A 109,055-nucleotide genomic window follows, 5' to 3' on the forward strand; every position below is an offset into this window, starting at 1 on the left:
GCGGGCCGAGGCGTCGGTCAGGGAGGCGATCTGGTCGACGATCACGCGCTTGCGCGCATGGTCGTCGGACGCCTCGTCGAACAGCGCCCGGAACTGCGGCTCCAGTCCGTCCGGGGCGCGCAGGGTCAGCGCCTCGGCCAGCTCCGCGACCACGATCCGCTGGTCGGCGCGGAGCAGCTCCTGCTCGGCGCGCTGCATGACGTACCGGTCGGCGACCGCCTTGAGCACCGCGCACTCCATGCGCGCCTCGAGGGGGACGACGAGTTCGGCGCCGTAGCGGGTCAGCCGCCCGGTGCCGTACGCCTCCCGGGTGCCTGCCTCCGCCGCGAGGCAGAAACGGCCGATGAGCTGGCTGGTGGCGTCCTTCAGCCGGGCCTGCGCGGCCGCCGTGCCGTCGTAGCCGTGCGGCCACCACTCCTGGTCCTGGAGGCGGTCGAGGGCGGCGGCGAGTTCGGCGGGGTCGGTGCCGGCGGGGACGTACCGTCCGACGGCGACCTCGAACACGGCGCGTCGCTCGGGCTCCGCCTGGAGGCAGTTGGGGTCGATGTGCCCGGCGTGCAGACCGTCCTCGATGTCGTGCACCGAGTACGCGACGTCGTCGGACCAGTCCATGACCTGCGCCTCGAAGCAGGTGCGGGTGCCGGGGGCGTCCTTGCGGACCCAGTCGAAGACGGGGCGGTCGTCGTCGTAGACGCCGAACTTGGGGGACGCGGGGTCGCCCGGGTTCGCGCCGCGCGGCCAGGGGTACTTCGTGGCGGCGTCGAGGGTGGCGCGGGTGAGGTTGAGCCCGACGGAGCCCTCGGGGGTGAAGCGCTTGGGCTCGATGCGGGTGAGGAGCCTCAGGGACTGGGCGTTGCCCTCGAAGCCGCCGATGTCGTCGGCGAACTCGTTCAGCGCCTGTTCGCCGTTGTGGCCGAAGGGGGGATGACCGAGGTCGTGCGCGAGGCAGGCGGCTTCGACGAGGTCGGGGTCGCAGCCGAGGGCCGCGCCCAGCTCGCGGCCGACCTGGGCGCACTCCAGGGAGTGGGTGAGCCGGGTACGGGGGCTGGCGTCCCAGGCGCGGCTGCGGGTGCCCGGGGTGACGACCTGGGTCTTGCCCGCGAGGCGGCGCAGCGCGGCGGAGTGCAGGATGCGGGCGCGGTCGCGCTGGAAGGCGGTGCGGCCGGGGCGCTTGTCGGGCTCGGGTGCCCAGCGTTCGGTGGACGCGGGGTCGTAGGTGTCGGCGGCGGCGTCGGCGTCGTCGGTCGAGAAGTGTGCGGTGCCTTCCATGCCTCGACAGTAAGCGGCGGCGGTGACGATCGGGGAAGGCGGTGCGGGCGGCTACCCGTTTGTGGCGCTTTTGCGGGGATTTCGCGCGGTGGGCGAGGTGTCGGGGCGGCGGCGGCCCTGCGGGGTGACGTCCCGCAACTGGCCGACGAGCCGGACTCCGATGCTGTTCATGAGGTGCGCCGTGCTGCCGAGGTCGGGGAGGAGGTCGTCGCTGAGCGAGTCCGGCGGTGTCATAAGGGGCATCCTGCCGCAGCGACGTTGCGCGTCCGTTGCCGTGTCGTCACGGACACGCGGCGTACAGGGAAAGTGGGGTGTGAACCGAGTCGACCAGCTCAGCCTCTGTGAACCGCTTTCCCTTCCCGCGCGTCTCCCTGGTCGGAACACGACCTCCGGGAGCCCGTATGAAGATCCGCCCGCCCCGCCTGCCGCGTCTTCCGCGCACCCGGCGCGGGCAACGACGCCTGCTCCAGGCGGTCATGGCCGGCTGCGTCCTCGCGCTGCTCCCCTCCGCCTGGCTGTACGTCTCGACGGCGGACCGCCTGCGGACGGTCGCGGACGTGCCGCGCGAGAAGGTCGCCATCGTGTTCGGCGCCGGACTCTGGGACGGCGAGCCCTCGCCGTACCTCGCACACCGCCTCGACGCGGCGGCGCGCCTTTACCGGGCGGGCCGGATCGAGGCCGTCCTCGTCACCGGCGACAACAGCCGGAAGGACTACGACGAACCCGACGCGATGCACGCCTATCTGACCCGCCACGGCGTGCCCGCCGCCCGCATCGTCGAGGACTACGCGGGCTTCGACACCTGGGACTCCTGTGTACGCGCCCGCAAGGTGTTCGGGGTGGACCGCGCGGTGCTGATCAGCCAGGGCTTCCACATCCGCCGCGCGGTCGCCCTCTGCGAGGCGGCGGGGGTGGACTCGTACGGCGTCGGGGTCTCCGACAAGCACGACGCGACCTGGTACTACGGCGGCACGCGCGAGGTGTTCGCGGCGGCCAAGGCGAGCCTGGACGTGGCGTTCCGGCCCGGTCCGCGGTTCCTGGGTCCGAGGGAGAACGGGGTGACGCGGGCGCTGGCGGCGTCGCAGGGGTGACGGGTCGGGGGTGACGTCGCGGAAGTGAGGGCCGGGGCTCGCAGCCGCAGGACTCGCCGCCACAGGACTCTCTGCCAACGGACTCACTGACGCCCCGTCGGCCCGGTCACCCGTTCATCGGTGCGCGGCGCTCCATTCGTGTGTTCTTCCCACCGCACCCCGTGCCCTCCCGCGCCCGCCCGTGACCTGCGCCGACGCACCGCCGCTAGCCCAAGTGGGGGTCTGCGGCAGCCACCCGTTCTCCGCAGTACGGGCCGGTTCCCGGGAGGCGGAGCGGGGGCTCTGGGCTTTACCTCGGTAGGGCAGGGGCGCTCGCCCCTGGACGAGTCGCCTCGGACAAGCCCTGGGGAGCACCATGCGTCGCACTGCCCGTCTGCTGACCTCTGCCGCGCTCGCCGCGGCTGCGGCGGGACTCGCCACCGCTCCGACGGCCCACGCGGACGCCGTTGACGCGGGCGCGCCCCCGCTGCGGCCGGCCGTGGTGGCCGTCGCGTCCGGGAGCCTCCAGGTGTACCCGTCCACGACCACGCCGGGCAGCCAGGTCACGGTGAACACGGCGGCGTGCGGCGATCGGGGCAGCGCCCTCGGCGACGCGGGCGCGGTGGGCGCCGGGACGTTCCCGCTGGCGCCGACCACGCACGAGGGCGAGGCGATCGGACAGTTCCGGGTGCCGGAGGGCGCGCAGCCGGGGACGTACGAGATCGTCGCGCGGTGTGCCGAGGGCGACCGGCAGGTGCGCGGCGACCTGATGGTGGCGCTGAGTGGCGCGGCGGGACCGCAGACGCAGCCGCGCGGCAGCCTGAAGACCGGGGTCGGCGGGGCACCAGCCCCTGGCCCCTCACAGACCGCGGCGGGCGTGGCGGCACTGGCCGTCGCCGCCGCGGGCGGTACCTGGCTCCTGCATCGCCGGGCGAGAGGCGACGGGATCTGACGGACACCCTCCGCTGTCCGTCGGTCGGTACCGCACGTCCCGCCCCCTCCGGGTCCGATGCCCCTCGCGGCCCGGAGGGGGACGGGGGTCCGCCTCGTGGGAGGCGTTGCCAGGGAAGGGGGTTTCGATGCGCAGAGCGGGTGACGCGGCGATAGCCGCCGTGACGGTGATGGCGCTGGTTTCCGGGGTCTGGCTGCTCGGCGGCGGCACCGGCGGCCACGCCCCGCCGCAGCCCTCCGCCGCCGAGGGGCGCCCCGAACCGGGCGCCGAACACCAGGTGGCGCCCGCCCTCGACCCGTCCCCGCCGACCCGCATCCGTATCCCGGCGATCCAGGTGAACGCCCCGCTGATGGGTCTCGCCCTGACCCCCTCGGGCAGCCTGGACGTCCCGCCCCCGGCGGAGAAGAACCTGGCGGGCTGGTACGAGGCGGGCACCGCCCCCGGTTCCACCGGCACCGCCGTCGTCGCGGGCCATGTCGACAACACCGAGGGTCCCGCCGTCTTCTACGACCTCGGCGCCCTCAAACGCGGCGCCACGATCGAGGTCGACCGCGAGGACGCCACGATCGCGGTCTTCGCGGTGGACGCCGTCGAGGTCTACTCCGCGAAGAACTTCCCCGACGAGAAGGTGTACGGCGCGTCCACGCGACCGGAGTTGCGGGTCATCACGTGCGGTGGGGGGTACTCCAAGTCGACCGGTTATCAGGGGAACGTGGTGGTGTTCGCGCACCTGACGGGCAGCCGGAAGGCGTGAGTCCGGGACCGGCTCACCGGGACCGGCTCAGTCGATCCCGGAGCGTTCCACCCCCACCACGATCCACCGCTGGAAGACGAGGAAGACCAGCAGCAGCGGCAGGATCGACACCGCCGCCGCCACGAACAACTCGTGCAGCCGGATCACCTGCGAGGTGGTGAAGGACGACAGCGCGACCTGCACCGTCCAGGCGCTCTGGTCCTGCCCGATGACCAGGGGCCAGAGGAACGAGTTCCAGGCGCCGAGGAACACGATCGTGCCGACGGCGGCGAACACCGGTCGCGCGTTCGGCACCACGACCAGCCAGTACGTGCGCCAGTACCCGAGCCCGTCGACCTGCGCCGCGTCCTCCAACTCCCTCGGAAAGCCCAGAAAATACTGGCGGAACACGAAACACGCGAACGCCGAGAACAGCGTCGGCACGATCAGACCGCGCAGCGTGGAGATCCAGCCCAGCGACGACACCAGCACGAAGCTGGGGACGAAGGTGACGGCGGCCGGGATCAGCAGGGTGCCGAGGACGCCGTAGAAGACCTTGTTCGCGTGCCGGTAGGGGATGCGGGCGAGACCGTAGCCCGCGAGGGAGGCGAGCAGGAGGGTGCCGAGGGTGGTGGCGACGGCGATCAGCGCGGAGTTGAGCAGGGAGCGGGCGAAGGGGACGGAGGTGTCCGCGAACAGCTCGTGGACGTTGTCCCAGCGCAGCTCGTGTGGGAAGAACGTCCACTCGGGCGAGGTGATGTCCCGCTCGGTGGACAGACCGTTGCGCAGCAGCAGGTAGAAGGGGATCAGGAAGAGCAGCGCGAGCGCGATCAGCACGGTCAGTCTGAGGGCACGTCCGGCCCGTACGAGCGCGTCATCCATCGGCGTCGGTCCTCCCGAGCTTCAGCCAGCGCGCCTGGCCCACGGTGACGACCGCGATGATCAGCGCGAGGATCACGGCACCGGCGCTGCCCAGCCCCAGGTTCTGCCCCTCGCCGAGGGCCGTGTAGTAGAGGTAGACGAGCGGCGGGCGGGCGTAGGGCGGGTAACCCCGGGCGCCGGAGAGCAGGTTGTAGAACTCGTCGAATGCCTGGAAGGCGTTGACGACGAGCAGCAGCACCACCGCGACCGAGGTGGCGCGCAGTTGGGGCAGGGTGATGTGGCGCAGCACCGTCCAGCCGGGGCGGGCGCCGTCCACGGCGGCGGCTTCGTACAGCACCGGGTCGATGCGCTGCAGCCCGGCGAGGAACAGGATCATGTAGAAACCCGCCTGGAGCCAGAGCCGTACGGTCACGATGACCAGCCAGTACCAGGGCGGGTCGGTGGTGGACAGCCACGCCACGGAGTCGGCTCCGAACCAGCCGAGGACCGTGTTCGCCAGCCCGAACCGCACCCCGCTGAAGATCGACATCTTCCAGATCAGGGACGCGACGACATAGCTGCATGCCGCCGGGAGGAAGAACACCGACCGGAAGAACGCGCGCGCCAGGCGGACCCGGTTGACCATCAGGGCGAGCCCGAGGGACACGACGTAGGTGGCGGGCACGATGAACGCCGTGAAGACGAGGAAGGTCTTCAGACTGTCCCGGAACGCGTCGTCCTTCAGCATCGCGGTGTAGTTGTCCAGCCCGACGAAGTGCGTGGGCGTGACGGTGTTGTGCGCGTCGAAGAAGCTCAAGCCCACGCTCCACAGCAGCGGAACGTAGGTGAACAGGGCGAGCCCGAGCGCGAAGGGTCCGACGAAGACCCAGAACCAACGCGTGTTCGCGTGCCTCACGACTTCTTCTTCACCCGGTCGAGCTCGGCGGCCACTTTCCTTACGACGGACCGGAGTTCACTCTCCGGATGCGCCCCGTCCTTGATGATCCTGCTCAACCCGTCCTGGTAGGCGACCTGGTTGGCCGGGGTCCACAACAGGGGCTGGGCATGGCCGTGTTCGGTGGCGAAGCGGACGGCGTCGGCGGCAGAACCGGTTCGTAGTTTCGCCGCCTTCTTGGCGAGGGAGATCCGGGCGGGGATGTGGAAGCCGTAGGAGAGGGCGAAGTCCTCCTGATAGTCGGTGCGTTCGACCCAGAGCCACTTCACGTACTCCTTGGCCGCATCCCGGTGCCTGCCGCGCGCGCTGACAGCGGAGCCGTACGCACCGACGGGCACGGCGGGCGCCCCATGGGAACCGTCCTTCGGGAAGGGCAACACCCCGAAGTCGTCCCCGAGTTCCTTCTGGACCTGCGGCAGCGCCCACAGCCCGGACCACTGCATCGCCGTCAGCCCCTGGAGGAACGCCGCCGGGTCCGACCAGTCGGCGGGCGCGCCGAGCAGGAGCGACTTGTCGGCGTACAACTGGTGGAGCTTGCCGAGAGTCCGGGCGGCGGCGGGATCATCGAACCCGACCTTCCCGTCCTCGGTGACGAGCTGAAGTCCCGCCGCGTTGAGGGGAGTTCCACCGAGAACACCCGCTCCGCCGTCGTTGCCGAGGAACAGTCCCTTGACCTTGCTGGTGGTGAGCCGCTTGGCGGCGTCCACGAGGGCGTCCAAGGTGGCGGGCGGCTCGACCCCGGCGTCCTTCAGCAGGCTCTTGCGGTAGTAGAGCATCTGCATGTCGATGACCTGCGGGATGCCCCAGACCTTCCCGTCGTACGTCTTCGGCGTGAGCACGGCGGGGTTGAAGTCGTCCTTCACGCCGTCCAACAACTCGGTGAGGTCGACGACTTGACCCCCCTGGATCTGGTCGAGCGACGGACTCCCCTCGAAGACATCGGGCCCGGAGTCGGTGAGCAGCGCGGCAGCGGTCTGCCGGTCGTAGTCCCCGGGCCGCCACTGCACACTGACATCAGCCTTGTCATAGGCGGCGGCGTACCGCTTGACGGCCTGCTCGACACCGGCTTCACCGTACTGGTGATACCACTGCGCGAGCCGCGGGCTGCCGCTCTTTCCGCCCCCACGCCCGGTGTTACTCCCACAGGCAGCAAGGAACCCCACCCCCGCGCCCGCACCCAACAACGCCCTACGACTGACCGCCATCCGCGCACCCCCTGTCCTCTTCCGTCATCGATGCCCGCCCAGCGATCAACGATGCGGGACGAATGCGAAGGGGGTGTTGCGACGGCGTGTCACACCTCGGGCCACACCTCCACGCGCCCCCCGTACGGCACGACCTCGCGGCGACACGGCTCGTTGATCACGTCGTACGAAAGGGGGAGCTGATGGTCGGCTCGTCGCACGAGGCGCTGCACCGGATCTTCCAGAAGGACCCGGCGCTGCTGACCCGGGCACTGCAGCAGGTCCTGCACGTACCGTTCCCCGAGCCCCGCGAGATCGCCGCGCTGAACGTGGACCTCACCGAGATCGAACCGGTCGAACGACGCGTGGACACGCTGCTGCGAGCGGAGACGGACGACGGCACGTATCTGCTCGTGGTGGAGTCCCAAGGCAAGATCGACGAACGCAAACGGGGCAGTTGGCCGTACTACCTGTCGTACCTGTACGAGAAGTACCGCTGCGAACCGGTCCTGATCGTCATCACCCAGAACACCGCGACCGCCCGCTGGGCCGCCCGCCCCATCCACCTCGGCTTCCCCGGCTGGGACTCCCTGACCGTCCGCCCCCTCGTCCTCGGCCCGGACAACGTCCCGGTGATCACAGACGAGCGCCAGGCCGAACGCGATGTCCCCCTTGCGGTGCTTTCCGCCATGACACACGGGCGCGGCCCCAAAGCCGCCCCCATACTGGAATCACTCGCCACCGCCCTGAAGACCATCGACCCCGACAGCGCCGCGGTCTTCGTTCAGTTCGTCGACTCATGCCTGGCCGATCCCCAGGCGAAGCAGATGTGGAGGGACCTGATGACCGCGATCCAGTACTTCTGGCGCCATCCACTGGCGGAGCAGGTACGCGAGGAGGGGCGGGAGCAGGGGTTGGAGGAGGGGCGTATCGCAGCTCAGCGGGACATGATCCTCCGCGCCCTCGAATGCCGAGCCGTCCCCGTTCCCGATGACGTCCGCGACCGGGTGAACGCCTGCGGAAACTTGGACCAGTTGGACACCTGGTTCCAGCGAGCCGTCCAGGCAACGAAGGCGGCGGATCTGTTCGTCGAGGAGTGACCTGTGGCGATCCCGTACTTCTGGCGCCCAACGACCACCACCACATGGGACACGGTCCAAGCCGATTCACCCTGGGGATCCCCCAGCGGCTCGGCCGCAAGCCAGCCGAACAGAGAGCCCCGGAGAACCCAAGCTTCCCAAACTCAGGGCTCGTCCACGCGACCGTTCAGATCGAAAAGGAGCCACTCCAGCCAGTCCGCCGTGACTCCCAGAGACAGGGCCCCAGCCATGCATGGCGCTGACGTAAGCGGCGTATCGAGCGGCCCAGCGACGAGTACCGGCCGCCTTCCAACTGGTCCACCCGAGAGCGTTGAGCGAACGCAAGACTCGGTCGTCGAGGATCAAAGCCCGGTTGCATGTGGCGTCGCGGTCGTCAACGGCCGCGAACCACTTGGTGAAGAAGGAGCGCCCCACACCCTTGAGGTCGAACAGCCTGTAGGCCTCGCCCATATCGCCGTTTCGGACTGCTTCGCGCGTGGCCCGGAGGACCATGAGCATGCGCGCGTCAGACAGAGCCGCTTCGGTGTACCGCGGCCCGCGTCCGTTTGTGGTTCCCGAGCCCCAGATCATCGCGGCCACGAACAGGTCACGCAGGCTGTCGAGATCACCGCCAACGCGGTCACGGAGAAGAGCCAGGTCGCCCCGGCTGATGAGACGGTCGCCACTTCGCCCGTCGACACATCCAGCACCGATATCGAGTACGTGCGCTACTCCGTGCGGCTCCAATCGTGGCCGCCACGTGCCTGGACGAAAGCGCACGGGCTTCTGTTCGCATTCGCCGTAGCGGACAACAAGTTTTTCGAGTTTCTCCACCATGCTCCCCCTGACCATGACGGCGGCGTGCCACGCACGCCAGTGTATGGGGGGACATGCCGAAAGGCATGCCTATCTGCGACCGTCCGCCCAGATCAGCACTCGACAGGCGATCTATCCAGAACCACGGACCAAAAGAAGCGCTGTCACTGGTCTTTCCTATAGTTCACCCTTTGGTCGAGAGACTGCAGGGGAGGGCACATGGCGGGGGTACCGAGCAGTCGGCGGACCGGGCGAGCGGCAGTCAACTGTCTCCGAGCACTACTGGAGCGACATGATCACATCGTTCAAGAGGTCGACGGACAGAACGACTTCGGCGAGGATCTGTACATCACCTTCACCGATGGCGGACAAACCACCGGTGCCGTAGTCAAGGTGCAGGTGAAGGGCGGAAAGTCCTGGCGTCGCTCGTACGGCTACGGCGTCCCTGTCGCGCAGCACGCCGAGACGTGGGCCAATGGAAATGTACCGGTTATGTGCGTGGTGTACGACCCGGACGACGAAGAGTTGTACTGGGCAAACGCGACAGCTCAGTTGCTGCGGGCACGTAGAAACCGCGTGGCACTGAAGACCATCCGGGTTCCCTCTGAGGCACTGCTGAACGATGCCTCTCTGCCCGAATTCGTCTCCCAGGTGCGTCGTTATGTGGGCCGCTATCGCGGCAACCAAGCCTTGCGGACAGAGCTGGGCGAGATGGCCGGCGTGGAGTTCGGGACGGCGGATCTCGTCTTGCACTTCATCAATGTCCACGGCGAAGACCTGATCTTCTGGCAGCGAAGGGGTGAGGACTTCGCCACCTTGCTTCACAGTGACCTGGACTGGGACCCCCAACGCATCACACCAGACATGCTGTGCTTCTTCGGGGGACTCACTGCCAGATACAAGCTCGACGACCTGCCTGAATGGATGCGGGCCTTCGCCAACATTCCCACGGTGGGAGACGTCATCCTCGATGCCGACGAGGCCATCTGGCTGGCAGCCTGCTTCAGCGCAAGCCGATGGGCCCGAGACCCCGAGTACAACTGACCGCGTGGCTGCTTCCTGGGAACCGGTACACCACGTCCTGGTGCTCCAGCCATAGACCGTGATCTGTTCGCAGGACACCAGGTCATGGTCGGGCTGATTCCCGTCTCGACTGGTCCGGTCTGATGCGCTTGCCGTATCAGATGGACCGGTCCGGGAAGGGGCGGCCGACGGTGTCCGGGTAAAAGCGACCCTGGTCACAGAGCGCGTCGATTTCGGCGTTGTCCTCTTCGCTCAGTTGCTCGTCCAGCGCGACGCTGATGACGTGCCTGGCGCGGGCCAGTCGTCGGGCGACGTCCCAGTCGTCGATGAATGTTCCGACGGTGTGCTGGTCGACGGTTCCGGACGCCTGGCGGGACCCGAGTCGGTCGAGGGATACCACGAACTCGTTGAGGTCCCGCAACACTGCGACAGTGTCGTCGAGGGGGATTCGGATTTCCCGGGAGGACATGTCCATAGGCGAAATCTACTTCAGGGTTCGAAGCTCCAGCCTGGACGGCGTTGCCGGTCGGAGCTGGTCCGGGAACGGGTGCGACCGCCGCAGGTCACGCGAAGAGGCGGCACCCCCGCACAGGGTGCCGCCCCTTCTTTGTGGCGCCGGAGCCCGTCGTCGATCGGTGGTGAGGGTCGGGGACCGACGACGGGTCCGGGGTTTGGAGGGGCGGCGGGACCGCCCCGGAGGGGTCAGCGGTGGTCGCTGCCCCGGGACTCCGTTGCCGCGCGGCCGGCCTCCAGGCGGGCGACCGGGATGCGGAACGGGGAGCAGGAGACGTAGTCGAGGCCGACCTCGTGGAAGAAGTGGACGGACTCCGGGTCGCCGCCGTGCTCACCGCAGACGCCGAGCTTCAGGTCGGGGCGGGTCGCACGGCCCGCCGTAGCCGCCGACTTGACCAGGGAGCCGACCCCGTCCTTGTCGATCGTCTCGAACGGAGACACCCCGAAGATGCCCTTCTCCAGGTACGCCGTGAAGAAGGATGCCTCCACGTCGTCGCGGCTGAAGCCCCACACCGTCTGGGTGAGGTCGTTCGTGCCGAAGGAGAAGAACTCGGCGGCCTCGGCGATCTGACCGGCGGTCAGCGCGGCGCGCGGGAGTTCGATCATCGTGCCGATCGCCAGCTTCAGGCGCGTGCCCGTCGCCGCCTCGACCTCCGCGATGACCTGGTCCGCCTCGTCGCGGACGATCTCCAGCTCCTGGACCGTACCGACCAGCGGGATCATGATCTCGGCGCGCGGGTCGCCCTTGGCGGTCTTGCGCTCGGCCGCCGCCTCCGCGATGGCGCGGACCTGCATGGTGAACAGGCCGGGGATGACCAGGCCGAGGCGTACGCCGCGCAGACCCAGCATCGGGTTCTGCTCGTGGAGGCGGTGGACCGCCTGGAGGAGGCGGAGTTCGTTCTCGTGCGGCTCCTGCCGGGACTCGGCGAGGGCGACGCGGACCGACAGTTCGGTGATGTCGGGGAGGAACTCGTGCAGCGGCGGGTCCAGGAGACGTACCGTCACCGGCAGGCCGTCCATCGCCTCGAACAGCTCCACGAAGTCCTGCTTCTGGAGCGGGAGCAACTGCTTCAGCGACTCCTCGCGCTCCGTCTCCGTGTCGGCCAGGATCAGCCGCTCGACCAGCTCACGCCGGTCCCCAAGGAACATGTGCTCGGTGCGGCACAGCCCGATGCCCTGGGCGCCGAAGCGACGGGCGCGCAGCGCGTCCTCGGCGTTGTCGGCGTTGGCGCGCACCCGCAGCCGCCGCTTGCGGTCCGCGAACGCCATCATCCGGTGCACGGCCTCGACCAGCTCGTCGGCGTCGTCGGCGCCCGGGTGCATCCGGCCCTCGAAGTACTCCACGACGGGCGAGGGCACGACCGGCACCTCACCGAGGTACACCTTGCCGGAGGAGCCGTCGATGGAGATGACGTCGCCCTCCTCCACCACATGCCCGCCCGGCACGGTCATCCGGCGCCGCTTGGTGTCGACCTCCAGCTCTTCCGCGCCGCAGACACAGGTCTTGCCCATGCCGCGCGCGACCACCGCCGCGTGGGAGGTCTTGCCGCCGCGCGAGGTGAGGATGCCCTCGGCGGCGATCATGCCGTCCAGGTCGTCGGGGTTGGTCTCCCGGCGGACCAGGATGACCTTCTCGCCCGAGCGGGACCACTTCACCGCGGTGTACGAGTCGAAGACCGCCTTGCCGACCGCCGCGCCCGGCGAGGCGGCGATGCCCCGTCCGACCTGCTCGGCCTTGGCGTCCTCGTCGAAGCGGGGGAACATGAGCTGCGCCAACTGGGCGCCGTTGACCCGCTGCAGCGCCTCGGTCTCGTCGATCAGCCCCTGGTCGACGAGCTGGGTGGCGATACGGAACGCCGCGCCCGCCGTGCGCTTGCCGACGCGGGTCTGGAGCATCCACAGCTTGCCGCGCTCGATGGTGAACTCGATGTCGCAGAGATCCAGGTAGTGGTTCTCCAGCGTCTCCATGATCTGCATGAGCTGGTCGTACGACGCCTTGTCGATGTTCTCCAGCTCCGCCAGCGAGACGGTGTTGCGGATGCCCGCGACCACGTCCTCGCCCTGGGCGTTCTGGAGGTAGTCGCCGTAGACGCCCTGCTGGCCGGAGGCGGGGTCGCGGGTGAAGGCGACGCCGGTGCCGGAGTCCGGACCGAGGTTGCCGAAGACCATGGAGCACACGTTGACGGCGGTGCCGAGGTCGCCCGGGATGCGCTCCTGGCGGCGGTAGAGCTTGGCCCGGTCGCCGTTCCAGGACTCGAAGACCGCCTTGATCGCGAGGTCCATCTGCTCGCGCGGGTCCTGCGGGAAGTCGCGGCCCGCCTCAGCCTTGACGATCTTCTTGAAGGCGGTGACCAGCTTCTTCAGGTCGGCCGCGTCCAGCTCGGTGTCGACCTGGACGCCCTTGGCCTCCTTGGCCTGCTCCAGTGCCTCCTCGAAGAGGTCGCCGTCGACGCCGAGGACGGTCTTGCCGAACATCTGGATGAGGCGGCGGTACGAGTCCCAGGCGAAGCGCTCGTCGCCGGCCTGCTTGGACAGCCCCTTCACGGACTTGTCCGACAGACCGATGTTCAGGACGGTGTCCATCATGCCGGGCATGGAGAACTTGGCGCCGGAACGGACGGAGACCAGCAGCGGGTCGTCGGCCTGGCCGAGCTTCTTGCCCATGCGCTGCTCCAGCGCGTCGAGGTGCGCACTCACCTCGTCACGCAGTGCCGCGGGCTCCTCCCCGCTGTCGAGGTAGACCTTGCACGCCTCGGTGGTGATGGTGAAGCCGGGAGGGACCGGCAGTCCGAGGTTGGTCATCTCGGCGAGGTTGGCGCCCTTGCCACCGAGCAGGTCCTTGAGGTCCTTGTTGCCCTCGGTGAAGTCGTAGACGAACTTCGCTACGTGAGGCTCTTTGTTTTCCGGCACGGGTCTCGACTCCTTGAGGCCGCGGTGGCTGCCCTGACGGCCAGGAACATACCCAGATCGAAGGCACCTGGGTACGTCCAGTAGTGCGTCATAAGCCTGTAACCAGCCGTCTGCCACAGGATCTAAAGCAAAGGCAGGGCAACGGGACGGCCACACATGTTTTCAACTCTTGAACGCATACCTCTCTTCAGGATGGCCACTCCGCTCACATGAGCAGGGTTCGGCGCGTTTGATTTCGATCATTGAACGGCCAAAGGGTGGCACCGAGTGCCACCCCTTGGAGAAGTGCAACCGCCGCCAATCCGCTCATCTGAGCACTCCCCTTATCAAGGGTGGCGAGAATCACGCTGCCACAGCCCCCGGATTTTCACCATGCGGACGGCGACGCGGGCCGGAAACACGTCCGACACGGGGGCGCTCCGCGCGGGGCGTGGGCGGGACGGCGGTCGGTGCACCGTCGGGCGGACCCGAATCCCTTCACGGAAACCCGGATGGTTCACGGCGCCTGCGCGACGGCGCTGGAGATGCGGCTGGGCAGCGCGGGACGGGGGCTCGACACCGTTGTTCCGTCCGCCGACGCGTTCTCGGTCGCTGGCCCTCCCTGGGCCAGGAAGCGCCACCCGCCCCCGCCCATCGGCGGCCGTCGGCAGGTCTACCTGGTCAGCGCGCCCCCGACACCGCCCGCCAACCTCCCCCCGCTCTGCGCGGAGCGCGACCTCACACTCCCAACGCCAGCAACCGCTCCTCCACCCGCTCCGGTGCGTACAGATGCTCCACCACCAGCGCCCCCGCGCCGATCACCCCCGCCCGCTCCCCCAGTCGCGCGGTGATGACGTCGAGGTGGGCCGTGGAGCGAGGCAGTGCGCGCTGGTAGAGCAGCTCCCGTACGCCGGTCACGAACGGCGTGCCCGCGAGGTCGCCCGCGATCATGAGGACGCCGGGGTTGAGGAGGGTGACGACGGTGGCGAGGACGTCTCCGACCTGGCGCCCCGCCTCGCGGGCGAGCGCCGCCGCCTGGGGGTCGCCCGCCGCGAGGAGTTCACGTACGTCGGAGCCGGACTCGGCCGGTACGCCCGCCTCCGCGAGGCGCCGGGCGACGGCGCCCCCGCTGGCGACGGCGGCGAGGCAGCCGTAGGAGCCGCACCGGCACAGCGCGTCGGTGCCGACGCGGATGTGCCCGATGTCGCCCGCGCCGCCGTCGACGCCCCGGTACAGCGCACCGTCCACGACGACCCCGGCGCCGATGCCCGTGGACACCTTGACCAGCACGAACGCCGCGCAGTCGGGGTAACCCACGCGCTGCTCGCCGTAAGCCATGAGGTTGGCGTCGTTGTCCACGAGGACCGGGACGGCGGGGGCGCCGGTGTGTTCGGTGAAGGCGCGGGAGAGGCGACCCCTTATGTCGTAGCCGTCCCAGCCGGTCATCATCGGGGGCTGGATCACGCGGCCGGTCTCGCTGTCCACGGGTCCTGGCACGCCGAGTCCGATCCCGCAGACCTCCTCGGGGCGGTGGCCCGCCTCGGGGAGCAACCGGGCGAACCAGCGCCCGAGTTCGGCGAGGACCGCCTCGGGTCCGTCCTCCACGATCAGGGTGCCGGAGTGCTCGGCGAGGATCTCGCCGGTCAGGGTGAGGACGGCGGCGCGGGCGTGCCGGGTGTCCAGGTCGGCGGCGAGGACGACCGCGTGGGAGCCGTCGAACTCCAGGGTGACGGCGGGGCGTCCGCCGAGCGGGGAGTCCACCGGTCCGCCCGCGCCCTCGCGCAGCCAGCCCGCGCGAAAGAGCCGGTCCAGGCGGTGACCGACGGTCGCGCGGGACAGTCCCGTCATCTGCTGGAGGGCGCCGCGGGTGACCGCGCGCCCGCTGCGCACCAGTTCGAGCAGGTCTCCGGCGCTCGCCTGGGACCCTCCCCTGGCCGTCTTTCCCGTCCTGCCGACCCGTCCGGTCATGCACACCCCCTTGTGTTCCTCAAGCTTGCATTACATATTGAGTTTTGCGTGTTAAATAGACGTAACCCTGCGGTAGACACAACCAAACCTGGCCGGCCGGACGTCTTCGGGGAGCCCCGAGTGGATCGCACTGCCCAGCTCACTGCCCGTGTCACGGAGCGCGAGATCGCATACGATCCGCCGCCCACGGCGTCGTTGCACGTCAGGGCAGCCCGCGTATTGCAGACGAACTGGACGGGCGCCTCGACGGTCCCCTCGCGGAGCCTGTATCCGCACCAGTGGTCCTGGGATTCGGCGTTCATCGCGATCGGGCTGCGCCATCTCTCGCCGCTGCGGGCCCAGACCGAGCTGGAGACGCTGCTCGCGGCGCAGTGGGCGGACGGGCGCGTGCCGCACATCGTCTTCCACCCCTCCGTGCCGCTCGACGCGTACTTCCCGAGCCCCGACTTCTGGCGCTCCTCGACCGCCGGACGCGCCGCGGGCGCCCCGCGCACCGTACAGACGTCCGGCATCGTGCAGCCACCCGTGCACGCGCTCGCCGCGTGGCTGGTGCACCGGGCGGACCCGGGTCTGTCGCGGGCGCGCGGCTTCCTCGCCCGGGTCTATCCCCGGCTCGCCGCCTGGCACCGCTATCTGCTGCACCGGCGCGATCTCGGCGGGGGCGGGCTGGTGTCGGTGGTGCACCCCTGGGAGCAGGGCATGGACAACAGCCCTTGCTGGGACGCCCCGTTGGCCCGCGTCTCCCCCGCCCCGGCCCGCTCCTTCCGCCGCGCGGACCTCGCCCACGGCTCCCCCGAGGACCGGCCGACGGATCTGGACTACGGGCGGTACGTGCGCCTCGCGACCGACTACCGGGACGGTGAATACGCCGACGGCGGCGGGGAGTTCGCCGTGGAGGACCCGGCGTTCAACGCGCTGCTCATCGCCTCCGAGCACGCACTCGCCGAGATCGCCCGCGAGTTGGGCGCCCCGGGCACCGCGCGCCACGCCCGCGCCGAGCGGCTGACGGCGGCCCTGGTGGAGCGGTTGTGGGACGCGTCGTACGGGATGTTCCTCTGCCGTGACCTGCGCGGCGGTGGACCGGTGCGCGAGCGGGGCGTGACGGGGCTTGTCCCGCTGCTGCTGCCGGGGCTGCCCCGCGAGGTGGCCGCCGCGCTCGTACGCACCCTGCGCGGTCCGCACTTCGGGCTCGGCAGCACCACCCAACTCGTGCCCAGCTACGACCTGTTGGGCGAGGCGTTCGACCCGCACCGCTACTGGCGCGGACCGGCGTGGTTCAACACCGCCTGGCTGATCGAGCGCGGGCTGCGGGCGTACGGCGAGGGGCAGTTGGCGGACGGACTGCGCACCGCCTTTCTGCGCACGGCGGATTCCTCGGGCTTCGCGGAGTACGTCGACCCGTACACCGGCGCCGCCTGCGGTGCGCCCGCGTTCGGCTGGACGGCGGCTCTCACCCTCGACCTGCTGCACGGGGCGCCGGACACCAACGCCAGCACGGAAAAGGACAGTTCGCACGACACGCTCCTGAGCCACAGCGGCGGCAGGACGGACGAGGGAGGGGACCGATGACGGAGCGGCATCATCTGTTCGTGCGCGGGGCGACGTTCGCCGCCGTGGGGGACGGGGGCGACATCGGCGGGGTGCGCGGCGGCGGCTCCCCGGACGGGGTGTTCGTGCGCGACGCCCGGCATCTCAGCCGCTGGCAGCTCACCGTGGACGGCGCGGTGCCGGAGGTGCTGACGCCGGTCGCGGACGGGGACACGGCGCGCTGTGTGCTGGTGCCGCGCGGGGGGCGTCAGGAGCCGCCGCCGTACACCCTGTGGCGTGAACAGGCTGTCGGGGACCGGGCGTTCGTGGAGTCGCTGAAGGTCACCAGCAATCTCGCGGTGACCGCCACGGTGCGGCTCGCGCTCACCGTGGACGCCGACTTCGCCGACCAGTTCGAGCTGCGCTCCGACCACCGTACGTATGCCAAGGCCGGCGCCGTACGCACCCGCCAAGTCCTCGACGACGGGATCGAGTTCGGGTACCGGCGCGGTGAGTGGCGGTCCTGTACGTCCGTGACTGCCGATCCGGCGCCGGAGGCGGTGGAGGAGACCGGTACGGGGGCGCGGCGGCTGGTGTGGACGCTCGAACTGCCGCCGTACGGCAGCGCGGAGCTGTTGCTGCGAGTGATGGCCCGGCCGCACGGGGACCGGCGTGCGGTGCGGGTGCCCCGTTCGCCCGCCGCCGTGCGGGAACAACTCCGCGATCTTCAGGCGCGGTTCGTGGAGGGGGTAGCCTTCCCGACCGGCTGGCCCGAGCTGGCGGCGGCGTGTGCGCGGGGTCTGGACGACCTGGCGTCGCTCCAGGTTCCGGCGACGGGTCCGGACGGTGAGGAACTGCGCGTACCGGCGGGCGGGGCGCCCTGGTTCCTCGCGCTGCTCGGCCGGGACGCCCTGCTGACCGCGCTGTTCGCGCTGCCGTACCGCCCCCAACTCGCCGCCGCCACGCTGCCCGCGCTCGCCGCCACCCAAGCCGGCGGCACTGGCACCGGGCGCTCCCCGCTCGCCCAGCCCGGCAAGATCGTGCACGAGGTGCGCCACGGCGAGCTGGCCCACTTCGGGCAGGTGCCGTACGGGCGGTACTACGGCTCGGTCGACGCCACCCCGCTCTTCCTCGTCCTGCTCGGCGCGTACGTGGAGCGCACGGGGGACGCGGCGCTCGCCCGGCGCCTGGAGCCGCACGCCCGCGCGGCGATCGGCTGGATGCTGGACCACGGCGGGCTGACCTCGCGCGGCTATCTGGTCTACCGCGCCGACGAGGGCGGACTCGCCAACCAGAACTGGAAGGACTCCCCCGGCGCGATCTGCTGCGCCGACGGCACCCGGCCGACCGGCGCGGTGATGGCGGCGGGCGCGCAGGGGTACGCCTACGACGCGCTGCGCCGCACGGCGTGGGTGGCGCGGACGGTGTGGGACGACGGGACGTACGCCGCGCTCCTTGAGCAGGCGGCGGCCGATCTGCGCGACCGTTTCCAGCGGGACTTCTGGATGCGGGAACGGTCCTTCCCCGCGCTCGCGCTGGACGGCGAGGGGCACCGGATAGACGCGCTGGCCTCCGACGCGGGGCATCTGCTGTGGTCGGGGCTGCTGGACAAGGAGTACGGGGAGCTGGTGGGCCGCCGCCTGCTTGAGCCGGACTTCTTCTCCGGCTGGGGCGTCCGCACGCTCGCCTCAGGGCAGGCCGCCTACCACCCGCTCTCCTACCACCGGGGCTCGGTCTGGCCGCACGACAACGCGCTCATCGCCCTCGGTCTCGCGCGCTACGGCCTCCACGACGAGGCGCGCGCGGTCGCGCACGGGCTGGTGGACGCGGCTACGGCGGGCGGTCACCGGCTGCCCGAGGTCCTGGCGGGGTACGACCGCGAGACGCATCCGGAGCCGGTACCGTACCCGCACGCTTGCGTACGGGAATCCCGTTCGGCCGCTGCCCCGCTCGCCCTCCTCACGGCGGTCGGGGGCGCGTGACATCAGCCTTGACCGGGCGTTTGCCCGGTATTTGCCGAGCGCCCTGAACGTGGGTCGGCGGCGGACCGTACGGAAGGACGGCGGGCCAGGCGGACCGGACCGGAACCGGTCCCGCCCAGCCTCCCCAGCGCGGCCCGCCCCCTCTCTCCCCGCCCCAGCCCGCGCACGGAAGGACCCCCGGGTTGCCTCAGCAGAAGAACACGAGCCAGTCACCGATCCCGGCGGGGGGAACCGACACCGTTGTGACGGGGGCCGCCCCTCCCGGGGGTACGAACGCCTCGTCGGCGGACATGGAACGGGGTTCGGCTCCGGCAAGGACGACCATCTCCCCTGCGGGGGACCCTGACGGAGGACCCGCCCCGGCGGGGCGCGCGACGGCCACGTCCGTGGAGGACGCGGACTCCGCCCCGGCGGGGGGAACGGACGGCGTGCCTGCTCCCGCGAGGACGGCCACCTCCGCAAGCGGCGCGAACGCCGACGCCTCTGCGGGGGGCACGGACGGAGGGTCCGCCCCGGCGCAGTCCCCCTCGGCCGGGAGCGGCGGCGCGACGGCTGCTGCTACGGGGAACCCGGACGCCGCCCGGGACGGCGCCGCCGAGGCGACCCCGGACAAGGGCACGAACCGGCAGGCGCGCCAGAAGACGCGCAGCGCCTCCCCCTCCCAGGGCGACACCAAGTCCGCACCGACCACCCCGGCGAAGTCCGCCCCGGTCCAGAGCGCGTCCACTACCCCGGTGCGGGGGGCTGAGACAGATTCCGCCCAGGACAAGGCAGTTGAGGCGACCCCGGGCAAGGGGGCGAACGGGAAGCCGCGCCGGAAGGCGAGCGCGCCCTCCCCTGCCGGGGACAGCCCGAAGGCCGAAGCCACCGCCCCCGCGGAGGGCGCCGACGCGGACTCCACCCGGAGCGGCACCGCCGAAGCGACCCCTGCCGAGGCAGCCCCCGCGCCTCGCGCCAACGGACAGTCCCGCCGAACGGCGAGCGACCGCTCCCCCGTCGGGGACGACACAGTGGCCGACCCCACGCAGGACACGGACTCCGCCGAGGGCGTGAAGGGCACCGCTGCCGCAGACGCCCCCGCGAAGCACCCCGACGCGACCTCCGCCGCGAACGGCTCCGAAGACGCGCCCGCGGACAGCGGCACGGAAACCACCGCCGTCGAGGACCACACGGTGGAGTCCGACTCCGACACCGACAAGGCGCCCGGCGACACCGACTCCCCCAAGCCTCCTTCCTGGGCAGCCCGTTGGCGAGCCAACAACCCCGGCCCCGCCCGAACCCTCTCCCTCGCCGTCACCGTCATCGCCGCGATCCTCGTCGTCATGGCGCTCGTGATGCCCAGCAGCATCGTGGGGATCGGTCCGTCGAAGTTCCTCCGGCTTCCGGGGGAGGCGATCGTCGGCGCGGCGGTGATGCTCGCGCTGCCCCGGCGCCCGAGGGTGATTCTCGCTGCCGTCTCCGGTGTCGTGCTCGCCGCGCTGACGGTGCTGAACTGGCTGGACATGGGGTTCCACCAGTACCTGGGCCGGAACTTCAACATGGTCCTCGACTGGACGCTGCTCGGGGACGCGCAGTCGTATCTGGAGGACTCGCTCGGCCGGACGGCGACGCTCGCGGCGACGGCAGGGCTGATCGTCGCCGTGCTGGCGATGTTCGTCGTGCTGGCCCTCTCCGTCGTGCGGCTGAGCAACATCGTCGCCCGGCACCAGAGCACCGCCACCCGCGCCACGTTGATCGCCGGGGTCGCCTGGATCACCTGCTCCTCCCTGGGGCTGGAGATCGCCGGTGTGCCGCTCGCGTCGGACACGACCGCCGTGGTGATGCGGAGCCAGACCGAGCGGGTGAGTGAAACCCTCAAGGACGAGGCGGAGTTCGGGAAGGTCGCGAAGGTGGACGCCTTCGGCAACACGCCCCCCGCGCAGCTCGTGCCCGACCTCCGCGGCAAGGACATGCTCTTCACGTTCATCGAGAGCTACGGCCGCAGCGCGATCGAGGACCCGATCATGGCGCCCGGCGTGGACAAGACCCTGGACGAGCGCACCAAGGCGCTGGCGAAGGCCGGTTACCACGCCAAGAGCGGCTGGCTGACCTCCGCGACGTACGGCGGCAGCAGTTGGCTCGGCCACTCCACCACCCTGTCCGGGCTGTGGATCAGCAACCAGCAGCGCTACCGCACGGTGATGGCCAGCGACCACCTCAGCCTCACCAAGGTGTTCAAGAAGACCGGTGACTGGGACACCGTCGGCGTGATGCCGGGCGTGCAGAAGGCGTGGCCGGAGCAGAGCTACTACGGTCTCGACAAGGTCTACAACGCCTTCGAACTCGGCTACAAGGGACCGAAGTTCAGTTGGTCCACGATGCCCGACCAGTACGCCCTGGAGCAGTTCCAACAGCGCGTCCACGGCAAGAAGCGCACCGACGGCAAGGCCCTGATGTCCGAGGTCATCCTGACCTCCAGCCACCAGCCGTGGGCGCCGATCCCGAAGATGGTCGGCTGGGACCAGCTCGGCAACGGCTCAATTTTCAAGGGCATCGAGGCGGCGGGCAACAAGTCGGCGGACGTCATCGCGGACACCACCAAGTCCCGTGAGGAGTACGGCAAGTCGATCCAGTACTCGGTGACCGCGCTCACCCAGTGGCTGACCCGGTACGGCAGCAAGGACACCGTGCTGGTCTTCCTCGGCGACCACCAGCCCATCGCCCGCGTCAGCGGCAACCACGCCAGCCGTGACGTGCCGATCTCCATCGTCGCCAAGGACCCGAAGGTCCTCGACAAGGTGGCGGACTGGGGCTGGTCCGACGGTCTGCGCCCCGCGCACGACGCCCCGGTGTGGAAGATGAGCGCCTTCCGCGACCGCTTCCTGACGGCGTACGGCTCCACCCCGCACCCGAAGAAGGGCTGAACGGGCAGCAGAGCAAGCACAGTTCGGGCCGGCCCCTCGGGGGGCCGGCCCGAACTGTCGTTCCTCAGTCGCGGAACTCCGTGGGCTTGGTTCCGGGCGGCGCGGTGCCCGGTTCGAGCCGGACCACGATCCCCTTGGACGTGGGCTGCCTGCTGATGTCGGCGAGGCTGTTCAGCGGGACCAGCGGCTGCACCTCCGGGTAGTACGCCGCCGCGCACCCCTTGGTGGTGGGGTACGGGATGACCTCGTAGCCGTCGACCCGCCGCTCCACGTCGTCGTCCCAGACGCCGATGATGTTGACGAACTCGCCCCTGGAGAGACCGAGTTCGGCCATGTCGTCCGGGTTGACCATGATGATGTTCCGGCGTCCGTGGATGCCGCGGTAGCGGTCGTTGTCGGTGTACGGGATGGTGTTCCACTGGTCGTGGGAGCGCATGCTCTGGAGGACCAGATGGCCGGGCGGCGCGGTGGACATGTCCCAGTCGTTGCGGGTGAACATCGCCTTGCCGGTGGCGGTGGCGTAGACGCCCTCGTTGACCGGGTTCGGCAGCTTGATGCCGCCGGGGCGGGCGACGCGCCGGTTGAAGTCGTAGAAGCCCGGGATGATCTGGGCCACCCGGTCGCGGATGTTGCCGTAGTCCGACTCGAAGTCCCGCCAGGGAATGGTGGACTTGCCGTCGAAGGTGCGGTCGGCGAGGCGGCACAGGATGGCGACCTCGCTGAGCAGCAGCCGGGAGGCGGGGCGGAGTTTGCCGAAGGAGGTGTGCACCTCGCTGGAGGTGTTCTCCACGGTGACGAACTGCACGCCGCTCGCCTGGATGTCGATCTCGGTGCGGCCCAGGCAGGGCAGGATCAGCGCGGTCTCGCCGGTGACCGTGTGCGCCTTGCTGAGCTTGGTGGAGATCTGCGCGGTGAGGCGGCACGTGCGCATCGCCTCGTCGGTGACGTGGGTGTCGGGGGCGGCGCGGACGAAGTTGCCCGCGAGCGACAGGAACACCTTGATCTTGCCCTCGCCCATGGCCTGGATCGCCTTGACGGAGTCCATGCCGTGGTGGCGGGGCGGGTCGAAGCCGAACTCGGCCTTGAGGGCGTCCAGGAACTCGTCGGGCATCTGCTCCCAGACGCCCATGGTGCGGTCGCCCTGGACGTTGCTGTGCCCGCGCACCGGGCTCGCGCCGCAGCCGACCCGGCCCAGATTGCCGCGCAGCATCAGGAAGTTGACGATCTCCCGGACGGTCGGCACCCCGTGCCGCTGCTGGGTGACGCCCATGGCCCAGCACACGATGACGCGCTTGGCGCGCAGCACGTAGTCCCGGACCTCCTCGATCTGTTCCTTCGTGAGCTGGGTGGCGGTGAGGATGTCGTCCCACGAGACGGTGCGGGCGTGGCGGCTGAACTCCTCGAAGCCGGAGGTGTGGTCGGTGATGAAGTCGTGGTCGAGCACGGTGCCCGGTGCCGCGTCCTCGGCTTCGAGGAGCAGCCGGTTGATGCCCTGGAACAGGGCGAGGTCGCCGCCGCTGCGGATGTGCAGGAACAGGTCGGAGATCTTGACGCCGTCCCCGATGACGCCCCGGATCTGCTGCGGGTTCTTGAACCGCATCAGACCCGCCTCGGGCAGCGTGTTCACCGAGATGATCTTGCCGCCGTTGTCCTTGGTCTTCTCCAGCGCGGACAACTGGCGCGGGTGGTTGGTCGCCGGGTTCTGCCCGACCAGGAAGACCAGGTCTGACTGGTAGAAGTCCTCGAGGGCGACCGTGCCCTTGCCGGTGCCCAGCGTCTCGTGCAGCCCGAAGCCGCTGGTCTCGTGGCACAGGTTGCTGCAGTCGGGCAGGTTGTTGGTGCCAAGGGCGCGGGCGAAGAGCTGGAGCAGGAACGCCGACTCGTTGCTGGCCCGTCCCGAGGTGTAGAAGACCGCCTCGTCGGGGTGGTCGAGCGCCTTCAGCTCGTCGGCGATCAGGCCCAGCGCGTCGTGCCAACTGATCGGTTCGTAGTAGTCGGAGCCGGGCCGCTTGACCATGGGTTCGGTGAGACGGCCCTGCTGGTTCAGCCACAGGTCCGACTGCTCGTTCAGCCAGGACACCGGGTGCGCGCGGAAGAAGTCACGGGTGATCCGGCGCGCGGTGGCCTCGTCGTTGATGTGCTTGGCGCCGTTCTCGCAGTACTCGTTCATGTGCCGGTGACCCGGCGCGGGGTCGGACCAGGCGCAGCCGGGGCAGTCGATGCCGCCGACCTGGTTCATCGTCAGCAGGGTGGTGGCGGTGGTGCGCAGCGTCGTCTCGTCGAGGGAGTACTCCAGGGCGTGCGTCACCGCCGGGACGCCCGCCGCCCACTTCTTGGGGGAGGTGACGACCAACGGCTCGTCGGGCTCGTGCTTCGGCGCCTTCTTCATGGGAACTGCCTCTCGCTCTGTCCGGCGTAAGGTCCGCGCCCCCCTCTGACCTGCGCGTTCGCCCGTAACGGGTACGTGGTCCGGGCTTCAGCCCACGGGCCACTTGGGCACCCGGCTGCGGGGCGGGTTCGGCTCCGACGGGGTCACCCGGCCGTGGTGGACGGAGCCGCGCCAGGCGCCGTTCGCGGCGCCGAGCCCCTCGATGACTTCCTTGAAGTTGTCGAGCGCCTCGCGGACCGCCTGGCTCACGCGCTTGACCGAGCCGGGCAGCCGGTCCAGCAGACCGTGCGGCTCGATGTGCAGATGGACCTCGATCACCGCCCGGTCAGGACCTGCCGCGCGGAAGTACACCTCGCCCCAGTGCCTGGGGTGCCGTTCCGCGTCGCGCCAGGCGATCAGCGAGTCCGGCCGCTGCTCGACGATCTCGGCCATGAACTCCCTGGTGAGCGGCCCGACCCGGACCTTCCAGCGGGTCATCGCGGGCCCGACCTGATCCACCCGCAGCACGGGTCGCATCATCCGGGGAAAGCTCTTGAACTGCGTCCACTGGTCGTACGCCGTACGCACCGGCACCCTGACCTCGACGGACTGCTCGATGGTGCTCATGATCCACCCGCTTCCAGGCACGGTTGCCTCAAGTCTTGCGGGGGCACCGAGGGGTCGCCACAGCGGAATCACCGTCCCCGGAAGGGCATTTGCGAGCTTTTCCGGCGGAGTTCACGGCATCGGAACGTCGGTGCCGCGACGTGCCACGGCTGGGGGTCCGCAGATGCGAGGCGGGAAGGATTTTCCGGCGCGGGGTCCGCGACGGGCCACCAGGGTTCTGGACCGGCTACCGGGGTCCTGGACCGACCACCGCCCGGTGAAGCAGGAGCGGGCCGGGTCCGGCCACGGCGAAGGGCCGAGCCCCCGAGCGGCCCGGCCCTTCTCGCGACACCCCGCGGCACTCAACCGCCGGACGTGTCCAGCTCCGCGTCCTCGCCGACGCCCGCGCAGTCGTACGGGTCCTTCAGCCAGCCGTCCGGCAGGACCACGCGGTTGTTGCCGGAGGTACGCCCGCGCGGGCCGTCGGCGCCGGTGGGCCAGGGCTGGTCGAGGTCCAGCTCGTCGAGCCCGGCGCGCAGCGCCTCAAGGGACGAGGTGATCGCGAGCCGCTTGCGCATCTCGGAGCCGACCGCGAAGCCCTTGAGGTACCAGGCGACGTGCTTGCGGAAGTCGACCACGCCCTTCGCCTCGTCACCCAGCCACTCCCCGAGCAGGGTGGCGTGCCGGACCATGACGTCGGCCACCTCCTTCAGGCTCGGGCGCGCCAGTTCGTCCGTACGCCCCTCGAAGGCGGCGACCAGGTCCGCGAACAGCCACGGGCGCCCCAGACAGCCGCGCCCGACGACCACGCCGTCGCACCCGGTCTCGCGGACCATGCGCAGCGCGTCCTCGGCGGACCAGATGTCGCCGTTGCCGAGCACCGGGATCTCCGGCACGTGCTCCTTGAGCCGGGCGATGGCGTCCCAGTCGGCGGTGCCGCCGTAGTGCTGGGCGGTGGTACGGCCGTGCAGCGCGATCGCGGTGACGCCCTCCTCGACGGCGATGCGGCCGGCGTCGAGGTAGGTGATGTGGTCGTCGTCGATGCCCTTGCGCATCTTCATGGTGACCGGCAGGTCGCCCGCGCCGGAGACCGCCTCGCGCAGGATGGCGCGCAGCAGGTTCCGCTTGTACGGCAGCGCGGAGCCGCCGCCCTTGCGGGTGACCTTGGGGACCGGGCAGCCGAAGTTCAGGTCGATGTGGTCGGCGAGACCCTCCTCCGCGATCATGCGGACGGCCTTGCCGACGGTGGCCGGGTCGACGCCGTACAACTGGATCGAGCGCGGCTTCTCGGTCTCGTCGAACCGGATGAGCTGCATGGTCTTCTCGTTGCGCTCGACCAGCGCCCGGGTGGTGATCATCTCGCTGACGAACAGCCCCTTGCCCCCGCTGAACTCCCGGCACAGGGTGCGGAAGGGCGCGTTGGTGATCCCCGCCATGGGTGCGAGCACGACGGGCGGCGCCACGGCGTGCGGGCCGATGGAGAGGGGCTGGTTCATCAGGGGCTCCGGGTCGGATGTCGGTGGGGCGGCGGTGGCCGGTGGGGCGGGGACCCCCGGTGCCGGTGAGCTGGAGGCCAACGGTGCCGGTGGGCGGGGGCCGCGGTGCCGGTGGGGCGAGGGCCGCCGTCCATTGTCCCTCATGTCCCCCGGGCGCCCGCCCTTTCACCGATTTCCGTGCATTGGTAATTAGTTAGCCGCACTATTGAAGTGGGCGTACGATGGAGCCCATGCCCGAGCTCAGCCACCGGCGGCGGCTGCTCGTGCTCGCGATCTGCTGCATGAGCCTGCTGATCGTGAGCCTCGACAACACCGCCCTGAATGTCGCGCTCCCCTCGATGCAGCGCGACCTCCACGCGACCACCTCCGGCCTCCAGTGGACGATCGACGCCTACACCCTGGTGCTCGCCTCCCTGCTGATGCTCGCGGGCTCGACCGCCGACCGGATCGGCCGCAAGCGCGTCTTCATGACCGGTCTGACGATCTTCACCGTCGGGTCCCTGCTGTGCTCGCTGGCGCCGAACCTGGAACTGCTCGTCGTCTTCCGCATGATCCAGGCGGTCGGCGGCTCGATGCTCAACCCGGTCGCGATGTCGATCATCACCAACACCTTCACCGACCCGCGCGAGCGGGCGCGGGCGATCGGCGCGTGGGGCGCGGTGGTCGGCATCTCCATGGCGGCGGGTCCGCTGGTCGGCGGGCTGCTGGTGGAGTCGGTCGGCTGGCGCTCGATCTTCTGGGTCAACCTGCCGGTGGGCGCGGCGGCCCTGCTCCTGACGCTCCGCTTCGTCCCGGAGTCCCGCGCGCCGAAGCCGCGCCGCCCGGACCCGGTCGGGCAGCTCCTGGTGATCGCCCTGTTCGGCTCCCTGACGTACGCGATCATCGAGGCGCCGGACGCGGGCGCGGCGACGGTACTGCCCTTCGGCGCGGTCGCGCTGGCCGCGCTGCTTGCCCTGCTGATCTACGAACCCCGTCGCGCGGAACCCCTGATCGAGCTGCGCTTCTTCCGCTCGGCGCCCTTCAGCGGGGCGACGGTGATAGCGGTGAGCGGTTTCGCGGCGCTGGGCGGCTTCCTGTTCCTGTCGACGCTCTACCTCCAGAACGTCCGCGGTCTGGACGCGCTCCACGCGGGTCTCTGGATGCTCCCGATGGCCGCCCCGACCCTCCTCTGCGCGCCCCTCTCCGGGCGCCTGGTGGGCAGCCGGGGTCCCCGCATACCCCTGCTTCTGGCGGGCGCCGCGATGACCCTGAGCGGCATCCTCTTCGCCGCCTTCGAGGCGGAGACCTCCAACCTCACCCTCCTCGCCGGTTACGTCCTCTTCGGCATCGGTTTCGGCTTCGTCAACGCCCCGATCACCAACACGGCGGTCTCGGGAATGCCCCGCGCCCAGGCGGGCGTGGCGGCGGCGGTCGCCTCCACGAGCCGCCAGCTAGGTCAGACCCTGGGCGTGGCGGTAATCGGCGCGGTCCTCGCCTCCGGCATCGGCGACTCCCCCTACCGCGACGCCTTCGTCTCCGCCGCCCGCCCCGGCTGGTGGATCCTGACGGCTTGCGGCGCGACGGTCCTGGTCCTCGGCTACGTCACCAGCGGCCGCTGGGCCCGGACCACGGCCACCCGCACGGCGGAGCGGCTGGAGGCACCGGAGGTACGGGAAGCGGTGGGGGCGGGGCGCGTCTGAGCCGCGTACCGGCTCACTCGATGCCGGGTCCGCCCCGCCGCCGACGGCTCCCGCCCCTTCACCCCGCCGCGCACGCCAGCTCGTACAGCCGCTCCAGCCGTACCCGCGTCTCCTCGTTCTTCGGGGTGTAGATCACCATCCGGGGTCCCGGGTCGGGGCTGAGCCACAGGTCGGTGTGTTCCAGCGTCAGGTGACCGACGTACGGGTTGAGGAATTCCTTCGTCTTGGAGCGGTTGCCGACGACCTCGTACCGCTCCCAGTGCTCGCGGAACTCGGGGAGTGCCTGGAGGCGCTTCAGCAGGACTTTCCAGGCGGGTTCGCCGAGGTGGCCGGCGAGGGAGGCGCGGAGGCGGGCGGCCATGAGGCGGAGGGTGTCGTCGAGGTGGACGATCGAGGAGCGCCATTCGGGGTGGGTGTAGGCGAGGAGGACGCAGTTGCGGTCCTCCGGCGGGACGGCGTCCAGGTCGCAGAGCAGCCGGGCGTAGGCGCGGTTGTACGCCAGGATGTCGTACCGGCTGTTCTGCACGGCGGCGGGGTACGGCTCCATCTGGCGCAGCGCGTCCCGCAGGGCCGGGGTGAGGCTCGGGCAGGTCGCGGCGGGCGTGGGGTCGGTGGCCCCGGCCAACTGGAAGAGATGGGCCCGCTCGCTGGGGTCGAGCAGCAGGGTGCGGGCGAGGGCGTCGAGCACCTGGACGGAGACCTGGATGTTGCGTGCCTGCTCCAGCCAGGTGTACCAGGTCACGCCCACCGCGGAGAGGTGCGCGACCTCCTCCCGGCGCAGTCCCGGCGTACGGCGCCGCGCGCCCCGGGGCAGCCCCACCTGCTCGGGCGGGATGCGCTCGCGGCGGCTGCGCAGGAACGTGGCCAGCTCATGGCGCCGGATCTCCGCGCTCCTGGTCACGGGAGCGGTGGTCTCCGGGGCGGTTTCCTGGGCCATGGTCGACATGGTTCCAGAATGCGCCCGCCCCCACCCCGTTTCCAGGTACTTCTGCCACCAGGATGAGCGGGAATCAGTACCAGGTTGACGAGTCTGCCCGGCCGGACGGAGAGGATTGGCGGGTAGTTCCGGTACCAGGATGAGGACACTCTGGTACCCGTCTGCGCCACGCCGCAGGCTCGTGAACATGACCGAGACCCTCCACCGCGCGCCCACCGTACGCGCCCCGGCGGCGGCACCCACCCTCACCGGGCCGGGGCTGCTCACCGTCCTGCTGGCCGCGGCGCTCCCGCTGGTCGACTTCTTCATCGTCAACGTCGCCCTGCCCGCCATCGGCTCCGACCTCCACGCGAGCGAGGCGGTACTGGAACTGGTCGTGGCCGGGTACGGCGTCACCTACGCCGTCCTGCTCGTCCTCGGCGGGCGGCTCGGCGACCTCTTCGGCAGGCGGCGGCTGTTCCTCGCCGGGATGGCCGCCTTCGGGCTCACCTCGCTGGCGTGCGGGCTCGCGCCGGGCGCGTGGAGCCTGGTCGCGGCGCGGGCAGCGCAGGGCGCGGCGGCGGCGATGATGCTTCCGCAGGTGCTCGCCACCATCCAGGCCACGACGACCGGCGGCCGCCGCGCCCGCGCGATGAGCCTGTACGGCGCGACGGCGGGGCTCTCCATGGTGATCGGGCAGATCCTGGGCGGCGTCCTGGTCGCCGCCGACATCGCGGGCACCGGCTGGCGGTCGATCTTCCTCGTCAACGTGCCCGTGGTCGTCCTCGGTCTGGTACTCGCCGTCCGCCGCGTCCCCGACACCCGCTCCCGGCACCCGGAACCGGTAGACGTGCCCGGCACCGTCCTGCTCGCCGTCGCCCTCCTCGCGCTGCTCGCCCCGCTGACCGAGGGCCGTGCGACCGGCTGGCCGCTGTGGACATGGCTGTCGCTGGCCGCCTTCCCGGTCGCCGCCTGGGCGTTCTACGCCGTCGAGCGCCGCGCGGACCGGCGTGGACACACCCCGCTGCTCCCGCCGAGCCTGTTCGCGGCGCCGTCGCTGCGGCGCGGGCTGCTGATCATCGTGCCGTTCTCGCTGGGGTTCAGCGGGTTCATGTTCGTGATCGCGCTGAGCCTTCAGCAGGGGGCGGGGCTCGGTCCGGTGAAGGCGGGGCTCGCGCTCGCGCCGATGGCGGTGTCGTTCCTGCTCGTCTCGCTGGCGGGACCGCGGCTGATCGCCCGCTTCGGCACGCGGGTGGTGGCCACCGGGTCCGTGCTCCAGGGCATCGGCATCCTGCTCATCGCGCTGGCGGTGTGGCAGGACTGGCCGCACCTGAGTCTCGGCACGCTGCTGCCGGGCGCGGCGGTCGCGGGCGCCGGTCAGGCACTCCAGTTGCCCAACCTGCTGCGCATCGTCCTGTCGGAGGTACCGTCCGCCCGCGCCGGAGTGGGCAGCGGTGTCCTCACCACCACCCAGCAGGCGTCCCTCGCCCTCGGTGTGGCCACCCTGGGCGCGCTGTTCCTCAGCCTGATCCCTCACCTGGGGATGCGGGACGCGCTCCTCGCGGCGCTCGTCACCCAGTTGGGAGCGATTCTCGTCACGGGACTGCTGAGCCTGCGACTGCCTCGGGAGGTGGGGTGAGGGGGCGGGGTGCGTGAGGGCGCGTGAGGCGGAGCGCGGGGGCGGGGTGTGCAGCCCCTCCTGTGACGGTCCCCACCCCCCATTCCCGCCCCCGCCCCACTCCCCGTGCTGCACACTCCGCCCATGGAGAGCAGGGGTGCGGGGAGTGTGCGGCGGTGGGACCGGCACGGGCGGCTCCACGAGGTGGGGGTGCGGCAGAACGGGCTGCGGCGGGTGATCAGTTGCGGGACCTGCGGCTGGCGGGAGGGGACGCGGCTCCTGCCGTGGGGCAGGGCGGAGGAGCACCTGGAGAAAGCGGCGGCGCATCTGGCCGCGGCCCATCAGGCGACGGTCGACCCCGCGCGGCGATGAATCGGCGCGCCCGTGGGAGTCGTACCCAGTGACGCCCCACGCCGACCGGAAGGCGACCGCCATGACCGCACTGCACGACACGCTGAGCCAGTACGTCGACGACGGCCGCCTCCCCGGCGCGGTCGCGCTGGTCGCGCGCGGGGACGACGTCGAGGTGGTGACCGTCGGGCACGCGGACGAGGAGCGGAGCGTGCCGATGGCGCGGGACTCGCTGTTCCGGATCGCCTCCATCAGCAAGCCCCTCACCGCCGCCGCGCTGATGATGCTGATCGAGGACGGGCGGGTCGCCCTTGAGGACCCGGTGGAACGGTGGCTGCCGGAACTGGCCGCGCCCATGGTGGTGCGGACGCCGGAGAGTCCGGTCGACGACGTGGTCCCCGCCGAACGGTCCATCACCGTGGAGGACCTGCTCAGTTCCCGGCCGGGCTGGGGCTTCCCCGCCGACTTCTCGCTGCCCGCGGTCACCGCCCTGTTCGCCGTGCAGAACGGCCGCTTCCCGCACACCTACCCGACCCTGGACACCTGGCTGGCCGAACTCGCCAAGGTCCCGCTGCTGAACCAGCCCGGCGAGGCGTGGCTCTACAACACCGCCTCCGACCTCCAGGGCGCCCTGATCGCGCGGGCGTCAGGCAGCACGCTCCCGGAGTTCATGGCCGAGCGGATCTTCGAACCCCTCGGCATGAAGGACACCGGCTTCTGCGTGCAGGAGCGCGAGTGGCACCGGTTCACCACCGCCTTCCGCCCGGGCGAGAACGGCACTGCCGAGGTCTCGGACGACCGCATGGACGACTGGAAGCGGCTCCCCGACTTCCCCTCCGGCGCCGGTGGTCTGGTCTCCACCGCCGACGACTGGCTGGCGTTCGCCCGGATGCTGCTCGCCCGCGGCGAGAGCCCCGAAGGGCGCCGTCTCCTCTCCCCGGAAGCCGTGACCCGCATGACCACCGACCGCCTCACCCCCGCCCAGCGCGAAGCCAGCCCCCTCTTCCTGGAGGGCCAGGGCTGGGGCTACGGCGGCTCGGTGGACGTCACCCGCACCGACCCCTGGACCGTCCCCGGCCGCTACGGCTGGGTCGGCGGCACCGGCACCACAGCCCACCTGATCCCGGCCACCGCCAAGGTCACCGTCCTCCTCACCCAGGTCGCCATGACCGGCCCCACCCCACCGGAGGCGATGCGCGACTTCTGGCGCGTCACCGCCTAGTTGGAACTGGAGGCTACTTGAGGTGCTCGGTGAGGTCGTCCACCGTCCAGTCGGCCTGACGGAGGATGGAGCGCAGAGTGCCCGGCGCGAGGGAACGATGCAGGGGCACGATGACAGTTCGATCATCTTTGCGGTACTTGGCGTGACTGCCACGGGTGGAGACATGGCCGAATCCGGCGCGCTCCAGCGCCTTGACGATCTCAGTACCGGACAGGCCGTTGGGTACGGCAGGGCTCATGCGACGCGAACCTCGACCGGCGCGGTGATCACGTCAGTGACCTCGGGTACGGGAGCGTCCTCGAAGTACAGCTCCAGCGCCTCACGGAGGTTGGACAATGCCTCCTCGATGCTCTCGCCCTGGCTGGTGACCTCTACCTGGAGGCAACGGGCCACATACCACCCGTCCTCATGGGTGACCGCGGCAGTCAGATGCAGTGCGTGCGTCATGGGCAAAGTCTGGCACGCCGGGCGATATCGACGATGGTGTTCCACCACCTCACCCAGTCGTCGCATCAAGCGTATGCCGCCGAAGCCGACATACGTCGAGCGAAAACCCACGCCTAGGCATCCGCCCGCAACCCCCGTATCAGCAGTCCCACCACCGCCTCGAAGTCCGTCTCGATCTCCGGGCGCTGCCATTCGCGGGCGTGGCAGGGGTCGTGGAAGCGGGCTGTGGCCTGGAAGACGGCGCGGGCTTCGGCGGTGGCGTCGGCCGGGCGGAAGGTGCCCGTGTCGACACCGGCTCCGATGATGGTGGCGAGCTGGGCGGTGAGGTCGGTGATGTGGTCGCCGACCGTGGCGCCGTTCTCGTCGGCCAGGACGCTGTAGGTGGCGAAGAGTTCGGGGTCGTCGCCCGCCTTGTGCCGCTTGGCCTCGAAGAGGGCGGACAGCCAGTCGCGCAGCCGTTCCTCGGCGGGGCCCGGGCCACCGGCGATCCCGGCCAGCTTGAGCGAGGTGCGGTCCAGCCAGCGCTTGGTCACCGCCTCGCGCAGCGCCGCCTTGGTGCGGAAGTGGCGGTAGACGCTGCCGTGGCTGACACCGAGCGCGCGGGCCACGTCCACCACGGTGGCCTTGGCCGGGCCGTGGCGGCGCAGCACCTCCTCGGTCGCTTCGAGGATGCGCTCGGCGGTCAGGGTCTCGGTCGCTGCCATGTCCTAGACCGTACCTGGCGGGAAGGCGGCCGTGACCGGCGGAGACGGGTCCTTTCGCCGGGCGCCCGGGCCGCGTCTCACCGCTCGCTGTCGAGCATGGCCATCTGGGCCGGGGCGTACCGCTCCCCCGCTGCCGCGTCCGCCGGTACGGCCTCCTCGATGGCGGCGAGGTCGGCCGCGTCCAGGGTCACGTCGAGCGCGCCCAGTGCCTCCGTGAGCCGCTCGCGGGTGCGGGCGCCGACCAGCGGCACGATGTCCTCGCCCCGGGAGAGCACCCAGGCGATGGCGATCTGGGCGACGCTGGCGCCCTTCTGCTCGGCGATCTTCCGCAGGGCGTCGACCAGGGTCAGGTTGTGCTGGAAGTTCTCGCCCTGGAAGCGCGGCGAGAAGGAGCGGAAGTCGGTGGCCGCGAAGTCGCGGTCGGCGGTGATGTGGTTGGAGAGGAGCCCGCGCGAGAGGACGCCGTACGCCGTGACGCCGATGCCCAGTTCGCGCAGGGTGGGCAGGATCTCCTGCTCCGGACCGCGGGAGATCAGCGCGTACTCGATCTGGAGGTCGGAGATCGGGGCCGTCGCGGCGGCCCGGCGGATGGTGTCGGGTCCGACCTCGCTGAGACCGATGTGCCGGACCCAGCCCTTCTCGACCAGTTCCGCGACGGCGCCGACCGTCTCCTCGATCGGCACGTCCGGGTCGAGGCGGGAGGGGCGGTAGATGTCGATGTGGTCCACGCCGAGGCGCTGGAGGGAGTAGGCGGCGAAGGTCTTCACGGCGGCGGGGCGGCCGTCGAAGCCCAGCCAGGCGCCGTCCGGGTCGCGCAGGGCGCCGAACTTCACGCTCAGCACGGCGTTCTCCCGCAGGTGGGCGGGGGCGGTGCGGAGGGCTTCGCCGACCAGCAGCTCGTTGTGGCCCATGCCGTAGAAGTCGCCGGTGTCGAGGAGGGTGACACCTTCCTCCAGGGCGGCGTGCACGGTGGCGAGGGCTTCCGGGCGGTCCGCCTCTCCGTACATGCCGGACATGCCCATGCAGCCGAGGCCGAGGGCGGAGACCTGGGGGCCGGTGGTTCCGAGATTGCGCGTGGGAATCGTCATGCGTCCAGCCTGGCACGACGACTGACAGAATTCAATATCTGTCACCTGTTATTTGTCAGTCGCTCGTGGGTAGAAGCCTCTCGGGCACCCGAGGCGGACGCGGAGACGGACGCAGAGACGGACACCGAAGCGGGCACGAAAAAGCCCACCCTCCGGCCCGGAGGACCGGACAGGAGGGTGGGCGGAAATGCTGAGGTCAGGCGCCGATGAGACGGGCCGCGAGGTAGCCCTCGATCTGGTCGAGGGAGACGCGCTCCTGCTTCATCGTGTCGCGCTCGCGCACGGTCACCGCGTTGTCCTCGAGCGTGTCGAAGTCGACGGTCACGCAGAACGGGGTGCCGATCTCGTCCTGACGGCGGTAGCGGCGGCCGATGGCGCCGGCGTCGTCGAAGTCGATGTTCCAGTTCTGGCGCAGCGCCTGGGCGAGACCCTTGGCCTTCGGGGACAGCTCCGGGTTGCGGGAGAGCGGGAGGACGGCGACCTTGACCGGCGCGAGGCGGTGGTCGAGGCGCAGCACGACGCGCTTCTCCATCTTGCCCTTGGCGTTGGGCGCCTCGTCCTCGGTGTAGGCGTCGAGGAGGAAGGCCAGCATGGTGCGGCCGACACCCGCGGCGGGCTCGATGACGTAGGGGGTCCAGCGCTCGCCGGCCTCCTGGTCGAAGTAGGAGAGGTCCTGGCCGGACGCCTTGGCGTGGGCGCCGAGGTCGTAGTCGGTCCGGTTGGCGACACCCTCCAGCTCGCCCCACTCCGAGCCGCCGAACGAGAAGCGGTACTCGATGTCGGCGGTGCGCTTGGAGTAGTGGGAGAGCTTCTCCTTCGGGTGCTCGAACCAGCGCATGTTCTCCTCGCGCAGACCGAGCCCGGTGTACCAGTTCCAGCGCTGCTGCATCCAGTACTCCTGCCACTCCTCGTCCTCACCCGGCTTGACGAAGAACTCCATCTCCATCTGCTCGAACTCGCGGGTGCGGAAGATGAAGTTGCCGGGCGTGATCTCGTTGCGGAAGGACTTGCCCATCTGGGCGATGCCGAACGGCGGCTTGCGGCGCGAAGTGGTCTGCACCTGGGCGAAGTTGGTGAAGATGCCCTGGGCGGTCTCGGGACGCAGGTAGGCGACGGAGCCGGAGTCCTGGGTCGGGCCGAGGTGGGTGGAGAGCAGACCGGAGAACTGCTTGGGCTCGGTGAAGGTGCCCTTGTTGCCACAGTTGGGGCAGTTGAGGTCGGCCAGGCCGTTCGCCGGGGCGTGGCCCTTCTTCTCCTCGTACGCCTCTTCCAGGTGGTCCGCGCGGAACCGCTTGTGACACGAGGTGCACTCGGTCAGCGGGTCCGTGAAGGTGGCGACGTGACCGGAGGCGACCCAGACCTCGGGGGCCAGGATGACGGACGAGTCGATACCGACCACGTCCTCGCGCGACGTCACCATGTAGCGCCACCACTGACGCTTGATGTTCTCCTTGAGCTCGACACCCAGCGGTCCGTAGTCCCAGGCGGCACGCTGTCCGCCGTAGATCTCACTGCACGGGAAAACGAAGCCACGGCGCTTGCTCAGGCTGACGATGGTGTCGATCTTGTCGGCGGCCACGGTGCTCTCTTCATTACGACGACGGGCGTTGAAGCGAGATGCTTCCAGCGAATGATTCAGGTTACCGGCGCAGGCTCCCCCTCGGCCAAATCGGCCCCCGCCCGCAGGCGCCCCGGGGCTGCGCAAGATCACCCAAGGCCACCCAAGCCCCTCCCAAACTTCTCCCGCGAGCGCCCGCATCGCAAGACGCCGGGAAGCTTGTTGACAACGGTTTCCATCTTCGTTGAAAATGAGTGTCATGAACGTACGACGACGCCTCATATCCGGGTCCGCCTTCGCGGCCGCCACCGCGCTGGGCCTCGGCGCGCTCACCGGTTGCTCGGGCGGTGCGAGCGCGACGGGCAACACGGACAAGCTGGACGTCGTCGCCTCCTTCTATCCGATGGCCTTCCTGGCGAACGAGATCGGCGGCTCCCACGTCCACGTGACGACGCTGACCACCCCCGGCCAGGAGCCGCACGACCTGGAGATCAGCCCCCAGCAGATCGCGGGGCTCCAGGACTCCGACGCGGTCCTCTATCTGAAGGGGCTGCAGCCCTCGGTCGACAAGGCCGTGGCCGAGTCGCCGGTCAAGACCAAGATCGACGCGGCCACGCTGACCACGCTGGAGGAGCACGGCACCGAGGTCGGCGGCCACGCGGCCGAGCACGCCGAGGGCGGCCACGACGAGGAGGAGTCGGGCAAGGACCCGCACATCTGGCTCGACCCGGTGCGCTACGCACAGGTCGCCCAGGGCGTCGGCCGCGCCTTCGAGAAGGCAGACCCGAAGCACAAGGCCGCCTACGCCAAGAACACCGACGCCCTGGTCAAGCGGCTCGACGAGCTGAACACGCAGTACAAGGACGGGCTCGCGCACACCCGGTCCAAGGTCTTCATCACCACCCACGCCGCCTTCGGCTACCTCGCCGAGCGCTACGGCCTCACCGAGGAGGCCATCAGCGGGCTCGACCCCGAGTCGGAGCCGAGCGCGGCGCGCGTGAAGGACCTCCAGAAGCTGGCGAAGGCCGACGGCGTGACCACCGTCTTCTACGAGACGCTGGTCAGCGACAAGACCGCCAGGACCATTGCCGGGGACGGCCGCCTCAAGACCGACGTGCTCGACCCCCTCGAAGGCATCACCAAGAAGTCCCGGGGTCAGGACTACTTCGCCGTCCAGGAGGCCAACCTCAAGGCTCTCCAGAAGGCGCTGGGGGCGAAATGACCAGCCCCAGTACCAACCCCGGCACCACCCCCGGCTCTGAGCGCGTACTGGAACTGCGCGACATCCGCGCCGAACTCGGCGGACGCCCCGTCCTGCGCGGCGTCGACGTGAGCGTGGGGCGCGGCGAGGTCGTCGCGCTGCTCGGCGCCAACGGCTCCGGCAAGTCCACCGCCGTACGCACCGCGATCGGGCAGGTGCCCGCCGTCTCCGGCTCGGTGGAGCTGTTCGGCACGCCGCTGAAGTCGTTCCGCGCATGGTCGCGCGTGGGGTACGTGCCGCAGCGCACCAGCGCGGCGGGGGGCGTGCCCGTCACGGTGACCGAGGTCGTCTCCTCCGGGCGGCTGTCCCGTACCCGCTTCGGTCTCTTCCGCAAGGCGGACCGGGAGGCGGTGCACCGGGCACTCGAACTGGTCGGCATGGCGGACCGCGCCGGGGACTCGGTGACCGCGCTCTCCGGCGGCCAGCACCAGCGGGTGCTGATCGCGCGGGCGCTGGCCGCCGATCCCGAGCTGCTGATCATGGACGAGCCGATGGCGGGCGTGGACCTCGCCAGCCAGGAAGTGCTGGCCGCGACGCTGCGCGAGCAGGTCGCGAGCGGGGCGAGCGTCCTGCTCGTGCTGCACGAACTGGGCCCGTTGGAGCCGCTGATCGACCGGGCGGTCGTCCTGCGCGACGGCTGCGTACTGCACGACGGACCGCCCCCGAAGGCGGTCGGCCAGCACGCCCTGCCCGGCCACGACCACGTACACCCGCACGCCCCCGAGGGCGCCGGACCGATCCGCACGGGACTGCTGAGCTGATGGACCTCCTGAACTACGCCTTCATGCAGCGGGCGCTCCTCGCGGCCGTCCTGGTCGGCATCACCGCGCCCGCGATCGGCATCTACCTCGTCCAGCGCCGCCAGCCCCTCATGGGCGACGGCATCGGGCACGTGGCGATGACCGGCGTCGGTCTCGGCTTCCTGCTGCACTCCTCGCCGGTGTGGATGGCCACGCTGGTCTCGGTCGCGGGCTCGGTCCTCATGGAGCTGATCCGCTGGTACGGCCGCGCACGCGGCGACATCGCCCTCGCCATGCTCTTCTACGGCGGCATGGCGGGCGGCGTGATGCTGGTCAACCTCGCGCCGGGCGGCTCCAACGCCAACCTCACCTCGTACCTCTTCGGCTCCCTCTCCACGGTCTCGCCCTCGGACGTGACCGCGATCGTGGTGCTGGCCGCGCTGGTGGTCGCGGTGACGCTGGGGCTGCGGCGGCAGTTGTTCGCCGTCAGCCAGGACGAGGAGTTCGCGCGGGTCACCGGGCTGCCGGTGCGCGCGCTGAACCTGCTGACCGCCGTCACCGCCGCCGTCACCGTCACCGTGGCGATGCGCGTGGTCGGTCTGATCCTGGTCTCCGCGCTGATGGTCGTACCGGTGGCCGCCGCGCAGCAGCTCACCCGGGGGTTCGCGGCGACCTTCGGTCTCGCGGTGGCGATCGGCGTCGCGGTGTCTCTCGGCGGCACGGTCACGTCGTTCTACGTGGACGTCCCGCCCGGGGCCACGATCGTGCTGCTCACCATCGCCGCATTCGCCGTCCTGGCGGTGCTGGCGGCGCCGCTGGCGCGCCGACGCGCCCGTGCGGCGCGGCTGTCCGGCGACCCGGCGGAGTGCACGATTCCGGCCACGCGGACGGCCGGGGACGAGGTCGGCGTCTGACCCGGTGGGGTCCGGGCTGGCACAATGGCCCGGTCAGAGGCGCAGACATGAGGAGGCACCCGGTGACGACCGCTGGACCGCCCGTGAAGGGCCGCGCGACCCGGCAGCGCGCAGCGGTGGCGGCGGCCCTGGACGAGGTCGACGAGTTCCGCAGCGCGCAGGACCTGCACGACATGCTCAAGCACAAGGGCGACTCGGTGGGTCTGACCACTGTCTACCGCACTTTGCAGTCCCTCGCCGAGGCGGGCGAGGTCGACGTCCTGCGCACCTCCGACGGCGAGTCCGTCTACCGCCGCTGCTCCACCGGCGAGCACCACCACCACCTCGTCTGCCGCACCTGCGGCAAGGCGGTCGAGGTCGCGGGCCCGGCGGTGGAGAAGTGGGCCGAGGCCATCGCCTCCGAGCACGGCTACGTCAACGTGGCCCACACGGTGGAGATCTTCGGCACGTGCGCGGACTGCGCGGGGGCGCGCTGCTGAGTTCGGCCGTGGGGTGACGGGGCGGCGGGATCAGCCGCCGCCGCCTCGGCGCCGCCCGCAGCCGTACGTCAACTCAGCACGTCCCCGCATCCCCCCTGTGCACGCTGAAACTCAGCAGCGCGTGAGGTGGCGGTCCAGCAGCGCCCGCAGGCGATCCACGTCGGCACGGTCGGGAAGACCGTGCTTGGGAAGCATCGTGAAGCCCGTGGCGTTCTTGTCGTCGCTGACCAGGACGAAGACGCGGTCCGTTTCGCGGTAACGGGGCTGGGCCCGCCAGGTGATCGTCGTGGTGGCCGTGTCGGTCGCCACCGAGACCCCGGCGTCCGTCACGGTGACCCGGAAGACGCCCTGCCGGTCGGTCAGGCGCTGGACCTGGCGGGCCAGCAGCCAGGGCGACAGCAGGGTCAGCGACGGGACGGCCACGCTCCCCACCAGCAGCACGAGCGGCACGCCCGGCTTCCCGGTGACCAGGAGGACGACCTCCAGCACCAGGAAGAACCCGGCGACGACGCAAAGGGTGCGCAGGCGCCGCCCGGTCCGACCCAGCCACATCCGTGCCCGCACCGCCGAAATGAAGTCCGCCGCCACCGGCCGGTACGTCAGCTCCACGACGTCGCCGGTCATGTCCTTCTCCATGTCCACTCCCCGACTCAGCAGCGCGTGAGGTGACGGTCGAGGATCGCGCGCAGGCGATCGACGTCGGCACGGTCGGGGAGACCGTGCTTGGGGAGCATCGTGAAGCCCGTGGCGTTCTTGTCGTCGCTGACCAGGACGAAGACGCGGTCGGTCTCGCGGTAGCGGGGCTGAGCCTGCCAGGTGATCGTCGTGGTGGCCGTGTCGGTCGCCACCGAGACCCCGGACTCCGTCACGGTGACCCGGAAGACACCCTGACGCTCGGTGTACCTGGCGAGGCGGCGGCCCGTCAGCCAGGGCAGCAGCGGCACCATCACGGCAGCGACCAGCATCGCCGCCAACGAGCCGACGGACGGGCGGTCGCCGCCCAGCGCGAGGTACACCCCGAGCTGCACCGCCACCGAGCACCCCATCAAGACCGGCACCCACCGGACCAGCCACCCCAGCCGACTCACCCGCAGCCGGGCCCGCAACGCCGACGCGAAGTCCTCGGCCGTCGGCCGGTACGTCAGCTCCACGACCTCCCCGGCCGTCTCCTCGACGACCTCCGGCTCCTGCTCCACAGCCCCACCCCTCACCATGTCCATGACCGTGAGGGGGGATCGTAAGCCCAGATGATCTTCCACCACGAGCCCTTTACGGCGCTCAGCCGAGCCCGGCGTGCCGCTGAAGGAGCGCGCGCAGCCGCGCGGTGTCCGAGTCCGCGCCCGGCACGCGCTTCGGGATGATCGTGAGCGGCGGAAGCGGCGGAGCAGGGCGCGCCCCGCCGGTCAGCAGGAACGCGCGCCGGGTCTCCCGGCACCGCGGCTTCGTGGCCCAACTGAACGACCGCACCCGGCCGTCGGCCGCCAACGTGACCCCGGTCTCCGCGACCGTCACCCGGACCGTGCCCTCACGCTTGGCACGGCGCCAACCGGCGAAGGCCGTCAGCCAGGGCGCGGACAGCATGAACACGGCGAGGGCGCCCCGCAGGACGAGCAGGAACACCGGTTTGCCGTCGTGTCCCGTCCGCAGCATCCGCCCCGACGACGATCCCTCCCCGGACCAGTGATCCATGATCGTGGTGATCAATGATCGTGACCGTGAGGAGGGATCGTAGAGCGAGATGCAACGTCACGCGTCAGCCGGGTCGTTGCCCTTCATCGCCGCCTCCATCGCGAGCAGCTCCTCGTTCGGGACGGCGCCGCCGAAGCGGCGGTCGCGAGAGGCGAACTCGACGCAGGCGCGCCACAGGTCACGCCGGTCGAAGTCGGGCCACAGGACGTCCTGGAAGACCATCTCGGCGTAGGCGCTCTGCCAGAGAAGGTAGTTGGAGGTGCGCTGCTCGCCGCTGGGGCGCAGGAAGAGGTCGACGTCCGGCATGTCCGGGTAGTACATGTACTTCTGGATCGTCTTCTCGGTGACCTTGGACGGGTCGAGGCGCCCCGCCTTCACGTCCTCCGCGATGGCCTGCGCCGCGTCGGCGATCTCGGCGCGGCCGCCGTAGTTCATGCAGAAGTACAGGGTGAGCAGGTCGTTGTCCTTGGTCTGCTCCTGCGCGATCTGCAGCTCCTTGGCGACCGACTTCCACAGCTTGGGCATACGGCCGACCCACCGCACCCGGATGCCCAGCTCGTCGAGCTGGTCGCGGGTCTTGCGGATGAAGTCGCGGTTGAAGTTCATGAGGAAGCGCACCTCGTCGGGCGAGCGCTTCCAGTTCTCGGTGGAGAAGGCGTAGAGGGAGATGTTGCGCACGCCGACCTCGATGGAGCCCTGGAGCACGTCGAGCACGCGCTCGGCGCCCACCTTGTGCCCCTCGGTGCGCGGCAGCCCGCGCTCCTTGGCCCAGCGCCCGTTGCCGTCCATGACGATCGCGACGTGCTCGGGGATCAGCTCACCGGGAAGCTTCGGCGCACGCGCGCCCGAGGGGTGCGGCTCGGGCGCCTTGTACTCGCGCTGCCGCCGCCCCAGAAATCCGCGTACGACCATGTGCTTCTCGTCTCCTCAGCAGTGCTAGCCGCTTACTTCTCTACGTACCGAAGGGAGCGCAGCCCGCGCTCCAGATGCCAGTGCAGATAGGCGGACACCAGACCGCTCCCCTCGCGGACGTGCCGCGCCTCGGCCGCGTCCGCCGTCTCCCAGTCTCCCGTAAGCAGCGCGGCGAGGAGCACCAGGGTCTGCGGGGACGGTACGACACTGCCCGCGACCCGGCAGTCCACGCAGACCGAGCCGCCCGAGGCGACCGAGAAGAACCGGTTCGGTCCTGGCATCCCGCACCGCGCGCAGTCCCCGAAGCTGGGCGCGTAGCCGTTCACCGCGAGCGAGCGGAGCAGGAACGCGTCGAGGACGAGATGCGAGGCGTGCTCACCGCGCGCGAGGGTGCGCAGGGCGCCGACGAGGAGCAGATACTGCTGCACGGCCGGTTCGCCCTCGTGGTCGGTGAACCGCTCGGCCGTCTCCAGCATGGCCGTCCCGGCGGTGTAGCGGGCGTAGTCGGTGACGATCCCGCCGCCGTACGGCGCGATGGTCTCGCTCTGCGTGCACAGCGGCAGACCGCGCCCGATCAGCTCGCTGCCCCGCGCGAAGAACTGCACGTCCACGTGCGAGAACGGCTCAAGGCGCGCCCCGAACTTCGACTTCGTCCGCCGCACCCCCCGCGCCACGGCCCGCACCCGCCCGTGCCCCCGAGTGAGCAACGTGATGATCCGGTCCGCTTCCCCGAGCTTCTGGGTGCGCAGCACGATGCCGTCGTCGCGGAACAGACTCATGGGGCCATTCTGCCTTCACCGGAGCACCGCCGGACCCCATGGGTCCTCACCGGCCATGATCGCCGCTCGGCGGTATTCACCGGGAGCGCGCTCCCGGAATGCCTGTCTGCGCCCCCTGTGCTCCACGCGTCCGCTCTGTAGGATCCAGCCACAAATCCGCCGGGCTGAATGGAGCCGACATCCATGGCTGAATGGTCCACCCGGCCCGGGCGTCCGGCGGATCTGGCGCCGATCCGCACCTTGCTGGGAAACACCTGCGACGGAGAAGCAGTCCCCTCGTCCGGCATTCTCGCCGATGCGATTGACCGAAATCTGGTGCGGGTGGCGGAATGCGACGGCGAGGTGACGGGCTGCATCGTCGCGGAGATGCCCTCTCCCCGCCATGTGCGACTGACGGTGGTCGCGGTGCGGGCGGATATGCGGCGCCGGGGAATGGCGGCACGATTACTGACGGAGATGATGCGCCAGATTCCCCGGAACACGGACGAACCGCCACTGGTCTCCGCGGTGGCGCACGCGGAACAGCCCGCCGCCACCTGTCTTCTGCTGGCGGCAGGCTTCATCGGTACGCGCGTCCTGCACACGGGAGACAGCGACGGCGCCCCCTTGATCCACTATCAGTACAAACTGCGCGTCGAATACATCGATCCGGACGCCCGGCACCTCGTGGCCGCCAGTGCGCGGGAACAACTGGCGGAATCGCTGGCACCGACCGATCACGCCGTGACGGCTCTGGTCATGCTGGGCGGGGAACCGGCATTCGAGATCGCCCGCTTCGAACGGGACGACCCCGCGACACTTCAGTCGGGGGAAGCGGCGGCCGGTATCGCGTTCTCGGGATCGATTCTCGCCGCCGTGACCTTCCTGCTGGGTTTCGCCTTCGCGTCGACCAGGTTCCCCGACGACGTCCGCCTGCTGCTGATCGGCGCGACCTTCAGCACGGTGCTCTCGCTGATCATTTACGCCAGCGCCTCCGGCGAGCTGGCCCGAATACGCTCCAATTCCTTCGGGCGGATCATGAAATGGGGGAACGTCCTGTCCGAATACGGCGGCGTACTGCCCTTTGTGATCTCGCTTCCCGTCACCTACGCCCAGGTCAGCGGTGACCGGTGGGCGACCATGGTGCTGGCCGTCGCGCTCGCGGTGGCGATCGGCTGGTACGAACGTTCCGAATTCTCCATCGCCTACAGATTCCGGCGGAGCCCGACCGAGATCGTCCTGATGACGCTCACCGCCCTTTCGCCGGTCGCCGGTGCGGTCCTGGTGGCCACGACGACCACGAGCTGGCCGTGGACCGCCGTACTGGCCGCCACGCTGGCCTGCCGGACCTGGCTGTACCTCTTCCACCGGGGCTCGGAGGAGGGCGTCGCGGAGCGACGGCGGTGGCAGATCAGAGGGTGAGACCCACCGTCCCGCGCACCCGCTCGGCGACCTCGCGGGCACATCCCCAGGACAGGGTCACTCCCGCCCCGCCGTGACCGTAGTTGTGCAGGAGCAGGGTGCCGTCGCGCGACTCCTCGGCGAGCCGCACCTCGGTCCGCACGGGACGCAGTCCCACCCGGTGTCCGACCACACGCGCACCCGCCAGCGACGGCTCGACCTCGACGCAGCGCCGGACGATCTCACGGGCCGCGTCCTCGTCCAGGCGGGTGTCCCAGACGCCGTCCACGGCCGTACCGCCGAGGACCACGGTGTCGGAGTGCGGGTAGATGTAGGTGAGTTCCTTCGCTCCCGGGGTGTCGTCACAGAAGAACGAGCGGATGCCCGGGTTCTCCATCACCACCAACTGACCGCGCAGCGGCCGCACCGCGGTGTCCTGCGCCAGGAACCGGGCTTCCGCGCCGGTGCAGTTGACGACCACGGGTGCTTCGCGCACCGCCTCGTCGAGGGTGCGGTGGCGGTGCCGGCGCAGATGCCCACCGGCCTGGGCGAACCTCTCGGTGAGGTAGTGGAGGTAGCGGGGCATGTCGACGAGGGGGGCGCGGTACCGCCAGCCGGTGACGAATCCCTGGCGGAGTTCGCCGGGAGAACACAGACGCGCTTCGACCGCGCTCCCCCACTCCGGCATCGGGCGGGGTACCCGTGACTCGTGGGTGCCCTCTATCAGTTGGACCCCGGTGCTCTCGTCGGCGCTCAGCGCGTTCAGCTCCGCCAGAGTGGTGCGGCCCCACTCCTCGACGCGGTGAGCGGGCTCCACCAGGTAGGGGTCCCACATCGCTCCCGCGGCCGCCGAGGTCGTCTCGCCGGGGGGCCGGTCACTGTCGACCCGTACGTTCAGCCCCGCCTCCGCCAGACACACCGCCGTGGTGAGTCCCACGACCCCGGCACCCACCACGACCACGTCGGCCGACAAGGCTCACCTCCGTGTGGATCTCCTCGGTACCCGTGCGGGAAGAGCATCCCCACGGCCGACCCCAGTCGAACCGTTGTACGCCCGACTGCGGTCACGACGTCCGTCCTCAGATGTCCATTCCCGGTCGGGCACCTCCCCCCCTCACCGCCCCGCGAACCTCCGCACATACCCCCGCTGCCAAGGCGTCTCCACCGCATGCCGGTCGTAGTGCCGTCGTACGAAGTCCACCGCCTCGCCCGCCGGTACGCCGTCCAGGACCGCCACGCAGGCCAGCGCGGTGCCCGTGCGCCCCCGGCCGCCGCCGCAGGCGAACTCCACCCGCTCGTCCGCCGCCCGCTCCCACGCGTCGGTGAGGACGGCTCGGGCGGCGATGTGGTCGGCGGGGAGGCGGAAGTCGGGCCAGCGGAGCCACTGGAACTCCCAGGGGACGGTGGGCGGGCGCTTGTTGAGGAGGTAGACGCCGTAGGTGGGCGGGGGTGCGGCGGGGTCCAGGGGTTTGCGCAGGCCACGGCCGCGTACCAGGCGTCCGGAGGGGAGCCGGAGTACGCCGGGGGCGTGCTGGTCCCAGGGGGGTGTCGACGGGTCGTCACTCATGGGCGTGATTATTTCGGCGGGGCGCGGGGCGGGCGGTGCCGACACCAGGGGCGCCGGGGAATACCGCCGCATCCCTTCCCCGCACTTGTCCGGCCAGGTATCTTGCATCGCATGGAACCAGGTGATTCGACCAAGCAGGCCAGGGCGGCCGCCCAGTTGCGCAAGGGGGTGCTGGAGTACTGCGTGCTCGCTCTGATGCGGGACCGCCCGCGCTACGGGGTGGAACTCCTGCAGGCGCTGGAGGGCTCGGGCACGCTGGCGACCAGTCAGGGGACGGTCTATCCGCTGCTCTCCCGGCTCCGTCGCGACGATCTGGTCACCACCACCTGGCAGGAGTCCCCCTCCGGACCGCCCCGGCGCTACTACGCGCTCACCGACAGCGGCCGGGCCGCGCTGGACGAGTTCACGCGCGTCTGGCCCGGGTTCCGCGACGCCGTCGACACCTTTCTGGCCACCTCGCCCTCCTCGACCGGAGATCCCGCATGAAGACTTCTGCCGATGCCGTCCGCGACTACCTCTTCGCCGTCGAGCGCGAGGCGTCCGCGCTGCCCGCCGACCGGCGTCAGGAACTCCTCGCCGATCTGACGGAGCACATAGAGGTGACGCGCGCCGAGCGTCCCGACGCCCCGGTCGGTGAGGTGCTGGCGGAGCTGGGCGACCCCCGCACGATCGCGGCGACGGCGCTGGCCGAGACGGAGAGCGGGGCAACCGGGCTGTCGGTCAAGGGCGTTGACGCCGCCCCCGCCAGGCGCGGCAAGGTCCATCCGCTGGTCCCGCTGCTGATGCTGACCCTTTCGCTGCCCTTCATGATGATCTTCCCCGACCTTCCGGGGCCCGCGTTCGGCGTGCTGTTCCGCATCATCGGCGCGGTGCTCCTGTGCACCTCGGTGCACTGGACCGCCGTCCAGAAGACCACCGGTGTCCTGCTCACCGCCGTCCTGCCGAGCGCCGTCTTCGCCACCGCCAACCTCTCCGGCAACGGTCCGGCGACCGGCGCCCCGGCGCTCCTGGCCAACCTGGCGGCGCTCGTCCTGCTCGCGGGCGTGGCGACCTGGCTGTGGCGGGCGCGGCGCGTCTGAGACGGCGGGTCCGGTACGGGGTCACCGGCACCGGACCCGCCTGGCCGGTCCGCAGGCTCAGGGGCGGCCGAAGAACAGGCTGCCCGGCGCCTCCGGGTCGTTCGAGAAGTAGTGCTCACGGATCGCGCGGATGAACTCCTGGCGGGAGATCGCGCCGTCCCCGTCGGTGTCCAGCCGGGTGAACGACTCCATCGCGTCGGGCGCGTCGCTCTGCCACACGTCCTTCAGGAAGCGGGCGAACTCGTCCTTGCTGATCTCGTTGTCGCCGTCCACGTCGATGACGTCGAAGATCGCGTGGCCGCCGCCCTCGGTCACGTTGAGCCGGCTGGTGTCGATGACGGCGAGCCGGTTGGCCGTGACGAACTGGTCCTTCGTCAGCCGGTCCGCGTCCACGCCCGCGTGGCGCAGCAGCTCCAGCCAGTAGATCTGGCAGAAGGTCTGGAGGGCGCGGGCCCGGCGGTCGTCCTTGTCCAGCTTGTACGCCTGGATGTAGCGGTCGCCGAGCTTCTGGTAGTCCGTCCAGTCCAGGTAGCCGTCGCTGTTGGCGTCGAGGGCGTCGAACGAGCGCTCCAGCTTGACGGAGATGACGTCCTGCGCGGTGGTGGTCATGGACCGAGCCCTTCCGTGATCTTGCCTCGTGACCCCCTCAGCATGGGGCACAATCCCGCACGGATATACCGAAGCGCGCATATTCCACCCGATCCGGTGATCACCCCGACCTCGGCTCCGGGTCCGCCCAAATCCGCTTTACCGCGCGCCCCCTTCCCGCCAAGCTGGTTCCATGCCTCGCAGACTCATGTTCGTGCAGCTCAAGACGGGCTACGACATCGATCGCGGACCGTCGTGGATCGGCTGGGTGGAGTTCTCTAAGACCTGGAAGACGGCGTACTTCCAGGGTCGGACCCTGCGGCGCGGCACCGGTCTCGGACTGCCCGACGCGAACTTCTACGACGTCGACACCGACGACACCTTCTGGCTCTCCGGCCCGAAGCGCGACCGCACCGACACCCGGTACGGCCCGGGCGCGCCGACCGTGGAACCCGACGCCGCCGACGCCTACCGGGCGTTCCTCCAGGGCGCACCGTGAGCGGCTCGGCACCCCTGCCGCCCGAGACCGTGCTCGTCCTCGACCGCGACGACTGGCTGTCCGTCCACGCGTCCTTCGCGCACGCCACGAGCGACCTGGAGGCGATGGACGTCGCGGACGACGAGTACACCGCCTATGCCCCCGACGGCCGCGTACTTGCCCTCACCGTGCCCGACGGCTGGGAGGACACGGGCGCGGTCACCCTGGCCCGCACGGAGGAGTCCGACGCGCCCGGTCTGGAACGGAGAGTCGCCCGCTACTGGCGGCGCCACCAGCCCGGCCGCTCTCCGCTCGGCGCCCAGGAGACGGCACGCGCGATGCTCGCCCACGAAAGCCGGTCCACCGAAGGACGGCTCTCCCGGCTGCTGAAAAGGCGCTGACCCCGGCGGAACCCGGGCCACCCGGCGGTCACCCGCCCACGAAGCGCACCGTCTCCCCCAGGTCGGCCCACTGGCCGGGACCCATCGCGCGGTCGAGGTAGCAGAACAGAACGACCGGGGCGCCGAAGGCGGTGGAGTTCAGGGCGGCGATCTTCGCCGGGCGGTCCGGGTCGTCGCGGTCGATTCCGAGGGCTTGGTAGCGCTGGGCGGCGGCAGCGGTGAAGCGGTCCAGGTAGGGGGAGGCGAGGTCGGCCGGGTACATCGGGTACTCGCGGGAGTCGCCGGGGTCTCCGGACGCCGCTCTGGCCGTCGCGCGGCGCTTGAGGTCGGCCAGGGGCTCGCCGGTCACGACGTACACGTGCCACGGCTGGAGGTTCCCGCTCGACGGAGCCCGTGTCGCGGCGGTCAGCACGCGTTCGAGGGTGCCCCGGGGCACCGGCTCGTCGCTGAACGCCCTTACGGCCCGGCGGCTGTCCACGGCTTCCTACACATCCACGCCGCCGCACCCCAGCGCCCGCTCAGCACCTCTGCGGCTCCCGTCAGACCCTCCGCCGCGCCACCTCCAGCAGCCGCCCCATCTCCCCCGCGCCCAGCAGCAGCGCCGCGCCGATCGCGGCCAGCGCGCCCTGTTCCGCCGGGGTGTACGGGCCGTCCGCCAGGGCGATGCGGGCCGCGTCGAGGAAGAGTGCCTCGCGGCCGGGGGCGGCGAGGTGGGGGGCCAGGGGGTCCAGGGTGGTGTGGAGTTCGAGGGCGAGGCTCGCGCTGTAGGGACCCGCGGCGTCGGCCAGGGCGGCCAGCTCCTCCTCCGCACAGTCCTCGACGCCGCCCGCGCGGACGGTGGCGGCAGCCTTGGCCACGGGAGCGCGGGAGGCGGTGCCCCCGGCCACCAGGACGGCCAGGGCGACCGTGTGGACCGCGTCCCGCAGCATCGCGGAGAGACGGCGCGAGGTGGGATGGTCCAGGGCGTCGAGACCGTAGTGGCGCTGGCAGGCGGCGCACTCCACCACCGGACCGGTCTCGCCGCGCGAGAGGACCGGTACGCCGAGGAGGGTCAGGCGGACGTGACCCGTCATCCGCTGGTAGTTGCGGTCGCCCCCGCAGCCGGGACAGAAGAACTCGCCGTCCCCGGCCGGAGTCCAGGTCGTGCGGGTGCCCAGAATGCGCGCAGCTCTGGCGGCACGGCCGTTTCGTCCCCGTACTGGCAGCACGTCGCACCTCCGCACGTAACGACGCGGCAACATCGCCGCGCTGGCGTGATGTTAGCCACACTGCGGAGCCCGAGTCAGTACCTCGAACGAGACCGGCCCATTACCCCGGGTGAGCCATGGCCGGTATACGCCACATGAACAGCGGCGCCCGGGCCGTCGTACGCAGGTCGTATACGACGGTCCGGGCGCCGAAAGGCCCGGTCAGGGACGGGTCAGCGGGTCGCGCGGTTCACCGCGGAGACGACCGCCTTGAGCGACGCACGTGTCGTGTTCGCGTCGATGCCGATGCCCCACAGAACCTTGTCGCCGATCGCGCACTCGATGTAGGACGCCGCCTGCGCGGAGGCGCCCTCGCTCATCGTGTGCTCCTGGTAGTCCAGCAGGCGTACGTCCACGCCGATGGACTGCAGGGCGTCGAAGAAGGCCGAGATCGGACCGTTGCCCGAACCGGTCAGGACCGTGTCCGCGCCGTCCACGGTCGCCTCGACGGTCAGCGTGTCCACGCCGTCGGTGTCGGTGGTCGACTGACCCGTGCGCACCTGGATGCGACCCCACGGGTTCTCCGGGTTCGGCAGGTACTCGTCCTGGAAGACCGCCCAGATGTCGCGCGGGGTGATCTCGCCGCCCTCGGCGTCCGTCTTCGCCTGGATGATCTTCGAGAACTCGATCTGCATCCGGCGCGGCAGTTCCAGCTTGTGGTCGTTCTTCAGGACGTACGACACACCGCCCTTGCCGGACTGCGAGTTGACCCGGATCACGGCCTCGTAGGAGCGGCCCACGTCCTTGGGGTCGATGGGCAGGTACGGCACCGACCACTCGAGGTCGTCGACCGTGACGCCCTTGGTCTTCGCCTCGGTCTCCATGTAGTCGAAGCCCTTCTTGATGGCGTCCTGGTGGGAGCCGGAGAAGGACGTGTAGACCAGGTCGCCCACGTACGGGTGGCGCGGGTGGACCTCCATCTGGTTGCAGTACTCCCACGTGCGACGGATCTCGTCGATGTCGGAGAAGTCGATCTGCGGGTCGACGCCTTGCGAGAACAGGTTCATGCCCAGGGTGACCAGGTCGACGTTGCCGGTGCGCTCGCCCTGCCCGAACAGACAGCCCTCGACGCGGTCGGCGCCCGCCATCACGGCCAGCTCGGCCGCCGCCACCGCCGTACCCCGGTCGTTGTGCGGGTGGACCGACAGGACGACGTGCTCGCGGCGGGAGAGGTTGCGGCCCATCCACTCGAAGCGGTCCGCGTGCGTGGAGGGGGTCGAACGCTCCACCGTGGCGGGCAGGTTGAGGATGATCTCGCGCCCCGGACCCGGCTGGTAGACGTCCATGACCGCCTCGCAGACCTCCAGCGCGAAGTCCAGCTCGGTGTCGGTGAAGATCTCCGGGCTGTACTGGTAGCCGAACTCGGTCTCGGGACCCAGCAGCTTCTCCGCGTACTCCATCACCAGGCGGGTGCCGTCCACGGCGATCTGCTTGATGTCGTCCTTGGAGCCGCGGAAGACGACCCGGCGGAAGACCGGGGCGGTCGCGTTGTACAGGTGGACGGTGGCGCGGCGGGCGCCCTTCAGGGACTCCACGGTGCGCTCGATCAGGTCCTCGCGAGCCTGGGTCAGGACGGAGATCGTCACGTCCTCGGGGATCGCGCCCTCTTCCTCGATGATGGAGCGCACGAAGTCGAAGTCGGTCTGGCCGGAAGCCGGGAAGCCGACCTCGATCTCCTTGTACCCCATCCTGACCAGTTGGTCGAACATGCGGCGCTTGCGCTCGGGCGACATCGGGTCGATCAGCGCCTGGTTGCCGTCGCGCAGGTCGGTGGAGAGCCAGCGGGGGGCGGTGGTGATCCGCTTCTCCGGCCAGGTGCGGTCGGGGATGTCGACCTGGTCGTACCGGCCGTACTTGTGGATCGGCATCGGGCTGGGCTGCTGGCGGTTCGCCATGATCGCGTGGGCTCCTCGGAAGGTCCGGATGGACGGCCGACGACGCAACGCCAGAGCACCGCGGGGAGGGGGTCGGCCTTGTCTACAGGCCCTCGCCGCGGCAGCTAAGGAGAAGCAGCCCGAATCGCATGATGCTCCGCAGCCTAGCCGAGCCGCTCCGGAGGCGCCGGGGCGTATCAGCATGCGGAACCGGAGGGGGGTTCCGCTCCGGACGCGTCCATACCACCTCGTGACGCGGAGTGACGACTGAAATCACCGCATTTCATCAATCGCGGTGGCAACTAGTGACTTTGACGTCACGCAGTGCAAGCATTTTCAGGTATGAGCACCCACGGGGGCTTCGAGCCCGTCTTCTGCACCATCGTCCCGCCGCACCTCCTCGACAAGCTCGCCCAGGACTCCGACCCCGCCCTGTCGGGCCCGGCCCGCCGCTCCCTGGAGCGGGACGCGTTCGAGCGCACCCGCCGACGGCTGACCACCGTGATCGGCGCGACCGCCGTCGCGCCGCACGGCGCCGGTGCCGACCAGCCGCACCGCACGATCTACGACGCCCGGCACACCCAGAACCTGCCCGGGCACCAGGTCCGCACCGAGGGCTCCGAACCGGGCGCCGACGCCACCGTCAACCGCGCGTACGCGGGACTCGGCGCCACCTTCGAGCTGTATCTGAAGGCGTACGGACGCCACTCCATCGACGACAGCGGGCTGCCGCTGAAGGCGACCGTGCACTTCGACAAGGACTACGACAACGCCTTCTGGAACGGCGAGCAGATGGTGTTCGGCGACGGGGACGGCGAGATCTTCCTCGACTTCACCATCCCGGTGGACGTCATCGGCCACGAACTCACCCACGGCGTCACGCAGTACACCGCCAACCTCGCCTACTTCGGCCAGTCCGGCGCGCTCAACGAGTCGCTCTCCGATGTGTTCGGCTCGCTGATCAAGCAGTACTCGCTGCGCCAGACCGCCGCCGACGCCGACTGGCTGATCGGCGCGGGTCTGCTCGCCCCACGTGTCACCGGCAAGGCCCTGCGCTCCATGAAGGAACCGGGCACCGCCTACGACGACGACGTCCTCGGCAAGGACCCCCAGCCCGCCGACATGGAGCACTACGTCCACACCGGCCGGGACAACGGCGGCGTGCACATCAACTCCGGCATCCCCAACCGCGCCTTCTACCTCGTCGCCTCCGCCATCGGCGGCTACGCCTGGGAGAAGGCGGGCCAGATCTGGTACGACGTGCTGACCGGCGGCGACCTCGAACAGGACGCCCAGTTCAGCGACTTCGCCACCCTCACCGTGAAGGCGGCACGCGAGCGGTACGGCGCGGGGGCGGAACTCCAGGCGGTGGAGAAGGCGTGGGAGGAGGTCGGGGTGCACACGCTCTAGTTCCGTACTAAACAGGTCCCCATGCGTATCCAAGTACGGCGCACGGGCGGCTTCGCGGGCATCGAGCGGCGGGCCGAGATCGACACCTCGACCCGCCCCGACGCCACGGAGCTGCGCTCGCTGGCCGAACGCGCCCTGACCTCCGGCCACACCGCCCCGCCCGCGGGCGTCCCCGACGGCTTCCACTACGAGATCACGGTCGATGGCCGCACGATCCACGCGGCGGACCCCCGACTGACCGACGCACAGCGGGAGTTGGTGTCGCGGGTGCTGAAGGAGGGCGCGTAGTCACGCCGTTGGGTTCAGCCGCTCGGTCGGCTCGGCTCAGGTCCGCTTGCGGGGGAGGGTGGGTTCGCCGCCCTCGTGGCAGGCCCGGGCTGCGTTGCCGGGGATGCGGACCGGCGGCATCGAGCGGCGTGCCTGCCGGGGACCGGGGGACGAGTCCGGCCGGGGGCGCCCAGCGCGAGGGCCGGTGAGGTGGGCGGCCGTGTCCGGGCATCGACCGGCTGACGCCCCCGGCTCGGTCATGGCCGCACGCTGGGCGCTTCGCCCGCCGATCCGGCCCTCGCCTCCGCAGTCGGCGCTGGGGGCGCCGGCGCGACGTTGGTGCGGCGGGCAGTCACGGCGCGGGCGTCGGCCAGCCGGAGCGGCAGTTCCCCCGGGGTCGGGAAGACGGGCAGCGTGGCCAGCTCCGGGACAGCGCGCCCGGCCCGGTCATGGCGCCGCGCGGCCGCGCAGCCCTGGTGTCGGCGTTCGCCTTCGCGGTCGGCGGCCGGACAACGGGCAGCGGTACCGGCGCGGGGACTCCGTGCCGGAAGGCATCGGTGCCGTTGACGCGGCGGCGCGACCGCGCGGATGATCCCCGCATGGTGACTGACGCGCGCGGTCCTGTGCCCCGGTTTCCCGACGGGTTTCTGTGGGGGGTGTCCACCTCGGCGCATCAGATCGAGGGGGCGGTCGGGCTGCGGGAGCCGTCGGTGTGGGACGTGTTCACCGCGGAGCCGGGGCGGGTGAAGGACGGGTCGACGGCGGCGGTCGCGTGCGACCACTATCACCGGTGGCCGGAGGACGTGGCGCTGCTCGCGGATCTCGGGGTGGACGCGTACCGGTTCTCCGTGTCGTGGCCGCGGGTCGAGTCGCCCGGCGGGCTCGACTTCTACGACCGGCTGGTGGACGCGCTGTGCACGGTGGGCGTGCGCCCGGTGCCGACGCTGTTCCACTGGGATCTGCCCGCCTCGCTGGACTGGCTGGAGCGGGACACGGCGTACCGGTTCGCGGATCACGCGGCGCGGGTCGCGGAGCGGCTCGGGGACCGGGTGGGGCAGTGGATCACGCTCAACGAGCCCGCCGAGCACACCCTGTTGGGGCACGCGCTCGGCATCCACGCGCCGGGCAAGCGGCTGCTGTTCGACGCGCTCCCCGTCGCCCACCACCAACTCCTGGGCCACGGACTGGCGGTACGCGCCCTGCGCGCCGCCGGGGCGACCAGCGTCGGCATCGCCAACTCGCACGCCCCGACCTGGCCCGCCTCCGCCGACCCCGCCGACCAGGAAGCCGCCGCCTTCTACGACCTCCTGCTGAACCGGCTGTTCGCGGAACCGGTCATCCTGGGCCAGTACCCGGACGGCATGGGCGAGTTGATGCCGGGCGACACCGAGGCGGACGCCCGGATCATCGGGGAACCGGTGGACTGGTACGGGATCAACTACTACGCGCCGACCCGGGTGGGCGCCCCCGAGGGCACCGACACCGAGTTCGGCGGAGTCACCGTCCCGGCCGAACTCCCTTTCTCCCTCAAGGAGATCGAAGGCTACCCGGTCACCGACTTCGGCTGGCCCGTCGTACCCGAGGGGCTGACCGAGCTGCTCACCGGGTTCCGGGACCGCTACGGCGACCGGCTCCCGCCCGTCGTCATCACCGAGAACGGCTGCTCGTACGAGGGTCTCGACGACCAGGAGCGCATCACCTATCTGGACGCCCATGTCCGCGCCCTGCACGGCGCGTTGACCGCAGGGGTCGACGTGCGCGGCTACTTCGTGTGGTCGCTGCTGGACAACTTCGAGTGGGCCGAGGGGTACGCCCGCCGCTTCGGTCTGGTCCACGTGGACTTCGCGACGCGGGAGCGCACCCCGAAGGCGTCGTACCGCTGGTACCGCGAGCTGCTGCGGAACCTCAAGGACTAGTGCCGCAACAGGCAACGTTCGCCCCGTCGCGACGCCCGGCACGCACTCTCGCCGCACCGGACACCGCTCCTTGACGGGCAAACGCTGCCTGCCGCGGCACTAGAGGTCGTACCCGCCGGACACCTCGATGTTCTGCGCGGTGACCCAGCGGCTCTCGTCGGAGACCAGGGTGGCGATCAGCGCGCCGACGTCCTCGGGCTCTCCGACCCGCCCGAACGCGGTGCGTGCGACGAGGGCCGGGATCACCTCCGGGAAGCGGGTGAAGCCGTCGTCGCCGAGCCGGGTGCGGGTCGGTCCGGGCGAGACGGCGTTGACGCGGATGCCGCGCGGGGCGAACTCCTTGGCCATGTAGCGGGTGAGGACGTTGAGACCGCCCTTCATCGCCGCGTAGGCGGAGTAGCCGGGCTCGGGAGAGGAGTCCGCCGCCATGCTGCTGGTGTTGACGATCGCGCCCCCGTCGGCCATCAGCGGCAGCAGCCTCTGCGTCAGGAAGTACGGTCCCTTCAGCAGGACCCGCGCCAGCAGGTCGAAGGTGTCCTCGGTCATGTCCTCGATCAGCGCGGAGTGCGCGAGCCCGGCGTTGTTCACGAGGTGGTCGAACGTGTCCCGCCGCCAGGTGTCGCGCAGCACGCCGGTCACGGTGTCCCGGAAGGCGTCGAAGGTGCCGGACGCGCCGAGGTCCAGCGGCAGCGCGACCGCCGTGCCGCCCTCCTTCTCGACGGCGGCCACGGTGTCGAGCCCGCCCTGCCGGTTGCGTCCGTAGGTGAGGACGACACCGATGCCGCGCTTGGCGATCTCGACGGCGGCGGCGCGCCCGATGCCGGAGCTGGCTCCGGTGACGAGGGCGATCTGCATGGGATTCCTCCAGGAGTGCGAGCCGATGGACTTCCTCCCTCCATTAGGCGCCCCTGACCTGCGGAAACGTAGAACGATCCTCCCGCGTACCTGCACGATCCTCTCGTGTGCGGGAGCGGGGACGGCGGGAGGTGCTGCAATGGCGGTATGCCGGAGGCGACACGAACGGAAGCACTGCTGGAAGAGCTGCGCGCCCTGCTGGAGCGGCATGTGCGGCCCGACTGGACCACGGCCGTCGAGGGCGTGCTCATCTCACGGGTCGACCGCGCCGATCCCCCGGAGCCGTCGATGTCGGGGACCGTGCTGGCGGTGATCGCGCAGGGCGCGAAGCATCTGGCCCTGGGCGAGCGGGTGTTCGCGTACGGCGCCGGGCAGTATCTGGTGGCGTCGGTCGACCTGCCGGTGACGGGCCACTTCACCCGCGCGGACCGCGACCACCCCGCCCTCGGCTTCGGTCTCACCCTGGACCCCTCGGCCGTCGCCGAGCTGCTGCTCGGCGCGGCGCCCGGGGACCTCCCCCGCGCGACGCAGGGCGCTCCGTCGGGCATCGCGGTCAGCGACGCGCCTGTCGCGCTCCTGGACGCGGTGGTCCGGCTGGTGCGGCTGCTGGACGAGCCGCGCGATCGTGCCGTCCTCGCGCCGCTGGTGAAGCGGGAGATCCTGTGGCGGCTGATCACCGGGGAGCAGGGGGCGACGGTCCGCCAGCTCGGTCTGCCCGACAGCGGGCTCAGCCATGTCTCCCGCGCGGTCGCCTGGATCCGCGAGCACTACGCGGAGCCCTTCCGGGTGGCGGACGTGGCGCGGCGGTGCGGGATGAGCGTCTCGGCGTTCCACCGCAACTTCCAGGCGGTGACGGCGATGAGCCCCATCCAGTTCCAGAAGCAGATCCGCCTCCAGGAGGCGCGGCTGCTGCTGGCGACCCGCCCCGGCGACGTCACGGGTGTCGGGCAACGCGTCGGCTACGACAACCCGTCGCAGTTCAGCCGCGAGTACCGGCGTCGGTTCGGTGCCCCGCCGAGCCGGGACGCGGTGCGCCTGCGGGAGGCGGTGCGGAGCCCGGCGGGGGTGCTGACGTGAGCGGGAGCGCCCGTCAGAAGCCGAGCTTGCGGAGCTGCTTGGGGTCGCGCTGCCAGTCCTTGGCGACCTTCACATGCAGGTCGAGGAAGACCGGCGTGCCGAGCAGCGCCTCGATCTGCTTGCGGGACTTGATGCCGACGTCCTTCAGGCGCTTGCCCTTGGGACCGATGATGATCCCCTTCTGGCTGGGGCGCTCGATGTAGACGTTGGCGTGGATGTCGAGCAGCGGCTTGTCCGCCGGGCGGTCCTCGCGGGGCAGCATCTCCTCGACGACCACGGCGATGGAGTGCGGCAGCTCGTCGCGCACGCCCTCCAGGGCTGCCTCGCGGATCAGCTCCGCGATCATGACCTGCTCGGGCTCGTCGGTGAGGTCGCCCTCGGGGTAGAGCGCCGGACCCTCGGGCAGCAGCGGCACGATCAGGTCGGCCAGCAGACCCACCTGCTTGTCGCCGGTCGCCGACACCGGCACAATCTCGGCCCACTCGAAGCCCAGCTCCTTGCCGAGCTGGTCGATGGCGATGAGCTGCTCGGCGAGGGTCTTGGAGTCGACCAGGTCGGTCTTGGTGACGATCGCGACCTTGGGGGTCTTCTTGATCCCGGCCAGCTCCTTGGCGATGAAGCGGTCGCCGGGACCGATCTTCTCGTTCGCCGGGAGACAGAAGCCGATCACGTCGACCTCGGCCCAGGTGGTGCGCACCACGTCATTGAGCCGCTCACCGAGCAGGGTGCGCGGCTTGTGGAGACCGGGGGTGTCGACCAGGATCAACTGGGCGTCCTCGCGGTGGACGATGCCGCGCACCGTGTGCCGCGTCGTCTGCGGCTGGTTCGCGGTGATCGCGACCTTCTGCCCGACGAGAGCGTTCGTGAGGGTGGACTTGCCCGCGTTGGGACGGCCCACGAAGCACGCGAAGCCTGCGCGGTGGACGCTGTCGCCCGACCGCTCGGATGACTGGGTACGAACGCTCATGCCGACCATTCTCCCTGATCCACGGAGCGGCGCCGCACGGGCGGGTGCGGGGGTCCGGTGAGGAGTCGCGGTACGGCCGGACATGGCCGCCCTCTTCCTCGGACGTCCCGCTCCGAAACATCACGGTAACCCCCTTGTAGGCGACCGGAAACGCGGACCGGTGACCCTCTGACGAGCCCGCGCCCCCTCCTGACCTTCCCGACCGCTGGAGACGCCCGTGACCCTCGCCGCCGCGCACGCCGACTCCGGCGACACCGCCTGGCTGCTCGCCGCCACCGCCCTGGTCCTGCTGATGACCCCGGGACTCGCCCTCTTCTACGGCGGCATGGTCCGCGCGAAGAGCGTGCTCAACATGCTGATGATGAGCTTCGTGTCCATCGCGCTGGTCACGGTGGTGTGGCTGGCCGGGGGCTACTCGCTCGCGTTCGGCGCGGACACGGGCGCGGGGCTGCTGGGCGGTCTGCGCGAGGCGGGCATGGCCCACATCGGCCCGTCCTCGCTCCACGGCACGGTCCCCACCCTCCTCTTCGCCACCTTCCAGCTCACCTTCGCGATCATCACAGCGGCGCTGATCAGCGGGGCGGTGGCGGACCGGACGCGGTTCCCGGCGTGGCTGGTGTTCGTGCCGCTGTGGACCCTGCTCGTATACGTTCCGGTCGCGCACTGGGTGTGGGGTCCCGGCGGCTGGATAGGCGGCGGGGGGCTGGGCGCGCTGGACTTCGCGGGCGGGCTGCCGGTGGAGATCACCTCGGGCGCCTCGGGGCTGGCGCTGTGTCTGGTCCTTGGCCCGCGGCTGGGCTTCAAGAAGGACGCGATGCGCCCGCACAATCTGCCTTTGGTCGTACTTGGTGCCGGTCTGCTCTGGTTCGGCTGGTTCGGGTTCAACGCGGGCTCCGCGCTCGGCGCCAACGGGCTCGCCGCGGCGGCTTTCCTCAACACCCTCGCGGCCGGGTGCACCGGGCTGCTCGGCTGGCTCCTGGTCGAGCAGAAGCGGGACGGTCATCCGACGACGCTCGGCGCCGCCTCGGGCGCGGTGGCGGGACTGGTCGCGATCACCCCCGCCTGCGGGGTGGTCTCCCTGCTGGGCGCGCTGGTGGTCGGGCTCGCGGCGGGGGTCGTCTGCTCGTACGCCGTGAGCTGGAAGTTCCGGCTGAACTACGACGACTCCCTGGACGTGGTGGGGGTCCATCTGGTCGGCGGCATCATCGGCACGCTGCTGATCGGGCTCTTCGCGGACCGGGCGCTGACCGGCGGGGCGGAGGGGCTGCTGCACGGGGGCGGGTTCGCGCTCCTTGGCCGGCAGTCGGTGGCGGTCCTCGCCGTGGGCGCGTACGCCTTCACGATGACGTACGCCCTCGGGAAGCTGCTCGACCGGCTGATGGGTCTGCGGGCGAGCGAGGAGCACGAACGGACCGGTCTCGACCTTACGGTGCACGCCGAGACCGCCTACGATCACGGGGTCCTGGGCCATGGCGCCCCCGTCCGGAAGGCCGGCACCCCCGCATGAAGCTCATCACCGCCGTCGTCAAACCCCACCGCCTCGACGAGGTCAAGGAAGCACTTCGCGCCCTCGGCATCCACGGGCTCACCGTCACCGAGGCGAGCGGCTACGGTCGTCAGCGTGGCCACACCGAGGTCTACCGCGGCGCGGAGTACCAGGTCGACCTCGTCCCCAAGGTCCGCCTCGAAGTCCTGGTCGAGGACGCGGTGTCCGACGACGCGCTCTCCGCGGTGGTGGACGCGGCGCACACCGGGCGCATCGGGGACGGCAAGGTGTGGGCGGTACCGGTGGAGACGGTGGTGCGGGTACGGACGGGCGAACGGGGGCCTGCGGCGCTCTGACCAAGCCTGCCCACCCACCCGCCAACCCAACGGCTGACACCGGTCGAACAGGGAGGGACGGCAGCGCCCGGAAGGACGTGGGCTCCGCAGGCGCCGAGGGGAATCGGACCGGCTGGCTGTGCCGGAGGCATTCCCGGCGCCGGGTTCGTCCTTGCCCACCCGAGCTGCCACCCCGTGACGGTGCCCTCTTCATCTCCCGAGACGGGTGGGTGTGGTGGGCAAAGTGGGGGTCCAGGGGGCGGAGCCCCCTGGTGGCTCAGGGGGCGGGGACGGTCAGGTGGACGACTCCGTCCGGGGCGGCGAGGAGGACCGGCGTGCCCGCGCCTCCCAAGTCGGCGACTGCCGCCAGGTCCGCCGGAGCAACTCCCTCCGCCGCGCTCACCACCGCCGCCGCCTCAAGAGACCTCGCCCCCGAAGCCACCGCCATCGCCACCGCCGTACGCAGCGCGCTCAACGACAGCGACGGCAGCTCCACGGACCCCGCCGCATACGTCCGCCCCGTCTCGTCCCGTACCGCCGCCCCCTCGGCGACGCCGTTCCGCGCCCGTACCGACCGCGCCAGCGTCACGATCTTCCGGTCCTCAGGATCAAGCTCGTTCTCGCTCATGCCCCGAGCATACGAACAGCGGAACCCTCCCCCGCCAGCCACTCCAGCTTGGCGGCGGTGTCCGCCTCGTCCAGCGGGGTGTGCAGGACGACGAGGAGGTCGGGACGGGCGGGCACCTGCATCGCCGTGGACTCGACGACGAGCCGCCCGGCGACAGGGTGCTCCAGCTCCTTGCGGATCTGCCCCTGGTCCTCGATGTCCCGCTCCGCCCAGATCCGGCAGAACTCGGCGCTGGCCGCGCTGACTTCGGCGAGGACCGCCTGGAACCCCTCGTCGTCGGGGCACCCTGCGTACATCGCGCGGAACTGCGCGACGACCGTGCGCGCGTTCTGGTCCCAGCTCCGGTTGCGCGACCGGTAGAGCGGATCGGTGAAGAAGTCGACGAGACAGTTCCCCGGGGCGCCCCCGCGCCCCATGCCGAACACCACGGCAGCCGCGTGGTTGAACATCACGCAGTTGTAGTAGCGGTCCATGATGTGCGCCGGATACGGCATCCACGTGTCGATCAGCCGCCGCAGCCCCTCGCACATGTCCATCCGGTCCGGGGCGACTTGAGGCGCGGGCGGGTTGAGCCCGGCGAGCAGATAAAGGTGCCGCCGCTCGGCGTCGCTCAGTCGCAGCACCCGCGCGACCGCGTCGAGGACCTGCGGGGAGACGGAGATGTCCCGCCCCTGCTCCAGCCACTGGTACCAGGAGGCGCCCACGCCCGCGAGCACGGCCACCTCCTCGCGCCGCAGCCCGGGCGTACGGCGCCGTACCCCGCCCGCCGGGAGCCCCGCTTCCTCGGGACTCACCCGGGCGCGCCTGCTCATCAGGAACTCCCGCAGCTCGGTGCGCCGTTCACTTCTCGCCGCACCCGTACCCGTACCGGTACCCGTGCCTGTGCCCGTACCCGTGCCCGCAGGCGCCACGTGCCGCTCCCCCGTCGTAGCCGTGTCTGGTGGTGCCACCACCACCATAAGTTCCGACTCCCCGCGTTTCTTCCCGCGCCCGCAAGCTCGTGCCATGGCGATCGACACGACCGAACCGACCACCTCACCGACTCCGGAACCGGACCTCACCGCACGCGAACTCCCCACCCCCGTAAGCCCCGTACGGCTGTCCACCCGCGACAGGCTCGTCCTCTTCGTCCTGTGCGCCGCCCAGTTCATGGTCGCCCTGGACTTCTCCGTCCTGAACGTGGCCCTCCCCCGGCTCGGCGCGGACCTCGGCATGAGCCGTACGGCACTCCAGTGGGCGGTCACCGCCTTCGCGCTGCCGTCCGGCGGCTTCCTGCTGCTCTTCGGCCGGGTCGGTGACCTCTACGGGCGCCGCAGACTGTTCCTCGGCGGGCTCGGTCTGTTCGGCGCGGCTTCGCTGCTGGCGACGCTGGCCTGGAACCCGGAGGTCTTCCTCGCCGCCCGCGCGCTGCAGGGAGTCGGCGCGGCGGCCATCGTGCCGACCGGCATGTCCCTGCTGACGACCACCTTCGCGGAGGGTCCGGCCCGCGACCGCGCGCTCGGTGTCTCCGGCGCGCTGCTGTCCCTCGGCTTCACCACCGGCATGATCGCGGGCGGCGTCCTCACCGACACGCTCGGCTGGCGCTCCACGATGGCCCTGCTCACGCTCGTCACACTGCTCGTGCTGCCGCTGGCTCCCGCCCTGCTGCCGGAGTCCCGCACCGCCGCGCACCGCCACCTGGACGTGCCCGGCGCGGTCACCGTCACGGGCGGTCTGCTGTCCCTGATCTACGCCCTCTCCAGCGCCGCCGACCGCGGCTTCGGCCACGCCGACGTGCTGCTCTGCCTGGTCGCTGGGCTCGCCCTGCTGGCCGGGTTCGCCGTGATCGAGTCCCGTACGCCCGCCCCGCTGGTCTCGCTGCCCATGCTGCGCCGCCGCACGGTGGCGTGGGGCAACCTGGGCGGGCTGGTCACCTTCTCGATGATGTCCGCGGTCATCTTCGTGCTGACCCTGTACCTCCAGGAGATCCTGGGTCTGTCCGCGTTCGAGACCGGGCTCGTCTTCGGCGCGCAGGGCGTCCTGTCGGTCGTCGCGGGCACCCTGGCCCCGAGGGTCGTCGGGCGCCTGGGCGCCCCGCGCACCCTGGTCGTCTCACTGACCGGTCAGGGCGCGCTGGTGGCGACCCTGCTCCTGCTGGACACCGGTTCCTGGTCGGCGTGGCTCGCCACCGCCGCCGTCTCGCTCGCGAGCATGTGCCACCTGGGCGCGATCGTGTCGTACGGCCTGACCGTCACCTCGGGCGTCCCGGACTCCGAACAGGGGCTGGCCACCGGTCTGGTGACCTCCACCCAGCAGGTCGGCATCACCATCGGCATCCCCCTGCTCGGCAGCCTCGCCGCCGCCTCCCCCGACCTGCTCTCCGGCGTCCACACGGTGCTGGGGCTGGACGCGGCGATCGTGCTGGCCGCCGCCGCGCTGGTCGGGACGGGACTGCGCCGGGGCCGGACGGGGGTCTGAACTCCCGTGCCGTCACGGGCGGTCGAGGCGCAGCCGCTCCGCTCGTGGCAGTCCGGCCACGACCAGGTCGTAGGAGTCCTCGACCAGTTCGCGCAGGAGGGTGTCCGGGAGGGCGCCGTCCGCCGTGACGGTGTTCCAGTGGCGTTTGTTCATGTGCCAGCCGGGGACGACGAGGTCCGCGTGCTCGGTGCGGAGCCGGATCGCGTCCTCCGGGTCGCACTTGAGGTTGATGGTCAGGGGCCGCGCGCCCAGGTTCGTGAGGGCGAACATCTTGCCCAGCACCTTGAAGACCGAGGTCTCCGGGTTGAACGGAAAGTCCTCCACGACCGCGTTGAAGGACAGACACAGGGCGCGCAGCTCCTGGGGTTTCACTCGGGTTTCTCCTCCCGCGCCGCGTTTCCGGCGGGCTCGACCAGCACCGTCACGATCTTGTTCCGGCGTCCGGCCGCCGCCTCCGCCGTGAGCTTCAGGCGCCGCTCGTCGGGGAGTTCGACCTCGGCCGAGGCGCCCGCGATGGGGACGCGGCCGAGCGCCTTGGCGAGCAGTCCGCCGACGGTCTCCACGTCCTCGTCGTCGTACTCCTCCAGGCCGTACAGCTCGCCGAGGTCGGTGATGTCCAGGCGGGCGGTGACCCGGTAGCGGCCGTCGCCCAGCTCCTCGACGGGCGGCAGCTCGCGGTCGTACTCGTCGGTGATCTCGCCGACGATCTCCTCCAGGATGTCCTCGATGGTGACGATGCCCGCCGTGCCGCCGTACTCGTCGATGACGACGGCGACGTGGTTGCGGTCCTTCTGCATCTCGCGCAGCAGGTCGCCCGCGTTCTTGGTGTCGGGCACGAAGACGGCGGGGCGCATCGCGGTGGAGACGAGGTCGTTCTCGGCGTCGCGGTTGATGTGCGTCTTGCGGACCAGGTCCTTGAGGTACACGATCCCGACGATGTCGTCCTCGCTCTCGCCGGTGACCGGGATGCGGGAGAACCCGGAGCGCAGGGCGAGGGTGAGTGCCTGGCGGATGGTCTTGTACCGCTCGATGACGACCAGGTCGGTGCGCGGCACCATCACCTCGCGCACCAGGGTGTCGCCCAGCTCGAAGACGGAGTGCACCATGCGGCGCTCGTCGTCCTCGATCAGCGACTGCTGCTCCGCGAGGTCGACCATCGCGCGCAGCTCCGCCTCGGAGGCGAACGGACCGCGCCTGAAGCCCTTGCCGGGGGTGAGCGCGTTGCCGATGAGGATCAGCAGCGAGGGGATCGGACCCATGATCCTGGCCAGCGGCAGCAGGACGTACGCCGCGACCGTGGCCGTGTTCAGCGGGTGCTGGCGGCCGATGGTGCGCGGGGAGACACCGACGGCGACGTACGACACGAGCACCATCACCGCGATGGCGATCAGCAGGGCTTCCCAGGTGTCCGGGAACTCCCGCAGGCAGGCGTACGTCACGAGCGCCGCCGCCGCCATCTCGCAGGCGACGCGGACCAGCAGGGCGACGTTCAGATAGCGGGTGGGGTCGGCGGCGACCTGGGCGAGCTTGGCGCTGCCCCGGCGCCCTGACTTGACGGCTTCCTCGGCGCGGAAGCTGGAGACACGGGCGAGGCCCGCCTCCGCGCAGGCGGCGAGCCAGGCCACGACGATCAGCGCGACCGCGCCGATCACGATCTGCGGACTCATGCGCCCCGCCTACGAGACGGTCGGCGCCGGGGACGGCCCGGTCATCCCGCGCTCGGCGCGCCAGCCGTCCACGATGGCGGCCTGGAGCCCGAACATCTCGGCCTTCTCGTCCGGCTCCTCGTGGTCGTAGCCGAGGAGGTGCAGCACGCCGTGGACGGTGAGGAGCTGGAGCTCCTCGTCCATGGAGTGCTGGGTCGGCGCGTCCTTGCCCTGCTGGGTGGCGACCTCGGGGCAGAGCACGATGTCGCCGAGGAGTCCCTGCGGGGGCTCGTCGTCGTCCTTGCCCGGCGGACGCAGTTCGTCCATCGGGAAGGACATGACATCCGTCGGCCCCGGCAGGTCCATCCACTGGATGTGGAGCTGCTCCATGGCGTCGGCGTCCACGACGATCACCGAGAGCTCGGAGAGCGGGTGGATGCGCATCCGCGCGAGCGCGTAGCGGGCGATGTCGAGGATCGCCTGCTCGTCTACCTCGGTGCCGGACTCGTTGTTGACGTCGATCGACATGGTCGTGCTGGTCTACTTCCCCTTGGGTCCGGCCTTGCCGCGGCTGTGTCCCTTGTGGGCGCCGTTCTCGGTGCCGTGCGTGCTGTCGTACTGCTCGTACGCGTCGACGATACGGCCCACGAGCCTGTGCCGGACGACATCCTGCGACGACAGCCGGGAGAAGTGGACGTCCTCGACGCCCTCCAGGATCTCCTGCACCTGCCGCAGACCGGACTTGGTGCCGTTCGGCAGGTCGACCTGGGTGACGTCACCGGTGATGACGATCTTCGAGTCGAAGCCGAGGCGGGTGAGGAACATCTTCATCTGCTCGGGGCTGGTGTTCTGTGCCTCGTCCAGGATGATGAAGGCGTCGTTCAAGGTACGGCCACGCATGTACGCCAGCGGGGCGACCTCGATCGTGCCCGCCGCCATCAGCCGCGGGATCGAGTCGGGGTCGAGCATGTCGTGCAGGGCGTCGTAGAGGGGGCGCAGGTAGGGGTCGATCTTCTCGTAGAGCGTGCCGGGCAGGAAGCCGAGGCGCTCTCCGGCCTCCACCGCGGGGCGGGTGAGGATGATCCGGTTGACCTGCTTGGACTGCAGCGCCTGGACCGCCTTGGCCATGGCCAGGTAGGTCTTGCCGGTGCCGGCGGGTCCGATGCCGAAAACGATCGTGTGCTGGTCGATCGCGTCCACGTAGCGCTTCTGGTTGAGCGTCTTGGGGCGGATCGTGCGGCCGCGCGAGGACAGGATGTTCTGCGTCAGCACCTCGGCCGGGGTCTCCGGGCCGTCGCTCGTCCCGTTGTCGCTCGCCTTGAGCATGGCGATCGAGCGTTCCACTGCGTCCTCCGTCATCGGCTGCCCGGTGCGGAGCACGAGCATCATCTCGTCGAACACGCGCTGGATGAGGGCCACTTCCGCCGGGTCGCCCGTCGCGCTGATCTCATTGCCCCGGACATGGATGTCGGCCGCCGGGAAGGCTTTCTCGATCACGCGCAGCAGGGAGTCTCCGGACCCCAGCACGGTCACCATGGGGTGCTGGGCGGGAATGCTGATCTGTGCTCGCGCCCGCTGCGCGGAAGTCTGAGCTGTGGGTGTCTGAGTCATGGGCCGGCGCTCAGGGCCTGCGATTCCTCCTCATCACGGCCGCACCCCCAAGGGCGGCCTCGCACTGTCCAGAGTACGACGGGGTCCCGACAAGACGGCAGCGTTTTTCCTCCGGTCGGGGGGGCGGGTCCGCTGCCCGGGGCTGGAGACGGTGCTGCCCTCACGGGGGTTCCGCTGCGCGGGGCGTGAGAGTGGGCTGCCACGAGTGGCCGACGGGCTGCGGGGCTGTCCTCGCGAGGGTGGTTCCGCTGCGCGGGCGGAAACGGCTGTGGAGTGGCGATGGGGTACGAGGTTGTCCTGGCGGGGGCTCCGGTGCGCAGGGCGCGGAGGTGGCTGCGGGGTTGGTCATGAGATGCGGAGCTGTCCTGCCGGGGGTCCGCCCTGGCAGGGTCTGCTGCGCGGGGCAGCGGGGCGCGTGCCGCATGACGGTCACCACCATTACGGCTCCGGCCCCAGGGGCCCACTTCCGCCCCGCGGGCTCGGGGCGATGAAATGCCGGAGGTGTCCTGGTGGGGCCCTCTGCGCAGAGCCCGCGGGCGGGCCGACGCTGTGGCCGACGCCTCCCCGGCGGTGTCCGCGCGGGGGAACCGCGCCTGCCGCACGGTCCGGGGGTGGACACGGCTGTGGCCCGGGGGCCACTCCCGCTGCGCGGGCCCGGGTGCCCCGCAGGTCGGGGGTTGGCCGATGGGGTACGGGAATGGCGGTGCGGCACGGCACACCTGCGGCTCCGCTTCCGCTGCGCGGGTCACGGGTGGCTCTGCGGGCTGAGCCGCGCGCTGAGGACTCGTAGAAGGGGCGCCCCGCCCGACTCGCCCTGCCTTACGCCGACCGCCCGAAGCCGATCGTCGGGACCGCTCGGCGCAACGGCCAGGGGCGGTCCAGGTGGGGTGGGACCAGGGCGTCGAGGAAGGCGTAGCGGTGGAGGGCTGTGGGGTTCTGGGAGGGGAGGGACTGGACCCGGCGCCACCAGGCGCCGATTTCGGACCAGCCGGGGGCGGAGAGGGAGCCGCCGAATTCCTGGACGGAGAGGGCGGCGGTGAGGCCGGCCAGGGCCAGGCGGTCGGCGAGGGGCCAGCCCGCCAGGGTGGCTGTCACGAAGCCGGCCACGAAGACGTCGCCCGCGCCGGTGGGGTCCAGTGCCTCGACCTCGATCGCGGGGACCTCGGCCGTCTCCCCCGTGCGGCGGTCCACCGCGTAGGCGCCCTCCGCGCCGAGGGTGACCACCGCGAGGGGTACGTGTTCGGTGAGGGCGTGCGCGGCGGCGCGGGGGCAGGTCGCGCCGGTGTACCGCATCGCCTCCTCCGCGTTGGGCAGGAACGCCTCGCAGTGCTCCAGGTCGGCCAGACCGGCGAGGTCCCACGCGCCGGTGTCGTCCCAGCCCACGTCCGCGAAGACGCGGGTGCCGCGCCGGGCGGCCTGGGCGATCCAGGGGGCGCGGGTGCCGGGGGTCAGGGAGGCGACGGCGGCGCGGGCGTGCGGCGGGCAGTCGGGGGCGGGTTCCTCGGGCGGGGGCTCGTGGCCGTGGGAGATCATCGTCCGCTCGCCCTCGTACGCCATGGAGACCGTCACCGGCGAGTGCCACCCCGGCACCGTGCGCGACGGCGTGAGGTCGATGCCCTCGCCCCGGGCGAGCGCGTCCCAGCAGTACTCCCCGTAGTGGTCGTCCCCGAAGGCCGCCGCGAGCGACGTGCGCAGCCCGAGCCGGGCCAGCGCGGCGGCCATGTTGGCGACCCCGCCGGGGCTGGAGCCCATGCCCCGCGCCCACGACTCCGTACCCCGCACCGGCGCCGAGTCCAGTCCGGTGAACACGATGTCCAGGAACACCGTGCCGGTGAGATACACGTCGAAGGGCGGATCGCCGGGCGCGCGCAGGCCGGCCAGCGGGTCGACCTGCGCCTGGTGGCGCGCTGCCTGCGTGAGGTGCTCCGGTTCTCCTCCGGCTTCCTCTCCGGCCATCGCGGGGGACGGGGTCACGGCTGGCTCCCTGTCGTGGTGCGGATCTGGCCAGTGTGCACCACGTCGGCCCCGTACCGGGAAGGTCCCGCCACGCCGTCCACCCCGGACGGTGACGCCCCGGACCGCCCCTCACCAGCGCGGCATCACCGGTGTCCGCCACCCCGGTTCGGCCACCCGCATCGCCGCCGCGTCGTCCCGCTCGCGCAGCCGCCCGTCGTCCTCGGTCCAGCGCCGATGCAATCGGGCCAGCTCGTCGCGGTCCAACTCGACGCCGAGACCGGGTCGTTCGGAGACCGCGACCCGGCCGTCACGGAACTCGATCCGTTCGGTCAGCACGTCCTCCGACTGCCACGGATAGTGCGAGTCGCACGCGTGGTGCAGGTTCGGCACGGTCGCCGCGACCTGGGTCATGGCGGCGAGGCTGATGCCGAGGTGGGTGTTGGAGTGCATGGACACCCCGACCCCGAACGCCGCGCATATCGCCGCGAGATGCCGGGTGTTGCGCAGTCCGCCCCAGTAGTGGTGGTCGGAGAGGACGACCTGCACGGCGTCGCGCAGGAACGCCTCCCTGATCTCCCCGAAGGTGGTCACGCACATGTTGGTCGCGAGCGGCACCCCGCACCCGGCGGCCACCTCGGCCATCGCCGGTGTGCCCAGCGTCGGGTCCTCCAAGTACTCGAGGACGTCCGCGAGTTCGGCTGCCACCTTCAGCGAGGTCGGCACGGACCAGGCGCCGTTGGGGTCGAGCCGGAGCGGCTGCCCGGGGAACGCCTCGGCGAGGGCGTGGACGGCGGCGACCTCCTGCTCCGGCGGGAAGACGCCGCCCTTGAGCTTGAAGGAGCTGAACCCGTACCGCTCCGCGAAGAGGCGGGCCTGCGCGACGATCCCCGCCGGGTCCAGCGCGGCACCCCAGTCGTCCGGCTCGTACGGCACGCCGTCCGGGTGGGCGCCCCACTTGTAGAACAGGTACGCGCTGTACTCCACCGCGTCCCGCACCCGCCCCCCGAGCAGCGCGTGCACCGGGAGCCCGAGCGCGCGCCCCTGCGCGTCCAGACAGGCGACCTCGAAGGCGGAGAGCACGGAGAGGCGGAGCTTGTCCGCGCTGCGCACCCCGCGCAGCCCGCCCGCGTCCAGCGCCCCGCGCACCCGCTCCTCGTCCACGTCGAGCCCGAGACCGAAGAGCGCGTTCACATCCGTGACCGAGCGACCGACGAGCTGCTCGGCCAGCGGGCGTGCCAGCTCCAGGTAATCGGTGTCCCCGTAGGTCTCCCCGAGCCCGGTCGCCCCGCCCGCCGTGACGACCTCCACGATCAGCCGCGGGGTGTACGGCTGGTGCACGCCCTGGGCATTGAGCAGCGGCGGGTCGGCCACCAGGACGGGGGTCAACCGGACGTCCACCACGGTCAGTTCGCGGTTCACAGCGCGGCTCCCACCAGGTCGAGCCCGGTGGCCAGCAGCTCCCGCAGCACGCCGAGGTCGGCGTCGGAGGGGTCGGTGAGCGGGGCGCGCACGGGTCCGACCCGCTGTCCGCGCAGCCTCGCCGCCGCCTTGACCAGGGAGACCGCGTACCCGGGCACCCGGTCGCGGAAGTCGGCGAAGGGACCGTAGAACTCCCGGAGCAGCTTCTCGGTGGTGCCGTGGTCGCCGCCGCGCAGGGCGGTGAAGAAGGCGTCCGCGATCTCGGGGGCGAAGGCGTGCACGGCGGAGGAGTAGGCGGGGACGCCGACGGCGGCGTAGGCGCGGGCCTGCAGCTCGGCGGTGGCGGCGCCGTTGAAGAAGAGGAAGTCCTCGGGGGCGGCGAGGGTGAGGCGCCTCAGGCGGTCGAGGTCGCCGTGCCCGTCCTTGAGCCCGATGACCTGGGGGATGCGCGTCAGGCGCCGCAACGACCCGGTGTCGTAGGCGACTTGGCCACGCTGGTAGGTGATCAGCGGGAGCCGGGTGCGGGCGGCGAGCTGCTCCAGTTGGGCGACGAGACCGGACTGCGGGGCGGCGGTGAGGTAGTGCGGGAGGACCAGGAGGGCGTCGGCTCCTGCCTCCTCGGCGATCCGGGCGAAGCGGGCGGCCTGCGCCCAGCCGTAGCCGGTCCCGGCGACCACGGGCACGCGTCCGGCCGCCTCCTCGACGGCGAGGGCGACGACCTGCCGGTACTCGTCCTCGTCCAGGGAGAAGAACTCGCCCGTGCCGCACGCCGGGAAGAGGGCGCCGGGTCCGGCGGCGAGCCGGGAGGACACATGGGCGCGGAAGCCCTCGGGGTCGAGGGTGCCGTCGTCGTGGAAGGCGGTGAGCGGGAAGGACAGCACGCCGTGCGCCATGCCCTCCCGCAGCCGTCGTGCCACGTTCCGCGGGTCCGGGTCGTCGCTCATCGGCCACCATCTCCCCTTGTGAATGCCGATCACGTATGAGAACAGAGGCTAAGTACACGTACATGACACCGTCAATGGCGCATCGAGGGGCGCGCGACCGGAGTGCGGCAACGGACGGGCGCGCGGGCGCGCACAGCAAAGAGCCCCACCCCGCCAGAGACGGGATGGGGCTCGATCGAGCGCCGGGCAGGCCTTGCACCTGCATTTCCCCGCAGGAAGCGGGGCGTCTTTCCTTGGACCACCAACGCACTGTCCGCCACCGGGAGTTCCGGCGACCGCGACGTGATCAACCATAGCGCATCCACGGTCGTTTGTGATCACCCGAGATCAGAAACCGACCGCCCGCCCGGTCACCCGCCGATCGCCCACCGGTCACTCGCCCGGAGGAGCGCAGGCAAATACCCGTACTCACACACTCCAAACCATATGTGATCCAGATCACAGGCACTCAACTTCTGCTCGAAACCACGTGCTTGATACAACTTGCTCGCGCCCTCCCGTCCCCCGGACCACCGGCGCCTCTCTCCCCCCTTTCGCATCCTTTCGAGCTGTCGCTCTCGCCTGCCCTGGGAACGCCCGTGTCCGCCCCCCGCACCACCCCCTGGCCCCTCGTCGCCCTTTTCACGGCCGGGTATCTCGCGCCGTATCTGCTGCCCACCACCGTCGGCAGACTCGACGCCGGACTTCCGCTCACCGCCACCGAGGCAGGCGCCACCGGCAGCGCCCTGCTGCTGAGTTCCGCCACCGCCGGCTTCCTGCTGGCGGCGCGCGGCGGACGGGCCGGGGCGCGCACCCTCGCCCGCGTCGGGCTCACCCTCGCCGTCCTCGGTTACGGCACCGCCGCCCTGACCGGCTCGGTCCCGGCGGTCGTCGCGGGCGTGCTCGTCGGCGGACTCGGCTCGGGTACCGCCACGGCCGTCGCCGCGAGCGGCATAGCGGGGCGCACCGACCCGCACCGGGTCACCACGCTCGGACTGCTCACCGTCTCCGCCCTCGCGGGCACCCTCTACCTGACGATCCCGCACCTCGGTCCGGGCCACGGTCTGCCGCTCGCCGCGATCGCCCTGACCGCGCTGGCGGTCCTCCCCCTCACCGGGCGCCTGGACACCCATGCGGCCACCCCCACGTCGACCACCGGGCACACCCCGCTCCCCCACCGGGGCACCGGGCTGCTGCTGGCCGCCGCCATGCCCTGCTGGTCCCTCGCGCAGAACTCCCTGTGGGGGGTCAGCGGGCGGATCGGGCTGACCCAGGCGCATCTGACCGAGGTCACCGTCGGCGCGGTGTTCGCCGCCGCGCTCGGCGCCGGACTGCTCGGCGTCCTCGGCGCGGGCGCGCTCGGTCCGCGCATGGGCCGGGCGGTGCCGATCGGCGTCGGTACGGTGCTCATCGCGGTCTGCGTCGTACTCAGCGCGTCGGCCTCGGGGCCGGTGTCGTTCGCGGGCGGGGAGATCGCCTGGAACGCCTGCTACCCGCTCGTGCTGTCGTACGTCATCGGACTCGCCGCCTCCCTCGACCCGCGCGGGCGCTGGGCGGTGCTGGTCGGCTCGGCGGGCTCGCTCGGCACGGCGGCCGGACCGCTGGCGGGCAGTCTGCTGTCGGCGTGGGCGGGCTACCCGGCGATGGGCCGGATACTCGCCGTCGTCCTGCTGGTGTCAGCGGTGCCGATGACGGCCGCGGCCCTGCGCGCGACCGCCCCGGCCCGCCGGACCACCCGGATCGCGGACCTGCCGGTGGTGGAGATCCCGCTGGCGGAACTCCCGCACGCGGAAACCTCCCTCACGGGCACCTCTCTCGCGGAGATCTCCCTCACCGAGGTCCCCCTCACCGAGGTCTCCCTCGCGGAGGTCTCGCTGGCGGAGGTGGCGCTGGCGGAGATCCCCCTCGTGGAGATCCCCGCCCTGGAGCCCCTCCTCGCGGAGACGGCGCCCGGTCTCCCGGTCCGCGCGCTCCCGGGTCACTCGAACTCGTACGCCTCCACCTCGGCGAGGTAACGGGCGCGCAGCTCCTCGTCGTCCTCCAGGAAGGAGGCGAGGAAGGAGTTGCGGGCCAGTTCGCGCAGGCGGTCCTGGGACAGGTCGAGCGTCTCGTGGACCGCGGCGAAGTTGTCGCCCGCGTAGCCGCCGAAGTAGGCGGGGTCGTCGGAGTTGACCGTGCACATCAGACCCGCTTCCAGCATCGCCGGGAGCGGGTGGTCGGCCAGGGTGTCCACGGTGCGCAGCCGCACGTTGGACAGCGGGCACAGGGTGAGCGGCACCCGGTCGCGGACCAGCCGCTCGACCAGCGCCGGGTCCTCCATGCAGCGCAGCCCGTGGTCCACGCGCTCGACACCGAGGACGTCCAGCGCCTCGGTGATGTACTCCGGCGGACCCTCCTCACCCGCGTGCGCCACGCGGCGCAGACCGAGCGCGGCGGCTGCCTCGTACACCTCGCGGAACTTCACCGGCGGGTGGCCGACCTCGGCGGAGTCAAGACCGACACCGGTGATCCGGTCCAGGTACGGCTTGGCGGCGTCCAGGGTGGCGAGCGCGGACTCGGCGGACTCGTCGCGCAGGAAGCACATGATCAACCTGGTGGAGACGCCGTGGTTCTCCACGCTGCTGCCGAGCGCGCGCCACAGCCCCTCGACCACGGTGCCCATGTCCACGCCCCGGGCGAGGTGCGCCTGCGGGTCGAAGAAGATCTCGGCGTGCCGGACCCCCTGCGCGGCGGCGCGGGCGAGGTAGGCGTTGGCGAGGTCCTCGAAGTCCTGCTCGGTGCGCAGGACGGCCATCAGCTCGTAGTACAGGTTCAGAAAGGACTGGAGGTCCTCGAACCGGTACGCCTCGCGCAGCGCCTCGGTGTCCGCGTACGGCAGTGTCACGCCGTTGCGTCCGGCCAGCCGGAAGGCCAGCTCGGGCTCCAGGGTGCCTTCGATGTGCAGGTGCAGTTCAGCTTTGGGGAGGGGCATCAGAGCATCGTACGGCCCTTTACCCGCCCATTCATCCGCCCGCCCGGGTGGCGCTCAGCGGCGCTTGGGCACCGGTACGCGCTGGAGATCCCGGGCCACGGTCAGCTCCCCGGTGAACCCCGCCGCACGCGCCTGGCGCTCGAAGGCTTCGGGGTCGGAGTAGCGCTGGCTGAAGTGGGTGAGGACCAGATGCCGCACGCCCGCGTCCCGGGCCACGGCCGCCGCCTGCCCTGCGGTCAAGTGGCCGTGTTCCTCGGCGAGTCGTACGTCCTCGTCGAGGAAGGTGGACTCGATGACGAGCAGGTCGCACCCCTCGGCGAGCGCGTGGACGCCGTCGCACAGCCGGGTGTCCATGACGAACGCGAACCGCTGCCCGCGCCGGATCTCGCTGACCTCCTCCAGCGTCACCCCTCGCAGCGCGCCCGTGCGCTGGATACGGCCCACGTCCGGACCCGCGATGCCGTGCGCGGCGAGCCGGTCGGGCAGCATCCGTACGGCGTCGGGCTCGGTCAGCCGGTAGCCGTAGGACTCGACGGGGTGGGAGAGGCGGCGTGCCTCAAGGGTGTAGGCGGGGGTCTGCGCCAGGACGCCGTCGGTGTCGGCGGGTGCCTCGGTGAGGGCGACGGTCTCGCGGTAGGCGGTGGCGTACCGCAGCCGGTCGAAGAAGCGCTGCCCGGAGCGCGGGTAGTGCGCGGTGATCTCGTGCGGCACCCGGTCGAGGTTGATCCGCTGGATCACCCCGGCGAGACCGAGGCTGTGGTCGCCGTGGAAGTGGGTGACGCAGATCCGGTTCAGGTCGTGCGCGGCGACCCCGGCGCGCAGCATCTGCCGCTGGGTGCCCTCGCCGGGGTCGAACAGGATGCCCTCGCCGTCCCAGCGGAGCAGATAGCCGTTGTGGTTGCGGTGCCGGGTCGGGACCTGGCTGGCGGTGCCGAGGACGACGAGTTCGCGTACGGACATCTCTTTTAGCCGGGGGGCCATTCGAGACCGCGGCCGCCGAGGACGTGCGCGTGGGCGTGCCAGACGGTCTGCCCTGCGCCGGCGCCGGTGTTGAACACCGTGCGGTAGCTCTCCAGCTTTTCCTCGTCGGCGATGGTCTGCGTCTCGGCGAGCACGTCGGCGGCGAGCTGCGGGGCCGCTGCCGCGAGGGTGGCGGCGTTCTTGTAGTGCGCCTTGGGGATCACCAGGATGTGCGTCGGGGCCTGGGGGTTGATGTCCCGGAACGCGAGGGTGGTGTCCGTCTCGCGGACCACGGTTGCGGGGATCTGGCCTGCGACGATCTTGCAGAACAGGCAGTCCTCTTGGGGCTCTCCCGCCATTTCGCTGCGCTCGCTTTCGCCGGTTGGGTGGTCTTCGGGCATCGTAGTCGGTTGGGTGCGGCGCCGTTTGGGCTGGTCGCGCAGTTCCCCGCGCCCCTTTGGGTTGGCAGAGTCCAGGGTGTTTTCGCGGCGCCCCACGTGCCTTTAGGTGGGCAAGCCTGGAGGAGTTTTCGAGGGCTCCCTCTCCAGCGCCTCCAAGGCCAGCCTTATCGCCTCGTCCAACTGGGTGTCCCTGGACGCTGCGTAGTCCTGGGGTTTTTGGACCACCTCCACGTCCGGGTCCACGCCGTGGTTCTCCACTCCCCAGCCGTAGCCCTCCAGCCAGAAGGCGTACTTCGGCTGGGTGATGAGGGTGCCGTCGACCAGGCGGTAGCGGCTGTCGATGCCGATGACGCCGCCCCAGGTGCGGGTGCCGACGACGGGGCCGATGTTCAGGGCGCGGATGGCGGCGTTGACGATGTCGCCGTCGGAGCCGGAGAACTCGTTGGCGACGGCGACGACCGGGCCGCGCGGGGCGTCCTGGGGGTAGCTCTCGGGTCGCATGCCGCGCGGGAGGTCCCAGCCGACGACGCGACGGGCGAGCTTTTCGACGACGAGCTGGGAGGTGTGGCCGCCGCGGTTCTCGCGGACGTCCACGATGAGACCCTCGCGGGCGACCTCGACGCGCAGGTCGCGGTGGATCTGCGCCCAGCCGGGCGCCTGCATGTCGGGGACGTGGAGGTAGCCGAGGCGACCGCCGGACTTCTCGTGGACGTAGGCGCGCCGGTCCGCGACCCAGGCGTGGTAGCGCAGCGGCTCCTCGTCGGCGAGGGGGATGACGACGGCGTGCCGGGGTTCGCCGCCGCCCGCCGGGGAGATCGTCAGCTCGACGGGCTTGCCCGCGGTGCCGGTGAGCAGCGGTGCGGGTCCGGTGACCGGGTCGACGGGGCGTCCGCCGATGGCCACGAGTGCGTCGCCGGGGCGTACGGCGACGCCGGGCGCGGCGAGCGGGGAGCGTGCCTCGGGGTCGGAGGTCTCGGAGGGCAGGATCCGGTCCACCCGCCAACTGCCGTCCTCGTGGCGGGAGATGTCGGCGCAGAGCAGTCCCTGCCGGGGTCCGCCGCCGTAGCCGCCGCCGGGGGTGACGTAGGCGTGCGAGGTGCCGAGTTCGCCGTGCACCTCCCACAGGAGGTCGACCAGGTCGTCGTGGGTGGCGAGGCGGTCGAGGACCGGGCGGTAGCGGTCGAGGACGCCGTCCCAGTCGGTGCCGCCCATGTCGGGGCGCCAGAAGTTGTCCCGCATGATCCGGCCGGTCTCTTCGTACATCTGCCGCCACTCGGCGACCGGGTCGACGGTGTGCCGGATGCGGCCGAGGTCCACGACGATGTGGGAGTCGCCGTCCTCGTCGTCGGAGGCGCGCCGGTCGGCGGGTACGACGCGCAGGCGGCCGTCGCTCCACAGCAGGACCCGCTTGCCGTCGCCGCTGACCCGGAAGTGGTCGGCGTCGGCGGCCAGGTGCTCCAGGCGCTGCTGGGCGAGGTCGTAGCGCTCCAGCTCGGTCTTGGGGTCGGGGGCGTCGGGCGTGGCGCGGGCGGCGCCGAGGACTCCGCGCACCGGGTGGCGCAGCCAGAGGACGCCGTCGCGGGCGGCGCGCAGGTTGGTGTAGCTGGCTGCCTCGACCGGGAAGGGCACGATGCGGTCCGCGAGCCCGTCGAGGTCGATCCGGGTGACCGGGGCGCCCTCGCTCTCCGGGGTCTCGTCCTTGTCCGGGGTGCCGAAGGGGCGGCCGTGGCGCTGCGGTCCGAAGGGCGACGGCGTGGTCGCGGCGAGGGTGATCAGGTGCGGGCGGACGCTGTCGACGAAGGCCAGGTCGAAGACGTGCCGGTCGTAGACGGGGTCGAAGGAGCGGCTGGAGAGGAAGGCGAGGTGCTTGCCGTCCAGGGTGAAGGCGGGCGCGTAGTCCTGGAAGCGCAGCGGGGTCGCCTCGGTGACCGTGAGGTCGGTGGTGCTGGCGAGGCGGATCTGGGAGAGCGGGCGGGGACCGGGGTGAGCCCAGGCGAGCCAGCCGGAGTCGGGCGAGAAGGCGAGCCCGTGCACGTCGCCATGCTCGCTGCGGTCGACCTCGCGGACCTCGCCGGTCTCCCGCTCGACCAGCAGCAGCCGTCCGTCGTGCGAGGCGACGGCGGCGCGACCGCCGTCGGGGGACATGGCGAGCGCGAGGACGCGCCCGAGCTGTCCCGCGGCGATCCGGCGGGGTACGGCGCCGGGGGCGAGACCGGTGGCGGGGGCGAACTCCAGGGCGTCCTCGCCCTCGGCGTCGGTCACCCAGACCACCCACTCCTCGCCGTCGGCGCGGAAGGTGCGCGGCAGCCGGGCGCGGACGCCGGGCTCGGCTGCCAGGGCGCGGGCGGGACCGCTCCGGTGGGTGACCCAGTGGACGGTGCCGCGCACGGCGACGGCGCTGCCGCGCCCGGTGTGGTCCGGGGAGGCGGAGCCGAACCAGCGGGCGGTGCTGACCTGGTGGGGCTGGAGGTCGACGCGGGCGCCGCCGAGGCGGATGTCCAGGCGGCGGGGTTCGGCGCCGTCGAGGTCGTCCAGGATCCACAGTTCACCGGCGCTGGACCAGATCACCCGGGTGCCGTCGGTGGCGGCGTGGCGGGCGTAGAAGCCCCCGAGCGGGGTGTGGCGGCGCAGGTCGGTGCCGTCGGCGAGGGAGGAGTAGAGGGCGCCGGTGCCTTCGTGGTCGGAGAGGAAGGCGATGCGGTCCCCGACCCACAGGGGGCTTTCGAGGTTGCCGTCGAGGTCCTCGTGGAGGCGGACGAACTCGCCGTCGCCGTCGCGGTCGATCCACAGCTTGCCCGCCGTGCCGCCCCGGTAGCGCTTCCACCAGGCGGCTTCGCGGCCCATGGGGGCGGAGAGCAGGACGGTGTGCGGGCCGTAGGCGATGTCACCGACCGGGCCGTACGGCAGGGTGGTGGCGGGTCCGCCGTCGAGCGGGACGGCGCGGGCCCAGGTGCGGCGCAGGCTGGCCTGGCCCTCGGTGCTGACCGCGAGGACCTCTCCGTCGGGGGTCCAGCCGAGCACCTGGGTCTTCCAACTGCCCCAGTAGGTCAGGCGCTTGGCGGGTCCGCCGTCGACGGGGGCGATGTGCGCCTCGGGGGCGCCGTCGCGGGTCGAGGTCCAGGCGAGGGTGGTGCCGTCGGGGGATATGCGGGGGTGGTTCACGGGCACGTTGTCCGCGCTCACCCGCCAGGCGCGCCCGCCGTCGAGCGGGGCCACCCAGACGTCGTCCTCGGCGGTGAAGGTCACCAAGTCGCCGCGCAGGTGCGGGAATCGGAGATACCCAGAGGTCGTCGTGGTCTTCGTGTCTGCCGTGAGGTCCTTGCCAGCGCCCTGAGTCACGCGGTCACCTTACGCGCGGTCCGGCGTCGCGGCGCCGGATTTGGATCACTTGCCTTCGACGGGCCAGCAGGTCGGATCGCCCTTGCACCACAGGGTCCGGGTGACGGTGACCGTCACGGTGGGCCGGGGCTGCCCGGGCGGGCGGTAGGTGGCGGGCGGGGTGTAGGCGGAGCTGGGTTTGGCGTCGCAGTCGCCGAGCCCGCTGACCCGGAAGACCCGGCGACCGTCCACCGTGGCGGTCAAGTGCCCGCGCACACAAACGCCGTTGACCGCGCGGGTCACCTCGCCGGTGACGGCTGCCTTCTTGCCGTCCTTGGTGCGCCCCTGGCAGTCCACGCTGACGACGGTCGCCGTGGAGGGCGAACTCGACTTCGCCGGACTGGCGCTGTCGCCCTGATGTCCGACGCAGGTCAGCCAACTCACGTCCACATGGCGCCGGTTCAGCTCGGCGGTGGCGGTGGAGTCGGTGGTGTAGGCGACGGTCGCGGACCCCAGATCGGTCGGCTGGCACGCGGTCATCGCGCCGATCCCCAGTGCCGCGAGCCCGCTCACGGCCAGCAGCCGTCCGGAGCGGCGCCGATCCCACCTCGAAGCCCCCATGCCTCCCAGCGTGCCACCGACTCCCACCCCGCGGAAGGCCGCCTCCGGCCAGTCACCCGAACGTGCGGCGCACGCCCGCGAGCCCGTGCGCGGCGTGCGCTGGAGCCGCTGTTGTCCGCCGTCAGCCCCGCAGCAGCAGCCACTCCTGAAGCTCCACCAGGTTCCCCTCCGGGTCCTTGAGGTGGGCCACGCGCATACGGTCCGTCAGCGGCGCCGGACCGTGCAGGATCTCGGCGCCGCGCCCGGCGATCTCGGCGCAGTACGCGTCGAGGTCGTCCACGCGCAGCACGATCAGTGAGCGGTGACCGGTGGCGGTGTCGCCCAGTTCGTCCAGGACACCTGCCATGCCCGCGCGGTCCTGGAGGGCGACCCCGGCGGAGCCCGCGTGGGGGCTGAACTTCTCGTACGGTCCGTTCTCCGCGCCCGACTGGGGACGCAGGCCGAGGACGTCGGCGTAGAAGCGGTAGCAGGCGGGGAAGTCGGTGACCAGCAGCCGTACTTGGCTCAGTTCCACAGGGGCTCCGATGTCAGGACCAGCGACCGGTGCGTCCCAGGAGGAGGGCCGCGGCGGCCGTTCCGGCGGTGGAGGTGCGCAGGACGGAGGGACCGAGGACGCAGGCGCGGGCGCCGGCTTCCTCGAAGAGCGCCAACTCGTCGCGGGAGACGCCGCCTTCGGGTCCGACGACGAGCACGATGTCGCCCGTCGCGGGGAGGTCGACGGTGGCAAGGGGCGCGCTCTCGTGCTCGAAGTCGGAGTGCAGCACGGCGGCGAAGTCGGCTTCCGCGAGCAGCGCGGCGACCTGCTTGGTGGAGGCGGCGTCGGCGACCTCGGGGAAGCGGACCCGGCGGGACTGCTTGCCCGCCTCGCGCGCGGTGGAGCGCCACTTGCCGAGCGCCTTCAGACCCCGGTCGCCCTTCCACTGGGTGATGCAGCGGGCCGCCTGCCAGGGCACGATGCGGTCGACGCCGACCTCGGTCATGGTCTCGACGGCGAGTTCGCCCCGGTCGCCCTTGGGCAGCGCCTGGACGACGGTGATGCGCGGGGCGGGCTCGGGCTCCTCCACGACGGCGCCGAGCCGGACGAGCAGCCGGTCCTTGCCCTCGGTCCCGGTCACCTCGGCCACGGCGTGGCGTCCGGCGCCGTCGGTGAGGACGACCTCCTCGCCCGCCTGGAGCCGCTTCACGGAGACGGCGTGCCGTCCCTCGGGCCCGTCCAGGACGAACGGTCCGCCCTCCGGGCCGAAGTCCTCCACCACGAACACGGGAGCGGTCATCCCGCGCCACCTCCGTCAGCCAACTCTGTTGTCGCGGCGCGCAGTTCGGCGGCCAGTACCTCCACAAGCCGCCCGGCGGGCAGCGCGCGGGCCAGCCGGTGTCCTTGTCCCGCCCACAGCGCCATGCCCTGGGTGTCGCCCGTCCCGGCGGCGACCCTCCGCAGCGGGGCGGTCAGGTGGTGGACGGCCGGGTAGGCGGCGGGCGCGTCCGCGCCGTGCTCGCGCAGGAAGCGGTTGACCAGGGCGCGGGCGGGGCGCCCGGTGAAGGCGCGGGTCGGCTCGGTGTGCGGGAAGCCGGGGTCGGTCAGCGCCCGCTTGTGCGGGTCGGGGGCGCCGGACTCGGGGGTGGCGAGGAAAGCCGTACCGAGCTGGGCGGCACTCGCCCCGGCGGCGAGCACGGCGGCGATCTGCGCGCCGCGCATGATGCCGCCCGCCGCGACGACCGGCAGGTCCACGGACTCGGTGACCTGCGCGAGCAGCGCGAGAAGCCCCAGACCCGCGCGGTCGCGGGCGGGGTCGTCCCGGTGGGTGCCCTGGTGACCGCCCGCCTCGATGCCCTGCGCGATGACGGCGGCGGCACCGGCGCGCTCGACCGCGCGGGCCTCCTCGGCGGTGGTGGCGGTGACCAGCGTGACGGTCCCGGCGCGGCGCAGCGCGTCCAGGACCTCGGGCTCGGGCACGCCGAAGTGGAAGGAGACGACGGGGACCGGGTCGGCGAGGAGCAGGGCCAGCTTGGCGTCGTAGGCGTCGTCGACCGGGCCGTAGGGGTCGCCGGTCGCGGTGCCGTAGCGCGCGCTCTCCCCGGCGAGACCGCGGGCGTACGCCTCGACGGCGGCGGGGTCGGCGGTCTGCCACTGGGGCAGGAAGAGGTTGACGCCGAAGGGTCGGTCCGTCAGTCCGCGCAGCCGCTCGATGTCGGCGCGCAGCGCGTCCGGGGCACGGTAGCCCCCGGCGAGGAAGCCGAGGGCGCCCGCCTCGCAGACGGCGGCGGCCAGTTCCGGCGTGGAGACGCCGCCCGCCATGGGTGCCTGCACGATCGGAAGCGTGAGGAGATCGGCGAGGGCGCGGGGCATGTCCGCATCGTGTCACGTCCGCCGCGCGAGTCCGAATCGAGCCCGGGGTCCCTGTCCCGGAAACGGCGGGAGGGGGGTGCCGGGCACCCCCCTCCCTGAACCGACGCTCGCGGTCAGCGGCCGTTGAACGCGTCCTTCAGCCGGGAGAACAGACCCTGCTGGCCGGGCTGGAACTGGCCGGTGGGCCGCTCCTCGCCGCGCAGCTTGGCCAGTTCGCGCAGCAGCCGCTCCTGCTCGGGGTCGAGCTTGGTCGGCGTGGTGACCTCGACGTGGACGATCAGGTCGCCCCGGCCGCCGCCGCGCAAGTGCGTGACGCCCCGGTTGTGCAGCGGGATCGACTGGCCGGACTGGGTGCCGGGCCGGATGTCGACCTCCTCCATGCCGTCCAGCGTCTCCAGCGGCACCTTGGTGCCGAGGGCCGCCGCCGTCATGGGGATGGTGACCGTGCAGTGCAGGTCGTCGCCGCGCCGCTGGAAGGTCGAGTGCGGCAGCTCGTGGATCTCGACGTAGAGGTCACCGGCGGGACCGCCACCGGGGCCGACCTCGCCCTCGCCCGCCAACTGGATGCGGGTGCCGTTGTCGACACCGGCCGGGATCTTCACCGTCAGGGTGCGCCGCGAGCGGACCCTGCCGTCGCCCGCGCACTCGGGGCACGGGGTCGGGACCACGGTGCCGAAACCCTGGCACTGCGGGCACGGCCGCGAGGTCATGACCTGGCCCAGGAAGGACCGGGTGACCTGCGAGACCTCGCCACGACCGCGGCACATGTCACAGGTCTGCGCGGTGGTGCCGGGGGCGGCGCCCTCGCCGTTGCAGGTGTTGCAGACGACCGCGGTGTCGACCTGGATGTCCTTGGTCGTACCGAAGGCCGCCTCGTCCAGCTCGACCTCGATCCGGATCATGGCGTCCTGACCGCGCCGCGTGCGCGAGCGCGGTCCGCGCTGCGACGCCGTGCCGAAGAACGCGTCCATGATGTCGGAGAAGTTGCCGAAGCCACCGGCCCCGAAGCCGCCCGCGCCGCCACCGGCGCCGCCCGCCTGCGAGAGCGGGTCGCCGCCGAGGTCGTAGACCTGCTTCTTCTGCGGGTCCGACAACACCTCGTAGGCGGCGTTGATCTCCTTGAACCGCTCCTGGGTCTTCGGATCCGGATTGACGTCCGGGTGCAGCTCGCGCGCGAGCCTGCGGAACGCCTTCTTGATCTCATCCTGCGACGCGTCGCGGCGCACGCCGAGAACGGCGTAGTAATCCGTGGCCACTTACGACTCCGCCAGGATCTGTCCGACGTACCGTGCCACTGCGCGTACCGCTCCCATCGTTCCCGGGTAGTCCATGCGGGTCGGTCCGACCACGCCGAGCTTGGCAACCGCCTCGCCGCCCGAACCGTAGCCGACCGACACGACGGACGTGGAGTTGAGTCCTTCGTGGGCGTTCTCGTGCCCGATACGCACGGTGACGCCCGGATCTTTGGCCTCGCCGAGGAGCTTGAGCAGCACGACCTGCTCCTCAAGTGCCTCCAGGACGGGCCGGATCACCAGGGGGAAGTCGTGTCCGAAACGGGTGAGATTGGCGGTGCCGCCGATCATCAGCCGTTCCTCGTTCTCCTCGACCAGTGTCTCCAGCAGTGTGGAGAGCACTGTGGAGACGGTACCGCGATCGTCCGCCTCGAACGCATCGGGGAGGTCCTCGACCAGTCGCGGCACATCGCTGAACCGGCGTCCGGCGACCCGGCTGTTGAGCCGGGCGCGCAGATCGGCGAGCGAGGATTCGCCGAACGGCGCCGGGCAGTCGACCATCCGCTGCTCGACCCGGCCGGTGTCCGTGATCAGCACGAGCATCACGCGCGCGGGGGCGAGCGAGAGCAGTTCCACGTGCCGCACGGTCGAGCGGGTCAGCGAGGGGTACTGCACGACGGCGACCTGCCGGGTCAACTGCGCGAGCAGCCGGACCGTGCGGGCCACCACGTCGTCCAGGTCGACGGCGCCGTCCAGGAAGTTCTGGATCGCGCGCCGCTCGGGCGCGGACATCGGCTTGACGCCCGCGAGCTTGTCGACGAAGAGGCGGTACCCCTTGTCGGTGGGGATGCGCCCCGCGCTGGTGTGCGGCTGGGCGATGAAGCCCTCGTCCTCCAGGGCGGCCATGTCGTTGCGCACGGTGGCCGGGGAGACGCCGAGGTTGTGCCGCTCGGTGAGCGCCTTCGACCCGACGGGCTCCTCGGTGCCCACATAGTCCTGGACGATGGCGCGCAGCACCTGAAGCCTGCGTTCACTCAGCATTCGGCGCGCACCTCCATCTTGTCGCCCCACGGCACTCGACTTGCTCCCTGGCACTCTGCTGGGGCGAGTGCCAGACTTCCCCGGCCCAGTGTACGGCCGTGGGGTACCGCCCGGGCAAGGTCAGCGGTACTGCGCCGGCTTCTTGCCGATAGCGTCCCGGTATGAGCGTGACTTGGGAAGACCTGGGGTGGGAGCGACTTGCCGAGGGCGTCGGACGGTGCCGCCTGCCGGGCTGGGACTGTACGGCGGGGCTGGTCGTGGGGTCGGGCACGGCACTGCTCGTGGAGGCGGGGTCGAGCCTCGCGGAGGGCGCCCGCCTCAAGACGGCGGTGCGGGAGCTGACCGGCCACGATGTGACCCATCTCGCGCTGACCCACCCGCATTTCGATCATGTGCTGGGCGCGGGCGCGTTCGCCGGGGCGGAGACGTACGCGGCGGTGGGCATGGACGCGCTGCTCGCGCACGAGGCGGGGGAGCTGCGGCGCGACGCGATCACCCAGGGGCTGCCGGTCGCCGAGGCGGACGAGGCGGTCGCCACGCTGCCGGTGCCCCTCCACCCGGTCTCGGGCGAGCTGACGCTCGACCTCGGCGGCGGCCGCCAGGTGCTCCTCGCCAACGTCGGTCCCGGCCACACCGCGCACGATCTCGCGGTCCTGGTGCCCGGCTCGCCGGAGGTCGTCTTCTGCGGCGACCTGGTCGAGGAGTCCGGCGAACCCCAGGCGGGACCGGACGCCGTACCCGCCCGCTGGCCCGCCGCCCTGGACCGGCTGCTCGCCCTCGGCGGCGAGGACGCGCTGTACGTGCCCGGTCACGGAGCGGTGGTCGACGCGGACTTCGTACGGCGCCAACGCGACGCCCTGGCCGCCCGTTTCGGCGTGTCGTGACGGGGGCGGTACGGGTTCTCCTATCGTCATGGGAATGCGCGAGTACTCCCCCGATCTGACCGCCCCCTGGAAGAAGCCCCAGCCGGTGCCGGAGGTCGCCGCCGAGCCGGGTCTGGTGGTGGAGGAGCCCGGCACCGGGTTCTGCGGGGCGGTGATCCGCTGCGAAGCGGGCACGGTGACGCTGGAGGACCGCTTCGGCAAGCACCGGGTGTTCCCGCTGGAGCCGCGCGGCTTCCTCCTCGAAGGGCGCGCGGTGACCCTCGTACGCCCCTCCGCCGCCCCGGCACGCCCCGCCCGCACCGCCTCCGGCTCCGTGGCCGTCCCGGGCGCCCGCGCCCGTGTGGCCCGCGCCGGGCGCATCTACGTCGAGGGGCGCCACGACGCCGAACTGGTCGAGAAGGTCTGGGGCGACGACCTCCGCATCGAGGGCGTGGTGGTCGAGTACCTGGAGGGCGTGGACGACCTGCCCTCGATCGTGGCCGACTTCTCCCCCGGACCGGACGCCCGCCTCGGCGTCCTGGTGGACCACCTGCTCCCCGGCACGAAGGAGTGGCGCATCGCCCAGTCGGTGACCAGCGACCACGCCCTGGTCGTCGGCCACCCCTACATCGACATCTGGGAAGCGGTGAAGCCCTCCGCCCTCGGCATCCCCGCCTGGCCCCGGGTCCCCCACGGCCAGGACTGGAAGACGGGGGTGTGCCGGGCGCTGGGCTGGCCGTCGGACAGCACGGGGGCGGTGTGGCAGGCGATCCTGGCGAAGGTGACGTCGTATCGGGAGCTGGAGCCGGCGTTGCTGGGGCGGGTGGAGGAGCTGATCGATTTCGTTACGGGTAGCGGTGGGGCCTGACGCCGGAAGAGGTTCCGAATTCGTCGGTGCCCAGCTCGATCCCGAGATCGTCCAGTGGCAGCGGATCGCCGAACTCCACGATCTCCTGACGTCGGTAGTCGGCCTCCTCGCCCTGGCCCGTCGGCTTTGTCAGCAGGACGCAGTGGTCCATGATCGGGTCGATGACGAGGTAGGCGGGGATCTTTCCTGCGGCGTAGACCGGACGCTTGACCACGTAGTCGTAGTGGACGCTGGGCTCGGACACGACTTCCACCACCATGGTGATCAGCCCACTCGGCAACAGGCGTCCGGAATCCGGCAGGTGATCATGTGCGAGAACCACCAGATCCGGGACAGGCTCGCTGACTTCGCCAAGGATTTCGATGCCCTGCCTCTGCAGAGGTGCCCAAGGCTGCCGTGGAATCCGGTCCTGCACCTTGGCCACAATCCTGTTGTGCACGATGCCGGAACCGATGGTCATCACGATCACCCCCCGAAGAAGCTCGGCCTTGACTCCCTCAGGCGGAACGAACTCGCCGAAGTACTTGGCCATCCCGAGTTCGTCCACAGCGGCAGCCTACGAACCAGGTCAGGGATCCAGCCGACAGCCCGCACCGATTCACCCCGGCGAGTGATCAGTCCACCAGGTCCCGCACCACCGCGTCCGCGAGGAGCCGTCCCCGCAAGGTGAGCACCGCGCGCCCCTCGTCGTACGGACCGGAATCGAGCAGACCGTCCGCCAGCGCCCGCCGGGAAGCCGCGAGCCCGTCCGGCTTCAGCAGGGACAGCGGAACGCCCTCCCGCAGCCGCAGCTCCAGCAGGATGCGCTCCACGCGGCGGTCCTCCTCCGAGAGGAGTTCACGTCCGGCGCCCGGAGAGCGGCCGGAGGCCAGCGCAGCCGCATACGCGCCCGGGTGCTTGACGTTCCACCAGCGCACGCCCCCCACGTGGCTGTGGGCGCCCGGTCCGGCGCCCCACCAGTCGGCGCCGCGCCAGTACAGCTCGTTGTGGAGGCAGCGGCCCGCCTCGGAGGTGGCCCAGTTGGAGACCTCGTACCAGTCGAAGCCCGCCGCCGAGAGCAACTCCTCGGCGATCAGATAGCGGTCGGCGTGGACGTCGTCGTCCGTCATCGGGACCTCGCCCCGGCGGATGCGGCGGGCGAGCTGGGTGCCCTCCTCGACGATCAGGGCGTAGGCGCTGACGTGGTCGGGACCCGCGCCGAGGGCCGCTTCCAGGGAGGCGCGCCAGTCGTCGTCGGACTCGCCGGGGGTGCCGTAGATCAGGTCGAGGTTGACGTGCTCGAACCCGGCGGCGCGCGCCTCCGCGACGCAGGCTTCCGGGCGCCCCGGGGTGTGCGTGCGGTCGAGGATCTTCAGGACGTGCGGCTTCGCGCTCTGCATGCCGAAGGAGATCCGGTTGAAGCCGCCCGCGCGCAGTTCGGCGAGGTAGGCGGGGGTGATCGTCTCCGGGTTTGCCTCGGTGGTGATCTCCGCGTCCGGCGCGAGTCCGAACTCGTCGCGGATCGCGCCCAGCATCCGCACCAGGTCCCCGGCGGCAAGCAGGGTCGGCGTGCCGCCGCCGACGAAGACCGTGCGGACCTCGCGCGGGTCGTCGCCGAGCACCTTGCGGGCCAGGCGGACCTCGTCGGTGAGGGTGTCCGCGTAGTTGTCCCGGGAGGCGAGCACACCGCCGGTGCCGCGCAGCTCGGTGGCGGTGTAGGTGTTGAAGTCGCAGTAGCCGCAGCGGGTCGCGCAGTAGGGGACGTGCAGATAGAACCCGAGGGGCCGCTCGGCGGCGCCGGCGAGCGCGGCGGGGGGCAGCGCGCCGTCGTCGGGGACGGGCTCGCCGTCGGGGAGTGCGGAAGGCATGTCCTCCATTGTCCCGTACCGCTGCCCTGTCCCGGACGCGCCGGTGTCCCGTCCCGGACGCGTGTCCTGTACAGGACACAGCCGCCTCACTCCGCCTGGAGCACCAGCAGCGCCAGGTCGTCGTCCGGCAGGTCGGGGGCGAAGCCGAGCACCAGGTCGTGGATGCGCTCCGCGATGCGCCCGGCGTCCAGCCCCGCGCACCCCGCGAGGGCGTGCGCGAGCCCGTCCTCGTCGTCGAACTGGCGGGAGCCGGAGCGGCGCTCGGTCACCCCGTCCGTGACGCACAGCAGGCTGTCGCCGGGCCGCAGCTCGACGCTCTCGCTGGTGTACGTCTCGTCCTCGACCACGCCCAGCAGCGTCTGCGGGCGGGCGGCGCTGCGGACCGCGCCGTCGGGGCTCAGCACCAGCGGCAGCGGGTGTCCGGCGGAGGCGAGGACGCAGCGGAAGCCGCCGTCCGCGTGCGGGGTCAGCTCGCCGTAGAGCAGGGAGAGGAAACGGCTCTGCGGACCCTCCCCCGGCGCGAAGGGACCCCCGCCCGCCGCGACCAGCGCGCGGGCGGCGGCGTCGGCGGCTTCGGTGGCGTCGTCCAGGAGGAGCTGGTTGAGGCGGTCGAGGACGCCCGCGACCGGGTAGCCCTCGCGGGCCAGCAGCCGGATCCAGGGCCGGGCAAGACCGATCACCACCGCCGCCTCCGGGCCCTTGCCCTGGACGTCGCCCACGGCGAAGCACCAGCGGCCGTCGCCCGCCGGGAAGATGTCGTAGAAGTCGCCGCTGGGTCCGCCCTTGTCGCGGGGCTCGTAGACCAGCGCGCTGCGCACGCCCGGGATCTCCGCGACCGCGCCGGGCAGCAGACCGCGCTGGAGGACGGCGCTGATGGTCGCCTGGCGGGCGTACTGCCGGGCGGCGCCGATGGCCAGCGCCACCCGGCGCCCCAGGTCCTCGACCAGCCCGGTCACCTCGTCGGGGAAGCGCAGCAGCCCGCAGCGGCCGATCACCAGGGTGCCCAGCGGGCGCCCGCCCGCGATGAGCCGGTAGGCGAGCGCCGTGCCATGGGTGCCCTCGGGACCGAGCGCGCCGCCCGGCCAGGGATACGGCTCCGGGCCCGAGCGCACGCCGTCGGGGCGCGGGGGCTCCTTCTCCAGGGCGCGGTGCAGCTCCTCGGTGCGGCTCTCGTGGGTGTGCCAGACCCGGACGGGCCCGGCGGCGCAGCCGGTGCGCACGGTCGCCTCGTCCTCCAGCCACACCGCGCACCAGTCCGCGAGCCGGGGCACCAGGAGCTGTCCGGTGAGGGCGGCGACCAGATTCTCGTCGAGCTGCCCGGCGAGCAGGTCGGACGCCTCGGCGAGGAAGGACAGCGCGCCCCGGCCCAGCCAGTCCCGGTCGCCGCCGGGGCGCTGCGGCTGCGGTGCCAGGGCTTCGGCGGCGCGCAGCGCGGGCACCGGCGCGGGACCCTCGGGTTCCTCCGTGCCGCCGGGCGGCAGCCGGGCCCACAGGGTCTTGCCGTCGGAGCGGTAGGTGACGCCCCAGGTCTCGGCGAGGGTGGCGACCAGGCGCAGTCCGCGCCCGTGCTCGGGCATCTCCGGCGCGTCGGGGTCGGCGGGGTCGCGCGGGGCGCGCGCCGGGTGGTGGTCGTGGACCTCCACGGTGAACGCGCCGGTCGCCTCGAGGCGCCAGGCGATCTCCACCTCGGTCCCCGCGTGCACGACGGCGTTGGTGACGAGTTCGCTGACGACGGCCATCGCGTCGTCGGCCAGCCGCGCGTCGCCGTCCGGTCCGGTCAGCCCGAGACCCGCCCACTCGGTGAAGGCGCCGCGCACCAGGGCGCGCGCCGAACCGGGCGCGGCGAGGCTCCCGGCGAGGGTGGCCCGCCCCTCGCCGAGCGGGCCCGCGCCGGGGTACGCGGGCGTGTCACCGACGGGGGCGTCGGTCGCCCGCTGGGTCGGTATGGCCGCCATGTCCATGCGGCCAGGGTGACAGACAGGGGGCGCGCATAAGCACTGTGTCACCGAAATGAGCGGTCGTGACGGGGAACTGTGCTACTGGTGTGCCAGAAGACGAACACTTTCGAGCGGAGACGGGCGTGAACTCCCCTCTTCGGGGGGTTCACGCCCGTTCCCTGGGTGCGTGTGCGTGCGGTTGTGGGACTACGGAGCCGGTCAGGCTTCGCGGGCGCCCGCGTACATCTCGTCGATCAGCCCGCGGTACTCCCGCTCGACCACCGGGCGCTTCAGCTTCAGGCTCGGGGTGATCTCGCCGTGCTCCACGTCGAGGTCGCGGGGCAGCAGCCGGAACTTCTTGATCGTCTGCCAGCGCTGGAGACCCTCGTTGAGCTGCTTCACGTACCCGTCGACCAGCTCGACGGTCTGCGGCGCGGCGACAACCTCGGCGTACGACCTGCCCTCCAGACCGTTGTCGGCGGCCCACTGGAGGATCGTGGGCTCGTCCAGGGCGATGAGGGCGGTGCAGTAGTTCCGGTCGGCGCCGTGCACCAGGATGTTGGAGACGTACGGACACACCGCCTTGAACTGCCCCTCGACCTCGGCGGGTGCCACGTACTTGCCGCCGGAGGTCTTGATGAGGTCCTTCTTGCGGTCGGTGATGCGCAGATAGCCGTCCGCCGACAGCTCGCCGATGTCGCCGGTGTGGAACCAGCCGTCGGACTCGAGCACCTCGGCGGTCTTCTCGGGCTGCTCGTGGTAGCCCTGCATGATGCCGGGACCGCGCAGCAGGATCTCGCCGTCGTCCGCGATGCGCACCTCGGTGCCGGGCACGGGCTTGCCGACCGTGCCGGTGCGGTACGCCTCGCCCGGGTTCACGAAGGAGGCGGCGGAGGTCTCGGTGAGCCCGTAGCCCTCCAGGATGTGGATACCGGCGCCGGAGAAGAAGTAGCCGATCTCGGGGGCGAGGGCGGAGGCACCGGAGACGCAGGCGCGCAGTTGCCCGCCGAACGCCTCACGGATCTTGGCGTAGACGAGGGCGTCGGCCGCCTTGTGCTTGACGGCGAGCGCGAACGGCACGGAGGCGGTGCCGGTGCGCCGGAAGCTGTCCTGGGACGCCTTGGCGTACTCGCGGGCGGTCTCGGCGGCCCACTGGAAGATCTTGTACTTGGCGGCGCCGCCGTCGCGCGCCTTGGCCGCCACGCCGTTGTAGACCTTCTCGAAGATGCGCGGCACGGCGGCCATGTACGTCGGGCGCACGACCGGCAGATTCTCGATGATCTTGTCCACGCGACCGTCGACGGCGGTGACGTGACCGATCTCGATCTGCCCGGAGGTGAGCACCTTGCCGAAGACGTGCGCGAGCGGCAGCCACAGGTACTGGGTGTCGTCCGGACCGAGCAGCCCGGTCGCGGCGATGGCCTTCGCCATGTACGACCAGTTGTCGTGCGGCAGGCGCACGCCCTTGGGGCGGCCGGTGGTGCCGGAGGTGTAGATCAGGGTGGCGAGCTGCTCGGCGGTGATCGCGCCGACCCGCTCCTTGATCAGCTCGGGGTGCGTCTCCAGGTAGGCCGCGCCGCGCTTCTCCAGCTCGGCGAGGGTGATCACCCAGTCGTCGGTCTCCACACCCTCGGCGTCGATGACGACGACCTTGGTGAGCGCGGGCAGCTCGGCGCGGCGCTCGACCGCCTTGGCGACCTGGGCGGCGTCCTCCGCGATCAGCACCCGGCTCTGGGAGTCGGAGAGGATGAACGCCGACTCGTCGGAGTTGGTCTGCGGATAGACGGTCGTGGTGGCGCCGCCCGCGCAGAGGATGCCGAGGTCGGCGAGGATCCACTCGACCCGGGTCGAGGAGGCGAGCGCGACGCGCTGCTCGGGCTCGATGCCCAGCTCGATGAGACCGGCCGCGATGGCGTACACGCGCCCTGCGGCCTGGCTCCAGCTCAGCGACTTCCACTCGTCCGGACCGGTGCCTGCCGGGGACGGGACCGGGTAGCGGTACGCCTCGGCGTCCGGTGTCGCCGCCACGCGCTCCAGGAAGAGGGCCGCCACGGAGGGCGGTCGGTTCTCGATCAGGGTCTGTGTGTCGCTCACGACATCCTCCGGGGCCCGCGACGGTGCGGCTGACTCGGTGCGGCTGGGTTGACTCACGTGGGGAATTCGAACGGGTACGGCCTGTTGTTTAACTCGCGAGTAACTATGGGGCAGGGATCAGGGTAAGGCGCGACCGCCCGTCGCGTAAGAGGACTCGGCCTGCGACTTCCCCACACGACCCCACGGAACGTCCACGCAGAGCGACCCGGCGCACACGCAGGGGCCCGCCGCACTTGTGTGCGACGAGCCCCTTGTGCCCGCAATTGCGCGTACGGCCCGAAGGCGCGCGCGGTTACTTCTTGCCCTTGCCCGACCCCGCGCTGTCGTCGCTGGAGAGCACCGCGATGAAGGCTTCCTGCGGAACCTCCACGGAACCCACCATCTTCATCCGCTTCTTGCCTTCCTTCTGCTTCTCCAGCAGCTTCCGCTTACGGGAGATGTCACCGCCGTAGCACTTGGCGAGGACGTCCTTGCGGATGGCGCGGATGGTCTCGCGGGCGATGACCCGCGAGCCGATGGCGGCCTGGATCGGCACCTCGAACGCCTGCCGGGGGATCAGCTCGCGCAGCTTGGCGACGAGCCGCACGCCGTACGCGTACGCGGCGTCCTTGTGGGTGATCGCCGAGAAGGCGTCGACCTTGTCGCCGTGCAGCAGGATGTCGACCTTGACCAGGCTGGAGGTCTGCTCGCCCGTGGGCTCGTAGTCCAGCGAGGCGTAGCCGCGGGTCTTGGACTTGAGCTGGTCGAAGAAGTCGAAGACGATCTCCGCGAGCGGCAGCGTGTAGCGGATCTCGACGCGGTCCTCGGAGAGGTAGTCCATGCCGAGCAGGGTGCCGCGCCGGGTCTGGCACAGCTCCATGATCGAGCCGATGAACTCGGTGGGCGCGAGGATGGTGGCCCGCACGACCGGCTCGTAGACCTCGTTGATCTTCCCCTCGGGGAACTCGCTCGGGTTGGTGACGACATGCTCGCTGCCGTCCTCCATGACCACGCGGTAGACCACGTTGGGGGCGGTGGCGATCAGGTCGAGACCGAACTCGCGCTCCAGGCGCTCCCGGATCACGTCCAGGTGCAGCAGCCCGAGGAAGCCGACGCGGAAACCGAAGCCGAGGGCGGCGGAGGTCTCCGGCTCGTACACCAGGGCGGCGTCGTTGAGCTGGAGCTTGTCCAGCGCCTCGCGCAGCTCCGGGTAGTCCGAGCCGTCCAGCGGGTACAGACCCGAGAACACCATCGGCTTGGGGTCCTTGTAGCCGCCGAGTGCCTCGGTCGCGCCCTTGACCTGGCTGGTGACGGTGTCACCGACCTTGGACTGGCGGACGTCCTTCACACCGGTGATCAGATAGCCCACCTCGCCGACGCCCAGGCCGTCGGCCGGGAGCATCTCGGGCGAGTTGGTGCCGATCTCCAGCAGCTCGTGGGTCGCGCCGGTCGACATCATCTTGATGCGCTCGCGCTTGTTGAGCTGACCGTCGATGACACGCACGTACGTCACGACACCGCGGTAGGAGTCGTAGACCGAGTCGAAGATCATCGCGCGGGCGGGGGCGTCCTTGACGCCGACCGGGGCGGGGATCCGCTCGACGACCCGGTCGAGGAGCGCCTCGACGCCCATGCCGGTCTTCGCGGAGACCTTGAGCACGTCGTCGGGGTCGCACCCGATGAGGTTCGCCAGCTCCTCGGCGAACTTCTCCGGCTGCGCGGCCGGCAGGTCGATCTTGTTCAGCACGGGGATGATCGTGAGGTCGTTCTCCATCGCCAGGTAGAGGTTGGCGAGGGTCTGCGCCTCGATGCCCTGAGCGGCGTCGACGAGGAGGACGGTCCCCTCGCAGGCGGCCAGCGACCGCGAGACCTCGTAGGTGAAGTCGACGTGCCCGGGGGTGTCGATCATGTTGAGGATGTGCGTCGTGCCCTGGTCGGGGCCCTCGGTCGGGGCCCAGGGCAGACGCACCGCCTGGGACTTGATCGTGATGCCGCGCTCGCGCTCGATGTCCATCCGGTCGAGGTACTGAGCACGCATCTGCCGCTGCTCGACCACGCCAGTGAGCTGGAGCATCCGGTCGGCGAGCGTGGACTTGCCGTGGTCGATGTGCGCGATGATGCAGAAGTTGCGGATCAGAGCCGGGTCGGTACGGCTCGGCTCGGGCACATGGTTAGGGGTCGCGGGCACGCAGGGTCCTGTCTCTTGAGGCGCCTTATGCCTCGGGTCGGATCGATACGTAGTCTCCATGGTCCCACGGAGAGCGACCGGGAGCCGTTTTGGGCCGTCGAGAGGGCCACTGGTACTGTTGATGGCTGTGCCTCATGCCCTCTCGGCGCGAGGCGCGTACTGAAATCCTTGGATCACCGGTCCGGGGCCCGAGCGGTCCCGTGCCTGAACCTGAAAAGGCTCCTTCGTGGCGAACATCAAGTCCCAGATCAAGCGGATCAAGACCAACGAGAAGGCGCGGCTGCGCAACAAGGCCGTCAAGTCCTCCCTGAAGACCGCGATCCGCAAGGCCCGTGAGGCCGCTGCCGCGGGTGACGTCGAGAAGGCCACCGAGTACCAGCGCGCTGCCGCGCGTCAGCTCGACAAGGCCGTCTCGAAGGGCGTCATCCACAAGAACCAGGCCGCCAACAAGAAGTCGGCGCTGGCCGCCAAGGTCACCGACCTCAAGGGCTGAGTTCTCACCTGATCTGAACGCCGGCGGGACCCGGGCGGGCCCTCTCTCTTCCGCCCCCCACCGGCTCCCGAACTCGCACGCGGCCTGCGTTCGCCACGCGGGTGCGAGTTCAGACGCTTCACCCGAGGCCCCGCCCGGACCCTTCCCCAAGGGTTCCGGACGGGGCCTTCGGCATGGGCGGGTGCGGTCGGTCTACGGGCGGTCCGTGGCTGGTCGGTGGCCGGTCCGGTCCGCGACCGGTCAGTCGCCCTCGCGCAGCCTGCGCCAGATCCGGGTGCGGTGCAGGACGTAGAGGGAGAGGACCAGGACGAGGATCTGCAGCCCGATGGCGAACAGCCAGAACTCGTCCCTGCTCTCCAGCTTGTCCGTCAAGAACGTGAAGTTCATCCCGAAGAACCCGGTGAGGAACGACAGCGGCAGGAACACCACCGACACGATGGCCAGCCGGTTGATCACGCCGTTCTGCTCCCCCGCCACCAGCGAGGAGTAGCTCGCGAACGCCCGGCGCGTGGCCTCCTGGAGCGACTCGATCTCCGCCAGCACCAGCCTCCCGCTGGTCTGGAACTCCCGAGCGAGCCGCTGCCGCTGCTCGGGGAAGGTGGGGCTCATCATCCGCCGGGTGAGTATCTCGTCGGTCAGCTCCAGGAACGGCCGCAGGTAGTGGTGCAGAAGGGCGGAGCGGCGCCGCAACTGCGCCAGTTGGCGCACCTGTTCGGGGAGCCGCTCCTCGAACATGTCGTCCTCCAGCTCCTCGGTCTCCAGCAGCGCCTCCACCGCGGCCCGGCGGAACGTGCCCAGCGCCTCCCCGAGCAGGAGGAAGAGCACCGCCACGGCGTCGGAGGGCCGCTCGTGCGTCAGCGCCCTGCCCATGGGCGTCGCGAGACCCGCGTTTCCCCGGTGCACGGTGGCCAGGAAGCGGTCGGTCACCAGCACATGGACCAGGGCGATCCCCTCCCCCCGGACGATGGGCACCACCAGTCCGGCCTTGTCCCCCAGATACTCGGCCCGCGGTGGCTCGTCCGCCCGCCCGAACCAGTCCAGCCCCTCGGCGTCCAGTCCCAACTGCTCGGCCACCGACCATTCCTCCGGCCGCTCCTCCTCCGGCAGCTCGATGTCGACCAGCACGAACCGGTCCCTCGCCAGCCTCTCCCTGGCCTCCGCGACATCCGCCCGCGTGACCGTCGCCTCCGGCATCGACACCACCGTTACGATCATCGCCCTCGCCGTCCGTGCCGGATGCTGCGGGTTCCAGCGTGGCGTCGGCGCCGGTACTTCCGCACCCGGAGGCACTCGTGCGGGTTGGAGGGTGGGGCGAACGGATGACGGGGGCGGGTGTGGCCGGGTGGTGCGGGTCGGAAGGGTGCGGGTGCGGCTCGGGCGCTGAGGGCGCGGCTCATGCCCCACGCCCACGCCCCCGGCGACAGGGAACCGCTACGCCCTGCCCCTGGAGCGGGCGGCTCGGGCGATGATGACGACCGCCTTCTCCAGGGCGTACTCCGGGTCGTCGCCGCCGCCCTTGACTCCCGCGTCGGCCTCGGCGACCGCGCGCAGCGCCTCGGCGACGCCGTCCGGGGTCCAGCCGCGCATCTGCTGCCGGACGCGGTCGATCTTCCACGGGGGCATTCCCAGCTCGCGGGCGAGGTCGGCGGGGCGGCCGCCGCGGGCCGAGGAGAGCTTGCCGATCGCCCGCACGCCCTGGGCGAGCGCGCTGGTGATCAGCACCGGGGCGACACCGGTGGAGAGCGACCAGCGCAGCGCCTCCAGTGCCTCGGCGGTGCGCCCCTCGACCGCCTTGTCGGCGACGGTGAAGCTCGACGCCTCCGCGCGGCCGGTGTAGTACCGCCCGACGACCGCCTCGTCGATCGTGCCCTCGACGTCGGCCACGAGCTGGGCCACCGCGGAGGCCAGCTCGCGCAGGTCGCTGCCGATCGCGTCCACGAGCACCTGGCACGCCTCCGGCGTGGCCGATCGCCCGAACCCCCTGAACTCCCCTCTGACGAACGCCAGCCGGTCGGCGGGCTTGGTCATCTTCGGACAGGCCACCTCCCGCGCGCCCGCCTTGCGCGCGGCGTCGAGCAGCCCCTTGCCCTTGGCGCCGCCCGCGTGCAGCAGTACGAGGGTGATCTCCTCCGCGGGCGAGCCGAGGTATGCCTTCACGTCCTTGACCGTGTCGGCGGACAAGTCCTGCGCGTTGCGTACGACCACGACTTTGCGCTCGGCGAAGAGCGAGGGGCTCGTCAGCTCGGCGAGGGTGCCGGGCTGGAGCTGGTCCGGGGTGAGGTCGCGTACGTCCGTGTCGGCGTCGGCGGTCCTGGCGGCGGCCACCACCTCCCGCACGGCACGGTCGAGCAGGAGGTCCTCCTGGCCCACGGCGAGCGTCACCGGGGCGAGAGGGTCGTCATTCGCAGTCTTTCTTGCCATCGCTCAAAGCATCCCACGCGCCACCGACAACGAACCGGCCCGCACACCCTGACCGCCCCCCGAACCGACCCCGAGACGCTGTAGGGGGCACCGGTTCAGGGTCAAGAAGGGGAGACGTGCTCGGGCTCACGGCTCCTCGCGCCAGCCGTCCCACTCCCCCGCGAAGGCGTCCAGCTCGGCGGGGTCGAGCCGCCCCGCCTCGTCCCGCAGCACGACCAGCCACTGCGCGTCCTCGGCGTCGTCCTCCCCGGCCAGGGCGTCCCGTACGAGCCGCGGCTCCTCATCGATCCCGAACCGCTCCCCCAACGCCTCGGCCGCCTCCTCGGCGGCATCCCGGTCGGGCAGCACCAGCACGTGTCTCACATCGCTCACCGTGACATTCTCCGGCACGGTCCGGACGGCCTGACGCCTCGCCCCCGGTGCCTCACGCCTTGGGGACGATCTGTACGTCGAGGTCCACGCGGATGCTGCGGCCGACCACCGCGATGCCGCGGGCCAGCATGGTCTGCCAACTGATCGTGTAGTCGTCGCGGTGGAGTTCGGTGGTGGCGCGGCAGGCGGCGCGGGGTTCGCCTTCCATGCCGGTGCCGAGGCCGAGGTATTCGGTGTCGAGGGTGACCGTGCGGGTCACGCCGTGCAGGGAGAGGGCGCCGGTGACGGCCCAGCGGTTGCCGCCGCGGTGGGTGAAGCGCTCGCTGTAGAACTCCAGCGTCGGGTACCGCTGCACGTCCAGGAAGTCCGGGGAGCGCAGGTGGTCGTCGCGCATGCGGACGCCGGTGTCGATGGCCGCGGCGTCGATCACCACGTGCATCGCGGAGTTCTCCATGCGGTCGGCGATGCGCACCGCGCCCGCGAAGGAGTTGAACCGGCCGTGGATGCGGGCCAGTCCGATGTGCCGCGCGGTGAAGGCGATGGAGGAGTGCGCGGGGTCGATCTCCCAGTCGCCGCGCGCCGGGGGCTCCGGGGGCTGTGCGACCTGGAGGGTCACGTCGCCCAGGGAGGCGAGGGAGTTCTGGCCGACCATCGCGGTCGCGCGGTAGGGCGCGTACCCCTCGGCCGCGACCGCGAGCCGGTACTCCCCCGCCGGGACCGTGGCCATGAACAGCCCGTAGGGGTCGGTGCCCCCGCTGACCACCTTGCGTCCGACGCTGTCGATGACCGTCAGGTCCGCGTTGCCCACGGGCTCGTAGACCGGATCGAGTACGCGGCAGCTCAGCACGCCGGCGTCCGGCGGGGTACGGACCGCCGCCAGGGGACTCGTCCGGTGGAACCGGTTCGTTCGTTTTTCCAGCCACCGGCCGAACATGTACGACACCTCTGTACGTCTCGACATCATATGTTGCCGAAGATTCATTCGATCACCTGATGCGGCTTTCGAGCAACACGAGCCCACATCAAGGCAATACGGCCCATGCGCCGGACTCGACCGAATTGGCGGTTACGGGAGTCGCCGGTCAGCCCTTCGCCACCTGGAGCCGCCCGTCCGCCCCACCTCCTCCGGTGAGCGCCAGGGCACCGTCCCGGTCCGTGCGCAGCACCACCGCTCCGCCCGCGCGCAACGCGGCCACCGTGGACGGCGCCGGATGTCCATAGGGGTTGTCGACGCCGCAGGACACCAGGGCGAGCCGCGGGGACGCCAGGCGTATCAGGTCGGGGTCCTGATAGGCGGAGCCGTGATGGGCGACCTTCAGCACGTCCACGCGCGCCAGGTCGGCCGCGTCCGGCGACAGCAGCAACTCCCGTTGCGCGGGCGGTTCGAGGTCGCCCAGCAGCAGGAGCCGCAGACCACCGGTCCGTACGAGCACGGCGACGCTCGCGTCGTTCGGTCCGTCCGGGTCCGGCGCCGGGGCGGCCGGGGGCCACAGCACCCGCCAGGCGAGCGGTCCGATACGGCGCTCCTCTCCCGCCACCGCCCGGGTGACCGGGATGTGCCGGGCGGCAGCTTCTCTGCGCACCGCCTCGGCCTGGTCCGGCGGTTCCGCGAAGCCGGTGGTCTCGATGGCGGCCACCGAACGGCCACGCAGCACGCCGGGCAGACCCGCGACATGGTCGGCGTGGAAGTGGGTGAGGATCACCAGCGGGACGCGGGTGATGCCCAGTTCGCGCAGACAGCGGTCGACCGGCGCCGGATCGGGTCCGGCGTCCACGACCACTCCGGCGCCGGGCCCGGTCGCGAGGACGGTGGCGTCGCCCTGGCCGACGTCGCACATGGCGTACCGCCAGCCCGGCGGCGGCCAGCCCGTGACCACCCGGGTCAGCGGAGCGGGCCGCACCACCGCGAGGAGGAGGACCACACCGAGCGCCCCGCACCACCACGGGTTCCGGACCAGGCGCCGCCCGGCGAGCACGAGCACGACCGTGAGCGCGGCGAGCAGGAACGCCCCCGGCCAGCTCCCCGGCCAGTCCACTCCCGCACCGGGCAGCGCCGCCCCGGTCCTGGCCACCGAGGCGATCCACTGGGCGGGCCAACCCGCGCCCCACGCAAGCGCCTTGGCGGCGGGCATCGCCACCGGGGCGACCGCGAGCGCGGCGAATCCCAGCACCGTGGCCGGGGCGACGGCCACCTCCACGAGGAGGTTGCACGGCACCGCCACCAGGCTCACCCGCGCCGACAGCACCGCCACCACCGGCGCGCACACCGCCTGCGCGGCGGCAGCGGCGGCCAGCCCCTCGGCCAGCCGGGCGGGAACCCGGCGCCGCCGCAGTGCCTCGCTCCAGCGGGGCGCGAGGAGCAGCAGCGCGCCGGTGGCCAGCACCGAGAGCACGAAGCCGTAACTCCGTGCCAGCCACGGGTCGTAGAGGACCAGCAGCAGGACCGTCGCGGCCAGCGCGGGGACCAGGGATCTGCGGCGCCCGGTGGCCAGCGCCAGCAGGGCGACCGCACCGCACGCAGCCGCCCGCAGCACGCTGGGATCGGGGCGGCAGACGATGACGAAGCCGAGGGTCAGGGCCGCCGCGAGGAGCGCGGTGGTCCGCAGCGAGAGACCCAGGCGCGGGGCGAGTCCGCGCCGTTCGGCGCGCTGGGCAAGCCCTGGCGGTCCGATCAACAGGGCGAGCAGGATGGTGAGGTTGCTGCCGGAGACGGCGAGCGTGTGCGCGAGGTCGGTCTCCTTGAACGCCTCGTCCAGGTCGGGCGTGATCCGCGAGGTGTCGCCGACGACCAGCCCGGGCAGCAGCGCCCGCGCGTCCGACGGCAGCCCCTCGGTCGCCTCGCGCAGCCCGGCCCTGAGCCCGCCCGCCAGCCGCTGGGGCCCGCTCGGACCTCCGACGACCCGGGGCACCGGCCAGTCGCGCACCCGCAGTACGGCGGCGCTCCGGTCGCCGTCCGCGTCGGCCGGTGCCAGTCGGCCCGCCACCCGCAGCTTCGTCGAGGGCAGCAGGGCGAGCCATGGCGGCCGGTCCGGCTCGCCCACGGCGCCGGTCGGCGGCGGGACCTTCGTGTCGACGATCAGCAGCACAGGACTCCGGGTCCGCACCTCCGACCTGTCGCCGTCCTCGTTCGTCACCTCCCGCACCTCGGCCCTCGCCAGCACCGCCACGGGTGCCGCACGGTCGCCCCGCACGCGCGGTCTGCTCATCCAGGGGTCACCCGTCAGCTCGACCTCGGCGGTGACGCTCGCGAACCGCCGCGCCGCCTCGGGCACCGGTCCGCGCCGTACGTCCTCCCCGTGCAGCCCCGCCGAGACGGCAGCCGCCGCGGTGCACAGCAGCACGGCCGCGACCGGCGCCCGGGGCCAGGCGAAACGTCCGCCCGGCGACCGCCGGACCGACAGCAGCCCGGCGACCAGGCAGACGGCCGCCGCCCCGAGGCTCCACCCCAGCGGGACCACGATGAGCAGCGCCGAGGCGCCCCAGGCGGCGAGGGCGGGCGGTACGAGCCGGAGGTCCGCCGGGGCCGTCTCCGGGGGCTCCCGCCCGGCGGGTCCCTCGGCGGAAGCGGTCCCGGCGGGAGCACCGCGTACCGCGCTCACGGCCGCACCAGCGGTTTCAGGTCCGAGAACCGGCTGTCCCCGATGCCGTTGACCTGCTTCAGCTCCTCGACCGCGCGGAATCCGCCGTGCCGGGTGCGGTAGTCGAGGATGTGCTGGGCGAGGACCGGGCCGACGCCGGGGAGGGTGTCGAGCTGTTCGGCCGTCGCGGTGTTGAGGGAGACCGGGGAGGCGGGACCGCCCGTACCCCCACCGCCCGCGGGTCCCGGTGGCGCGGCCGGAGCCATGGTCGAGCCCACGAGGATCTGCTCCCCGTCCACCAGGAACCGCGCCCTGTTGAGCCCCTCGGCGCTCACCCCCGGCCGCATCCCGCCCGCCGCCTTCAGCGCGTCGGCCACCCGTGAACCGGCGGGCAGCTCCCTGATCCCGGGTTCCCGCACCTTGCCGCCGACGTCCACCACGATCTGCCCGCCCGGCGGCGCCGAACCCGCCACGGTCACAGGGGATTTCACGCCGCCCGAACCCTCCGGTCCGGCGAACGGCTTCTTCGCGTGCACGACCTCCGGCGCGCTCACCGTCTGGGTGCGCCCGCTCCAGAAGTGCTGTGCCGCGAGCGCGGCGGCGACCAGGAGCACCACGGTGAGCGCGATCACGCCGCGCCGTTCGACCCCGCACCGGGTCTGGAGCCACAGCGGCATCCGCTCCCGCAGCGCGAGCCCGGCACGCTCCCGCCAGTCGGGACCGGGAGGCGGCGGCTCGGGCTCCTCCAACGGAGCCCTTACATAACGGGGTTGGTACCGGGCCCTTGCGCCTCCTGGTGGGGCGTTGCCCGACTCCCCCGATTCCACGGGTGGTTCACCGAAGAGAAGCCCGGCGCGGCGGCGCAGCTCCTCCGCCGGTACGGACGCCCGGTGCCGGGCCCGGCCGTTCTGCACCCGGCTGTCCTGCGCCCGCCCGTTCTGCGGTGGGCGGCGGTGCCGGGTGCGGCCGTCGGAGTCGGGACCCCGGCCCGGACCGCTGGTGGGGACGGCTGTACGTGTGTCTGATCGAAGTGCCATGCGACGAGGATCGGACATTCCGCCGACTCGCGATGATCTTGGTCAATTCCCGTGGAACCGGACCGGGTTGTGGACAACTCCGCCACCCTCACGAGTGACGCCCCCGCCTCACGGAAGCCCTCGCACGAGCCTCGCAAGAGCCCTCGCAGAGCCCCCTCACCGAGGCGAGACCACAACCCCCAGCAGCCCCGGCCCGGTGTGCGCCCCGATGACCGCCCCGACCTCGCTCACATGCATCTCGCCCAGCCTGGGCAGCCGCTCCCGCAGCCGCTCCCCCAGCACGGCCGCCCGCTCCGGCGCGGCGAGATGGTGGACGGCGATGTCGACCTCGCCGCTGCCCGCCCGCTCCACGGCGATCTCCTCCAGGCGGGCGATCGCCCTGGACGCGGTGCGGACCTTCTCCAGGAGTTCGATGCGGCCGCTCGCGAGCTGGAGCAGGGGTTTGACGGCGAGCGCGGAGCCGAGCAGTGCCTGTGCGGTGCCGATGCGGCCGCCCCGGCGCAGATAGTCGAGGGTGTCCACGTAGAAGTACGCGGAGGTGGTCGAGGCGCGCTTCTCGGCGGCGGCCACCGCCTCGTCCATCGTGCCGCCCGCCTCTGCCGTCCCGGCCGCCGCCAGCGCGCAGAAGCCGAGCGCCATGGCGACCATCTGTGTGTCCACGACCCGTACGGGCACGGGTGCCTGACGGGCTGCCAGGACCGCCGCGTCGTAGGTGCCGGACAGTTCGGCGGACAGGTGGAGGGAGACGATGCCGCTCGCGCCGGAGGCGGCGACCTCCTGGTAGACCGCGGCGAACTCCTCGGGGCTGGGCCGGGAGGTGGTGACCGGGCGGCGCTTCTGGAGTGCCTGGGCGAGGGAGCGGGTGGAGATCTCGGTGCCCTCTTCGAGCGCCCGGTCGCCGAGCACCACGGTCAGCGGCACCGCGGTGATGCCGTGGCGCTCCATCGCCCCGTGCGGCAGGTAGGCCGTTGAATCGGTGACGATCGCGACATGGCGGGACATGAGCTGGAGGTTACCTGGCGTAGGAGGGGTGCGGCAGCCCGACCCCGGTCGGTGGAACCGGGACCGGCGGAGGGGCCGGGATCAGGCGGTGGTCTCGGGGCGCGGCTTGCGCTGCCAGGGGTGGACGGGGCGCGGTCCGGGCGGGGTGATCGCGTGCGGGGCGAGGGGGTCCGGGCGGTCGGAACCGGCGGCCGGGGGCCAGTCGCCGCCCGCGTTCGCCGGAGCCTCCGGCCAGGAAGCCACCGGGTCGCCGGGTCCGGTCCGGGTCCAGTGGCGCAGGGCGCCTGCCTCGATGTCGATCTGGGCGCTGAGGGAGTCCAGGTCGTCGTCGGCGAAGCGCCCCGCGCGGTCGCGGACGGCCCAGCGCAGGGAGTCGGCGGAGGCGGTGATGCGCTCGGTGCGGGTGCGCAGCTCGGGCAGCCGGGCGGCGAGGGTGGAGCGGTCGGGCTCGGACTCCAGGCGCCGCAGGATGCCGTCCAGTTCCTGGCCGTGCGTGCTCAGGCGCTCGAAGAGACCGAGGGACTCCTTCAGCGACTCGTCCTGGACGACGCCCGAGTGCAGCGCGTCCTGGGTGGCGCGCATCGAGGTGCGCAGGGTGAGCCGCAACTGGGCGATCTCCCCGGCCGGACCGGGGCGGCCGTAGGACTTGGCGCGCAGGGTGTGGTCCTCGACCGTGCGGCGGGCCTGGGCGACCGTGCGGTCCACGGTGCGCTTGGCGGCGCCGACCACCTTGACCGTGACGTAGACGCCGAGGCCGAGGCAGAGCAGGACGAGCAGGGCGACCACGGTGAGCACGGTTTCCATGACGCTCCTCCTCGACCCCTGGGCGGCACGCACCGCCTCGCTCTTTACGGTAAACGCAACGGGCAGGCCCGGGGTTCCGTCCGAACCCCGAACCTGCCCGTAGGGGATCACCCCGACGTCCGGTTCTCCCGGGCGCGGCACCGCCCGGTCCGCCGGGCGGCGGGCGCCCGGCGGCCGATGTCCCGCCGTTGTCCCGGTGTGCGTCAGCCGGTCACGATGTTGACCAGCTTGGGCGCCCGCACGATCACCTTGCGGATGACCGCGCCGTCCAGGGCGGCGACGACCTTCTCGTCGGCCAGCGCCGCCTTCTCCAGTTCCTCGTCGGAGATGGCCGGGGACACCTCCAGGCGCGCCTTGACCTTGCCCTTGATCTGCACGACGCAGGTGACGGACTCGTCCACCACGTACCGCGGGTCGGCGACGGGGAAGTCCTGGTGGACGACCGAGTCGGTGCGGCCCAGCTTGCGCCACAGCTCCTCGGCGATGTGCGGGGCCAGCGGCGCGACCAGCAGGACCAGCGACTCGGCGACGGTGCGCGGCAGGGCGGCACCGGACTTGGTCAGGTGGTTGTTCAGCTCGGTGATCTTGGCGATCGCCGTGTTGAAGCGCAGCCCGTCCAGGTCCTGGCGCACGCCGTCGACCGCCTTGTGCAGGGCGCGCAGCGTGTCCTCGTCGGGCTCGGCGTCGGTGACGGTGATCTCGCCGGTGTTCTCGTCGACGATGTTGCGCCACAGCCGCTGCAGCAGGCGGAACTGGCCGACCACCGCGCGGGTGTCCCAGGGGCGGGAGACGTCCAGCGGGCCCATCGCCATCTCGTACAGGCGCAGGGTGTCGGCGCCGTACTCGGCGGCGATCTCGTCCGGGGTGACGGCGTTCTTCAGGGACTTGCCCATCTTGCCGAGCAGCCGGGAGACCTTCTCGCCCTCGTACCAGAAGGCGCCGTCGCGCTCCTCGACCTCGGCGGCGGGGACGGCGATGCCGCGGCTGTCACGGTAGACGTACGCCTGGATCATGCCCTGGTTGAACAGCTTGTGGAACGGCTCGGCGGACGAGACGTGTCCCAGGTCGAAGAGGACCTTGGACCAGAAGCGGGCGTACAGCAGGTGCAGCACCGCGTGCTCGGCGCCGCCGACGTACAGGTCGACACCGCCGTGCGGCATGCCCTCGCGCGGACCCATCCAGTACTGCTCGGTCTCGGGGTCGACCATGGCCTGGTCGTTGCGCGGGTCCAGGTAGCGGAACTCGTACCAGCAGGAACCGGCCCAGTTGGGCATGGTGTTGGTCTCGCGGCGGTACTTGCGCGGACCGCGGCCGTCGCCCAGGTCCAGGGTGACGTGGACCCACTCGTCGTTGCGCGAGAGCGGGGTCTCGGGCTGGGTGTCGGCGTCGTCCGGGTCGAAGGTGCGCGGGCTGTAGTCCTCGACCTCGGGCAGCTCCAGCGGGAGCATCGACTCGGGCAGCGCGTGGGCGACGCCGTCCTCGTCGTAGACGATCGGGAAGGGCTCGCCCCAGTAGCGCTGGCGGCTGAACAGCCAGTCGCGCAGGCGGAAGTTGACCGTGCCCTCGCCGATGCCGTTCTCGGCCAGCCAGTCGGTGATGCGGGCCTTGGCCTCGGGGACGGCCAGTCCGTCCAGGGTGACGCCCTCGCCCGCGGAGTTGACGAGCTTCGCGTCGTAGGAGGCGAACGCGTCGTCCCACGTGGAGGTGTCGGTACCGCGGCCGTCGGTCGGCTCGACCACGCAGCGGATCGGCAGCTCGAAGGCGCGGGCGAAGGCGAAGTCGCGCGTGTCGTGGGCGGGGACGGCCATGATGGCGCCGGTGCCGTAGCCCATCAGCACGTAGTCGGCGATGAAGACCGGGACCCGCTCGCCGTTGACCGGGTTGACCGCGAACACACCGGTGAAGACGCCGGTCTTGTCCTTGGCCTCGGCCTGGCGCTCCACGTCGGACTTGGCGGCGGCCTGCGCGCGGTAGGCGGCGACGGCCTCGGCGGGGGTGGCGTGACCGCCGGTCCACGCCTCGTGGGTGCCCTCGGGCCATGCCTCGGGGGTGAACTTCTCGACCAGCGGGTGCTCGGGGGCGAGCACCATGTAGGTCGCGCCGAACAGGGTGTCGGGGCGGGTGGTGAAGACGGTGATGCGCTCGCCGTCGACGGGGAAGTCGACGCGGGCGCCCTCGCTGCGGCCGATCCAGTTGCGCTGCTGGAGCTTGATGGCCTCGGGCCAGTCCAGCGCGTCCAGGTCCTCGATCAGACGGTCGGCGTAGGCGGTGATGCGCATGTTCCACTGGCGCAGCTTGGCCTTGAAGACCGGGAAGTTGCCGCGCTCGGAGCGGCCGTCGGCGGTGACCTCCTCGTTGGCCAGCACGGTGCCCAGACCCGGGCACCAGTTGACCGGCGCGTCGGAGGCGTAGGCCAGCCGGAACTCGCTCAGCACGTCGGCGCGCTCGGTGGCGCTCAGCTCGCTCCACGCGCGCGTGTGGCCCGGTACGGGACGCTCACCGGACTCGAAGAGGGCGATCAGCTCGGAGATCGGGCGTGCCTTGGCGGCCTGCTCGTCGTACCAGGAGTTGAAGATCTGCAGGAAGATCCACTGGGTCCACTTGTAGTACTCCGGGTCGATCGTGGCGAACGACCGGCGCTTGTCGTGGCCCAGACCCAGCCGGCGGAGCTGGGCCTTCATGTTCTCCATGTTGGCCTCGGTGGACGCGCGCGGGTGCGTGCCGGTCTGCACCGCGTACTGCTCGGCGGGCAGGCCGAAGGCGTCGAAGCCCAGGGTGTGCAGGACGTTGTGCCCGGTCATGCGCTGGAAGCGGGCGTAGACGTCGGTGGCGATGTAGCCCAGCGGGTGGCCGACGTGCAGACCGGCGCCGGAGGGGTACGGGAACATGTCCATGATGAACTTCTTGGGCCGGGCGACCAGCTCGGGGTCGCCCCCGAGGGTGCCCTTGGGGTTCGGGGCGGCGTACGTGCCGTCCGCGTCCCAGAAGTCCTGCCAGCGTGCCTCGATCTCGGCGGCCATGGCGGCCGTGTAGCGGTGCGGCGCGGCCTCCGCCGACGCGGCAGCGGTGGCGGAGGGGTTCGTCTCGCTCATGATCCTCAAAGCTCCATCGATCGTCTCTGCCTGCGGAAACGAAAAATCCCCTCACACAGGAGGGGATGCCGCGCCGGCTCCGACCGTCCGGTTCGACCGGTGGTCGGCACTGTCAGCGCGGCTCGCTAAGCAGAAGGCGTACAGCACGCATGGCGCTAGGGTACCGCAGCCCTTGAGCAAGCCGCGACGCTCTTGCGTATGCCATGGAGACATGTCCGTACGGCCGCCAGATCTGCACCCGGGTCAAGGATTACTTCGCGTAACAGTCACTAAGGGACGGCACCCTCGCGGTTCCGTTCGTTGGATAACAACGCAATAACTCAAACCTCGTACTGATCGGTATGGCTCCACTTAGAGTTCGGCAGCGGGACCGCCTTCCCGAAACTGCTCGGAGTTGCCCCCATGAACCCTCGTCGTAGTAACAGCTCGCTCCCCAAGCCAGGCCGCTCGGCCTACGGGGTGGCGTCCGCTGTCGTCCTGCTGCTCATACCCGTGGTCGTGCTGGTCGGAGGCAGCCAGTTCCAAGAATTCCTGAACTTCGGCGCGGGCGTGCTGTCCCTCGTCTCGCTCAGTTGCTCGGTGATCTGGGGTCTGGTCGCCCAGGACCGCATCCTGCTGAACATCCGGCAGCGGATCGTCGGCCAGGCCATCCACCGGACGACGGCGGTCGCCTCGATCGCGTTCCTGCTGCTGCACATCACCACAAAGATCGCGCTGGACCACACCGTGGTGATCGCGGCGCTGATCCCGTTCTCGCTCGGCTTCACCGGCAGCGGCGGACTGATCGGTCTCGGCTCCCTGGCCGGACTGCTCATGATCTTCGTGGGCGTCACCGGCGCCCTGCGCAGCAACTTCGCCACCCCGGCGCCGGTCGCCGCCCGCTGGCGCGCGATGCACATGCTCGCCTACCCGGCGTGGTGCGCCGCCCTGGTCCACGGTCTGTACGCGGGTCGCGCGGCCAAGCCGATCTTCACCATCCTCTACAGCCTCTCCCTGCTCGGCGTGATGGCCGCCCTCGCGCTGCGCGCCGCGCCGCGCCCGGTCAAGCGCAAGCTCTCCGACCGCGTCATGGCGCTCCTCGGGAACTCCAACCGGCCCGGCATGGAAGAGCTGGAGGCCAGCCGCAACCGGGTCGCCGAGTCCGGCGTCCGGGACCGCGAGCCCCGACGCGGCGGCGGAGGTCCGGGTGCCGGTTCCGGTGGTCTGTACCAGTCCCCTGCCGCGGGTGCGGGCGGCGCCGGTTTCGCCGCCGCGTACCGCACCGCCGGTCCCCCGCAGCAGCAGTACCCGGGCGTCCGCCAGGACACCCCCGACATGCGTCCCACCGAGGCCATGCCGCGCGTGAACGACCCGTCCGGCCCGAGCTGGCCGGTCCCCTCCCCGCCGCCCGTGGGCGAGGCGCCGCCGTCGGCCTACGACCCGCTCCAGGACACGGGATACTCCATCCCCGTCTACGGCAATCCGGGCACGCCGGGCGGCGGCGGAGGTGATGTGCGCAACACGGGTGAGACGAACGCCCGGTACGGCACGTACAACTCGTCCGAAACGTTCAACAGTGGTCCCGCCACCGAACCAACCCCCGGCGCCTCCTTCGACGCGCCGGGTTCGGGCGAACCTTGGAACATGCCTTCCGGAGGCTATAGGTGAACGAGGCCCTGCCCGACGTCCCCGAAGTCCGCGTGGTCGGGCTTCCCCAGCTCACGTCGGGCTTCGACCTTGTGGAGCGGCTCGACCTGCCCATGCACCTCAAGGTGCACGGGCCGCTCGACCCGCTCGGCGGCGAGCAGCTCGCGCAACTCGCCGAGAGCATCAACCTCAAGGGCCGCGGCGGCGCGGGCTTCCCCTTCCACAAGAAACTCCGCTCGGTCGCCGAGTCGGCGATCAAGAAGGGCGTCCGCCCGGTCGTCGTCGTCAACGGCAGCGAGGACGAACCGGCCTGCCGCAAGGACACGGTGCTCATCAACCGTGCCCCGCACCTCATCCTGGACGGCGCGCTGCTGTGCGCCGAGGCGATGGGCGCGCGCACGCTGGTGATCGGCGTGACCCGTGAGTCCACCCAGCGCTCCATGGAGGCAGCGCTCGCCGAACGCGGTCTGAGCAACAGCCGCCGCTCCGCCCTGCGCGCCTGGGTGCAGCGCAACCCGGTGCGCATGGTCACGGGCGCCGCCGCCTCCCTGATCCGCTCGGTGGACGGCGGTCCGGCGATCCCGCCCGGCCGCAAGGTCAGCGCCTCGCAGAGCGGTGTCGGCGGCGCGCCCACGCTGCTGTCGAACGCCGAGACCTTCGCCCAGCTCGCCATCGCCGCCCGCATCGGCCCCGAGCGCTACGGCAACACCGGTCTGTACGACGAGCCGGGCACCGTCATGCTGACCGTCTCCGGGGCGGTCGCGCGCCCCATGGTCATCGAGGTGCCGACGGGCGTGCCGCTGCGCTACGTCCTCCAGCTCGCCGGAGCCCCGCCGGTCCCGCAGGGCGTACTGACCGGCGGCTACCACGGCAAGTGGATCGACGCGGCGACCGTGAACGAGGCGATCGTCTCCCGCAACTCGCTGGACGCGGTGGGCGGCGCGCTCGGCGCGGGCGCGATCCTGCCGATCAGTCAGGAGACCTGTCCGCTGGGCGAGTCGCTGCGGGTGGCGCAGTGGCTGGCCGAGGAGAGCGCCGGCCAGTGCGGGCCCTGCTACCTCGGACTGCCCGCCGCCGCGCGCGGCATGGAGGACATCATCAACGGCGGCGGTCCGGCCGCCCTGGAGGCGCTGAAGCAGGTCGCCAAGAGCGTGAAGCGGCGCGGTGCGTGCTCGCACCCGGACGGCTCCGCGATGTTCCTGGAGTCGACCATCAAGGCGTTCACGGACGACCTGGCCGCCCATGTCCTCGGCAACGGCTGCGGACGGCCCGTGGAGGGCGTTCTGCCGCTCTTCGAGGGCGGCAAGATGCCCACGGGCATCCCGGGCGGCGCAGAGCCGGAGGACTCCGGCGGCAGCCGCCAGAAGATCTACGTGGACTGGACGCTGTGCCGGGGTCACGGGCTGTGCGCGGACATCCTCCCGGAGGTGTTCGAGCTGGGCGCGGACGGCTTCCCGACCGTCGCCCAGGCGTCGGTGCCGCGCTACGCGGAGGCGAAGGCGCTGCGCGCGGTGCGGCGCTGCCCGGCGCTCGCGCTGCGGATCGAGGAGGACACCCGGGGGCAGGCGCCGTCGAGGAACCTGCCGGTGGTCTCCCAGGGGCGCGGACGGCGCGCGCTGGGGCGCTGAGAGACGACAAGGCGGGCCGCCCGGTTCCCGGGTGGCCCGCCTTCGTCGTGTCGCGGCTCGTGAACGCCGCAGGTCTTCTCTCGCGTCTCCTCGTGGAAACGCCGAGGGCGGACCATCCTTCCGGATGATCCGCCCTCGACTTCTGTGGAGCTAAGGAGAATTGAACTCCTGACCTCCTGCATGCCATGCAGGCGCTCTACCAACTGAGCTATAGCCC

Annotated in this window: 97 protein-coding genes, 1 tRNA gene and 1 pseudogene (1 of these 99 running past the window's edge); 34 read left to right on the forward strand and 65 right to left on the reverse strand. The window is 71.4% G+C overall.

What is annotated here, in order from left to right:
- On the reverse strand, positions 1 to 1,269 hold the 5' portion of the coding sequence (locus IF655_RS09675) for a deoxyguanosinetriphosphate triphosphohydrolase (RefSeq protein WP_199583695.1). 33 nt of this gene lie to the left of the window's left edge; only the first 1,269 of its 1,302 coding nucleotides appear in the window; the start codon lies at positions 1,267 to 1,269; its stop codon lies off the left edge, out of view.
- Positions 1,270 to 1,320: 51 nt separating this feature from the next.
- Positions 1,321 to 1,503, reverse strand: coding sequence for a hypothetical protein (locus IF655_RS09680; RefSeq protein ID WP_199583696.1), 183 nt, complete (start codon positions 1,501 to 1,503; stop codon positions 1,321 to 1,323).
- Positions 1,504 to 1,670: 167 nt separating this feature from the next.
- Between IF655_RS09680 and IF655_RS09685 the strand changes: the two genes are divergently transcribed.
- The 3 genes from IF655_RS09685 (at position 1,671) to IF655_RS09695 (ending at position 4,045) form a co-directional block, all read left to right on the forward strand.
- Positions 1,671 to 2,360: a vancomycin high temperature exclusion protein gene (locus IF655_RS09685; protein WP_199583697.1), complete on the forward strand. Its 690-nt coding sequence runs from the start codon at positions 1,671 to 1,673 to the stop codon at positions 2,358 to 2,360.
- 355 nt (positions 2,361 to 2,715) lie between these two features.
- Entirely contained in the window at positions 2,716 to 3,291 is a 576-nt protein-coding gene (locus tag IF655_RS09690; protein WP_199583698.1) for a hypothetical protein, read from the forward strand.
- A 127-nt stretch (positions 3,292 to 3,418) separates the two neighbouring features.
- Positions 3,419 to 4,045, forward strand: a complete 627-nt coding sequence (locus tag IF655_RS09695; protein ID WP_199583699.1) for a class F sortase — start codon at positions 3,419 to 3,421, stop codon at positions 4,043 to 4,045.
- A gap of 27 nt (positions 4,046 to 4,072) precedes the next feature.
- On the opposite strand, the gene IF655_RS09700 is transcribed toward IF655_RS09695, so the two are convergent.
- From IF655_RS09700 to IF655_RS09710, 3 genes are read right to left on the reverse strand one after another with little or no spacing between them, the layout of a single operon-like run.
- Positions 4,073 to 4,906: a carbohydrate ABC transporter permease gene (locus IF655_RS09700; RefSeq protein WP_199583700.1), complete on the reverse strand. Its 834-nt coding sequence runs from the start codon at positions 4,904 to 4,906 to the stop codon at positions 4,073 to 4,075.
- Positions 4,899 to 5,801, reverse strand: a complete 903-nt coding sequence (locus IF655_RS09705; RefSeq protein WP_199583701.1) for a carbohydrate ABC transporter permease — start codon at positions 5,799 to 5,801, stop codon at positions 4,899 to 4,901. Before IF655_RS09705 ends, IF655_RS09700 begins: the two co-directional genes overlap by 8 nt.
- The gene (locus IF655_RS09710; protein ID WP_199583702.1) at positions 5,798 to 7,045 is read right to left on the reverse strand and encodes an ABC transporter substrate-binding protein; all 1,248 of its coding nucleotides are present in this window, start codon (positions 7,043 to 7,045) and stop codon (positions 5,798 to 5,800) included. The genes IF655_RS09705 and IF655_RS09710 overlap by 4 nt, the downstream gene beginning before the upstream one ends.
- 182 nt (positions 7,046 to 7,227) lie before the next feature.
- Here IF655_RS09710 and IF655_RS09715 point away from each other — a divergent pair, with 182 nt between their 5' ends.
- Positions 7,228 to 8,124, forward strand: a complete 897-nt coding sequence (locus IF655_RS09715) for a hypothetical protein (protein WP_199583703.1) — start codon at positions 7,228 to 7,230, stop codon at positions 8,122 to 8,124.
- 66 nt (positions 8,125 to 8,190) lie between these two features.
- Here IF655_RS09715 and IF655_RS31765 read toward each other — a convergent pair whose 3' ends face one another.
- Positions 8,191 to 8,955: a hypothetical protein gene (locus IF655_RS31765; RefSeq protein WP_374100218.1), complete on the reverse strand. Its 765-nt coding sequence runs from the start codon at positions 8,953 to 8,955 to the stop codon at positions 8,191 to 8,193.
- 183 nt (positions 8,956 to 9,138) lie between these two features.
- On the opposite strand from IF655_RS31765, the gene IF655_RS09720 reads away from it, so the two are divergent.
- Entirely contained in the window at positions 9,139 to 9,963 is an 825-nt protein-coding gene (locus IF655_RS09720) for a DUF4365 domain-containing protein (protein WP_199583704.1), read from the forward strand.
- A 136-nt stretch (positions 9,964 to 10,099) separates the two neighbouring features.
- On the opposite strand, the gene IF655_RS09725 is transcribed toward IF655_RS09720, so the two are convergent.
- The 3 genes from IF655_RS09725 to IF655_RS09735 all read right to left on the reverse strand — a co-directional run bounded on the left by IF655_RS09725 (position 10,100) and on the right by IF655_RS09735 (position 15,312).
- A complete protein-coding gene (locus IF655_RS09725) occupies positions 10,100 to 10,417 on the reverse strand; it encodes a hypothetical protein (RefSeq protein WP_199583705.1) in 318 nt (105 codons plus the stop codon).
- Between the two features lie 227 nt (positions 10,418 to 10,644).
- The gene (gene ppdK / locus IF655_RS09730) at positions 10,645 to 13,365 is read right to left on the reverse strand and encodes a pyruvate, phosphate dikinase (RefSeq protein WP_199583706.1); all 2,721 of its coding nucleotides are present in this window, start codon (positions 13,363 to 13,365) and stop codon (positions 10,645 to 10,647) included.
- A 717-nt stretch (positions 13,366 to 14,082) separates the two neighbouring features.
- On the reverse strand, positions 14,083 to 15,312 hold the full coding sequence (locus IF655_RS09735; protein WP_199583707.1) for an ROK family protein: 1,230 nt from the start codon (positions 15,310 to 15,312) through the stop codon (positions 14,083 to 14,085).
- 120 nt (positions 15,313 to 15,432) lie between these two features.
- Here IF655_RS09735 and IF655_RS09740 point away from each other — a divergent pair, with 120 nt between their 5' ends.
- The 3 genes from IF655_RS09740 to IF655_RS09750 all read left to right on the forward strand — a co-directional run bounded on the left by IF655_RS09740 (position 15,433) and on the right by IF655_RS09750 (position 21,724).
- Positions 15,433 to 16,881 (forward strand): trehalase family glycosidase, encoded by a 1,449-nt coding sequence (locus IF655_RS09740; RefSeq protein ID WP_307814893.1) that lies wholly within the window; start codon positions 15,433 to 15,435, stop codon positions 16,879 to 16,881.
- On the forward strand, positions 16,878 to 18,821 hold the full coding sequence (locus IF655_RS09745) for a glycogen debranching N-terminal domain-containing protein (RefSeq protein ID WP_199583708.1): 1,944 nt from the start codon (positions 16,878 to 16,880) through the stop codon (positions 18,819 to 18,821). Before IF655_RS09740 ends, IF655_RS09745 begins: the two co-directional genes overlap by 4 nt.
- Before the next feature lie 1,172 nt (positions 18,822 to 19,993).
- Positions 19,994 to 21,724, forward strand: coding sequence for a CDP-alcohol phosphatidyltransferase (locus IF655_RS09750; RefSeq protein ID WP_374100226.1), 1,731 nt, complete (start codon positions 19,994 to 19,996; stop codon positions 21,722 to 21,724).
- Positions 21,725 to 21,788: 64 nt separating this feature from the next.
- On the opposite strand, the gene IF655_RS09755 is transcribed toward IF655_RS09750, so the two are convergent.
- The 3 genes from IF655_RS09755 to dusB all read right to left on the reverse strand — a co-directional run bounded on the left by IF655_RS09755 (position 21,789) and on the right by dusB (position 26,194).
- On the reverse strand, positions 21,789 to 24,113 hold the full coding sequence (locus IF655_RS09755) for an FdhF/YdeP family oxidoreductase (protein WP_199583709.1): 2,325 nt from the start codon (positions 24,111 to 24,113) through the stop codon (positions 21,789 to 21,791).
- Between the two features lie 87 nt (positions 24,114 to 24,200).
- A complete protein-coding gene (locus tag IF655_RS09760) occupies positions 24,201 to 24,719 on the reverse strand; it encodes an SRPBCC family protein (protein ID WP_199583710.1) in 519 nt (172 codons plus the stop codon).
- A gap of 341 nt (positions 24,720 to 25,060) precedes the next feature.
- The gene (gene dusB, locus IF655_RS09765) at positions 25,061 to 26,194 is read right to left on the reverse strand and encodes a tRNA dihydrouridine synthase DusB (protein WP_199583711.1); all 1,134 of its coding nucleotides are present in this window, start codon (positions 26,192 to 26,194) and stop codon (positions 25,061 to 25,063) included.
- A 230-nt stretch (positions 26,195 to 26,424) separates the two neighbouring features.
- On the opposite strand from dusB, the gene IF655_RS09770 reads away from it, so the two are divergent.
- A complete protein-coding gene (locus IF655_RS09770; RefSeq protein WP_199583712.1) occupies positions 26,425 to 27,873 on the forward strand; it encodes an MFS transporter in 1,449 nt (482 codons plus the stop codon).
- Positions 27,874 to 27,931: 58 nt separating this feature from the next.
- Here IF655_RS09770 and IF655_RS09775 read toward each other — a convergent pair whose 3' ends face one another.
- Positions 27,932 to 28,819 carry a helix-turn-helix transcriptional regulator gene (locus IF655_RS09775; RefSeq protein WP_199583713.1) on the reverse strand — a complete coding sequence of 296 codons (888 nt, stop codon included), beginning with the start codon at positions 28,817 to 28,819 and terminating at the stop codon, positions 27,932 to 27,934.
- Between the two features lie 178 nt (positions 28,820 to 28,997).
- Between IF655_RS09775 and IF655_RS09780 the strand changes: the two genes are divergently transcribed.
- The 3 genes from IF655_RS09780 (at position 28,998) to IF655_RS09790 (ending at position 31,980) form a co-directional block, all read left to right on the forward strand.
- Positions 28,998 to 30,428: an MFS transporter gene (locus IF655_RS09780; RefSeq protein ID WP_199583714.1), complete on the forward strand. Its 1,431-nt coding sequence runs from the start codon at positions 28,998 to 29,000 to the stop codon at positions 30,426 to 30,428.
- A gap of 123 nt (positions 30,429 to 30,551) precedes the next feature.
- Positions 30,552 to 30,779, forward strand: coding sequence for a hypothetical protein (locus IF655_RS09785; RefSeq protein ID WP_199583715.1), 228 nt, complete (start codon positions 30,552 to 30,554; stop codon positions 30,777 to 30,779).
- A gap of 61 nt (positions 30,780 to 30,840) precedes the next feature.
- Positions 30,841 to 31,980, forward strand: coding sequence for a serine hydrolase (locus tag IF655_RS09790; RefSeq protein ID WP_199583716.1), 1,140 nt, complete (start codon positions 30,841 to 30,843; stop codon positions 31,978 to 31,980).
- Between the two features lie 13 nt (positions 31,981 to 31,993).
- Here IF655_RS09790 and IF655_RS09795 read toward each other — a convergent pair whose 3' ends face one another.
- The 5 genes from IF655_RS09795 to IF655_RS09815 all read right to left on the reverse strand — a co-directional run bounded on the left by IF655_RS09795 (position 31,994) and on the right by IF655_RS09815 (position 35,798).
- The gene (locus IF655_RS09795) at positions 31,994 to 32,218 is read right to left on the reverse strand and encodes a type II toxin-antitoxin system HicA family toxin (RefSeq protein ID WP_199583717.1); all 225 of its coding nucleotides are present in this window, start codon (positions 32,216 to 32,218) and stop codon (positions 31,994 to 31,996) included.
- Positions 32,215 to 32,427 carry a type II toxin-antitoxin system HicB family antitoxin gene (locus tag IF655_RS09800; protein ID WP_018545243.1) on the reverse strand — a complete coding sequence of 71 codons (213 nt, stop codon included), beginning with the start codon at positions 32,425 to 32,427 and terminating at the stop codon, positions 32,215 to 32,217. Before IF655_RS09800 ends, IF655_RS09795 begins: the two co-directional genes overlap by 4 nt.
- A gap of 113 nt (positions 32,428 to 32,540) precedes the next feature.
- On the reverse strand, positions 32,541 to 33,131 hold the full coding sequence (locus IF655_RS09805) for a TetR family transcriptional regulator (protein WP_199583718.1): 591 nt from the start codon (positions 33,129 to 33,131) through the stop codon (positions 32,541 to 32,543).
- A 77-nt stretch (positions 33,132 to 33,208) separates the two neighbouring features.
- On the reverse strand, positions 33,209 to 34,219 hold the full coding sequence (locus IF655_RS09810; RefSeq protein ID WP_199583719.1) for an aldo/keto reductase: 1,011 nt from the start codon (positions 34,217 to 34,219) through the stop codon (positions 33,209 to 33,211).
- A 196-nt stretch (positions 34,220 to 34,415) separates the two neighbouring features.
- Entirely contained in the window at positions 34,416 to 35,798 is a 1,383-nt protein-coding gene (locus IF655_RS09815) for a glycine--tRNA ligase (protein ID WP_018545240.1), read from the reverse strand.
- Between the two features lie 238 nt (positions 35,799 to 36,036).
- On the opposite strand from IF655_RS09815, the gene IF655_RS09820 reads away from it, so the two are divergent.
- From IF655_RS09820 to IF655_RS09835, 4 genes are all read left to right on the forward strand, one after another.
- Positions 36,037 to 36,999, forward strand: coding sequence for a metal ABC transporter substrate-binding protein (locus IF655_RS09820; RefSeq protein WP_199583720.1), 963 nt, complete (start codon positions 36,037 to 36,039; stop codon positions 36,997 to 36,999).
- On the forward strand, positions 36,996 to 37,799 hold the full coding sequence (locus IF655_RS09825; RefSeq protein WP_199583721.1) for a metal ABC transporter ATP-binding protein: 804 nt from the start codon (positions 36,996 to 36,998) through the stop codon (positions 37,797 to 37,799). Before IF655_RS09820 ends, IF655_RS09825 begins: the two co-directional genes overlap by 4 nt.
- Positions 37,799 to 38,692 (forward strand): metal ABC transporter permease, encoded by an 894-nt coding sequence (locus IF655_RS09830; protein ID WP_199583722.1) that lies wholly within the window; start codon positions 37,799 to 37,801, stop codon positions 38,690 to 38,692. Before IF655_RS09825 ends, IF655_RS09830 begins: the two co-directional genes overlap by 1 nt.
- 62 nt (positions 38,693 to 38,754) lie before the next feature.
- Positions 38,755 to 39,171 (forward strand): transcriptional repressor, encoded by a 417-nt coding sequence (locus IF655_RS09835; protein ID WP_307814894.1) that lies wholly within the window; start codon positions 38,755 to 38,757, stop codon positions 39,169 to 39,171.
- A gap of 111 nt (positions 39,172 to 39,282) precedes the next feature.
- On the opposite strand, the gene IF655_RS09840 is transcribed toward IF655_RS09835, so the two are convergent.
- Genes IF655_RS09840 through recO form a run of 5 tightly spaced genes read right to left on the reverse strand, consistent with a single transcriptional unit; the run spans position 39,283 to position 42,551 of the window.
- Entirely contained in the window at positions 39,283 to 39,807 is a 525-nt protein-coding gene (locus IF655_RS09840; RefSeq protein ID WP_199583724.1) for a YcxB family protein, read from the reverse strand.
- Positions 39,808 to 39,821: 14 nt separating this feature from the next.
- On the reverse strand, positions 39,822 to 40,391 hold the full coding sequence (locus IF655_RS09845; protein WP_199583725.1) for a YcxB family protein: 570 nt from the start codon (positions 40,389 to 40,391) through the stop codon (positions 39,822 to 39,824).
- 58 nt (positions 40,392 to 40,449) lie between these two features.
- Positions 40,450 to 40,860 carry a hypothetical protein gene (locus tag IF655_RS09850; RefSeq protein WP_199583726.1) on the reverse strand — a complete coding sequence of 137 codons (411 nt, stop codon included), beginning with the start codon at positions 40,858 to 40,860 and terminating at the stop codon, positions 40,450 to 40,452.
- A 57-nt stretch (positions 40,861 to 40,917) separates the two neighbouring features.
- Entirely contained in the window at positions 40,918 to 41,772 is an 855-nt protein-coding gene (locus IF655_RS09855) for an isoprenyl transferase (RefSeq protein ID WP_199583727.1), read from the reverse strand.
- Between the two features lie 32 nt (positions 41,773 to 41,804).
- The gene (gene recO / locus IF655_RS09860; protein ID WP_199583728.1) at positions 41,805 to 42,551 is read right to left on the reverse strand and encodes a DNA repair protein RecO; all 747 of its coding nucleotides are present in this window, start codon (positions 42,549 to 42,551) and stop codon (positions 41,805 to 41,807) included.
- 183 nt (positions 42,552 to 42,734) lie between these two features.
- Between recO and IF655_RS09865 the strand changes: the two genes are divergently transcribed.
- A complete protein-coding gene (locus tag IF655_RS09865; RefSeq protein WP_199583729.1) occupies positions 42,735 to 43,952 on the forward strand; it encodes a GNAT family N-acetyltransferase in 1,218 nt (405 codons plus the stop codon).
- Here IF655_RS09865 and IF655_RS09870 read toward each other — a convergent pair.
- Both IF655_RS09870 and IF655_RS09875 read right to left on the reverse strand, forming a co-directional pair.
- On the reverse strand, positions 43,942 to 44,904 hold the full coding sequence (locus IF655_RS09870) for an FAD-dependent oxidoreductase (protein ID WP_199583730.1): 963 nt from the start codon (positions 44,902 to 44,904) through the stop codon (positions 43,942 to 43,944). The genes IF655_RS09865 and IF655_RS09870 overlap by 11 nt on opposite strands.
- Positions 44,905 to 45,045: 141 nt before the next feature.
- Positions 45,046 to 45,498 carry a protein-tyrosine phosphatase family protein gene (locus tag IF655_RS09875; RefSeq protein ID WP_199583731.1) on the reverse strand — a complete coding sequence of 151 codons (453 nt, stop codon included), beginning with the start codon at positions 45,496 to 45,498 and terminating at the stop codon, positions 45,046 to 45,048.
- A gap of 111 nt (positions 45,499 to 45,609) precedes the next feature.
- Between IF655_RS09875 and IF655_RS09880 the strand changes: the two genes are divergently transcribed.
- Both IF655_RS09880 and IF655_RS09885 read left to right on the forward strand, forming a co-directional pair.
- Positions 45,610 to 45,984: a PadR family transcriptional regulator gene (locus IF655_RS09880; RefSeq protein ID WP_199583732.1), complete on the forward strand. Its 375-nt coding sequence runs from the start codon at positions 45,610 to 45,612 to the stop codon at positions 45,982 to 45,984.
- Complete coding sequence (locus tag IF655_RS09885) at positions 45,981 to 46,577, forward strand: hypothetical protein (protein WP_199583733.1); 597 nt, start codon at positions 45,981 to 45,983, stop codon at positions 46,575 to 46,577. Before IF655_RS09880 ends, IF655_RS09885 begins: the two co-directional genes overlap by 4 nt.
- 57 nt (positions 46,578 to 46,634) lie before the next feature.
- On the opposite strand, the gene IF655_RS09890 is transcribed toward IF655_RS09885, so the two are convergent.
- A complete protein-coding gene (locus tag IF655_RS09890; RefSeq protein WP_199583734.1) occupies positions 46,635 to 47,186 on the reverse strand; it encodes an EF-hand domain-containing protein in 552 nt (183 codons plus the stop codon).
- 172 nt (positions 47,187 to 47,358) lie between these two features.
- On the opposite strand from IF655_RS09890, the gene IF655_RS09895 reads away from it, so the two are divergent.
- Both IF655_RS09895 and IF655_RS09900 read left to right on the forward strand, forming a co-directional pair.
- Positions 47,359 to 47,664: a hypothetical protein gene (locus tag IF655_RS09895; RefSeq protein WP_242488633.1), complete on the forward strand. Its 306-nt coding sequence runs from the start codon at positions 47,359 to 47,361 to the stop codon at positions 47,662 to 47,664.
- Positions 47,661 to 48,044 (forward strand): hypothetical protein, encoded by a 384-nt coding sequence (locus IF655_RS09900; RefSeq protein ID WP_199583735.1) that lies wholly within the window; start codon positions 47,661 to 47,663, stop codon positions 48,042 to 48,044. The genes IF655_RS09895 and IF655_RS09900 overlap by 4 nt, the downstream gene beginning before the upstream one ends.
- A 55-nt stretch (positions 48,045 to 48,099) precedes the next feature.
- Here IF655_RS09900 and IF655_RS09905 read toward each other — a convergent pair.
- The 3 genes and pseudogenes from IF655_RS09905 to leuA form a co-directional block, all read right to left on the reverse strand.
- Positions 48,100 to 48,522 (reverse strand): annotated as a pseudogene (locus IF655_RS09905) (nitroreductase family protein); the annotation flags it as partial.
- 61 nt (positions 48,523 to 48,583) lie between these two features.
- Positions 48,584 to 49,252: a TerB family tellurite resistance protein gene (locus tag IF655_RS09910; RefSeq protein WP_199583736.1), complete on the reverse strand. Its 669-nt coding sequence runs from the start codon at positions 49,250 to 49,252 to the stop codon at positions 48,584 to 48,586.
- A gap of 212 nt (positions 49,253 to 49,464) precedes the next feature.
- Positions 49,465 to 51,186 carry a 2-isopropylmalate synthase gene (gene leuA / locus IF655_RS09915; protein WP_199583737.1) on the reverse strand — a complete coding sequence of 574 codons (1,722 nt, stop codon included), beginning with the start codon at positions 51,184 to 51,186 and terminating at the stop codon, positions 49,465 to 49,467.
- Positions 51,187 to 51,507: 321 nt separating this feature from the next.
- Between leuA and IF655_RS09920 the strand changes: the two genes are divergently transcribed.
- The 3 genes from IF655_RS09920 to IF655_RS09930 all read left to right on the forward strand — a co-directional run bounded on the left by IF655_RS09920 (position 51,508) and on the right by IF655_RS09930 (position 54,758).
- Positions 51,508 to 52,575, forward strand: a complete 1,068-nt coding sequence (locus IF655_RS09920) for a M4 family metallopeptidase (RefSeq protein WP_199583738.1) — start codon at positions 51,508 to 51,510, stop codon at positions 52,573 to 52,575.
- 21 nt (positions 52,576 to 52,596) lie between these two features.
- On the forward strand, positions 52,597 to 52,863 hold the full coding sequence (locus IF655_RS09925) for a protealysin inhibitor emfourin (protein ID WP_018545215.1): 267 nt from the start codon (positions 52,597 to 52,599) through the stop codon (positions 52,861 to 52,863).
- Between the two features lie 578 nt (positions 52,864 to 53,441).
- Complete coding sequence (locus tag IF655_RS09930) at positions 53,442 to 54,758, forward strand: GH1 family beta-glucosidase (protein ID WP_199583739.1); 1,317 nt, start codon at positions 53,442 to 53,444, stop codon at positions 54,756 to 54,758.
- Positions 54,759 to 54,857: 99 nt separating this feature from the next.
- Here the strand turns inward: IF655_RS09930 and IF655_RS09935 are convergent, their stop codons facing one another.
- Entirely contained in the window at positions 54,858 to 55,613 is a 756-nt protein-coding gene (locus tag IF655_RS09935) for an SDR family NAD(P)-dependent oxidoreductase (RefSeq protein ID WP_199583740.1), read from the reverse strand.
- Between the two features lie 147 nt (positions 55,614 to 55,760).
- Between IF655_RS09935 and IF655_RS09940 the strand changes: the two genes are divergently transcribed.
- On the forward strand, positions 55,761 to 56,690 hold the full coding sequence (locus IF655_RS09940; RefSeq protein WP_199583741.1) for an AraC family transcriptional regulator: 930 nt from the start codon (positions 55,761 to 55,763) through the stop codon (positions 56,688 to 56,690).
- Between the two features lie 13 nt (positions 56,691 to 56,703).
- On the opposite strand, the gene era is transcribed toward IF655_RS09940, so the two are convergent.
- A complete protein-coding gene (gene era, locus IF655_RS09945) occupies positions 56,704 to 57,657 on the reverse strand; it encodes a GTPase Era (protein WP_199583742.1) in 954 nt (317 codons plus the stop codon).
- Between the two features lie 217 nt (positions 57,658 to 57,874).
- On the opposite strand from era, the gene IF655_RS09950 reads away from it, so the two are divergent.
- Together IF655_RS09950 and IF655_RS09955 are read left to right on the forward strand one after the other, a co-directional pair.
- Entirely contained in the window at positions 57,875 to 59,164 is a 1,290-nt protein-coding gene (locus IF655_RS09950; protein ID WP_199583743.1) for an ammonium transporter, read from the forward strand.
- A complete protein-coding gene (locus tag IF655_RS09955) occupies positions 59,161 to 59,499 on the forward strand; it encodes a P-II family nitrogen regulator (RefSeq protein ID WP_199583744.1) in 339 nt (112 codons plus the stop codon). Before IF655_RS09950 ends, IF655_RS09955 begins: the two co-directional genes overlap by 4 nt.
- Positions 59,500 to 59,755: 256 nt before the next feature.
- On the opposite strand, the gene IF655_RS09960 is transcribed toward IF655_RS09955, so the two are convergent.
- Positions 59,756 to 60,106, reverse strand: coding sequence for a cytidine deaminase (locus tag IF655_RS09960; RefSeq protein WP_199583745.1), 351 nt, complete (start codon positions 60,104 to 60,106; stop codon positions 59,756 to 59,758).
- Positions 60,103 to 60,918: a helix-turn-helix transcriptional regulator gene (locus tag IF655_RS09965; RefSeq protein WP_242488634.1), complete on the reverse strand. Its 816-nt coding sequence runs from the start codon at positions 60,916 to 60,918 to the stop codon at positions 60,103 to 60,105. The genes IF655_RS09960 and IF655_RS09965 overlap by 4 nt, the downstream gene beginning before the upstream one ends.
- Positions 60,919 to 61,111: 193 nt before the next feature.
- Here IF655_RS09965 and IF655_RS09970 point away from each other — a divergent pair, with 193 nt between their 5' ends.
- The gene (locus IF655_RS09970) at positions 61,112 to 62,563 is read left to right on the forward strand and encodes an MFS transporter (RefSeq protein WP_199583747.1); all 1,452 of its coding nucleotides are present in this window, start codon (positions 61,112 to 61,114) and stop codon (positions 62,561 to 62,563) included.
- Positions 62,564 to 62,575: 12 nt separating this feature from the next.
- Here IF655_RS09970 and IF655_RS09975 read toward each other — a convergent pair whose 3' ends face one another.
- The 7 genes from IF655_RS09975 to IF655_RS10005 all read right to left on the reverse strand — a co-directional run bounded on the left by IF655_RS09975 (position 62,576) and on the right by IF655_RS10005 (position 70,139).
- Positions 62,576 to 62,935 carry an MmcQ/YjbR family DNA-binding protein gene (locus IF655_RS09975; protein ID WP_199583748.1) on the reverse strand — a complete coding sequence of 120 codons (360 nt, stop codon included), beginning with the start codon at positions 62,933 to 62,935 and terminating at the stop codon, positions 62,576 to 62,578.
- Positions 62,932 to 64,230: a hemolysin family protein gene (locus IF655_RS09980; RefSeq protein WP_199583749.1), complete on the reverse strand. Its 1,299-nt coding sequence runs from the start codon at positions 64,228 to 64,230 to the stop codon at positions 62,932 to 62,934. Before IF655_RS09980 ends, IF655_RS09975 begins: the two co-directional genes overlap by 4 nt.
- A 9-nt stretch (positions 64,231 to 64,239) precedes the next feature.
- Positions 64,240 to 64,737 (reverse strand): rRNA maturation RNase YbeY, encoded by a 498-nt coding sequence (gene ybeY, locus IF655_RS09985; RefSeq protein WP_199583750.1) that lies wholly within the window; start codon positions 64,735 to 64,737, stop codon positions 64,240 to 64,242.
- 12 nt (positions 64,738 to 64,749) lie between these two features.
- Positions 64,750 to 65,820 (reverse strand): PhoH family protein, encoded by a 1,071-nt coding sequence (locus IF655_RS09990; protein WP_199583751.1) that lies wholly within the window; start codon positions 65,818 to 65,820, stop codon positions 64,750 to 64,752.
- Positions 65,821 to 66,639: 819 nt separating this feature from the next.
- On the reverse strand, positions 66,640 to 67,776 hold the full coding sequence (locus IF655_RS09995) for a carbohydrate kinase family protein (protein ID WP_199583803.1): 1,137 nt from the start codon (positions 67,774 to 67,776) through the stop codon (positions 66,640 to 66,642).
- A 129-nt stretch (positions 67,777 to 67,905) separates the two neighbouring features.
- Positions 67,906 to 69,195, reverse strand: a complete 1,290-nt coding sequence (locus IF655_RS10000) for a glucarate dehydratase family protein (protein ID WP_199583752.1) — start codon at positions 69,193 to 69,195, stop codon at positions 67,906 to 67,908.
- Positions 69,192 to 70,139 (reverse strand): 5-dehydro-4-deoxyglucarate dehydratase, encoded by a 948-nt coding sequence (locus IF655_RS10005; RefSeq protein ID WP_199583753.1) that lies wholly within the window; start codon positions 70,137 to 70,139, stop codon positions 69,192 to 69,194. Before IF655_RS10005 ends, IF655_RS10000 begins: the two co-directional genes overlap by 4 nt.
- A gap of 578 nt (positions 70,140 to 70,717) precedes the next feature.
- On the opposite strand from IF655_RS10005, the gene IF655_RS10010 reads away from it, so the two are divergent.
- Positions 70,718 to 72,133, forward strand: coding sequence for an MFS transporter (locus tag IF655_RS10010; RefSeq protein WP_199583754.1), 1,416 nt, complete (start codon positions 70,718 to 70,720; stop codon positions 72,131 to 72,133).
- Here the strand turns inward: IF655_RS10010 and IF655_RS10015 are convergent.
- From IF655_RS10015 to hrcA, 10 genes are all read right to left on the reverse strand, one after another.
- Positions 72,097 to 73,089: an adenosine deaminase gene (locus IF655_RS10015; protein WP_199583755.1), complete on the reverse strand. Its 993-nt coding sequence runs from the start codon at positions 73,087 to 73,089 to the stop codon at positions 72,097 to 72,099. The two genes, IF655_RS10010 and IF655_RS10015, sit on opposite strands and share 37 nt — an antisense overlap.
- Before the next feature lie 54 nt (positions 73,090 to 73,143).
- Positions 73,144 to 74,049, reverse strand: coding sequence for a ribonuclease Z (locus tag IF655_RS10020; RefSeq protein ID WP_199583756.1), 906 nt, complete (start codon positions 74,047 to 74,049; stop codon positions 73,144 to 73,146).
- Positions 74,050 to 74,054: 5 nt separating this feature from the next.
- Entirely contained in the window at positions 74,055 to 74,408 is a 354-nt protein-coding gene (locus IF655_RS10025) for a histidine triad nucleotide-binding protein (protein WP_199583757.1), read from the reverse strand.
- A 144-nt stretch (positions 74,409 to 74,552) separates the two neighbouring features.
- Positions 74,553 to 77,699 carry a S41 family peptidase gene (locus IF655_RS10030; RefSeq protein ID WP_199583804.1) on the reverse strand — a complete coding sequence of 1,049 codons (3,147 nt, stop codon included), beginning with the start codon at positions 77,697 to 77,699 and terminating at the stop codon, positions 74,553 to 74,555.
- A gap of 135 nt (positions 77,700 to 77,834) precedes the next feature.
- Entirely contained in the window at positions 77,835 to 78,389 is a 555-nt protein-coding gene (locus IF655_RS10035; RefSeq protein WP_242488635.1) for a hypothetical protein, read from the reverse strand.
- Between the two features lie 121 nt (positions 78,390 to 78,510).
- On the reverse strand, positions 78,511 to 78,903 hold the full coding sequence (locus tag IF655_RS10040) for a VOC family protein (protein WP_199583758.1): 393 nt from the start codon (positions 78,901 to 78,903) through the stop codon (positions 78,511 to 78,513).
- A gap of 13 nt (positions 78,904 to 78,916) precedes the next feature.
- A complete protein-coding gene (locus IF655_RS10045) occupies positions 78,917 to 79,663 on the reverse strand; it encodes a 16S rRNA (uracil(1498)-N(3))-methyltransferase (RefSeq protein ID WP_199583759.1) in 747 nt (248 codons plus the stop codon).
- Entirely contained in the window at positions 79,660 to 80,736 is a 1,077-nt protein-coding gene (locus IF655_RS10050) for a nitronate monooxygenase (RefSeq protein WP_199583760.1), read from the reverse strand. Before IF655_RS10050 ends, IF655_RS10045 begins: the two co-directional genes overlap by 4 nt.
- A gap of 113 nt (positions 80,737 to 80,849) precedes the next feature.
- Positions 80,850 to 81,992, reverse strand: a complete 1,143-nt coding sequence (gene dnaJ, locus IF655_RS10055) for a molecular chaperone DnaJ (protein WP_199583761.1) — start codon at positions 81,990 to 81,992, stop codon at positions 80,850 to 80,852.
- Positions 81,993 to 83,009, reverse strand: a complete 1,017-nt coding sequence (gene hrcA / locus IF655_RS10060; protein ID WP_199583762.1) for a heat-inducible transcriptional repressor HrcA — start codon at positions 83,007 to 83,009, stop codon at positions 81,993 to 81,995.
- Between the two features lie 161 nt (positions 83,010 to 83,170).
- On the opposite strand from hrcA, the gene IF655_RS10065 reads away from it, so the two are divergent.
- Entirely contained in the window at positions 83,171 to 83,893 is a 723-nt protein-coding gene (locus IF655_RS10065; RefSeq protein ID WP_199583763.1) for an MBL fold metallo-hydrolase, read from the forward strand.
- 34 nt (positions 83,894 to 83,927) lie between these two features.
- Positions 83,928 to 84,740, forward strand: a complete 813-nt coding sequence (locus tag IF655_RS10070) for a DUF3097 domain-containing protein (protein WP_199583764.1) — start codon at positions 83,928 to 83,930, stop codon at positions 84,738 to 84,740.
- Here IF655_RS10070 and IF655_RS10075 read toward each other — a convergent pair.
- The 5 genes from IF655_RS10075 to lepA form a co-directional block, all read right to left on the reverse strand.
- The gene (locus tag IF655_RS10075) at positions 84,718 to 85,272 is read right to left on the reverse strand and encodes a Uma2 family endonuclease (RefSeq protein ID WP_199583806.1); all 555 of its coding nucleotides are present in this window, start codon (positions 85,270 to 85,272) and stop codon (positions 84,718 to 84,720) included. The genes IF655_RS10070 and IF655_RS10075 overlap by 23 nt on opposite strands.
- Before the next feature lie 82 nt (positions 85,273 to 85,354).
- The gene (gene hemW, locus IF655_RS10080) at positions 85,355 to 86,587 is read right to left on the reverse strand and encodes a radical SAM family heme chaperone HemW (RefSeq protein ID WP_199583765.1); all 1,233 of its coding nucleotides are present in this window, start codon (positions 86,585 to 86,587) and stop codon (positions 85,355 to 85,357) included.
- 86 nt (positions 86,588 to 86,673) lie between these two features.
- On the reverse strand, positions 86,674 to 88,542 hold the full coding sequence (locus IF655_RS10085; protein WP_199583807.1) for a SpoIIE family protein phosphatase: 1,869 nt from the start codon (positions 88,540 to 88,542) through the stop codon (positions 86,674 to 86,676).
- A 201-nt stretch (positions 88,543 to 88,743) separates the two neighbouring features.
- Positions 88,744 to 90,618 (reverse strand): long-chain fatty acid--CoA ligase, encoded by a 1,875-nt coding sequence (locus IF655_RS10090; protein ID WP_199583766.1) that lies wholly within the window; start codon positions 90,616 to 90,618, stop codon positions 88,744 to 88,746.
- A gap of 292 nt (positions 90,619 to 90,910) precedes the next feature.
- Complete coding sequence (lepA, locus tag IF655_RS10095) at positions 90,911 to 92,785, reverse strand: translation elongation factor 4 (RefSeq protein WP_199583767.1); 1,875 nt, start codon at positions 92,783 to 92,785, stop codon at positions 90,911 to 90,913.
- A 226-nt stretch (positions 92,786 to 93,011) separates the two neighbouring features.
- Here lepA and rpsT point away from each other — a divergent pair, with 226 nt between their 5' ends.
- Positions 93,012 to 93,278 (forward strand): 30S ribosomal protein S20, encoded by a 267-nt coding sequence (gene rpsT, locus IF655_RS10100; protein ID WP_161178162.1) that lies wholly within the window; start codon positions 93,012 to 93,014, stop codon positions 93,276 to 93,278.
- 240 nt (positions 93,279 to 93,518) lie between these two features.
- On the opposite strand, the gene IF655_RS10105 is transcribed toward rpsT, so the two are convergent.
- The 9 genes from IF655_RS10105 to leuS all read right to left on the reverse strand — a co-directional run bounded on the left by IF655_RS10105 (position 93,519) and on the right by leuS (position 105,584).
- On the reverse strand, positions 93,519 to 94,493 hold the full coding sequence (locus IF655_RS10105) for a CorA family divalent cation transporter (RefSeq protein WP_242488636.1): 975 nt from the start codon (positions 94,491 to 94,493) through the stop codon (positions 93,519 to 93,521).
- 216 nt (positions 94,494 to 94,709) lie between these two features.
- On the reverse strand, positions 94,710 to 95,699 hold the full coding sequence (gene holA / locus IF655_RS10110) for a DNA polymerase III subunit delta (RefSeq protein WP_199583768.1): 990 nt from the start codon (positions 95,697 to 95,699) through the stop codon (positions 94,710 to 94,712).
- Positions 95,700 to 95,825: 126 nt separating this feature from the next.
- Positions 95,826 to 96,071 carry a hypothetical protein gene (locus tag IF655_RS10115; RefSeq protein WP_161178987.1) on the reverse strand — a complete coding sequence of 82 codons (246 nt, stop codon included), beginning with the start codon at positions 96,069 to 96,071 and terminating at the stop codon, positions 95,826 to 95,828.
- A 52-nt stretch (positions 96,072 to 96,123) separates the two neighbouring features.
- Complete coding sequence (locus IF655_RS10120; protein WP_199583769.1) at positions 96,124 to 97,005, reverse strand: YceI family protein; 882 nt, start codon at positions 97,003 to 97,005, stop codon at positions 96,124 to 96,126.
- Positions 97,006 to 97,153: 148 nt separating this feature from the next.
- The gene (locus IF655_RS10125) at positions 97,154 to 99,670 is read right to left on the reverse strand and encodes a ComEC/Rec2 family competence protein (RefSeq protein ID WP_199583770.1); all 2,517 of its coding nucleotides are present in this window, start codon (positions 99,668 to 99,670) and stop codon (positions 97,154 to 97,156) included.
- Positions 99,667 to 100,686 (reverse strand): ComEA family DNA-binding protein, encoded by a 1,020-nt coding sequence (locus IF655_RS10130; RefSeq protein WP_199583771.1) that lies wholly within the window; start codon positions 100,684 to 100,686, stop codon positions 99,667 to 99,669. Before IF655_RS10130 ends, IF655_RS10125 begins: the two co-directional genes overlap by 4 nt.
- Positions 100,687 to 100,842: 156 nt before the next feature.
- A complete protein-coding gene (locus IF655_RS10135) occupies positions 100,843 to 101,688 on the reverse strand; it encodes a DegV family protein (RefSeq protein WP_199583772.1) in 846 nt (281 codons plus the stop codon).
- An 81-nt stretch (positions 101,689 to 101,769) separates the two neighbouring features.
- On the reverse strand, positions 101,770 to 102,492 hold the full coding sequence (locus IF655_RS10140; RefSeq protein WP_199583773.1) for a hypothetical protein: 723 nt from the start codon (positions 102,490 to 102,492) through the stop codon (positions 101,770 to 101,772).
- 203 nt (positions 102,493 to 102,695) lie between these two features.
- Entirely contained in the window at positions 102,696 to 105,584 is a 2,889-nt protein-coding gene (leuS, locus tag IF655_RS10145; RefSeq protein WP_199583774.1) for a leucine--tRNA ligase, read from the reverse strand.
- Between the two features lie 402 nt (positions 105,585 to 105,986).
- Between leuS and IF655_RS10150 the strand changes: the two genes are divergently transcribed.
- Complete coding sequence (locus IF655_RS10150) at positions 105,987 to 107,231, forward strand: cytochrome b/b6 domain-containing protein (protein WP_199583775.1); 1,245 nt, start codon at positions 105,987 to 105,989, stop codon at positions 107,229 to 107,231.
- Positions 107,228 to 108,838, forward strand: coding sequence for an NADH-quinone oxidoreductase subunit NuoF family protein (locus IF655_RS10155; protein ID WP_199583776.1), 1,611 nt, complete (start codon positions 107,228 to 107,230; stop codon positions 108,836 to 108,838). The genes IF655_RS10150 and IF655_RS10155 overlap by 4 nt, the downstream gene beginning before the upstream one ends.
- 145 nt (positions 108,839 to 108,983) lie before the next feature.
- Here IF655_RS10155 and IF655_RS10160 read toward each other — a convergent pair.
- Positions 108,984 to 109,055: transfer RNA gene (locus tag IF655_RS10160), tRNA-Ala, on the reverse strand.

Origin of the sequence: Streptomyces sp. DSM 110735 (assembly GCF_016482685.1) — a bacterium.
Taxonomy (GTDB): domain Bacteria; phylum Actinomycetota; class Actinomycetes; order Streptomycetales; family Streptomycetaceae; genus Streptomyces.

What these genes read in the sequence shown, in the direction of transcription:
- IF655_RS09935 (WP_199583740.1), bottom strand. Translation starts at nt 55,613, where the DNA reads ATGCAGATCGCCCTCGTCACCGGAGCCAGCTCCGGCATCGGGCGCGCC.
- IF655_RS10020 (WP_199583756.1), bottom strand. Translation starts at nt 74,049, where the DNA reads ATGTCCGTACGCGAACTCGTCGTCCTCGGCACCGCCAGCCAGGTCCCG.
- IF655_RS09895 (WP_242488633.1), top strand. Translation starts at nt 47,359, where the DNA reads ATGCCTCGCAGACTCATGTTCGTGCAGCTCAAGACGGGCTACGACATC.
- IF655_RS09970 (WP_199583747.1), top strand. Translation starts at nt 61,112, where the DNA reads ATGGCGATCGACACGACCGAACCGACCACCTCACCGACTCCGGAACCG.
- IF655_RS09680 (WP_199583696.1), bottom strand. Translation starts at nt 1,503, where the DNA reads ATGACACCGCCGGACTCGCTCAGCGACGACCTCCTCCCCGACCTCGGC.
- IF655_RS09690 (WP_199583698.1), top strand. Translation starts at nt 2,716, where the DNA reads ATGCGTCGCACTGCCCGTCTGCTGACCTCTGCCGCGCTCGCCGCGGCT.
- IF655_RS09725 (WP_199583705.1), bottom strand. Translation starts at nt 10,417, where the DNA reads ATGGACATGTCCTCCCGGGAAATCCGAATCCCCCTCGACGACACTGTC.
- recO (WP_199583728.1), bottom strand. Translation starts at nt 42,551, where the DNA reads ATGAGTCTGTTCCGCGACGACGGCATCGTGCTGCGCACCCAGAAGCTC.
- IF655_RS09960 (WP_199583745.1), bottom strand. Translation starts at nt 60,106, where the DNA reads ATGAGCGAGAACGAGCTTGATCCTGAGGACCGGAAGATCGTGACGCTG.
- IF655_RS09980 (WP_199583749.1), bottom strand. Translation starts at nt 64,230, where the DNA reads ATGAGTCCGCAGATCGTGATCGGCGCGGTCGCGCTGATCGTCGTGGCC.
- holA (WP_199583768.1), bottom strand. Translation starts at nt 95,699, where the DNA reads ATGGCAAGAAAGACTGCGAATGACGACCCTCTCGCCCCGGTGACGCTC.
- IF655_RS09780 (WP_199583714.1), top strand. Translation starts at nt 28,998, where the DNA reads ATGACCGAGACCCTCCACCGCGCGCCCACCGTACGCGCCCCGGCGGCG.
- IF655_RS09770 (WP_199583712.1), top strand. Translation starts at nt 26,425, where the DNA reads ATGCCCGAGCTCAGCCACCGGCGGCGGCTGCTCGTGCTCGCGATCTGC.
- IF655_RS09875 (WP_199583731.1), bottom strand. Translation starts at nt 45,498, where the DNA reads ATGAGTGACGACCCGTCGACACCCCCCTGGGACCAGCACGCCCCCGGC.
- IF655_RS09685 (WP_199583697.1), top strand. Translation starts at nt 1,671, where the DNA reads ATGAAGATCCGCCCGCCCCGCCTGCCGCGTCTTCCGCGCACCCGGCGC.
- IF655_RS09695 (WP_199583699.1), top strand. Translation starts at nt 3,419, where the DNA reads ATGCGCAGAGCGGGTGACGCGGCGATAGCCGCCGTGACGGTGATGGCG.
- IF655_RS09805 (WP_199583718.1), bottom strand. Translation starts at nt 33,131, where the DNA reads ATGGCAGCGACCGAGACCCTGACCGCCGAGCGCATCCTCGAAGCGACC.
- IF655_RS10015 (WP_199583755.1), bottom strand. Translation starts at nt 73,089, where the DNA reads ATGCCCCTCCCCAAAGCTGAACTGCACCTGCACATCGAAGGCACCCTG.
- IF655_RS09880 (WP_199583732.1), top strand. Translation starts at nt 45,610, where the DNA reads ATGGAACCAGGTGATTCGACCAAGCAGGCCAGGGCGGCCGCCCAGTTG.
- IF655_RS09850 (WP_199583726.1), bottom strand. Translation starts at nt 40,860, where the DNA reads ATGGATCACTGGTCCGGGGAGGGATCGTCGTCGGGGCGGATGCTGCGG.
- IF655_RS09710 (WP_199583702.1), bottom strand. Translation starts at nt 7,045, where the DNA reads ATGGCGGTCAGTCGTAGGGCGTTGTTGGGTGCGGGCGCGGGGGTGGGG.
- IF655_RS09920 (WP_199583738.1), top strand. Translation starts at nt 51,508, where the DNA reads ATGAGCACCCACGGGGGCTTCGAGCCCGTCTTCTGCACCATCGTCCCG.
- IF655_RS09785 (WP_199583715.1), top strand. Translation starts at nt 30,552, where the DNA reads ATGGAGAGCAGGGGTGCGGGGAGTGTGCGGCGGTGGGACCGGCACGGG.
- IF655_RS09845 (WP_199583725.1), bottom strand. Translation starts at nt 40,391, where the DNA reads ATGGACATGGTGAGGGGTGGGGCTGTGGAGCAGGAGCCGGAGGTCGTC.
- IF655_RS10135 (WP_199583772.1), bottom strand. Translation starts at nt 101,688, where the DNA reads ATGTCCCGCCATGTCGCGATCGTCACCGATTCAACGGCCTACCTGCCG.
- IF655_RS09830 (WP_199583722.1), top strand. Translation starts at nt 37,799, where the DNA reads ATGGACCTCCTGAACTACGCCTTCATGCAGCGGGCGCTCCTCGCGGCC.
- IF655_RS09940 (WP_199583741.1), top strand. Translation starts at nt 55,761, where the DNA reads ATGCCGGAGGCGACACGAACGGAAGCACTGCTGGAAGAGCTGCGCGCC.
- hrcA (WP_199583762.1), bottom strand. Translation starts at nt 83,009, where the DNA reads ATGCTGAGTGAACGCAGGCTTCAGGTGCTGCGCGCCATCGTCCAGGAC.
- IF655_RS10075 (WP_199583806.1), bottom strand. Translation starts at nt 85,272, where the DNA reads ATGGCCAAGTACTTCGGCGAGTTCGTTCCGCCTGAGGGAGTCAAGGCC.
- IF655_RS09865 (WP_199583729.1), top strand. Translation starts at nt 42,735, where the DNA reads ATGGCTGAATGGTCCACCCGGCCCGGGCGTCCGGCGGATCTGGCGCCG.
- IF655_RS09890 (WP_199583734.1), bottom strand. Translation starts at nt 47,186, where the DNA reads ATGACCACCACCGCGCAGGACGTCATCTCCGTCAAGCTGGAGCGCTCG.
- IF655_RS09795 (WP_199583717.1), bottom strand. Translation starts at nt 32,218, where the DNA reads ATGAGCCCTGCCGTACCCAACGGCCTGTCCGGTACTGAGATCGTCAAG.
- era (WP_199583742.1), bottom strand. Translation starts at nt 57,657, where the DNA reads ATGAGCGTTCGTACCCAGTCATCCGAGCGGTCGGGCGACAGCGTCCAC.
- IF655_RS10005 (WP_199583753.1), bottom strand. Translation starts at nt 70,139, where the DNA reads ATGAGCGACGACCCGGACCCGCGGAACGTGGCACGACGGCTGCGGGAG.
- IF655_RS09855 (WP_199583727.1), bottom strand. Translation starts at nt 41,772, where the DNA reads ATGGTCGTACGCGGATTTCTGGGGCGGCGGCAGCGCGAGTACAAGGCG.
- IF655_RS10150 (WP_199583775.1), top strand. Translation starts at nt 105,987, where the DNA reads ATGAACCCTCGTCGTAGTAACAGCTCGCTCCCCAAGCCAGGCCGCTCG.
- IF655_RS09930 (WP_199583739.1), top strand. Translation starts at nt 53,442, where the DNA reads ATGGTGACTGACGCGCGCGGTCCTGTGCCCCGGTTTCCCGACGGGTTT.
- ybeY (WP_199583750.1), bottom strand. Translation starts at nt 64,737, where the DNA reads ATGTCGATCGACGTCAACAACGAGTCCGGCACCGAGGTAGACGAGCAG.
- dusB (WP_199583711.1), bottom strand. Translation starts at nt 26,194, where the DNA reads ATGAACCAGCCCCTCTCCATCGGCCCGCACGCCGTGGCGCCGCCCGTC.
- IF655_RS09955 (WP_199583744.1), top strand. Translation starts at nt 59,161, where the DNA reads ATGAAGCTCATCACCGCCGTCGTCAAACCCCACCGCCTCGACGAGGTC.
- IF655_RS09800 (WP_018545243.1), bottom strand. Translation starts at nt 32,427, where the DNA reads ATGACGCACGCACTGCATCTGACTGCCGCGGTCACCCATGAGGACGGG.
- IF655_RS09715 (WP_199583703.1), top strand. Translation starts at nt 7,228, where the DNA reads ATGGTCGGCTCGTCGCACGAGGCGCTGCACCGGATCTTCCAGAAGGAC.
- IF655_RS10085 (WP_199583807.1), bottom strand. Translation starts at nt 88,542, where the DNA reads ATGGCGGCCATACCGACCCAGCGGGCGACCGACGCCCCCGTCGGTGAC.
- IF655_RS09885 (WP_199583733.1), top strand. Translation starts at nt 45,981, where the DNA reads ATGAAGACTTCTGCCGATGCCGTCCGCGACTACCTCTTCGCCGTCGAG.
- IF655_RS09755 (WP_199583709.1), bottom strand. Translation starts at nt 24,113, where the DNA reads ATGAAGAAGGCGCCGAAGCACGAGCCCGACGAGCCGTTGGTCGTCACC.
- IF655_RS10025 (WP_199583757.1), bottom strand. Translation starts at nt 74,408, where the DNA reads ATGGCGGGAGAGCCCCAAGAGGACTGCCTGTTCTGCAAGATCGTCGCA.
- IF655_RS09810 (WP_199583719.1), bottom strand. Translation starts at nt 34,219, where the DNA reads ATGACGATTCCCACGCGCAATCTCGGAACCACCGGCCCCCAGGTCTCC.
- IF655_RS10065 (WP_199583763.1), top strand. Translation starts at nt 83,171, where the DNA reads ATGAGCGTGACTTGGGAAGACCTGGGGTGGGAGCGACTTGCCGAGGGC.
- IF655_RS10130 (WP_199583771.1), bottom strand. Translation starts at nt 100,686, where the DNA reads ATGGCACTTCGATCAGACACACGTACAGCCGTCCCCACCAGCGGTCCG.
- leuA (WP_199583737.1), bottom strand. Translation starts at nt 51,186, where the DNA reads ATGGCGAACCGCCAGCAGCCCAGCCCGATGCCGATCCACAAGTACGGC.
- IF655_RS10050 (WP_199583760.1), bottom strand. Translation starts at nt 80,736, where the DNA reads ATGCCCCGCGCCCTCGCCGATCTCCTCACGCTTCCGATCGTGCAGGCA.
- IF655_RS09720 (WP_199583704.1), top strand. Translation starts at nt 9,139, where the DNA reads ATGGCGGGGGTACCGAGCAGTCGGCGGACCGGGCGAGCGGCAGTCAAC.
- IF655_RS09745 (WP_199583708.1), top strand. Translation starts at nt 16,878, where the DNA reads ATGACGGAGCGGCATCATCTGTTCGTGCGCGGGGCGACGTTCGCCGCC.
- IF655_RS10070 (WP_199583764.1), top strand. Translation starts at nt 83,928, where the DNA reads ATGCGCGAGTACTCCCCCGATCTGACCGCCCCCTGGAAGAAGCCCCAG.
- IF655_RS09790 (WP_199583716.1), top strand. Translation starts at nt 30,841, where the DNA reads ATGACCGCACTGCACGACACGCTGAGCCAGTACGTCGACGACGGCCGC.
- IF655_RS09995 (WP_199583803.1), bottom strand. Translation starts at nt 67,776, where the DNA reads ATGGCCGGAGAGGAAGCCGGAGGAGAACCGGAGCACCTCACGCAGGCA.
- IF655_RS31765 (WP_374100218.1), bottom strand. Translation starts at nt 8,955, where the DNA reads ATGGTCAGGGGGAGCATGGTGGAGAAACTCGAAAAACTTGTTGTCCGC.
- IF655_RS09820 (WP_199583720.1), top strand. Translation starts at nt 36,037, where the DNA reads ATGAACGTACGACGACGCCTCATATCCGGGTCCGCCTTCGCGGCCGCC.
- IF655_RS09925 (WP_018545215.1), top strand. Translation starts at nt 52,597, where the DNA reads ATGCGTATCCAAGTACGGCGCACGGGCGGCTTCGCGGGCATCGAGCGG.
- IF655_RS09965 (WP_242488634.1), bottom strand. Translation starts at nt 60,918, where the DNA reads ATGAGCAGGCGCGCCCGGGTGAGTCCCGAGGAAGCGGGGCTCCCGGCG.
- IF655_RS09775 (WP_199583713.1), bottom strand. Translation starts at nt 28,819, where the DNA reads ATGTCGACCATGGCCCAGGAAACCGCCCCGGAGACCACCGCTCCCGTG.
- IF655_RS09700 (WP_199583700.1), bottom strand. Translation starts at nt 4,906, where the DNA reads ATGGATGACGCGCTCGTACGGGCCGGACGTGCCCTCAGACTGACCGTG.
- IF655_RS09760 (WP_199583710.1), bottom strand. Translation starts at nt 24,719, where the DNA reads ATGAGCACCATCGAGCAGTCCGTCGAGGTCAGGGTGCCGGTGCGTACG.
- IF655_RS09825 (WP_199583721.1), top strand. Translation starts at nt 36,996, where the DNA reads ATGACCAGCCCCAGTACCAACCCCGGCACCACCCCCGGCTCTGAGCGC.
- IF655_RS10045 (WP_199583759.1), bottom strand. Translation starts at nt 79,663, where the DNA reads ATGACCGCTCCCGTGTTCGTGGTGGAGGACTTCGGCCCGGAGGGCGGA.
- IF655_RS10140 (WP_199583773.1), bottom strand. Translation starts at nt 102,492, where the DNA reads ATGGAAACCGTGCTCACCGTGGTCGCCCTGCTCGTCCTGCTCTGCCTC.
- IF655_RS09840 (WP_199583724.1), bottom strand. Translation starts at nt 39,807, where the DNA reads ATGGAGAAGGACATGACCGGCGACGTCGTGGAGCTGACGTACCGGCCG.
- IF655_RS09990 (WP_199583751.1), bottom strand. Translation starts at nt 65,820, where the DNA reads ATGACTCAGACACCCACAGCTCAGACTTCCGCGCAGCGGGCGCGAGCA.
- hemW (WP_199583765.1), bottom strand. Translation starts at nt 86,587, where the DNA reads ATGCCTTCCGCACTCCCCGACGGCGAGCCCGTCCCCGACGACGGCGCG.
- IF655_RS10035 (WP_242488635.1), bottom strand. Translation starts at nt 78,389, where the DNA reads ATGGGGGCTTCGAGGTGGGATCGGCGCCGCTCCGGACGGCTGCTGGCC.
- leuS (WP_199583774.1), bottom strand. Translation starts at nt 105,584, where the DNA reads ATGAGCGAGACGAACCCCTCCGCCACCGCTGCCGCGTCGGCGGAGGCC.
- IF655_RS09735 (WP_199583707.1), bottom strand. Translation starts at nt 15,312, where the DNA reads ATGACCGGACGGGTCGGCAGGACGGGAAAGACGGCCAGGGGAGGGTCC.
- IF655_RS10105 (WP_242488636.1), bottom strand. Translation starts at nt 94,493, where the DNA reads ATGATCGTAACGGTGGTGTCGATGCCGGAGGCGACGGTCACGCGGGCG.
- IF655_RS10120 (WP_199583769.1), bottom strand. Translation starts at nt 97,005, where the DNA reads ATGTTCGGCCGGTGGCTGGAAAAACGAACGAACCGGTTCCACCGGACG.